This window comes from Eubacterium sp. BL-380-WT-2B (assembly GCF_009696115.1).
Lineage (GTDB): Bacteria > Bacillota > Clostridia > Eubacteriales > Eubacteriaceae > Eubacterium > Eubacterium callanderi.
Genome location: NZ_VUMP01000002.1, coordinates 519,045 through 627,600 on the forward strand (window position 1 = coordinate 519,045; position 108,556 = coordinate 627,600).

Sequence of the window (108,556 nt, forward strand, 5' to 3'; positions counted from 1 at the left end):
GAGCTTTTCACTCAGGTAGGCGCGCGGATTGTTGGCGTTGGCTGAGATCAGGAGGTTATAATTTTCCTTTTCTCTGTTAATCGTCATGCGGATTTCATCGTTTTCGGGCTGGTATATTTTGCGGATACGGCCACCCATGATGGTCGCCTGTAATTCTTTTATTAAATGTTTGGTAGTAATGCCGTCAAATGCCATTGGTTCAATTCCCTTCATCTATTTTAAAGATTTTTATTTCTTTATTTAATCTTTTCAAATAATTCTAGCATTTCCTGTTGTTTTTTGGAAGTTTTTTGGATATGATAGAAGGTAAATAATTCAAAATGGAAAGATAGGCTTAAGAATGAATTTTACAAAAATGCAGGGTGCCGGAAATGACTTTATCGTCATTGACAATATGGATCAGTCCATCGAGCTGCCGGCGCCGTTAATAGAGGCAATGTGCAGGCCGCATTTTGGCATCGGCGCAGACGGTTTGATTCTGGTCGAGCCTTCGGAGTCCTGTGATGTGCGAATGAATTATTACAACCAGGACGGTTCCATTGCTGAAATGTGCGGCAACGGCGTCCGCTGTCTTGCCAAATATGCAGCCGATGCTGGTATTGTGGACGCGTCAAAACCCTTTGAGGTTGAGACCAGAGCCGGTAAAATCGGCGTCCAGGTTTTAGAATCCTACCGGGGGGTATCAACCATCAGAGTAAGCATGGGCAGTGTCAGTTTTCAGACACAGGACATTCCGGTCATTTCGGATAAAACGACGCTCCTCGGTGAAAAGATCACTTACAAAGATCGGGAGCTTACCTATGGCTGCGCGTCTATGGGCAATCCGCATATGGCTGTTTTAGTCGAAAATGTGGACAGCTTCCCCATAGAGGAGGTTGGCCCTTATTTTGAAAAGCACCCTATGTTCCCAAATAAATGTAATATCAGCTTTGCGGAGGTCATCAGCCATGACAGTATTGCCATGGATACATGGGAACGCGGTGTCGGCCGTACGCTGGCTTGTGGTACTGGTACCTGTGCGACGGTTGCGGTGCTGCACCGCATGGGCTTGGTTGGCAATAAGGTCCACGCCTGTTTATCCGGCGGAGATCTGGTGATTGAGCTCGACGGGAGCGCTGTCTTTATGACAGGACCGGCAAAGGTTGTTTTTAGGGGGACCTATGAAATGCAGGTTCCAAATGAAGAAGAAGCGTTATTTGCAGCTTTAAGAGGATTGTAAGCCTGAAAAGAACGGAGGCAACAAAAATGAAAAGTATGACAGGTTTTGGCCGTAAGGATTACAGAGATGAAGCACTGGAGATATCAATTGAAATAAAAACGATTAATCATCGTTTCAGAGATTTTTTTCTGAAGCTGCCGCGGTCATTGAATCCCATTGAGGAAAATATCCGCAAGGCCATCAGTGAAAAAATCGCCCGTGGACGCATTGAGATTTTTATCAAATATAACGAGCTGGACGCTCAGAATAAACGGATTGTGTTTAACCGTGATCTTGCTAAGGCATACATCCATGTTCTGAATGAAATTAAAACCCTGGACTCCATGATTGATGATGATCTGAGCCCGGGACTGATTGCCAAATTTCCAGATGTTGTAAGTCTTGAGGATGAAAGCGTGGATTATGACGAGGTCTGGTGTAAAATGGCCCCGGTGCTGGAGGAAGCCCTGGAACAGGTGGACACCAGCCGAAGCCGTGAGGGAGAAGCCCTCAAAAGGGATGTTGCGGCCCGCTGCGCTGTTATTGAAGAGGCTGTTTCAGCCATAGAGGCTAAAAGTCCTGAAATGCTGAAAAAATATCAGGAAGAGCTCCGCACAAAAGTGGAAGCCTACACAGATTCTATGGAAGTGGATGAAAAGCGTGTTTTAACCGAGGTGGCCATTATGGCGGACAAGCTGGACATCAGCGAGGAGCTGACACGGCTTAAAAGCCATACCGGCCGTTTAAAAGAGATTCTGGGAGAAGAGGATGAACCGGTTGGCCGTAAGCTGGATTTTCTGGTACAGGAATTAAACCGTGAGATCAATACCATCGGTTCAAAGTCCAACGACATCGGCATTGCCAATCTTGTAGTAGATGTCAAAAGTGAAATTGAAAAAATCCGCGAACAGATACAGAATATCGAATGATATAAAAAAACGTCAGCAATTGGAGGAGTTTAAGCAAATATGAGTAGTGAAGAAAAATTTTTTGAACGGGAAAAAGGGATTCTGATTGTCATCTCAGGGCCTTCCTGTGCCGGTAAGGGCACAGTGTGCAGAATTGTGCGTGAAAACCGCCCGGAGATACGGCTTTCCATTTCTGAAACCACCCGTTCACCAAGAAATTATGAAGTGCCGGGGAAGGATTACTTCTTTGTCACCAAAGAAGAGTTCAAACAGCGTATTGAGCAGGGAAAGTACCTGGAATACGCAACGGTTTATGATAATTATTATGGAACTCCAAAGGATTATGTTGAAAATCTGCTCGAAGAAGGGTATGATGTTATACTGGAAATTGATATTCAGGGTGCCGCAAAGGTTCGTGAGAACTACAAGGAAGGTATTTATATTTTTATAGCGCCCCCGTCTATGAAGGAGCTGCGCAGAAGAATTGAGATGCGTGGTACAGAAAGTGCAGAGCAGATGGAAATGCGTCTGAGCTGTGCTTATGATGAGATGACAAATGCGGATGATTACAGCTATATTGTCATTAATCAGGATAAAAATGTGGCGGCACACCAGGTCGAATCCATTATCATTGCTGAAAAATGCAGAACCGAACGTTTGAAAAACAAAGTAAATGATATTCTAGGGAGGTAGAAATGAAACCAAATATTACAGATAATTATACAAGTAAAGGGATGCGCTATCCAGCCATCAACGATTTAATTTCCAAGGCGAGCAATAAATATGAGCTGGTGCTGGCAACCGCTAAAAGAGCAAGAGAAATCATTGATGGTGACGAACCATTGGTGAAAATTACCATTGATAATCCGGTTTCCATTGCGACTGCGGAAATCGCGCAGGATCTTGTACGCCCCGTACAGCCTGCAGAAGCCTCAGAGGTTGACGATGTTTTTGAAGATGCTGTTTTCCCGGAAGATGAACTTTGTAGCGAAGCTGAAACAACCGCTGATATGGCTGAAGATTTATAGGAACAGTTGTGAAATTTGCTGAGATTTATTTAAATCAGACGAATAAGCGAATTGATCATCCTTACGATTATAAAATACCGGAAAGGTTTGAGCCGGTCGTTGTTCCCGGAGTGCGTGTCGGCGTAACCTTCGGGAACGGAAACCGTCAGCTTGAGGGCTTTGTGGTCCGTGTGAAAAAGGAAACCGCTTATCCGGATAAAATCAAAGAACTTGAAGCAGTTATTGATGAAAGCCCGATTTTAACAAAGGAACAGATCGCTTTATGTCTCTGGATGAAAAGCACCTACTGCTCTTTGTTTTATGAGGGCCTTTATCATTTTACAAGCCCTGTGAAGGTTGTCAGGCGGCTGGTGATCTCTGAGGAAAACCCCCATGAGAACCGGATCGCCTTTGAGCCCTACGAATCCACTGAAAAAGTCTATCGGCTTGAACAAAAAGAAAGGGTGAGCGGACCGGTACAGAAACAAATTCTCGAGCTGCTTGAGACAAGGGATTTCACCAGAAGAGAGATCTGTGAGCTGCTGGGAGATGTTGGCAGCAGCCTTCGCTCCCTTGAGAAGAAGGGACTGGTTTCTGCCTATGAACGGGATACAAGCTGTAAGGCGATAGGTGAAAAAGTAAGGCCAGAAGATATTGTGATCTCGGAGAGCGGCGATTTTTTATATCGCCAATTTTCAGAGAAACGACAAAAGGGAACTCCGTGCTTTATTTTTGAGGAAAATTTAGAAACCAGACTTATGCTCTACTGTAAGGCGGTGGAGGAGTGTCTGAGCAGGGGAAAGACAGCATTGATGCTGTTCCCGGAAATTGGGCTTTCCCTTGAGACGCGGACCTTGCTATACCGATATTTTGGAAACGCTGTGGCGGTTTGTCATGGAAAGCTCAGCCAAAAGGAGCGGTATCAGATTTTTAAACGGGTAAGCTGTGGCGAGATAAAGGTATTGGTAGGGTCGAGGGCGGCATTATTCATGCCCTTCAGAAAGCTTGGGCTCATCATTGTGGATGAAGAACGCGATCCATCCTATTATGCGTCTGCAATGCCCCGGTATAATACCATTACCATTGCTCAGAAATATGCGTCCCTCTGCGATGCGGATATGATCATCAGTGATGAGATTCCATCTGTCGCGGCGGTAAAAAAGACGGAAACCGGGGAATGGACAGGAATTTACAACGCGCCCTGTTTTGCAAGAAAGAAGCCTGTGCCGGCCATCGTGGATATGCAGAGTGAAATGAAGTCGGGGAATTTTGACTTTATGAGCTCCCGCCTCAAAGAGTGTCTTGAAAAAACACTGGCGGAAAAAAAGACAGCCATGCTGCTGATCAATAAACGCGGCTATGCCTCCTATGTCTTTTGCAGGAGCTGCGGTTATGTGGAAAAATGCCCTGCCTGCGGCGTCAGTCTGAAATACTATGCAGGAGGTGATGTTTTAAAATGTCATTACTGCGGGTATACTAAAAAAAGAAACACGATCTGTCCCGAATGCGGAGAGAAAAAAATCAAGGCGCTGGGGCTGGGGATTGACCAGGTCTATGAGCTGCTGAAAAAGCGCTACCCCGACAGTCGAATTTTAAAACTGGACGGTGAAACCATCACCTCCTATGAAGATTTTAAAAAAGTCAATCGAGAGCTCTCGGAGAAACACTGGGATATTATTTTGGGGACACGGATGCTGCTGAGAAATTTTGATTTTCAAAATATCGGGTTAGCTGCTGCGCTGCTCATTGATGGCGATTTAAACCATGGGGACTACAGCTCATCGGAGAACGCTTACCAGCTTTACAAGCGTTTTTTTAACCGTATGACGGAGGCTACACCCTGTCTGATTCAGACCTACGAACCAGATAACATCACAAATGCGGCGCTGACTTCAGAAAATCCGGCAGATTTTTACAGACAGGAATTTGAATATCGGCGTCTCATGGGCTATCCGCCGGAAAAGCATCTTGTATTGTTCAGTTTGTTTCATGCGAATGAAGCACAGGTGGCAAATGACAGCCGTGCGTTTTTCCATTCGTTAAAGAAAGTCTCCGGATCTGGAACATCTGTGGAAATTTTTGAGCCCTTTTTATCTGGCGTCATCCGTGGAAACGGACAGATTCGCTGGAAAATTTTGTTGAAAACAAAGGATTTGGATGCCTTTAAACATATTATTGAAGAAGTAACGGCGGCGGGGGAAATAGAGCGGTTGGCCTCAAAGGTGTCAATCGAAATTGATCCCCCTGCCACCTTGTAGAAAGGAGAATAGAATGGCCATAAGAAAAATGCGGGTAAACGACGATCCGATTCTCAGAAAAAAGACCCGCGAGATTACTGAAATAAATGATCGGATCATTGAACTGCAAAAAGATATGCTGGATACAATGTATGCTGAGGAAGGAGTCGGCCTGGCAGCGCCGCAGGTTGGGGTGCTGAAACAGCTGATCGTCATTGATATTGGTGAGGGTCCGGTGACCCTGATTAACCCGGAGATCACAAAGCAGGAAGGCTCAGTCGTTGAGGAAGAAGCCTGTTTGAGCTTTCCAGACCGCTCCGGTAAGGTGGAACGCCCAGAATTTGTCACGGTTGAATACACCGATTTAAACGGTGACCGCTATGAAATGGAATGCCAGGGGCTGATGGCCCGGGCGGTATGCCATGAGGTTGACCATCTGAACGGCATTGTGTTTTTGGACAGGGTAATTAAATGACAAAATTACGTATTGTATTGATGGGAACCACCGATTTTGCGGTTCCCGCCCTCAATAAGCTGGTGGAAGCCGGGCATGATGTGGCGGCTGTGGTCGCCCAGCCCGACCGACCAAACCAGCGGGGGAAAAAAATAAAATTTCTGCCTGTAAAGCAGCGTGCGCTGGAGCTGGGAATACCGGTTCTGCAGCCTGAGAGAATTAAGGTACCGGAAGTGGTTGAAGAGCTGCGTGCGCTGAAAGCAGACGTTTTTGTGGTAGCAGCCTATGGTCAGATTCTGTCTGAAGAGATTTTGTTCATGCCGCCTCTGGGTTCTGTGAATATTCACGGTTCATTGCTGCCCAAATACCGGGGCGCAGCTCCGGTGCACCATGCCATTATCGACGGAGAAACAGAGTCGGGCGTTACAATCATGAAAATGGATATTGGCATGGATACAGGAGATATGCTTTCAAAGGTGAGTGTGCCCATCGATGCGAAAACAACCGTAGGCTACCTTCATGATCTTTTGGCAGAAAAGGGAGCGGAGCTGCTGCTTGATACGCTGGAGTCCCTCAGCAATGGTTCAGCTATTCCTGAAAAGCAGGATGAAAATTTGGCAACTTACGCGGATAAGGTTGAAAAGACCACTGGAAAGCTTGACTGGAATCAAACAAGCTTTAAAATCTTACGGCGTATTAACGGAACGGATCCCTTCCCAGGTGCATATACTGAATTAAACGGTGAAAAGATAAAATGTTTTGCGCCGGAAAGCTTGGACTATTCTGGGGAAGAGCTTCCTGGAACTGTCCTGCAGGCAGATACAAAGCATGGCTTAGTAGTAAAAACCGGTGATGGCGCGCTGGCGGTTGGAGAAATCCAGATGCCGGGCAAGAAAAGAATGCTGTCAAAGGTTTATTTCAACGGAAACAGCATCGCCCTTGGCTCACGGTTTGAATAGATTAAGCTTGATTTTAGAGTGCTTTTGTATAATAGGTCACAAATAATTAAAAATGTGAGGAAAATAAAATGTTTTTAAGTTACTATAGCTCAATGCTGATATTGATACCAGGGCTTATATTAGCCGCCTATGCACAGTATCAGGTCAGCAGTGCCTATAAAACCTATAGCCGTGTGCGGACCAGAAACGGTCTGACCGGGGCTCAGGCAGCCCGAAAGCTGCTGGATATCAATGGATTAAGCAATATTGGCATCGAGAGCATTGGCGGGAACCTGACAGACCATTATGACCCCAGGCACAAGGTCATGCGCTTGTCTGGCGGCGTTGGCAGTCAGGACAGCATCGCGGCTGTCGGTGTCGCGGCACATGAAACCGGTCATGCCATTCAGGACAAAGAGGGCTACTTTCCTCTGCGTTTCCGCAATGCCATTGTACCAGTCTGCAATTTTGCCTCCAATGCTGCGTGGCCGCTGTTTTTCATTGGCCTGATCTTTGGCAGAGGCGGCACCGGGTTTGGCGTAACGTTAATGAACATCGGGATTATTTTATTCTGTGTTTCCCTGGTGTTCTATATTATCACACTGCCGGTGGAATTTAATGCGAGCCGACGGGCTGTGGCGGCTCTGGAAGAGTACCAGCTCATTGCTCCGGGTGAAGAACAGGGGGTTAAGAAGGTGCTTCGGGCAGCTGCGTTAACCTATGTTGCCAGTACGCTTATGGCATTTTTAAACCTGCTGCGTCTGCTAGCGCTTCGGAACAGGAACTAGCCGCTTATGAAAATTCGTGAACAAGCCGTAAAAACGCTTCTCAGAGTCGGCAGGGAAGGCGCTTATTCCAATTTGGAAACTAAAAAAGTGCTTGGAGAAAATCATTACAAAGAAGAGGACCGTGGACTTTATCTCAATATTGTCTACGGGACTCTCCAAAATAAACTGTATCTGGATTACCTTTTAAAAAAGCATATTTCAAAAGATCTGAATAAGCTTGACCCCGAGGTGTTGGAAATACTCAGGATTGCGGTTTATCAGATTTATTTTTTGGACAAAATCCCATCCTATGCAGCGGTGAATGAATCGGTTGAGATCACCGGAAGGATCAAGCCAAAGGCCAGAGGTTTTGTCAACGGAGTGCTCAGAAACATACTCCGAAGTAAGGAGACGGATGAGGCTTTTGATTTTTTTTCCTTCAGCAATGAGAAAGAAGCGCTATCCGTTCGATACTCTATACCGGTCTGGATCATCCATAAATATTATGAAACCTTTGGCGCTGAAAAGGCAGAGAAAATCATTCCTCTTCTTAATGAAAAGCCTCCCTTTACTATAAGAGCAAATACCCTTAAGGTCGACAGAAACACTTTGGAAGAAAAACTTTCGGATAAGGGGATTTATTGTGAAAAAGGAGCACTGGACTGTGATGCACTCCATTTAAGCCACCTGGGGGGCTTTGAAAATCAGGTGCAGTGTGACCCGCTGTTCACAGCTGGTTGTTTTATGATTCAGGATCAGGGGGCAATGAAAGCCGCCCGGCTTCTAGGGCCAGAAAAGACGGACCGCGTGCTGGATATGTGTGCTGCGCCGGGTGGAAAAACGACCCATTTAAGCCAGATAATGGAAAACGAAGGCACGATTATTGCCCGAGATATTTTTGACAGCCGGCTTAAGCTCATTGAGGAGACAGCCGCGCGCCTTGGCATCTGTAATATTGAAACGGAGAAAACAGACGGCTGTATTTTCAGGCCGGAGGATCGTGAAGCCTTTGACAGGATACTGCTGGATGCGCCGTGCTCAGGCCTTGGCATCATCCGCAGAAAGCCTGAGATACGCTACACCATCACAAAGAAAGCCCGAAAGGAGCTGGTCCGGATTCAGAGGCAGCTTCTGGATCATGCGGTTCAATACCTGAAGCCAGGCGGTACCCTGGTCTATTGTACCTGCACGGTCAACAGCGACGAAAATGAAAGGCAGATTGAGCGGGTGCAGAAAGACTATCCCTTTATGCGCATAGAAGCCGTCTCTGAAGGGGAAAACAGCATTCATACAAGCCCCCTTGATGATGGCTGCGACTGCTTTTTTATGGCAAAATTGAAAAAAGATTGTTAACTTTGTTAGAATTTATGTTATAATAATTAAAAGTGTATTGACTCAATGAGGATCCGGCTTTATGCCGGATTTTTAATTGGATAGAAAGGTAATCCATTTTCTGATGGAAAATATATTTGGAAAAACATTAACTGAGTGTAGAATGCTGATGGAAGAGGCCGGAGAGCCATCCTTCAGGGGAAAACAGCTTTATCAATGGCTGTATGAAAAGAAAGCGGCGCAACTTGACGATTGCACGAATCTTTCGAAAAACCTTCGTGAAAAACTGAAAAGCCACTACAATATCGAACATGGAAGCATTGAAAAAACACAGGAAGACCCAGAGGATGGGACAAGAAAATACCTGATCCGTCTGCCGGATGGCAACAGTATTGAAACCGTACTGATGTCCTACCATCATGGCTATTCTCTGTGTGTTTCCAGCCAGGTGGGCTGCAGGATGGGCTGTGCGTTCTGCGCATCTACAAAAGGTGGGAAAATCCGAGACCTTGAAGCAGGCGAGATTCTGGATCAGATTTATCTGGTAGAGCAGGAAGCAGGAATCCGGATTTCCAATGTCGTGATTATGGGGATCGGTGAACCGCTGGACAATTACGATAATATACTGAAATTTTTAAATATTGCAAACGAGGGCTGGGGAATCGGACAGCGCAAAATCACCCTGTCTACCTGCGGCCTTGTTCCACAAATTGAAGCGTTGGCAGAACTGGACCTTCAGATTAACCTCGCCATTTCACTGCATTCCCCCTTTCAGGAGCGCCGGGAAACATTGATGCCAGTGGCAAAAAAATATCGGATTGAAGAACTTCTTAAGGTTTGTAACAATTATTTTACAAAAACAAAGAGAAGAATCACTTTTGAATATGCATTGATCGATGGATTTAATGATCGCCCCGAAGATGTAGCTGAGCTTGCTGAAATACTGGGGAAAATGCCTTGTCATATCAACTTAATTGGCCTGAATCCGGTTACGGAAAGTGCGTACAAGGGAAGCCGAAATGTAAATTTTTTTAGCAATGAGTTGAAAAAGCGCGGTATTACTTGTACAATTAGAAGGAAAATAGGCGATAATATCGACGCGGCCTGTGGACAGCTGCGCCAGAAAGCAGACGGAATGAAGAGGTGATGAGATGAAGTGCGCGTATTCTTCAAACATAGGTGCCAAGCGGAAAGTGAATCAGGACGCCTGCCTGGCAGCTACCATTGAAAACAGTGGAAGAAAATACTATGTCTTCGCAGTAGCCGATGGTTTAGGCGGTCACCGTTCCGGTGAAATTGCCAGTCAGATGGCTGTTGATTATATAAAAGAAAAGCTGTCAGATGTCGAAAACTATTTTGACTATGACGAGATGTACCATTTTGTCAATGCAATCAATCATGAGATTATTGATGTAAGCCGCAATTGTGAAGAGTGTCTTGGTATGGCGACCACTCTCACCATGTGCATACTTGACGGCAGCCGTTTAGGCGTTATTCATGTAGGCGACAGCAGGGCTTACCGCATTAACAAAGATGGAATGGAGCAGTTAACAAAGGACCACTCATTGGTTCAAGTGCTGGTGGATGAGGGGAAAATCACTTCGGTGGAAGCTAGTGTCCATCCTCAGAAAAACGTCATTACTCGAGCTCTCGGGACAGACGATATTGTTCAGCCGGATCTGTATGATTACCAGGTAACCTCGGAGGATGTCATTTTGATTTGCTCCGACGGTCTTTACAATATGGTTGATGAAGGGGCTATTCGGGAAATTGTATTAACGCATTCTCTGGAAGACGCGACCAAGGAATTGATTAACTTAGCAAACCACAACGGTGGCAATGATAACATTACCGTTGTACTGTTTAACCCAAAGGAAGAGGTAACTGCCAATGATTAGTAAGGTCTTGAACAATCGCTACGAGATAATTGAATTGATCGGGCGCGGAGGCATGGCCTATGTTTACAAAGCAAAGGACCGTAAGCTTAACCGTTATGTAGCGGTTAAGGTTTTGCGTGAAGAGTACACAGAAAACGAACAATTCATTAAGAAATTTGACCGTGAGTCCCAGGCTGCTGCGGGACTTTCCCATCCGAATATCGTTTCAGTTTACGATGTGGGTGTGGAAGGGGATATTTATTATATCATTATGGAGTATGTGGATGGTATTACCCTGAAGCAATACTTGAATAAAAAAGGGCATCTGGATTACAAGGAAGCTACCCGTTTTATCATTGACGTGGCAGCCGCGCTTAAATGCGCCCATGAGCATAAGATTATCCACAGGGATATAAAACCTCACAATATTCTTTTAACCCGCGATTTGGTGCCAAAAGTTGCGGATTTTGGTATTGCGAGAGCTATTACCAGCTCTACGGTAACCATGACCAACCAGACCATGGGCTCTGTTCACTATATTTCACCTGAACAGGCGAGAGGCGGCTTTGTGGATGAGCGTTCCGACCTTTATTCCCTTGGCATCATGTATTATGAGCTGCTGACTGGACAGCTTCCTTTTGATGAGGAAAATACGGTTACCATTGCCATTAAGCATATCCAGGAGGATTTGGTGCCTCCAAAGGAAATTATGCCGGATATACCGGCCAGTGTTAATGATGTTGTGGTCAAGCTGACCCATAAAAAGCCTGAAGACCGTTACCAGAATATGGATGAACTGATCGATGATCTTGAAAAGGTCATGGTGGATGCCAATGCGGCAGTGGGCGATAATGGCTCTGTGGTCAGTGATGAAACACAGATTATCGGTGATGAAGGATTATTCAAAATTGAGCCTGTTACAGGACCGATCGAAAGCGGTTATCACGACGATGATGAGGAAGAAGGAGATGATCTGGCGCAGGCCCAGCGGAAGAAAAAGAAAAAAATCATTGCTTTTTCTATCGCAGGCGGTATCTTGGCCATTATTCTGATTGTTATTTTGATGAATACATTGACGGCAAAGGCGGTCATGGTTCCGAACATTAAAAATATGACCCAGGAACAGGCAACCCAGGAGCTGGAAAAGGCCGGATTAAAGCTGGAAGTTGAAAATCAGGTGTACAGCTCAGACGTAGAATCTGGCAAAATCGTTTCTCAAAATCCTGAAGAAGGAAGAGAAATGAAAAAAGGACAGACTGTCAAGGTAACCGTGAGCAAGGGAACTCAGAATGTCACAGTACCAAAGGTTATCGGGTTGAGTGAGGCAGAAGCGACTGCGGCCATCGATAAGCTGAAGCTGGTCAAAAATGTCAAACGTGAATACAACAGCGATGTTGCCACGGGCATTGTCTATTCGGTTGATCCTGGCGAAGGTGTCAGTGTTGCTGAGGGCACCAGCATTACCCTTTATGTCAGCAAGGGGCAGGATCTTGTAACCGTTCCTGGAATTGTGGGTTTGAGCGAATCGGCCGCAGAAGCGCAGATTGAAAGCAGTGGACTGAGTGTTGGCCGGGTAACGACCAGCGAAAGCGACACGGTGAGCGCCGGTCTTGTTATCAGCCAGTCTCCTACAGAGGGAACTCAAACTGAGCGGGGCACGTCAATCAATTTTGTAGTCAGCAGCGGTAAGCCGACGCCAAGCCCAACGCCGACACCGACGCCAACGCCAACACCGACGCCAACACCAACACCACCCACAAACGAATGAATAAAATTGGATTATGTATGAAACAAAATAGAATCTCAGGAAGAATTATAAAAGGAATCGGAGGGTTTTACTATGTAAGACCCGATGGTTCCACTTCTTTATTAGAATGTAAAGCCCGGGGTGTTTTCAGACATCAGAAAATCAAACCCATGGTCGGTGATTTTGTAGAGGTAGTCGAAAATGACAGCGATGAACTGGCAATTGATAAAATAAAACCAAGAAAAAACGAATTTGTGCGCCCGCCTGTTTCCAATGTAGACGTGGCGTTAATTGTGTTTGCCGGAGAAAACCCGAGCCCAAACCTGTTGCTTTTGGATAAGCTTTTGATTGCATCGGAAATGAAAGTGGTTGAGCCTGTCATCTGTATTACAAAAACAGACCTCGTGGAAGCAGATGAACTGCAGAGGATTATGGATATTTACGCTAAAACACCCTATAAATGCTTTGCTTTTGATCAGACGGACAACATTGCCCTGCAGAAAATTGAAAGCGAAATAGCGGGAAAAACAGCCTTTCTCGCAGGCCCCTCAGGGGTAGGCAAGTCCACACTGGCCAACAGGCTGTGTGAGGCGGGTGCCATGGAAACCGGGGAGCTCAGCCAGAAGCTTAACCGTGGCAAGCACACCACACGTCATGTTGAACTGCTGGATTTAAAGGTTGGCGGGTATCTGCTGGATACCCCAGGCTTTTCATCCCTTAAGCTCGACAGCGAAATTGAGAAGGAAGACCTTCGATTTTATTTCCCGGAATTTGAGGAAGGCTCCTGCCGATTCGCGAGCTGCCTGCATCAGAGTGAGCCTGGTTGTGTAGTGAAGCAACAGCTTGAAAAGGGTGAAATCAGCCAGGTGCGCTATGAGCATTACAGCTATCTTTTGGATGAAATAAAAAATAAGCGAAGTGACTATTAGAATGAAAGCAGTCGTCTTTACAAATGGACAATACGAAAATCTAACTTTTTATAAAAATTATCTGGAGGACCAGGAGGCTTTTCAGGTGATCTGTGCTGATGGCGGTGCAAATGCCGCCCATGCTCTGGGCGTAACGCCGCAGCTGTTAGTTGGAGATATGGATTCGATCCATGCAGAGTTGCTTGCGGATTATTCAGAAGGAGGTGTGACCATTGACCATCATTCGACTCATAAGGACGAAACGGATACCGAGCTGGCCATCGAGTATTGCATAAAGAATGGCTTTGATGAGGTGGTCATCTTCGGCGCCCTGGGAAGCCGATTTGACCACAGCTTCGGGAACCTTTATTTGCTTAATCGCCTTCTAAAAAAAGGGGTTCGGGGCGAGATTGTCAATGAAAATAATCGGGTTTTTCTGGTAAAGGACCGGGCTGTTCTGGATGTGCCAGTGGGAACCACTGTTTCGATTTTGGCATTTACTGATCAGGCCAGCGGAATTAATATTGAAGGGTTTGAATATCCGGTGAAAAACGGTGTGATGGCGCATTTTTTTCCGGGGTACGGCATCAGTAACGTAACGGTAGAGAAGTGCCCTGAAATATCGGTTGAGCAGGGGATTTTGATGGTTGACATTGTAAATGAGTAAAATAAAAACGTGCAAGTATTATACCTGCACGTTTTTATAAGTTGAAGCGAGAACTATGCTCTTTCAACTTTACCGGAACGTAAGCATCTGGTGCAAACATTAACTCTTTGTGGAGTACCATCAAGTACAATTTTAACTTTTTGTAAATTAGGTTTCCATACTCTTTTATTATGTTTATTAGAGTGAGTGACATTGTTGCCAGACACAACGCTTTTTTTACATACAAAACATTCTTTAGCCATTTGTCCAACCTCCCTTGCGCTATTCTTCTACTAAAACAGAGGTTATTATATCACAAAATTTAAAAATAATGCAATAAGAATTTTGACTTTCTTGAAATATTTATGTAAAATAGATATGATATAGTTGAGTAAAGAAGATAAAGGAGTATTTACCAATGAAAATAAAAAACGAATTAGGATATATTGATATCTCGCGTAAAGCGATTGCGGATATTGCCGGAAACGCTGCTATGGGATGCTACGGCTTAGTCGGTATGGCACATCAGCGCGGTAAGGACGGTCTGATTGAAATAATGTCCGGAGAGCAGGCCAGCAAAGGCGTCGGCGTCAAAATCGACGACGATGGAAAACTGATTATCGATCTGTACGTGATCGTAGAGCAGGCTATAAAGATTTCCGTTGTTGCTGAAAATATTATTTCAGCCGTAAAATATAGCGTTGAAAAACAAACTTCACTGAAGGTAAAACGCATCAGTGTTAATGTCGTAAGCGTAAGAGTGTAGGTGGAGGAAGGAATGAAGACCCAAATTATTGATGGAAATTTACTAAAAAAAATGTTCGAGTATGGTGCAAAAAATCTCGAAATTTATAAAAAAACAGTGGATGAGCTTAATGTGTTTCCGGTACCGGATGGTGATACGGGAACCAACATGTCTTTAACTTTCTCACATTCGGTAAGTGAGCTGGAAAAAATGACGGGCGTCAGCCTTTACAGTGTGGCAAAAACCGCCTCCAGCGGCGCTTTGATCGGTGCGCGCGGGAACTCTGGCGTTATCCTTTCCCAGCTTCTCCGCGGCTTGGCCGAAGGCTGTAAGGACAAGGAAGAATTGGATATTAAGGGTCTCGGGCTGGCGATTCGCGCCGCCGCAGATGCTGCGTACAAAGCAGTTATGAAGCCTACCGAGGGTACAATTTTGACAGTTGCACGTGAAATGGCTGAATTTGCCATGGATAATTATGACCGTTATGACAATCTTGACGATTATCTTGAAAACATCATTTCCTACGGCAAAAAATCACTGGCAAAGACACCGGAATTGTTACCAGTGCTAAAAGAAGCCGGTGTGGTAGATGCCGGCGGACAGGGCTTGATTTTTATTATGGAGGGTGCCTATAAGGGAATGACCAATCAGGAGCTGAGTCAGGAGGTAAACCTGAATATCAGCGACCGCGAGCGCTTTGTGGACGATTCAAACATGCAGCCCGAGGATATTACCTTTGGCTACTGTACAGAATTTATCGTCAAGGACGCTGCCAAGGCGGATGATAATGAGCTGCGTGAATACCTGAATACGATTGGGGACTGTGTGCTTGTTATCAAAGATGACGACATCATTAAGGTGCATGTGCATACGGACCACCCCGGCAAGGCTTTTGAAAAGGGGCTGACCTATGGCGCTTTGATCCGCATGAAGGTTGACAATATGCGTGAAATGCTGGGCGCACCTGAGGAGGAAGCTGAGGACAATGAACCGCCTAAGCCCTATGGCTTTGTGGCTGTATCTCCGGGGGCAGGTCTTACCAATTTATTTAAGGATCTTGGGATTACCCGAGTGATCTCCGGCGGACAGACCATGAATCCAAGCACCCAAGATTTTCTGGATGAAATTGAAAAGACCAATGCGGAAGAAATTTTCCTTTTCCCGAATAACAGTAATATTATCATGGCCGCCAATCAGGCACAGGCCATTTCAGAAAAGCATGTGCATGTTATTCCAACCAAGACAATTCCGCAGTGCGTCACAGCGATGCTGACCTTCCAGCCCGAGGTTGACTGGGAAGAAAATGAAAAGAACATGCTGGAAGTCATTCCAACTGTTAAAACGGGAGAGATTACCTTTGCAGTTCGTGACACCAAAATCAATGGCCTGAAGATTGCTAAAAATGATATTATTGGTATCTTTGGCGGCGAAATCGTTGTGAAGGGTGATGATGTAGCCGAGGTGACCAAGGAGCTTCTGGACAAAATGGTCGACGAGGACAGCGAGCTGGTTTCTGTTTACTACGGTTCGGATGTTGCAGAGGACGATGCGGAAGCACTTGTTGAAAATCTGGAAGAAAAATTTGAGGACTGCGATGTTGAAATCAACGAAGGCGGACAGCCATTGTATTATTACATTGTGTCTGTAGAATAAATCAGAGGGGATAAAATGAAATTGTCGGATTCAATTAGAAACATATCGGGTATCGGTCCCAAAAGAGCCGAGGCTTTTGGAGAACACGGTATTACAACAATTGAAGAGCTGCTTGATTTTTATCCCCGAAAATATCTTAATCGAAAAATAATGGGATCGCTTCAAGCAGAAACGGAGGAGGCTGTAACCGTAAAGGCCGTTGCAGCAAAAAGAGGAGCACTGCGGCGTATCCGCAGAAATATGTCTCTTTTTGTGCTGCCGGTTGTGGAAACACTTGAAAATGGTGAATCGGTAAAGGGTGAGATCGTTTGGTTTAACCAGCCTTATCTCAGGGATGTTTTTTCCGAAAATGAAACCTATTATTTTTTCGGGAGGGTTGTCATAAAGAATAATCGGCGTCAAATGTATAATCCCCAGTTTGCTCACGAGAGCAAGCTAGAGGATTTCTTTATTCTTACCCCTGTTTACCCCAAGATTGAGGGGGTTCCGGGGGAATCGCTAAAAAAATACATGGCCGCTGTTTTCAGGCAGCACCTGCTCATAAGGGATGATTTGCCAGCATGCTACCGGGAAAGGTATCACCTGCTGCCAAAGGAGGCAGCCCTTGAAAAAATACATTTTCCGGATACGCCCCAGGATGTAGTTGAGGGAAAAGGGCGGATAAAATTCGAGGAAGCGTTGAAGATTAATATCGGTATTATGAACAGCCGGGCTTTAAACGGTGTGTCAAAGATCAGTCTCGACAATTTTGAGGCACTCAGGCGTTTCACAAAAGGCCTGCCCTTTGAACTGACAGCCAGCCAGCTAAGTGTGCTTGATGACATCGCAGGCGATATGAAAAAGGGAATCGTTATGAACCGTCTGGTTCAGGGGGATGTGGGCTCCGGTAAGACGATTATCGCGGTTGCGTGCGCTTATCTCATGGCGCTCAATGGTTACCAGACCGCTTATATGGCGCCGACAGAAATATTGGCTGGCCAGCACGTCGCAAATTTTAGGCAGTATCTTGAACCTTATGGCATATGTGTTGAACTGCTGACAGGCTCACAGAAAACCAAAGAGCGAAACGCGGTGACGAAGACCATTGCCAGCGGCGAGGCGCAGGTGATCATCGGGACACATGCGCTTATACAGGACAGCGTGGACTATTATAATCTGGGCCTGGTGATCACCGATGAGCAGCACCGCTTTGGGGTTAAGCAGCGCGGAAAGCTCGGTTTGAAGGGAGAAATGCCCCACACACTGGTTATGAGCGCTACCCCAATTCCCAGAACGCTGGCTTTGATCCTTTATGGAGATTTGGATGTTTCCTATATTGACGAGTTGCCAAAAGGACGGAAAAAAATCAAGACTTACTTTTACAATGAGAAATCGTATCCGAAAATTTTGAGTTTTATGGCGAACGAAATGGACAAGGGACGGCAGGCTTTTGTTATCTGTCCGTTTATTGAAGAGTCAGAGGAAATGAGCGAGGTTAAAGATATTCAAAGCGTATTTGCGGAGGTAAAGCAGTTTTACGGAAGCCGATACCGCATTGCCTGCCTTTACAGCCGGATGTCTGGTGAAGACAAAAAGCAGATTATTGATGCTTTTAACCGCTGTGAGATTGATCTGCTGGTAGCGACCAGTATTATTGAAGTTGGGATTGATGTACCCAATGTTTCAGTGATTACGATTCTCAGTGCAGACCGTTTTGGCCTGTCTCAGCTTCATCAGCTTCGGGGGCGTGTGGGACGCGGTATGCATCAGTCCTATTGCTTTTTAGTTTCTAATTCCAGAAATGACCAGACCATTGAACGTATGCGCGTGATCGTCAACAATCACAGCGGTAAAAAAATTGCTGATGAAGATTACCGCCTGCGCGGGCCAGGTGATTATTTTGGGATGAAGCAGCACGGGTTTCCTGAGTTCAAAGCCTTGAACCCCTACGAGGATTTTGATCTCATTAGCGAAACAAAAAAGGTGGCGAAGGAGATCTATCATTCAGGCGATAAAGAAACAATGGCCTATCGGGCTCGGATTATTGAAACATTCTACAAAAATTTATCGGAAATTTCTATGAATTAGAGGGAGAATGAAATGCGTGTAATAGCAGGAGAAAAAAGAGGAACAAAGCTTGTATCCATCGATGGCGACTTTATAAGACCGACAACAGATAAGGTTAAAGGGGCTGTCTTTAACAGTGTTCAGGTCGAGTTGAGGGAAGCCCAGGTTTTTGTTGATCTTTTTGGCGGGAGCGGCGCTATGGGGATAGAAGCTCTCAGTCGTGGGATTCCGCAGGCCTATTTTTTTGATATTTCCAGAAACAGCATCGGTATTATTAAGAAAAATTTAAAATTGACTGGTTTCGAAAGCAAAGCAATTGTAAAAAATTGTTCAGCAGAAGAAGGAATTGGTTTTTTATGCAAAAATTCAGTAAAATGTGATATGATATACATGGATCCACCGTATAAGGATGGGATTAGTATGATTTCGATCGTGGAAAAAATCTGTGAGAAAAAAATCTTGAATTCTGATGGAATTATAATGATGGAACACGAAAAATCTGTTATAATGCCAATAACGATTAAATCATTTGCAAAATATAAAGAAAAAAAGTATGGAACGACATTAGTCAGTTTTTATAGTTGGGAGAATTTTGATCAATGAGAAGTGCTGTGTATCCCGGAAGCTTTGACCCGGTTACCTTTGGTCATTTGGACATTATAGAAAGAGCCTCAAAGCATTTTGACAGGGTCATTGTGTGCGTGATGGTAAATTATAAAAAGAATTACCTGTTTTCCAGTGAAGAAAGGTGCGCGATGATCCGAGAGAGTGTAGCGCATTTGGAAAATGTAGAGGTTGATGTCTCGTCCTCGCTGCTGGTGGATTATGCAAAATTAAAAGGAGCCCAGGTGATCCTGAAAGGACTCCGGACAGTACAGGACTTTGAATTTGAACTGCAGATGGCTCTGACAAATAAAAAACTGGACAATGATGTTGAAACTTTTTTTATGGTGACAAACAATCAGTATTCCTATTTAAGCTCAAGCGTTGTGCGGGAGCTTATGGAATTCGATGGGGATGTGTCAGATTTCATACCTCCACATGTTGAAAAAGCGATACGGATAAAATATGGGAAGGATGCTAGAGAATGAAGGTTTTAGAACTGCTAACTGAATTGGAAGAACTTGTGGAAAAGGGAAATACCTTGCCATTTTCGTCAAAGGCTTTGGTCAGTCCTGAAGAAATAATGGAAATTATCGATGAAATACGGGAAGAGCTGCCGGCAGAGCTGGTACAAGCCCGGGAAATAGTAGAGCAAAAGAAAAAAATAATGGTTGAAGCAGAAGGAGATGCAGAGCGGATCAAGAATGAAGCCGAGAAAAAGCTGAAGGAAATGATCGATACCAATGAAATCACCAGAACTGCGACTGCTCAGGCGGAAACGATCATTAAAAATGCCCAGGCAAGCGCTAAGGAGCTGCGCATAGGGACACAGCATTATTCGGATAAAATACTCTATAATCTCCAGGTACAGCTAAAAGAACTGAACGATAAAATCGAAGCGAACCGGAAAGAAATTAAAGAAATTAAGTAATGGCTGAATAGGACTTTTTAAGTCCTATTTTTTGCAATAAGATAAATTTGTATACAAAATTTTAAAAAGGAATAAGTGGAAAAGTAAAGTGATTGAAATAGGAAAAATGCAGCATCTGACAATTGACCGTCAGACATCAGTAGGTTTATATTTAACAGCCGGCGATAGTGAAGATAAAAAAAAGGACAGTGTGTTGCTGCCACAGAAAGAAGTCCCCAAAAACTGTAAGGTTGGCGATGAAGTTGAGGTGTTTGTTTACCGGGATTCCCAGGACCGGCTCATTGCGACGACAAGAAAGCCCAAGATTATGCTGGGCGAGTTTGCGCCCTTAAGGGTAGTAGACATTACTAAGGTCGGCGCCTTTTTGGACTGGGGTCTGGAGAAAGACCTCTTGCTGCCCTACCATGAGCAGATTACAAAGGTACAGAAGGGACGCGAGTACCTTGTGAATCTTTACATTGATAAGAGCAACCGTCTCTGTGCCACCATGAAGGTTTATCCACTGCTTAAATCCCAATCACCCTATAAGGACGGCGACTGGGTCGAGGGTTACATATATCAGATTAATCCAGAGCTCGGGGGATTTGTCGCCGTAGATAACGCTTATCACGGTATGATTCTGAAAAAGGAAATGACAACTGATTTTCACTGTGGCGATAAGATTAAAGCCAGGGTCACGGAGATTCGTAAGGATGGCAAGCTGGTTTTAAGCCCTAATAAAAAAGCTTATAAAGAAATACCAAAGGACGCGCTTTTAATTCTGGATAAGCTGAAGAAAAACGGTGGAATGCTGCCATATAATGATAAAACCAACCCTTCAATCATCAGTAAGGAGTTTAAAATGAGCAAGAGCTCCTTTAAACGCGCGTTGGGCAAGCTGATGAAGGAAAAGAAAATAAAACAAACAGCCAATGGCATCGAGCTGATTGGTAAATAAAGAGGTAAAAAATGTCTCAGGTAGCTTTAATTCAATGCGATTCCTATGACGCGGAAATGGTCTACAAAGCTTTAAAGCAGGGGGTGACAGCGCTTGGAGGAATCGAGCGTTTTTTCTGCCCGACGGAAAAAATTTTGTTGAAGCCTAATCTGCTTCGCGGGAAGAAAAAGGAAAGCGCTGTAACGACACATCCGGCAGTGTTTGAAGCGATGGTTCGTATTTTAAAAGAAGCGGCGTGTAAGAATCTGTGCTATGGGGATTCCCCGGGGATCGGAAACCCTGAAAAGGTCGCAGAGGAAGCGGGAATCAAGGAAGTGGCTGACCGACATGGTATCTCACTGTTGGAGTTCTCAAAGGGAAAAACGGTTGCCTATCCTGAAGGGGTGACAACTAAAAAATTTGAATTGGCTGAGGGTGTTTTGGAAAGCGATGCCATTATCAGCATCTGTAAGATGAAAACCCACGGGCTCACGCGGATCACCGGGGCGGTGAAAAACCAGCTGGGCTGTGTTTATGGATTTAATAAGGGAGCGTGCCACGCGCGCTACCCAGACAGTCTGCAATTTGGAAAAATGCTGGTCGATCTGAACCTGTGCATAAGACCACGTCTTTTTGTCATGGATGGGATCATCGCGATGGAGGGGAACGGTCCGGCGTCAGGCACACCTGTCGCCATGAACCTGCTCCTGATCTCAGATGATCCTGTCGCGCTGGACGCCACCTTTGCCCGTCTGGTGGATCTGGAGCCGTCTTATGTGCCAACCATTGCGTCTGGTGAAGAAATGGGACTTGGCACTGGTGATGCTAATAAAATTGAGATCCTTGGCGAAAAGCTGGAGGATCACGTCAACCGCAACTTTAATGTTGAACGGATTCCGGTTCGGTCCGAGGTAAACAGTACTATTGGCCAGTTGTCTAAAATCAGAGGACTGATTACCAGAAAGCCCGTTATCATTGAAGAGCGCTGTGTGCGCTGCGGCATCTGCGTAGCCTCCTGTCCTCTGGAAGATAAAGCGTTGACCTGGAAAGAGACACGCAATGGCCGTGTACCGCATTACAATTACCATAAATGTATTCGATGCTACTGTTGCCAGGAAATGTGTCCTAAAAAGGCCATTACAGTTAAAACACCGCTTTTAGGCAAATTACTGATATATCGTTAAATTTTTATCTTTTAAAATAGTCTTGACAGTTTATTTTAAAAATAATATCATAGACTGAATTACTAAATTATACTAAAGTAAAGGGAGTGATTCCACTGTTAGCAGCAAAATTGATTTTAAAGTGTTTGGAGAAAGAGAATGTGGAGGTCGTCTTCGGTTATCCGGGCGGTGCGCTGCTGCCCTTGTATGAAGCGTTTCGTGAATCCCCCATCCAGCATGTGCTGGTCCGGAATGAACAGGCTGGACCGCATTACGCCAGCGGTTATTCAAGAGAGTCTGGCAAGGTAGGCGTCTGCCTGGCAACTTCTGGCCCGGGAGCAACCAATATGGTCACTGGAATCGCTACCGCTTATTTGGATTCTATTCCACTTGTCGCCATTACAGGACAGGTTAACAGAGATCTCATTGGAACGGATGCTTTTCAGGAAGCGGATATTACTGGTGCCACCGAGCCATTTACCAAGCATTCTTATCTTGTTCAAGATGCGGCAGATATTCCGCGGATTATAAGAGAAGCATTTCACATTGCTTCCACAGGCCGCCCGGGTCCTGTTTTGATCGACATTCCAAGAGATGTGCAGAATACAAATCTTAAAAGTGTCAAATACTGTGAGAAGGTAGAGATACGGGGCTACAAGCCAACCTACGAGGGACATACAGGTCAGATACGGAGAGCGATCAGAAAGATGAAAGCTGCCAAGCGTCCGATTATTTATGCCGGCGGCGGAGTGGTTTTAAGCTATGCCGAAAAAGAACTTCTTACATTTTCAGAACAAAATGGTATCCCAGTTATCACGACACTGATGGGGGTTGGATGTTTTCCGGAAGACAATCCGCTGTACTGCGGTATTGCCGGCAGCCATGGCTTCGAGTATTCGAATAAAATTTTAGAGGCAGCGGATCTTTGCATCTGTGTAGGCGCCCGGATGTCTGACAGAGGAACCAACAACCTGATGGATATGATCAATGATATGGAACTCATCCATATTGACATTGACCCTGCAGAAATTGGGAAAAATATTGACGATACCAATGTGCCCATCGTAGGCGATGCACGCACGGTTTTACTTGACCTGATCCAGAAGGATTTAAAAAAGGATACAAGAGACTGGCTGAAAACCATTGAGATCATCAAGGAAAACCACCCTCTTCTGTACGACACACATCTGGATTTAGGACTGGTGAATCCCAAGATTTTGTTTGAGAAGTTAGGGGAGATCGCTTCGGATAACGCAACTGTCGTTGCGGATGTCGGGTTGAATCAGATTTGGTCTGCGCTGTATTTTAAGGTTTGTAAAGATCGGCATTACTTTACTTCAGGCGGCTTGGGAACGATGGGCTATAGTATCCCGGCAGCCGGTGGCGTTGCTTTTGCGACACGGGAAAATACGAAGCAGATTTTCGCGATTTGCGGCGACGGTAGCTTCCAGATGTCCATGGGCGAGCTGGGGGTTATTGCAGAGCACAACCTGAATATCAACATTATTATGATCAACAATCATAAGCTTGGAATGGTCCGTCAGCTTCAGCATGATATTTATGGCAAGAACCATTACAGCGGCACAGACATTAATTTCAGCATTGATTTTATGAAGCTGGCTGAGGCATATGGCATTAAAGGGTATCAGGCGAGCACAAATGCAGAAGCCGAAGCGGCCCTGAACGATGCCATCGCTCATAACGGGCCGACTCTGATTGAATGTCAGGTTCATGAAGACTTTATAAAAATTTAGGAGAGAAGCCATGGAAAACTATTGTTTATCCCTCTTGGTTGAAAATAACTTTGGGGTTTTGAGCCGTATTGCAGGGCTTTTTGCAAGGCGCGGCTATAATATTGACAGCTTGACTGTCGGCACAACAGAGGATGCCAAAGTCTCACGTATCACGATTACAGTTACAGGTGATGAACATATCCTCGCCCAAATAAAAAAACAGCTGAATAAGCTTATCGATGTCATCAAGGTCATTGAGCTAAAGCCTGAGGATTCCATTCGCAGGGAGCTCGTGTTTATTAAAGTCAAAGCCAATGATGAAACCCGCTCCAACATTGTAGAAATCTCCAACTTATTCAGAGCCAATGTTGTAGATGTGGCGCGCGAAAGCCTGGTGTTGGAGATTACCGGTACCCGGGATAAGGTCGACGCATTTTTTAATATGATTGAGCCATATGGAATTTTGGAATTTGTGCGCTCTGGAGATACTGGCCTTCAGAGAGGGCATCGGATGATTTAGGTGCTGCGGGGAATGAATTCAAAAAATAGAGGAGCATGCTTCATTTTACTGGCCGTCACGCTAATGAGCACAGGCGGCCTTTTGATTAAAAGCATTGAAGCGAGTGCGATCAGCATTGCTTTTGCGAGAAGTTTAATTGCAGGCTGCGTTTTTCTACCGTTTATAAAATGGAAAAAAATTAAGTTCAGCAAAAATTATATCGGGCTTATTATTTCTTATACTTATTTAACCATCAGTTTTGTCATTGCCACTAAGCTGACAACTGCCGCCAACGCGATTATACTGCAGTGCACGGCCCCCTTGTGGCTCTATATGGCTTATCTTATCGGAGGTAAAAAAAAGCTGGTTGCACGGGAGTTTATTCCAAGGGTTACGATCTTGGCTGGAATTATCATTATTTTTTGTGACCCGCTGAACGCCTCTGGGAATGTGGCCGCTATTGCCGGAAATCTTTTAGCTTTATCGGCAGGTATTGCCTATGCACTTGAACAGTATTTTATGGAGAAAAAGTATCCGATGGATGACATCACTATTATCGGATTTATCAATTTTATCATGGCTGGGGTAATGCTTTTGTTTATGCACAGCCAGATAGCTTTTTCGGGCATCCCCGCGGTAAACTGGCTGTACCTTATATTGCTCGGTGTATTCCAAATTGGTATCTCTTACCTGTTTTTCCTAAAAGGGGTCCGTCTGGTATCGGCTTTTGAAGCGTCGATTCTCTCGTTACTGGAGCCAATACTTAACCCTGTTTTTGTTTTTTTCTTTGTGGGAGAGGTTCCGAGTTTTTATACAATGTGCGGGTTTGCAGCTATTTTATGTGGGATTATACTGACGCTTATTCCAAATAAAAAAGCAGCTTCGGCAACACAGCTGGGAGAAAACATTGAGATGAAAAGTGAAAGAAAAAATTATTAGAATAAAGGTGAAAAAATTCGCAAGAAAAGCTTGCAAATTTTAAAAATAGTAGTATAATAAAAACAATAAGGATTTATATTATAGAATAAGAAAATATTACTGCAAAACGTTCCCGTTTTAGTCTTAAAACGGGAAAATTTCTTTTGAAAAATTGGATACATTGTGCAAGTGGAAGAAAATGAGGAATCCTGTTAAATCAGGAAGAAGAAAGTAAGGAGTAATTATGAATCACGAACACCATCATGATCATCACTGTGGCTGCGGCTGTCAGGATGAACCCAAATTTCCAGAATTAGATGCAGTTCTGGACACATACGCCGATGTAGCAGGAAGCCTGATTACCATCCTGCAGAAGGCTCAGGAAACCTACGGCTATCTGTCTCCGGATTTAATGTTGTATATTTCTCGTGAAACAGATATTCCCGTAGCGAAAATATACGGTGTCGCAACTTTTTATGCCCAATTCCGTATGAATCCTGTCGGTAAACATTTGATCATGCTCTGCCAGGGAACAGCATGCCATGTTAATGGGTCTTCGATGATTGAGGAAGCTGTTGTAGAGCATCTTGGTATCAAGGAGGGGGAAACCACTGAGGATGGCCTTTTCACTTTAGAGAATGTCGCATGCCTGGGCTGCTGCTCTTTATCGCCGGTTATGATGATCGACGGAGAAACCTACGGGCAGCTCACAAAGGATAAGGTGGTTAACATTTTAACAGAACTGAAGGAACAGGAGGCGTAGGCGATGGAAAAATATAAAATAATCATTGGACAGGGAAGCTGTGGTATCGCTGCTGGCGCCGCAAAGGTAGAAGAATCTTTTAAAGACCAGATTACCGCAAAGAATCTGAGCATCGATCTTGAAAAAACCGGCTGTATTGGTACCTGTTATCTGGAACCCATTGTGGATGTGGTTGATCCTTCCGGCAATAAGATTACCTATGTTAATGTAGATACCTCTGATGTCGAACGTATTGTAGATGAACATATCCTTGGGCAGAAAAATATTACAGATCTGGAAATGGCCGCGCAGGACAAGGAAATGATCGCTAAACAAAAGCGCGTGGTGCTCCAGAATTGTGGTATTATCGATCCAGAACGCATTGAGGATTATCTGGCCGTAGACGGTTATAAAGCCGCTGAAAAAGCGATTAAGGAAATGTCCCCGGAGGACATAATCAACACCGTTAAGGTAGCTGGTCTGGCTGGCCGAGGCGGAGCAGGTTTCCCTACATGGTTTAAATGGAACGAAGCTCATAAGGCAAAAGGGGATGTTAAGTATTTAGTCTGTAACGCCGATGAAGGGGATCCTGGCGCTTTCATGGACAGGTCTGTCCTCGAAAGTGATCCCCACGCCCTCATTGAAGGCATGATCATTGCCGCTAAGGCCATAGGCGCCGCACAGGGTGTTGTCTATGTCCGTGCTGAGTATCCACTGGCCATCAAGCGTCTTGAAAATGCCATCGGACAGGCTCGGGAAAAAGGGTATTTGGGCGAAAATATTTTTGGTTCAGCCTTCAGCTTTGATCTGAGAATCAAAGCAGGTGCCGGTGCTTTTGTCTGCGGTGAAGAAACTGCCTTAATCGCATCACTTGAAGGCGAGCGCGGAATGCCCCGTCTCAAGCCGCCGTTTCCGGCACAGAAGGGCTACTGGGCAAAACCAACCAATATTAATAATGTTGAAACCTATGCGAACGTGCCATGGATATTCAGAAATTCAGGGGAGACCTATGGACAGCTCGGAAATGAAAATTCCAAGGGCACCAAAGTGTTTGCATTAACCGGTAAAATCAAAAAAGGTGGTCTGGTTGAAATTCCAATGGGACTAACCCTCCGCGATGTCATTTATGATATTGGCGGCGGTATCAAAAACGACAAGGCCTTCAAGGCTGTTCAGATGGGTGGGCCATCTGGTGGATGTGTTCCGGCTGAGCTGGTGGACACGGTTATCGACTACCCTTCCATTACCAAAACCGGTGCGATCATGGGCTCCGGCGGGATGGTTGTTATGGATGAAACTACATGTATGGTTGATATGGCTCGGTTTTTCCTGGATTTTACCCGGAAAGAATCCTGCGGTAAATGCAACTACTGCCGTATTGGGACCATGCGTATGCTGGAAATTCTGACACGCATCACAGAAGGCGAAGGACGTGACGGTGACATCGAGCTTCTCGAAGAGCTCTGTCTCAAGGTTAAAGAGGGCTCTATGTGCGGACTTGGTCAGACCGCACCGAATCCAGTTCTTACCACATTGCGTTATTTCAGAAATGAGTATGAAGATCATATTTACAAACATAAATGTACAGCTCACAGCTGTAAGGCCCTGATTACCTACAGCATTGATGAAGAAAAATGCGTTGGCTGTACCCGTTGCGCTAAAAACTGCCCTGTTGAGGCTATATCGGGCGCACCTAAGAAAGTTCATGTTATCGATCAGGAAAAATGTATCAAGTGCGGCAAATGTGCCAGCGTTTGTAAGTTCGATGCGGTAACCGTGGATTAGGAGGAGTGAGGGACATGAAGAAATTAAGAATTAATATTAATGGAAAAGAAGTAACGGGTTTTGCAGAACAGACCATTTTAGACGTTGCCCGTGAAAATGGCATTGACATCCCGACTCTTTGCTATGACGAACGCACCGAGGTTTATGGCTCCTGTGGACTCTGCATGGTAGAGGTTGAGGGCAATCCAAAGCTATTGAAGGCCTGCGCAACGCCCATCGCGGAGGGTATGGTCATCACAACCAATTCCGACAGAGTACTGGAATCCAGAAAAACAAATCTGGAACTCCTGTTATCCAAGCATATCGGCGATTGTGTGGCACCCTGCCAGCTGGAATGTCCGGGACAGACAGACTGCCAGGGTTACGTTGGGCTTATCGCCAATGGGGAATATGAGGAAGCTATCAAGCTGATCAAGGATCGCCTTCCTTTACCGGCATCCATCGGACGCGTCTGTCCGCATCCCTGCGAAAAGGCCTGCCGCCGGGGTTTAGTAGACGAGCCTGTTTCTATTTTATGGCTCAAGCGCTTTGCGGCGGATCTGGATATCGACAAGGGAATGTTTATGCCTGAAATCGCGCCAGATACCCACAAAAGTATTGGCGTTATCGGTGGCGGCCCTGGCGGCCTGACCGCAGCTTACTTTCTGAGAAAAGCAGGTCATGCGGTCACCATTTATGAAGCCATGCCCAAAGCCGGTGGAATGCTGCGCTATGGGATTCCTGAATACCGCCTGCCTAAAACAGTTCTGGATGAGGAAATCAAGCTGATTGAGGATATGGGCGTCATCATTAAGACAGGGGTGCGTATCGGCGCAGATATGCCCTTTGAGAGCCTGAGAAAACAGCATGACGCCATGTATGTTGCTATTGGCGCCTGGACCAGCAGCGGGCTGCGCTGTGAAGGCGTTGACGCTGATGGTGTCATTGGTGGGATTGAACTGCTCAGACAGATTGTCAATAATGAACCGGCAAACCTGGGTGACAAAGTCGCCATTGTTGGCGGTGGGAATACTGCTATGGATGCCTGCAGAAGCGCAGTGCGCTTAGGTGCAAAGGAAGTTTACAATGTGTATCGCCGTACGGTAGCGGAAATGCCTGCTGAACAGGAAGAGATCGAGGAAGCGCAGGAAGAGGGCGTTATCTTTAAAAACCTGTGCAATCCGATTGAAATTATCAAAGATAAAGATGGTCATGTCAAGCAGATGCTGCTTCAGAAAATGGAGCTGGGTGAACCGGATGCCAGCGGCCGCCGCCGTCCTGTTCCAATTGAAGGTGAAACTGAACTTATTGATGTGGATACTGTTATTCTGGCCATTGGCCAGGGGATTGACCCGGAAGGTATGGACGGAATTGAACTGACGAAGTTTAATACAGTTGTCGTAGATGAAGAAACCTTTACAACGAACCTTGAAGGTGTCTTTGCAGGTGGTGACTGTGCAAATGACGGAGCTTCTATTGCGATCCGTGCCATTGGAGAAGCTAAAAAGGCGGTCGGTTTTATTAACCAATATCTGCAGGGACGTGAAATCCATTATCGCAAACCTTATTATGTCACCAGAGATGATATCGACGCAGATTATCTGGAAGGCAAAAAGAAATATAAACGGCCTCCGATGGCGCATCTGTCACCAGAGGAACGTAAGAATACCTTTGAAGAAATCGTTAAGGGTTATACGCCTGAGGAGGCCAGAGAAGAAGCGTCACGCTGTCTGGAATGCGGCTGTCACGATTACTTTGAATGTAAGCTGGTGGATTATGCCAATCAGTATGATGTGGCTCCAGAACGCTTTAGCGGTGAAAATGAAGAGCTGATTTTTGAAGACGACCACCCGTTTATTGTACGTAACCCCAATAAGTGTATTCTCTGTGGGCGCTGTGTACGCGCCTGTGATGAGGTAGTTGGTGTGACAGCTCTTGGCCTGATGAATCGTGGTTTTGATACTGTCGTAGTACCGGCCCTTGGCGGAAAACTGGCTGATTCCGGCTGTATTTCCTGTGGGACCTGTATCTCTGTATGTCCTACCGGAGCACTGGGAGAGCGGGCGAGAGGCTTCAAAAACGTACCGACCGATACGAAAAAGACACTGACAACCTGTGGATACTGCGGCGCCGGCTGCCAGATGGTAGTTGAAACCATGGGCAACACCATCGTGAAAGCAGTGCCAACAAATATTAGCGCTGCGCATAATGAAGGCGTGATGTGTGGACGCGGACGTTTTGGAACGAACCAGGTTCAGCTGGGTGGCCGCCTGACCAAACCGTTAATCCGAAATGCGAAGGGACAGCTGGAGGAAACAGACTGGTATGACGCTTTTGTCGCGATTGCCAAAAAAGCACAGACCATTTCTGCAAGAAATGGAGCGGAAGCTTTAAAAGTTGCTGTTTCACCCAAATATACTACTGAAGAGATTGCCATGGTTAAAAAGCTGGCAGACAGTTTGAGAGCAGAAACCTTCTCCTTCAGCAACACTGTCCACGGCGAAGATGCCGTGCTGCCATGCAGCGGTGAAGTCCACAGTATGGATGAAGTCCTTTCAGCAGACGCTATACTGGTGCTGGGATGTCTGCGTATAAACAATCCTGTACTGCGCTATAAGCTCAGCCAGGCATCTAAACGCGGTGCTTCAATCTTCTTCATCAATGCTGTTGAAGATGGGATGAACCGCATTGGGGATGAATTCACCACCGAATGTGACGACCTGGATTTCCTGGGTGAAATTACAAAATATGTTCTTGAGAATCGTAAAGCAGTGGACATACCTGATGGTTTAGAAGCCTTAAGGGATTCTCTGGCATCGCTCGAGATCAGCGAAGAATCTGAAATGATCGGGAATGCACTGGTGAACGCAAAACACCCGATGGTGGTTCTTGGCGGCAAATATATCACGGAAGAAGCTTCTGCTCTGGCAGCAGATATTGCGGTTCTCTTAGGAAAGAGTGATGGACCGAGACGCGGCGTTTTCAGAGTTGAACAGAAAAATAACAGCAAAGCACTTGGCCTGCTGGGCGTTACTCAGACACCTGAAGTACTGGACAATGCAAAGGGGATTATGATTTTTGGCGAAGACCCCAACGCAGATTTATCCGGCTATGATTTCATCATGGTTCAAGATACACATCTGACTTTGGCTGCCCAGAAGGCAGACATTGTTCTTCCGGCACTGGCGTTCCCAGAAGTTGCAGGAACCTTTATCAATACCGAAGGCAAAATGCAGCGTGTCACACCAGTTGTCCCCCGCGCACTGCCCTATACCAACATTGGTATGGTGGTGGAAATTGGAAAAATTCTGGGTGAAGAGCTTGGTTCTACCTGTACTGGTCTGATTCGCAGAGAACTGCAGACAGCGATACCTGAGCTGTTAGATGTTGAGATTGGTGGCCAGATACGAGGCGGCAGATGTGAAGGCTCAGCCCGTCTGGTACCGATGAAAAGGGACGGTTTCCTATTTGAGGAAATACCATATACGGACTTCCTGATGAATGAAATCACTGGTGAAATTAAAAAGGTAACACGCAAATAAAAAAGAAGGGCTTCCTGTTTCAGGAAGCTCTTCGTATTTTTTGAGGCCGTTTCTGGGCTCTGCGTCTGTGTTTTGGGTCAAGATCCTTTGCAAAGATCAGGCGAAGTGCCATAAGGATCATTATCAGCGTTAAAGGAGCATACAAAAGCTTTTCAATGGGATTGTCAGACATGAAGTTGCCGATGATATTCAGCAGATAATAGAGGCTCATAATCCAGAGAATGCTGTCCGCACTTTTTCGTAAGCCTTTCATAGGAAGATAGTTTAGCTTGAGCAATATGCCAAAGATAAACATCAGAATGAAAAAAATGGCAATCCATTCAGAAATTACGACTGACGCCTTATCAGTGATGGTGGTGTCCCAGATAATGTCGGGTGATACCACTCCAAATAATACCAGAATGTGAATGATCAGTAAAACCAAAAGGGCAATCAGCAAAACATTTCCAATTCCCCGCGAGTTAATCTTAAGTTTCATCAGATACCCCTTTATTATTTGAGAATTTGTGGTTACTCTCTAGTTTAATATAAATAGAGACGAAAAGCAAAAGCTTTTTGAATTTGTGAAAAAGTCTTTTACTTGATATTATTCCCAATAGAAGATATAATACGCTAAGGAAAGTGAGGAATTAATGAAAAAGAAAAAATATCTGGCATTTTTTTTAGTTGCAGTATCACTTATGCTTCTCTTTACGGCTTGCAACAAGGGAAAATATGGCGAGGATACGAAGACGAAATCTGAAGAAATCACCCGTTCGTTGGTGCAGGTCCTGGCTGAAGGAGATTATGCAAAAGCGGCTGACGATTTCCCATATACCACCAGAGCGAAAGAAGAAATGGATGCCCAGAACCTCAAAATACTCTGGGAGGGACTGTCTGAAGGAAAAGGCGAGTTCAGAGAAATAGCTGGCCTTGAGGACGATAGCTGGGATAAGGAGCTGAAGATTACAGTGGTGTGTTCCTTTGAAAAAGGAACAGCAGAGCTTGTGGTAGCGTTTGATCGGACGGTAAAGATAAAATCAATTTATACTGGTTAAGAGTGAAAAAAACGGATATATTGGTTCGAGATATGATTAATTTCCAAACGCAGGGGTATACCTCTTACTAAGATATTCGATGATTTATGAACCGTTAAGGAGAACGATGATGAGAAAAAATGAAGATAACAAAAATATTGCTGTTATTTATTGGAGCAATAGTGAAAATACAGAGATCATGGCCGAAAAAATTTCCAATGGGATCGATGAGACTGGACAGAAAGCAGATCTTTATAATGTAAGCCAGTTTCCGATTGAGCGGATTGAGGATTATGATAAAGTCGCCCTTGGATGCCCTTCCATGGATGGAGAAGCTCTTGAAAAGAATACCTTTGAACCTTTTTTTGAGGAAATTGAGTCCAAGCTCAAGGGAAAAAAGGTAGCTCTTTTTGGCTCCTATGGATGGGGCAACGGTGAATGGATGCGCGACTGGGAAGACCGGATCGGGCATACCGGAGCACGTCTGTTTGATGAAGGGCTGATGATCAAGGAATTCCCGGATGATGCCGGCCGTCATGCCTGTGTTGAGTTTGGAAAGGCCTTTGCAAGCTTTTAATAAAAAAAAGACAGGAAAATCATTTCCTGTCTTTTTTTATTTCCGTTTCCTGAGCCGGATGGCACTGGCTGGAATGAGAACATCCGCTACAGCCGCAACCACAACCTGTTTGGCCGTTTCGAGCTTTTTTTACCTGGTTATAGATAATCAGCACCATTGGAATAAAAACAATGGCGGCAATAATAAAGGTTGCCAAATTCATATTGTCACTTCCTTATCAATTGGATTCGCAAAAGTAAGCTTAGTTTAACTTATAATTATAGTTTAAACGCTCTAACATATTTTGTCAAGGGGCAAAAAGGAATTTAAGCTAAGGTTGATTTTGACAAGCTGGGAACAGTAAGCTATAATAAACGCAGACTCAACGAATTATTTGCGGATGTCTGGAACTAAAGAGGATATTATGGATAAACTTGAGTCTTCAGGAAATCTGGTGAAGTGGCTGTCGGTAACAAATCGTTTTACAGGAATGGCTCTGGATAAGGAATCGTCTGAGAGAATCCTCAACTTAGGCCAGCATTTTTTGTGATAAAAATCTGCGGGGAGCCTGGAATCACTCAGGATATGCTGCAGTCTTTGATTTATATTACCAGAGGTATCGCTCAGCGGGCAAAAAAAGATTTGTAACCAAGGAGACAAACAGCTGAGAAAAACGAACCATCTGTCTGTATCCCACAGATAAGGCAAAGGCCTGTTATCAGAAAATAAAAACAATACAAAAAACTGATTGAAGATTTTGACAGAAAACTTTACAGATGAAGAGAGTGCGCTTTTATGTACACTGGTGGAGTGAACTGCCAAAAATGCTCTGAATTTTTTTAACGATGAGCAAGCATAGACGAGAGGTAATAGAATGGAAGAAATAAAACGCATTACAATCTATCTTGGACTGGAAGAGTACCCTCTGGAGTTCATCACACTGGCACCCATGTCGCCAGATGAAGCAGATCTTATCACGGAAATGGGCGAAGGCTTTTTTAAAGACATCAACCCTGAAATAATGGATGAATATGTGATGGAGGACAAGCTGAACCGCTTTTATGACGAGGTACGGCTGAGGACAGAGGTAGAGCTCTTCTGCCCTTTGTTTGAGAAAGAGACCATTGCAAATATCGAGCGATTGATCGAGACATATGAGGATTAAAAAAAGACGGACACGTCCGTCTTTTTTTATTGTAGATCACTGTAAAACTGATAGTTGCCTTTTCCGGAATGTTTGGTTCGGTAAAGGGCTTCATCAGCGTGTTGCATAACTTCTGTGTAGGAAGTGCCGTCACTGGGATACCAGGCGATGCCAATGCTTAGTGAAATGGGGATATTAGGACCGGCAGCAGTAATGTTGCAGAGCATTTCAGCCTTTTGTCTTACAATATCTGCACTCGGCAGGTCTTTGATCCAGACAACAAATTCATCGCCGCCAAAGCGGGCGATAATGTCTGTTTCCCGGAAGCAGTGAAGAAGTATCTGGGCCACAGAAAAAAGAACGTCGTCGCCGGTCTGATGCCCGTAAGTGTCATTGATGTGCTTAAAATCATCAATGTCAAGGAAAAAACAGGCATGACGCTGCTTTTGCCCCTCTTTTTTCAAATGGCGTTCAATGATGGTATGTGCAATGTCTTTATTGTAAAGACGTGTGAGTGGATCGCGCTGGTTGGCTTCCATCTGTTTTCCGAAGCGTTTGATAATGGCGATGACGATGGCCAGGATAACGCCGTAAAGCAGAATGTTGAAAATCATCAGAACAAAAGCTCCGGCGTTGATGGCGGTAGTCTGCTTGTCAATGGTCTCAGCCATCACCAGTGAGATCATGGTCCAGTCGTTAATGCCGACGGGCTCAAAATAGACGTAGCGCTCATTATTATTGCGAAAATAGGTGAACAGGCCGGATTCTTCGTTTTTTACACGGGATTTGAAGCTTTCGAGAGTATTTTCTCCTCTGAATTCCATCTGTTGTTCAAGAGCTTCGTAAAACGTATCGAAAGCCTCCATACCGACATAGCTCGAGACCATTTTTCCGTTTTTCTGCATGATCATAGTTGCGCCAGCGCCCTTGAACTGTGAACTGCTAAGCAGGTCGGTGAAGGACTGGACATCGTATTGGGCACAGGCAGCGCCAGTGATGACACCGTTACGCTCAATGGGAATGGCGAGGACAATGATATCCCGCCCTGTATTGGCGTCAGTGATAACATTTGAGACTACGCGTTCGCCTTTAATGGCACGCTGAAAATAATCCTGGCCCGATACATTTTGTTTCGAGCCGCTGCCGGTATAAATGAAGCCGTCAAGGCCGGCAACTCCGATTTGAGAATAAGTGTTTCCCAGATTTTTCTGCTGGAGAAGTTCAAATATTTCATGGTCATTAATGCCGGTGTTGACGCTACAGAAAATAGCAATGGTGTCAAGCTCACTGAAGTAGTTGTCGATCAGGCTGTTGGTCAGTATGATGCTCTGGTCAGTGGATTTTTTCATGTCAGCTTTTGATTTTTCTGCCAGGATATTTCGAGTATTGTTTTGATACAGAACAAAGCTGACAACAGACAATAAAACGAGTACAACCACAATGGCAATCAATATTATATTGGAAGACGTCCTTTTCCTAAGCATAATCCAATCCCCCTCATCCCTTAACCACAAAGGCTACCAGCAAAAATTGAAATGGTAAACAATGGCTTACCATCTGGTCATACCGTTCTTTTAGTGTTATTATTAGGTATTATAAGATAAAAAATGCAAAAAAGAAATACTGAATTGAAAGGTTTGCTAAAAATGGTTAAATTAATTTCGGCAGATATGGACGGTACGCTTTTAGACAGTAATAAAGAGCTTTCACCAGAGCTTTTCCCATTGATTGAGTCGCTCGCAGAACAGGGTGTCCGCTTCGCAGCAGCCAGCGGCAGACAATATTATAATCTGGAACATATTTTTGAGCCGGTAAAGGATAAGATGATTTTCATCGCTGAAAATGGTTCGGTGGTTTTTGAGAATGATGTGAACAGCTTTGCCAATGTGATTGACAGGGAGACTGTTCAAGAAATTGTAAAAGAGATCCGAAAGATAACCGGAGCCAGCCCTGTCATCTGTGGACTGAAGGGAGCTTACGCTGAAAGCGATGAGCCGGAGCTTTTGGAAAACATTAAGATGTATTACCGCCGATATGAGATAATGGACGATATTCTGGCAGCTGAAGATGATATCTGTAAAATTGCCGTCTACGACTATGTGAATGCTGAAATAAACAGCCATGTTCCGCTTTTGGAGGCCTTTGGAGAACAGATGGAGATCGCTGTTTCGGGTGAACATTGGGTGGATCTTTCAAACCCGGGCTGTAACAAAGGAACAGCCATCAGCAAAATTCAGGAAAAATACGGGATCAGTTATGAGGAGACCATGCTTTTTGGTGATTACCTTAATGATTATGAGATGATGAAAACCGGAAAATACAGCTATGCTATGGAAAATTCTCATCCACAGCTTAAGGAAATCTGCAATTATACGGCAAAATCCAATGATGAAAACGGTGTGGTGGAAGCAATAAGGGCATATTTCAAGTAAAGACAGCCTGTGGCAGACGTTTTGAAAAAAGACGTACTGCCCTTTTTTATTGCAGTAAACAGGAGAAATTGGAAGAAAAATAATATAAAATGATTGCTTAAAAAGGAATAAAGACGTATAATAATGCATAAGGAAAACTAAATAAACAAATGCGGCATCCGGAAAGTGTTGGGAGCACTGTCCGGCTTGCGCAGGGTGACACTACCACCATACACAACGTCCCGTGGGGGCCGTACCGCATACTGATTATTATAGGCTATTTTTCTTCCAAAAACAAGAGAAGACCTATATTTTTTGGTAGGCTTATTTGTGTAAGCATTTTTTCGCTTTAATGACTTTTAGCTGTGTATGGGTGTCGTGTCCCTGCACGGCTTTTTTTATGATGTTTCCTGTGTTTTGGCCACCTGGTCAGCTATTGGCTCGGCCAGGTGGTATTTTTAGAAAGACTCTTCAGAGCGGAGAGCAGGTAAGGGGGTGGACAGTATGCGTCAGAGTATATTAATAGTTGATGATATGGAACAAAACCGGAAGATTTTGGGGATGATGTTTCAGGACACCTTCGAGATTTTAGAGGCTGAAAACGGATATGAGGCCATGTGCTGTATACGTGAAAACCAGGATATGCTGGCGGCGGTGCTGTTGGATGTGGTGATGCCAGTGATGGACGGCTTGGAGGTTCTTGAGCATATGCAGGATGAGGCGCTGACAGAAGCACTGCCCGTGGTGCTAATCGCTGCAGAGGAGCCTGGAATAGCAGCGCGCAGGGGCTATGCGCTTGGTGCATTGGATATTTTGACAAGGCCCTTTGATCCTGTTGTGATAAAGAGACGAGTAGAGAATATTATTGAGCTGGGAATCCATAAAAGGGAATTTAAAAAGCTGAAAAATGAGGCAGAGAATGACGCTCTGACGGGAATCTTTAACCGAAAGGCCATGGAAGACAGGATCGGAGGGATATTGAACAATCCCGAGACCCAGTGCGGGGCCCTGTGCTTCATCGACGTTGATAACTTTAAGACCATCAATGACAGCTTCGGACATCTGTACGGCGATGAAGTGCTGAAGCAGATGGCTGAAAATTTAAAAAGCTGCGCCCTGCCCGGGGATGCGGTAGGACGGATCGGCGGGGATGAGTTTATGATTTTTTTTCGAAATTATTCTTCCGTGGAGCGGCTGAAACAAAAAATTGCTGGTATTTGTGAGAACTTCAGGCGCTATACAGCCGAGGGACAAATCACTGGAAGTATTGGTGTGGCGCGGTATCCAGAGGATGGGAACTGCTATGGTATTCTTTTCTGTAAAGCAGACCAGGCTCTTTACCACCTGAAACGTTCAGGAAAGGATGGGTACCAGTTTTATGATGAAAGCTGTACCAGCCTGCCTTTCCAATCTGTACTGACTCAGGTTGAAGGCGAAACGAAATAAAAGAAACGAATGAAGCACAAAGCGGCACAGGATACGCTGCTTTGTGCTTTTTGGGTGGAGACAAAAAAATTTTTGAATTAATGGTATTTCGACCATGAGAGAATGGCTATTTTGTTTTAGATTTGTTATAATTGGTGGTATCTGTAAAATAATAATGAGCAAGAGGGATTTTTGATTGTCGTTAGGCAGCAAAGATGCACCTTATAGATTCAAGGAGGAAACATGTTAGATATTAAATTACTGCGCACCAATCCAGAGCTTGTGAAGGAAAACATCCGTAAAAAGTTCCAGGATGAAAAGCTGGTTCTGGTTGATGAAGTTGTCGAAATGGACAGAAAGTATCGTGACTCCAAAACCGAGGGAGATACTCTCAGAGCACAGCGTAACACCATCAGCAAGCAAATCGGCGGCTTTATGTCCAAGGGGCAGAAGGATGAAGCTGAAAAGGCAAAGGCACAGGTTGTGGAAATTAACAAGCAGCTGGAAGAGTTAGAAGCTCTGGAGGCAAAGCTTGAAGGAGATATTCGTGAAAGAATGCTGGTAATCCCAAACATCATTGATCCCTCTGTTCCCATCGGACGTGACGACAGTGAAAATGTTGAGGTTGAACGCTTTGGCGAACCCGTGGTACCGGAATATGAGGTTCCCTACCACATTGATATTATGGAAAAATTCAATGGTGTGGATCTTGACAGTGCCCGTAAGACCAGTGGTAATGGCTTTTATTATCTGAGTGGCGACATCGCGAGACTGCACTCAGGTATCTTGTCCTATGCCCGTGACTTTATGATTGACCGGGGCTTTACCTACTACATTCCGCCGTTTATGATCCGCAGCGATGTGGTCACTGGTGTTATGAGCTTCTCTGAAATGGAAAACATGATGTATAAAATCGAGGGCGAGGATCTCTACCTGATCGGTACCAGCGAGCACTCCATGATCGGTAAATTCATTGGCACCATTTTAGACGAAAACCAGCTGCCACAGACCCTTACAAGCTACTCACCATGTTTCAGAAAAGAAGTAGGCTCACATGGGATTGAGGAACGCGGTGTTTACCGTATCCATCAGTTTGAAAAACAGGAAATGGTCGTGGTGTGCGAGCCGGAAGACAGCATGATGTGGTTTGAGAGACTGTATACCAACACGGTTGATTTCTTCCGTTCACTGGATATTCCTGTGCGCACACTGGAATGCTGCTCAGGAGATCTGGCAGACCTGAAAGTCAAGAGTATTGATGTTGAGGCGTGGTCACCGCGTCAGCAGAAATATTTTGAAGTGGGCAGCTGCTCCAATCTGGGCGACGCGCAGGCACGGCGTCTGGGCATCCGCGTCCGCAGCAAGGAAAAAGGAAAATACTTTGCCCATACGCTGAACAATACTGTGGTTGCGCCTCCGCGTATGCTCATCGCCTTCCTTGAAAATAATATTAACGAGGACGGTACCATTAATATTCCAGAACCGCTGCGTATGTACATGGGCGGCAAGGAAAAAATTCAATAGAATCAGAGGGGAGGTGTATTGGAAAATACATCTCCTTTTATGATTTTTTTACGGGAAGATTGGGTAGATACAATGGTATCAATCTACGAAAGAGGAACCTGAAATGAAGCTAGCAAAAGAATACCAGGGGCACTATATGGATGTAATCTACAGTGATGAACGGATACAGGGCATTATCAACGAGACAGGCGAGGTGGTGGACGGCCTGACGGTTGGCGAGGTCATTGAAAAGTTTAAAAGCCAGGTGAAAGCCAAAGAACAGAGCTTTGCAGAATTTTAACGAAATTTTTAGACTGTTTGGCTTGAATCTTAACGCAGAGGTGGTGTAGAATGAGCTTGTTTCCAAGAACATCGCCTCTTTTTTAGTGAACAAGAGCGCTTAGCATTTTCCCCAAAAGAACATCCCGGCTGCACCCCGGGATGTTTTTTACATAAAAAAAGTCCGGCGGCGCCGGACTCGGTCAATTATTCAGAAATGGCTGAGGCTGTCTCTTCAACAGCTTCTTCTGCCTTATCTCTCAGGCTTTCGCCATCAGATGCTTTTTCAGCACTTTTGTTTTTCAAAAGACTAAAGATTAAAACAGCTGCGCCAATGGCGGCAGCTGCGCGTAATAAACGTGCCATGGGTGATTCCTCCTTTATTTATGCTGTGTTCAGCTTTCTTTTCTTCCCAAACCAAGAATAAGGGATACGATGACAACGAGGATGATTGCTCCAATGATGGACGGAAAAACCGCCATACCAGCAATCTGCGGTCCCCAGTTACCTAAAAGTAATTCACCGAGATATGAGCCGATGATCCCGGCAACGATGTTGCCGACCCAGCCGGCCGGTAGTCTTCTGCTTGTTATAGCTCCGGCAATGGCACCGATGATGCCGCCGATAATTAAAACCCAAATCAGGTGGAACATAATTGTCACTCCTTTATAGTAATTTTATACATATATATACCTCTGCGCAGAATTTCTAAACATTTTATCGTTTTTTTATTTAAGCGTTAAAAAGGAACAGGAAAAATTTAAAATCTGCTTGCAATAATGTATTTTCGTGTTAAAATAGTATGTAACTAATTTGCAGACGATAGTCTTTGTATTGAGGACAATTCAAATTGACAAACTTAGGAGAAAATATGAATACTTTTATGAATAGCCTGGCCAGTACGGCCTGGACCATTGTTCCGATCATCTTAATTTTGTTTTTGATGGCCGGAATTATGTTTGTTTTTTACTTTAAAGCAAAAATGGAAGAAATGATGGCCTATGTGAAGAGCATCGCCATCTCGTTAGAAAAACTGTCTAACCGGCAAAATGATAACCAATATTTAAAATAAACAGAAAAAGAGCGTATGTGGAGGAGAAAGAATGAATTTTGAACACGTAAAAAGAGAAGACCCGGAGATCTATGAGTTTATGGAAAAGGAGCTCAAAAGGCAGCAAAGCCATATCGAGCTCATCGCTTCCGAAAACTTTGTTTCAGAGGCTGTGATGGAGGCCATGGGCAGTCATCTGACCAATAAATATGCCGAGGGCGTACCAGGAGCCCGTTATTATGGCGGGTGTGCATTTGTGGATGAGATAGAACGGATCGCGAGAGAACGCGCCAAAGCACTGTTTGGCGCTGACCACGCCAATGTCCAGCCCCATTCCGGGGCACAGGCCAATACAGCAGTGTACTTTGCCGTGCTAGAACCCGGAGATCTGGTACTGGGGATGCGTTTGGACCAGGGGGGACATCTGACCCACGGCAGCAAGGTAAACCTTTCAGGAAAATACTTTAATTTTATATCTTATGGCGTCAGCCCGGACTCTGAGACCATTGACTATGAAGAATTGGAACGGCTGATCGTCCAAAAGAAGCCGAAACTGGTGGTTGTAGGGGCCAGCTCTTATCCGAGAGCCATTGATTTTGAACGGATCTCAGAGGTCTGCAAGGCCAACGATGCGCTGATGATGGTCGATATGGCCCATATTGCGGGCCTGGTGGCAGCGGGACTGCACCAGAACCCGGTACCCTATGCGGATTTTGTCACCACCACGACCCATAAAACCTTGCGTGGTCCAAGGGGCGGCCTTATTCTGTGTAAGGAGGAATTTGCGGAAAAAATCGACAAAGCTGTGTTCCCGGGGATTCAAGGGGGGCCGCTGATGCATATTATTGCCGGAAAGGCAGTGGCTTTTAAGGAAGCTGCCAGTCCGGAGTTCACAGAATATCAGAAGCAGATCATCAAGAATGCCAAGGCACTGTGCAACGCGCTTACCGATAAGGGCTTCCGCATTGTGTCCGGCGGGACAGATAACCACCTCATGCTGGTGGACGTCAGCGCTGTTGGCCTGACTGGTAAAGAGGCTGATGATATCCTGGGCAGTGTTAATATTACCGCCAATAAAAACGCCATCCCCTATGATAAGCAGAAGCCGACTGTGACAAGCGGTGTGCGTGTGGGGACACCGGCTGTCACTACCCGCGGTATGAATGAAGAAGATATGTCGGTTATCGCAGACGCCTTTGAGGCAGCACTGATCAAAAAAGACCTGGAGCTGGCAAAAGAAAAGGTGGCCTACCTGACCAAGAAATATCCTTTATACGAATAAAAGAGAATTTATGAAGATGCTGTCCATCAGCATCTTTTTTTGTTATAATGGTCTGAGTATGACTAAGGAGTGATTCCCGGGATGAAGGAAATAATACAGAAGATCGATGAGGTCTATAAACGTTACGATTATGTTGAGAACAAGGGCGAGATGCTGCTCTTTCTCATTAAAATATTGATGCTGAAATTTTTAGTGGATAATGGCCGCGTCGTTTTAGACAGGAAAAATGCCCAGAAACTGAGGATGGACTTTACCGTTGGCGGCATCCTGCGGGTATGGAGCCGCGGCGTCTCAAACGCCCATCACTGGACTGATGAGGGAAAACTGACCCTGAGCGGGCTGATCTGGGAGGATGTGAAGCGTTTTATCGAGGATACGGACAGCTTTGAAAATAAAAATGCCAGCGTCATCGGAGAGCTGTATGAGGAGTGTCTGCACCGCAGCCATAAAAAGAGCCAGGGAATTTTTTACACACCAGATGTTCTGGCAGAGTATATGGTTTCATTGTGTGTGAGCGTTGTGAGAAAAGAAAAAATTCTGGACCCGGCCTGTGGCAGCGGGTCGCTGCTCAGCGCAGCCTATGACTATATCCTGAAGAACACTAAGGATTTGGAAAAGGAGACTGTACACAAGCGGCTGCTCCAGAAATCATTGTGCGGTGTGGATAAAGATCCTTTGGCAGTGCTGGTGACCCGGATCACGCTGGCTTTAAAAGGGGAAAAATATTGCTATCCGGCCGGTATCATGGTAGGTGACTGCTTGGATAAGGCATCGGCAGATTTTAAAGACAGCGCCTTTGATGTGGTGATCGGCAACCCGCCATATGTTGGGCATAAGGAAATCGACTCGGAATATATGAAACACCTGAAGGCCTTTTACAGCGATGTTTATCAAAACAAAGGGGATTTGTCCTATTGCTTTTTTGAACGTGGATATGAACTTCTGAAGGACAAAGGAAGGCTTTTATTCCTGACCTCCCGGTATTTTATGGAAGCCTACAACGCGCAGGCCCTTCGGAAGTTTATCCGTGAGCATTTTACCATTAAACGTCTCATTGATTTTAATGGCCTGCGTGTTATAGGCGGCATCGGCATTGACCCGGCGTTGAGCCTTTTGGTAAAGGGCAGGGCGCCCACGCGGCATGCGGCGCGGGTTTCCCGGTTCTTTGTCCAGAAAGGTAAGCTGCGGGAAACGCCGGTTTATATCGAGGATTTGGAGAGCAGCCAGCCGAAGCTTCACGAAGACTTTGAGACGAGCCAGAGCCAGATGGATGATGGACTGTGGCGGCTGTATGGTCCCAGGACAAAAACGGTCGTGGAAAAAATTGAGAACCGCGCCCCCTTTACCCTGGAGAATCTGGTGGACAGCTTTCAGGGGATCATCACAGGCAATGACAAAGCTTTTATCTTTGACGATGATGAGCTGGCTGCGTATAACTTTAACCCGCGGTTTCTGCATCCATGGATAAAAAACCGGAATGTACACGCCTTTGAGATTACACCGCCGGTCAAACAGATTTTGTATACCAATGAGATTGAGGCCATTGAGAAACACCCCTATGAGGAAGTTTACCTGAAGCAATTCAGGGGAAAGCTGACCAGCCGGCGGGAGTGTAAAAACGGGCGCCTGCCCTGGTACGCCATCCAATGGGGCAGAAATCCTGAGTGCTTTATGAAAAAAAAGATCATCTTCCCATATAAGGCAAAGGACAACCGTTTTGCTATTGACGAGAATCGCTATTTCTTCAGTGCGGACATTTATGGTCTCACACTGAAGAACCGGCTGTACAGTCAGGTTAATGAGGAGTTTTTAGTGCTGCTGCTAAACAGCCGCCTTTACAACTTTTATTTTAAGTCCTTTGCTAAAAAGCTTGGCGTTGATTTATATGAGTATTATCCCAATACTGTGCTAAAGTTGAAAATTCCCGACGTGAGCATGGAAATTTCGGACAAATTTAAGGGTTTTTATGATAAAATTATAAACTTGACTGAGACTACCCAGAAAAAAGATCGGGAGGCCTTACTTTTGGAGGTTGACCGCTGGCTTTATGGGTATTTTGACATAAATGAAGAAGAAATCAACTGGATAGAAAAACAGTAAAAACGAATGATAGAAACGGGGTGAGGCAACGTGCAGGCATCTTTTTTTGACATGAACTATGAAAACCAGATCGAGGACAACGCACCGCTGTCGGTGAGGATGCGCCCGACCACGCTGGATGAGTTTGTCGGACAGACCCATATTATCGGAAAAGGCAAGCTGCTTTACCGCCTTATTGAGGCGGACAAGCTTTCGTCGGTGGTTTTTTACGGTCCTCCGGGAACCGGCAAGACCACATTGGCTAAGATTATAGCTCACCGGACACAGGCTGCTTTTTACGAGCTGAACGCTGTAACCTCCGGTAAAAAAGAAATTACAGAAATTTTAGACAAGGCGAAGGATAATTTGGGTATCTATAACCGTAAGTCGATTCTTTTTATCGACGAAATCCACCGCTTTAACAAGGCGCAGCAGGATGCACTGCTGCCGAGCGTGGAAGGCGGACTGGTGGTACTGATCGGCGCGACAACAGAGAACCCTTATTTTGAAATCAATTCCCCGCTTTTGTCACGATCGACAATCTTTGAATTCAAGACTCTGACAGACGATGAGATCAAGGGACTACTGAGACGGGCCGTTACCGACAAGAAAAAGGGCTACGGCAGCATGAAGGTCAAGGTGGACGAAGAAGCCCTGGATCACCTGACAGCCGTTTCTAACGGTGACGTGCGGCGCGCGCTCAACGCGCTGGAGCTTGGGATACTGACCAAGGAGAAGGACGATCAGGGCTATATCCATATCGACCTTGAAACAGCACAGGAGTGTATCCAGAAAAAGGCTGTACAGTATGATAAAAAGGGTGACAATCACTATGACACCATCTCGGCTTTTATCAAAAGCATCCGGGGCTCAGACCCTGACGCGGCCCTTTACTGGCTGGCCAAGATGCTGGAAGCCGGAGAAGACCCTAAATTTATTGCAAGACGGATTGTGATTTCCGCATCTGAGGACATTGGAAACGCAGAGCCCATGGCGCTGGTGGTGGCCACAGCTGCTGCCCGGGCCGTCGAGATGATCGGGCTGCCTGAGGCGCGCATCAACCTGGCCCAGGCGGTAACCTTTCTGGCCTCTGCCCCAAAGAGCAACGCCTCTTACGCAGGTCTGGACGCTGCTTCCTCCGCTGTGAGGTATCAGTCCAATTCCGAAGTGCCGGGACATTTGAGAGATTCTCATTACCCAGGCAGCGAAAAGCTGGGCAGAGGGCTGAACTACGTTTATCCCCACAGTCATCCGTGCAACTACTACCCCCAACAGTATCTGCCGGACGATCTGGCCGGAACACGGTTTTATGAGCCGACAGAGAACGGCTATGAGCAAAAGATCAAAGATCGGCTGGAGCATCTGAAAAACTGGGAAGTAAAGACAAAATAAAAATGGTATAGATAAAAATACGCGATGAACCGCATCAAAATACAAAATAAGGAGAAACAGATTGAAAGTACACGACAACCTACATGGATTCACCCTTTTGAGGGAGGAAAATATTGAAGAAGTAAACGGCATTGCCCGGGTTTTTGAGCATGATAAAACCGGGGCCCGCCTCATCTATATATCCAACGATGACGATAACAAGGTGTTCCACATTGGGTTCAGAACACCCTCGGACAACAGTACCGGTGTGGCCCACATTATGGAGCACTCCGTTTTATGCGGCTCCAGAAAATACCCGGTCAAGGAGCCTTTTGTAGAACTGGCCAAGGGTTCCATGAACACTTTTTTAAACGCCATGACCTATCCGGACAAGACAGTCTATCCCATTGCCAGTACCAACGACAAGGATTTTATGAATTTGATGGACGTCTATCTGGACGCGGTGTTCTATCCAGACATTTACAATACGCCGCACATCTTTCATCAGGAGGGGTGGCACTACCATCTTGAAAACAAGGAGGATCCCATTACCTATAACGGCGTGGTCTACAATGAGATGAAAGGCGTTTACTCAAGCCCTGAGGAAGTGCTACAGCGTAAAATCTTCCAGACCCTTTATCCAGATTCAATTTATGGCGAGGAATCCGGCGGCTACCCGGAAAACATTCCGGACCTTACCTTTGAGGATTTTGCCGCGTTCCATAAAAAACTGTACCATCCGTCCAATTCTTATATTTACCTTTACGGTGACGGCGATATGGACGCTCATTTAAAATATCTGGACGAGGCCTATCTGAGCCAGTTTGACCGTGCAGATATTGACAGTGAGATTCCGACACAGGTACCCTTTGAGGAGATGGCTGTCGCCTCAGACAGCTACCCGATTCCGTCGGATGAGGATCAGAAAAACAAGGACTATCTTTCTCTGAGCTATGTGCTGGAAAACGAGCCGACCTTTGAGGATATATTGGCCTTTGACGTGCTGGGCCACATCCTGCTTGGTGCAAACTCTGCGCCGCTCAAAAAGGCTCTGTTAGACCTTAACATTTGTAAAGAGGTGGATTACGCTTATTCCAGCTCCATGAAGCAGCCTTATTTCTCCATTGTGCTCAAGCATACGGATGAAAAATATAAAGAGCTGTTTATCGAGACAGTGGAAAAGACTCTGGAAGATCTGGTGAAAAACGGTCTTGATAAGCGCAGCGTGGAAGCTGGTATCAACATCAACGAATTTATGCTTATTGAGGGTGAATATGGCTCCTACCCCAAGGGATTGATGTACGGACTGGAAATGTTTGATACCTGGCTTTATGGCGGCGACCCGCTGTCACATCTGAAGTATCGCGACGCGATTTCTAAGCTCCGTATGAGCAGTGAAAACCGGGGCTTTGAGGCTTTGATCGCGCGTTACCTGCTGGGCAACCCGCACCAGGCATTTGTGAGCATTCACCCGGACAGCAGCCTGGCTGAAAAAAAAGAAAAGGCCCTCAGCGATAAGCTGGAAGCCTATAAGAGATCCCTGTCACCAGAAGAACTGGATGACCTGGTGGCGGATACACAGGCGCTTTTAGAACGACAGAACACCGAGGACAGCCCTGAAGCTCTCGAGAGCATTCCGAAGCTGAGTCTTGACGAAATCAATAAAAAAGCCCGCAAAGTCGTTCTTTATGAAGAAGAATTTAAGGGACATAAGTTGCTATATCATCCGGGGTATACCGGAGGTATCGCTTATGTCAAGTTCTACTTTGACACGCACACCGTCCCCCAGGAGGATCTGAAATATTTGTCTCTGGTCAATAAAATCATCGGCCGGGTCAGCACTGAGGATTATGACTATGAACGGCTGAACCAGGAAATTGAGATCAGCACTGGCGGCATCTCCTCCAGTGTTGAAACTTATGATAATATCAAGGAGAGCGGATGCTACGAGAGCAAATTTGCCATCAAGGGCAAAGCGGTAGGTGCCAACGTCAAGCGTCTGCTGGAGCTCATCGAATCCACGATTTTACGGAGCCGCTTTGACGAGCGCCACCTGATCGAGGACATTGTGAGTGAAATCCGTATGAACAAGGAAAACCAGTTCCTGATGGGTGGACACACAGTGAGTGTCCAGCGTCTCCAGTCCTATTATTCCCAGTCTGCCAGAATGTTTGAAGAGCTTGGCGGTGTTGAGTTTTACCAGTTCTTGGCAGATATCGACGATCACTTTGACGAACGATGGGAAGATCTTTCCGATAAACTGAAGGAAGTTGCGAATACGATCTTTAATAAAAAAGGCCTGATCATCAGCATCACTGGTGACAAGGAGCTGAAGGAGCCAGTACTTGAAGCAGTGGGCAGATTTTTAGAAAACCTGCCGGACCGTGATCTGGAAACCTATGGCTACCATTTTGACCTGGCGGTCAAGGATGAGGGCTTTATGACAGCCGCCAAGATTCAGTATGTTTCCAAAGGCTTTAATATCCGAGAGCTTGGTTACAGCTACAATGGCAGTATGCTGGTGCTTAAATCCATCCTAGCTATGGATTACCTCTGGAACCGCATCCGTGTCCAGGGTGGGGCTTACGGCGCGCATTTCGGCATCAATCGAGCCGGAGAGCTTTATTTTGCCTCTTTCCGTGATCCTAACCTGTCCAAAACACTGGATGCCTATAACGAGGCCTTTGAGTACGTCGAAAATCTGGAGGTCTCCAGGCGGGAAATGGAAAAATATATTATCGGGACCATCAGCAGTAAGGATGTGCCTTTATCGACAGCCCTGAAAGCAGACGCGGCAGATACTATGTATTTTAACAAGACCACCCAGGAGGATCTTCAGAAGGAACGAGATGAAATCCTTGGGACGACGAATGAAAGCCTGCGCAGCACCGCAGCCATGATTCGTGAGGCCATGGACAAAAATGTGCTCTGTGTCATCGGGAGCGAGGAAGCAGTGCGCGCAGCTGAGGAAGAGTTTAAAGAAATAAAATATATTAAATAGTGTGGCGGGGATCAATGAAGAGGAAAATTATTTCAGTTTTAGGGGCTTTGCTGTTGGTATTTGGGGGCTTTGGCAGCAGTGCGTGGGCGGCGATGCCTTCCTTTGGCCCCGACGAGGGAGTTGTTGTCTTTGAGGTGAACAGCGGCGATGTTCTGGTGGAGCAAAACGCAGACGAACGCTACTATCCGGCCAGCACGACAAAGCTTATGACCGCTTTAACAGCTCTAGACTATGTGGGCTCAAGCCTGAATGATAAGGTAACCGTGGGCGATGAGGTCAAGCTCATCGGCTACGAGAGCAGCGTGGCCCATCTGGAGGTTGGAGAAATTTACACCTGGGAACAGCTGCTGTACGCACTGCTGCTGCCGTCGGGCAACGACGCAGCCAACGTGATCGCAGCCAACATCGGGCGTAAGATCAGTGGAAATGAAAAGATGGACTATAATCAGGCCATGTCGGTTTTTGTGGATCAAATGAATGCCAAGGCACAGCAGATGGGCCTTAAGAATACACATTTTAAAAATGCCCACGGCCTCCATGACCCCGACCATTACACCACACCGGCGGATATGGCGGTGATCGGGAAGACAGCCTTCACCAATGAGACCATCTCAAAAGTAGAGGGCACCAAGGTTTATGAAATGACTACCAACCGCGGCGAACCACAGAAATGGAAAAATACCGATATGCTTCTCTACAAGGATGCCGCCGACTACGGTGGAACCATTGAGGAGGGAAGAACCGATAATCCTTACTATAACGCTAAGGCAAAGGGCGGTAAAACTGGCAACACCGATGAAGCTGGCCGCTGCTTTGTCTATAACGCCGAGGATGGCGACGCAAAGATTGTCGGAGTGATTATGAAGGGCGACGAAAAGGGCATTTTTGCCGAGGCCAGCAATACTATCAACGCTGCCTTTGACGATAACCGTCTGTTGGACTGGACTGATGATTCTGGACATTATAAGGATTTTACGGTAATTAATGCCCATTACAAGGACGGCAAAAATCTGTCGGTCAAGACAAAGGAAGCCTACAGCTCCATGATTCCAAAGGGACAGGAAGATAAATATACTGCCAAGGTCTCCTGGGACACCAGCCTTCTGGCGGATACCGATAAGGGGCTGAAGGTAGTGGGTGACATTGAGCCCGACGTCCAGGTCGGGACACTGACCATCTACGAGGGAACCGATTCGGTAAAATCGACACCGCTGTACGCCCAGAACCAGATTCGTCCCAGAAATTTCTGGGATTATCTGAGAATTGCAGCCTTTATCGGCATTCCGCTGTTGGTGATCCTGTTTGTCTTTTTCCGCTTTTATGTTTACCGCAAACGGAAAATTATGCGGGCAAAACAGGCTCGGGCCCGAAGAATGGCGAAACGGAAGCTCTATGAATCTCAGAGCTATACCGGATCAGGGATACCTTCGCGTAAAACCACCGCGGGTGAGCCCCCGCGCAAGCCCCAGCAGAAACGCCCTTCTGGCAGCGCGCCAAGGAGAAAGTCCTCTGGCTCAGCTTCGCCGGGAAGACCTGTGGAGCGGAACGCCACCGCACGGCCGGTACAAAAGAAAAAACGCCCAACCTCTGGGCAGTCGGGCAGCCGCCCGCAGCAAGGCCCGCGAACAGGCGCAAAAAAGCGATAAAAACTGAATAAATACACACAAAGCCCCGGACAAGCGCTGTCCGGGGCTTTGTGTGTGCGAAAGATTTGTGATTTATGGATTCTGTTTATGATTACCTGTTTTGTTTTGCGGTTAAAAAGGTTATAATAGACCAATGGTTCATACGATAAAATAAAGGAGGAAGGAATAATGTACAAAATACCTGAGCTGCTGGCGCCAGCCGGCACCTTGGAGAGCATTCGCGCGGCCATAAACGGCGGGGCAGATGCGGTCTATTTTGGGGGCAAGGCTTTTAATGCCAGACGCAATGCGGGCAATATGGACGAAACGGAAATGACAGAAGCTGTAGCGCTGTGCAGGCAGTATGGCGTGAAGGTCTATGTGACGCTGAACATTCTCATCAAGGATGAAGAGTTTGAGGATATAGTACATTATCTGAACTTTCTGGCAGGCCTGGGTATTGATGGCCTTATTGTTCAGGATCCGGGGCTGATCTTTCTGCTGCAAAAATATTTTCCTGATTTCAGGCTTCAAACCAGTACACAGGGATCTGTGTACGGCCTTGAGGGCACCCTGTTTTTTGAAAAGCTGGGCTTTATGCGGGTAGTGCTTCCAAGGGAAATGCCCATTTCGGAAGCAGCCATGATCGCCGAGCAAACCCGGGTAGAGGTCAAACTTTTCTGTCACGGCGCTCTCTGCTATGCCTATTCAGGCCAGTGCCTGATGAGTAGCACGATTGGCGGCAGAAGTGGCAACCGGGGGCTTTGTGCCCAGCCCTGCCGTAAAAAATATCAGCTGAGAGATGCGGATAACCGTCTGATTAAGGAAGGCTATCTGCTCAGTATGAAGGACTTGAACACTAAAGACAGGCTTAATGAAGTGGCACAGGCAGGCATTGACTCGCTGAAGATTGAGGGGCGGATGAAAAGTCCAGAGTATGTGTACGCTGTGACCCGGGCCTACCGTGAAGCTCTGAACGCTGTGGACGAAAAAGGAAAGGCACCGTCCATCACGGAAAAAGAGCTGGCCCAGGTGTTCAACCGTTCTTTTACAGAGGGTCGCCTTTTTAGTGATCCGCAGGTTATTGGCGATGTGGTGGGGCGCAACCGGGGGATTTTGGCAGGCCATGTCATTGGCTGTGAGGGTGGCAGGCTTTTGATCGAGGCTCTGCCGGACACAGCCTTTTCGGTGGGCGACGGTCTGTCTTTTGGGGAGGACTCTGAGAAGGGAATGCGGATCGACGCGCTTTTCGATTTAAAAGGACACCCGTTATCCTCAGAAAAACCGGGTATAAAGATTAAGGTGCCAAGCAGGTTTGAGGTGCCTGCCGGCACACCAGTCTACCGTAACCACGACGCCCGACTGACCAGAAGGCTGAAACGTGAGAGCCGGGCGGCGAAGCATGTCCGGCAGCAGACTGTGCGCTTCAGACTGAGACTGGCTCTTGGTAAACAGACAGAGGTTACTGCGGAGGCGGGAGGACAAGTGGTGACCAGAATCTCAAACATCATGCCTACAGCAGCCCAGAAGCTGCCGCTGACTTGTGAGATGCTGTCCAGACAGTTTGAACGGCTGGGAGGTACGGGTTACCAGTTTGATGGTCTGGACGCAGACATCGAGCCGGGAATCTTCCTGACAAAGGGCGAGCTGAATGCGCTGCGCCGGGAGATCGTGGATGCTCTGGACGCTGAACAGAAAGAAGAAAAGGCTGCGCCGGTGGTCTTTTCACTCAGCCGTGAGATCCCAGTCAGGCAGGCGGTGAAAAAACCCCTCCTGTCGTTGGAACCAGCTGACAGGGCAGCGTTTGAGGCGCTCTGCGGTCTGGTTGTGGATGAGCTGGTGCTTCCGGTACAGGATCTCAGCAGGCCACAGGACTGTGAGGCACCCATTGCCCACGCCCACGTATGCGGTAAGCGTGTGCTGCTGGCCTTTCCGAGGATTATGGACACTGTAGCGTCCGCGCGGCTAAAGGCTCGTCTCGAAGACTTCTGCGGACTGGATCATGATGGCGTCCTTTTAAAAAATTATGAGGTGCTGAGCCTGTTTCAGGACAGGCCGGTTTACAGAGAAGCCGACCAGCCTTTTAATCTGCTTAACGTTCTGGCAATGAAGCAGCTAAAGGAATGGCAGGCGGACGGCGGTGTGCTGTCGCCGGAACTGAGTGCCACGGAGGTGGCTGCCCTGGCAAAGCGCTCAGCCATCAGCTGTGTGCTGCCCGTGTATGGCCGGCAGGAGATCATGGTGAGCGCCAACTGTGTGTACAACTGTGCGGACAAGCAATGTAGAGGCTGCCAGAGATACCGTGGCTGGGCAGCCCTGACTGACGAGCGGGGTGCCTCCTTCCCGCTGTACAAGGATGTTGATAATATCATTCATATTTACAACGGCGATATCCTTCTCTTAAAAGAGGAGCTGAAGCGTCAGAAGCATATTGATAAATGGCGGATATATGCCACAGACGAAGGGACAGAGGAGCTGGAGACTGTGGTAGGCTACTACCGGGATGCGCTCGACAAGGGTGTTTTCGGCTCTATGCCCGGCCGTGCCGGAGTCCGCTATACAAAAGGAAATTTCAAACGAGGAGTTGAATAGCAATCAAATGGACAAAAGAAGTCTGAAGGTACTGGAGTACCCTAAAATATTGGAAATACTCAAGGGACACTGTGTCAGCGAGGGAGCAAAAGAGCGGGCATCCTCCCTGGTTCCCTACGAGACTGTCTACGAGGTAGAAAGAGCACTTGGTGTCACCAGTGAAGCGCTTAATATGATGCTGCGCAACGGGCGTCCGCCGCTTTCCGAAATCAAAAATACCAGCGACTATGTACACCGGGCATCCATCGGAGCCATGCTCTCCATGAAGGAGCTGCTGGCCGTTGCGTCTTTGCTGCGCATTGTCAAGGACATGGAAAATTATTATTACAATGATACTCAGTTTGAAACCCTGGACCAGCTGAAAAATTTGTTTACCCTGCTGGCCCCCTGTGAGGAGCTGGAAAAGGAGATCAGCCATAAAATTCTATCCGAGGGCGAGATGGCAGACAACGCGTCACGAGAGCTTTCACGCATCCGGCGCGAGATCAACTTTAAAAACACACGCATTTCCGACAAACTGAACGGCATTATTTCTGCGTCGCAGAATGAAAAATATCTGCAGGAACGCATCATTACCATCCGCAACAACCGGTATGTGGTGCCCGTCAAGCAGGAGTACCGAGGCCAGATTCCCGGCATTGTGCTGGACCGGTCGGCCAGCGGCGCCACCCTTTACATTGAGCCACTGGCTGTGGTCGAGCTCAACAACGACCTTAAGGTGCTGGCTGCTGAAGAGGAAAAGGAAATCATCCGCATCCTCAAGGATCTGTCCGAAAAGGTCGCGAACTACAAAGAGGAGGTCATTGAGGACTATAACCTGTTGGTTGAACTGGACTTTCAGTTTGCGAAGGGCAAATATGGCCTGGCTGTCGGCGGTGTGCTTACCCATGTGAGTGAGGAGGGCAAAATCCATTTTATTAAAGGACGCCATCCCCTCATTGACCCTAAGGTGGTGGTGGCTTCGGATATTTACATGGACGAGGACATCAACACCATGATCATCACCGGACCTAATACGGGTGGTAAAACCGTTACTTTGAAAACCATCGGTCTACTGAACCTCATGGTGCAGTCCGGGCTGTTTGTCCCGGTCAGGGAGGGCAGTGCTACCCGTGTGTATAAGAATATCTACGCCGACATCGGGGACGAACAGAGCATTGAGCAGAGTCTCAGCACCTTCTCCTCCCACATGACGAACATTGTGGACATTATGAAGAATGCAGATGCCGACGCTCTGGTGCTCTTTGATGAGCTGGGTGCAGGCACCGACCCCACTGAGGGAGCGGCGCTGGCAATCTCCATTTTGAATACTCTGCACGAGCGGGGTGTGACCAGTGTGTCCACTACACATTACAGTGAACTTAAGGAATACGCTCTGGTCACACGAGGTGTTGTCAACGCGTCGGTCGAGTTTGATGTGGCTACATTGCGTCCAACCTTTAAGCTGCTCATCGGTGTGCCTGGAAAATCCAATGCCTTCGAGATTGCGAGGCGGCTGGGCCTGAGTGAGGATATCATTGAAGCTTCCAAAAAGCTCATTGAAAATGAAGCCATCCGCTTTGAGGAGACCCTGATTAAAATCGAGGAAAAGCGCAAAAAGACCGAGGCCGAGCACGAGGAGATCCTGCGCCTGAGACGCCAGATCGAGAATATGAAGGCTGAAATGGCAGATGAACGGGAAAAGGCCAGGGCTGAAAGTGCCGAGATGATCGAGCGCGCCCAGGAAGAGGCCAGCGCCATTGTGCGGGACACCCGTCAAGAGACAGAAGAAATCTATAAGGAGATCCGATATATTCAGGAAACCACTGCCAAGAGCGTCAAGGATAATAAAAAGCTGGAGGCCCTGAGAAGAAAGATCAAAGATCAGGAAAAAAATATCTTTGATATGTATAAAATCGCCCGGCCCGATGAGGACGAGGAGCTGGGTATCGACGATATTAAAATGGGCATGAAGGTGCATGTTAAGAGCCTCCACAAGGAGGGTGAGGTGGTTAAGATTATGCCAAAGGACAGCAGCGTCATGGTCCAGACTGACAATATGAAGCTGAAAGTAGGGCTGGCAGATCTGAGCAAATCTAAGGCTATTGCCAAGCCAAAGGAAAAGAAGTTCAGCTATAAAAGCGCAGACCGCCACACCATGAACACTAAGCTTGACCTTCGGGGTAAAAACGGGGAGGAATCCCTGTATCTGGTAGACAAGATGATCAGTGATGCGGTGGTTTCAGGAACTCATCAGCTCATGATTGTCCACGGCAAGGGCACTGGCAAACTACGCCAGATCATACACGCCTACCTCAAGGATAACAGCCTGATTAAAGATTTCCGGCTTGGAGCGCAAAATGAGGGCGGTTCTGGCGTTACGGTTGTGGAGCTGTAGTTCGTAGGATGTATTTTTTTAAATACATCAATATTTCGAATGCTTTATGACTGAAAACATGTTAGAATAAAAAACGATGACTATGGAATGAAGTCTGTTTTTTCGGAAAAAGCCTTTATCTTTATAAAGAAAAGTTAACAATGGTTGACAAATTTCAGGAGATTCAGTATAATTAAATCATCAATTATTATCTAGGAGTGGTTCTAAAGATGAATGCAGATTTACAGAAATACAGAGAACGGATTAAGAGTGTGGGTTTGAAAGCAACACCACAGAGAATAAGCGTATTAAAAGTTCTTTCAGAAACGGATGAACATCCCAGCGCTGAGATGCTCATGGATAAACTGAAAAATGAAGGTAGCATCATGTCTGTTGGAACCATCTATAACATTCTTGAAACGTTCGAGGAAAAAGGATTGATCTTGAAGCTGCACGATCATAACGAAGTTATGCGTTTTGATGCGCGCACGGGTTTTCACGTTCACATCTTTAACAAGAAGACCAATCAGATTGAAGATTATTTCGACAATGACCTGGAAGTGCTTCTGAAGGACTACCTGAAGGATAAGCTTCCCAAGGACGTTACACTTGATCATTTGGATATTGCTTTGTATTCACAGTCTGCCTAAGGCAGATACTGTAAAGCCGCCGCGGCAATGCGGCGGTTTTTTATTGGTTTTCTTTATGTTATAATAATAGTGGTATCATTATTTGGCAATTAATAAAGGAGTGAAATTTTGCTAGAGGAAATATTGAGTCTATATACAGAACGCGGGACCTTTTTCCTGCAGCTGACCCTTCAGCACCTGCGTATTTCGGGCACAGCGATTGCCATCGCAGCAGTGATCGGTCTGGTGCTCGGGGTGGTTGTGAGTGAGCATCCCAAGGCGTCGCCTGTGGTTCTGGGCACCACTAACGTGATCTACACCATCCCTTCCATTGCACTTCTGGGTTTTTTGATTCCCTTTACCGGCATTGGAAACACCACGGCCATTATCGCCCTGACCGTGTACGCCCTGCTGCCCATGGTGCGCAATACCGTGACTGGTATCACCGGTATCAGCCCGGCAGTGATCGAGGCGGCCCGGGGCATGGGCAGCACGGATTTTCAGATTCTTTATAAAATCAAGCTGCCCCTGGCCCTGCCAGTCATACTGACCGGGTTCAGGAACATGGTGGTTATGACCATCGCCCTGACCGGCATCGCTTCCTTCATTGGCGCCGGAGGGCTGGGAGTTGCTATTTACCGGGGAATTACCACTAGCAACATGGCCATGACCGTGGCTGGAAGTATTCTTATCGCGCTTTTGGCCCTGATCTTAGATTTTGGGATTGGGCTGATTGTTAAAATAATCAATAGAAAAAGGAGACTGATTGCATGAAAAAGAAAACAAAAATGATCGGAGCTCTGGCCCTGGCGCTGATGCTCGGCGTGGCCATGATCACCGGATGCAGCGCAGGCGGGCAAAAGAAAAGCGGCACGATTAAGATCGCCACCAAACCCATGACCGAGCAGTTGATCCTGGGAGAGATGCTGTCTATCCTGATTCAGGAAAATACCGATCTGAATGTGGAGATCACCAAGGGGGTAGGTGGCGGTACCAGCAATATCCACCCTGCGCTTATCAAGGGAGATTTTGATTTATATCCTGAGTACACCGGCACAGCCTGGAACAACATCCTGAAAAAAACCGAGTACCCAGATGACGAGACTTTGTGGAACACTCTGACCGATGAGTACGATACGCAGTTCGGTCTAAAATGGGTGGGAATGTACGGATTTAACAATACCTATACCTTGGCGCTGCGCAAGGAGATCGCAGATAAATACAATATCAAAACCTTCTCAGACTTGGCGAAATATACCCCTGAGATCACCTTTGGCGCTAACCCGGACTTTTATGAACGTGAGGATGGTTATCAGGCACTTTGCGATGCCTATGGCTTCAGCTTCAAGGATCATATGGACATGGACATCGGCCTCAAATACAACGCCCTGAACTCCGGTGAGGTAGACGTTATCAACGCCTATACCACCGATGGACAGCTGTCTGTCGCGGACGCGGTCTCTCTGACCGATGACAAGGGCTTTTTTAAAAATTACTATTGCGGTACCGTTGTTCGTGAGGATACGCTGGAAAACTATCCAGAGCTGGAGGGAGTGCTTAAGAAAATGGATGGTAGCATCACCAATGAAGAAATGGCAAAAATGAACTATGATCTGGAAGTCAACAACAGGGATGAGCACGATGTCGCTATGGAATTCCTTAAGAGTAAGGGCCTGATCAATGAGTGAGTCCATTATCCGGTTTGTGGACGTCACCAAGGCATATGATGACGAAGCCATTCTGGAGCGGTTCAGTCTGGATATCGGCAGAGGAGAGTTTTTGACCATTATCGGCAGCTCCGGCTGTGGTAAGACCACCCTGCTCAAGATGATCAACGGGCTGCTGATTCCTGACAAAGGTACAGTCTTTGTGCAGGGACGGGACATCTCAAAAACCGATCTTATAGCCCTGCGCCGGAATATTGGCTATGCTATTCAAGGAGTAGGACTGTTTCCGCACATGACGGTGAGGAAAAACATTGCCTATGTTCCCAGCCTTTTAAACAAGCAGAACAGGCAGAAAACGGAGGCGGCTGTGTCGCGCCTGGTGAAAATTGTGGGGCTTGATGAAAGCTTGCTGGAGCGTTACCCCAGCGAGCTGTCCGGTGGACAGCAACAGCGGGTTGGTATTGCCCGGTCACTGGCCGCGGCGCCGGATATCCTGCTCATGGACGAGCCCTTCGGGGCGGTCGATGAGATTACTAGGCGGATGCTTCAGGATGAAATCATGCGAATCCACCGTGAGCTGGGCGTGACGATCGTGTTCATTACCCACGATATTCGGGAGGCGTTAAAGCTGGGCAGCCGCGTGGCTGTCATAGACCATGGCGGCCTGGTACAGATTGACACGCCTGAGAACATTCGCAAACATCCGGCTACCGACTTTGTAAAAGAACTGGTGAGTGACCATTAAGCTGTGCTTTTCTTTTTTGATATTTTAGTGTATCATTAGGGTAATAATCTTATATCAACCATTTGGAGGAAATTATGAGTGAAAAAAATCCTGTAGTCGGCATTGAACTGGCAAACGGAAAGACCATTAAGGTAGAGCTGTATCCGGATATTGCGCCGATCAGCGTCGAAAACTTTTTAAATTTGGTAAAGGACGGCTTTTATGACGGCCTGATTTTCCACCGTGTGATCCCTGGCTTTATGATTCAGGGTGGCTGCCCAAGCGGCACTGGCACCGGCGGCCCGGGACACACCATCAAGGGTGAGTTCGCAGCCAACGGCGTCGAGAATAACCTGAAGCACAAAAGAGGCGTGCTGTCCATGGCACGCTCAGCGAGTCCAGATTCTGCCGGCTCTCAGTTCTTTATCATGGTCGAGGACGCACCGCATCTCGACGGCCAGTACGCAGCCTTTGGGGCTGTGACAGAAGGCATGGAAGCAGCCGACGAAATCGTCAATGCTGACCGTGACTATATGGATAAACCTTATGAAGACCAGGTAATGAAACGGGTTTATGTAATCGAAGAGTAAACACCGTGTTCAAATAAACGAAAAGGAAGTGATCTTATGACCAAGTACTGCCCAAATTGTTATGTCGGTATTGACCCGGAGGATAAGGTATGTTCCAATTGCGGAGCAGAGCTGAAACCGGACGAAACAAAAATGGCTGAATCCTTCCCGGCAGAAGACCCGGGTGATGCGGCAGACGTATTTGCTGCTAAAATTGAGAACACCAGCTGCGATACGACGGAGGATGAAAATCCAGCCAAAAGCGGTGAGGCAGAAGACCCTGGCGATGCAGCTGATGTGGTAGTTGCATCCATGATTGACGATAACAGCTGCGGTGAGGACGCTGAACCTGAAACAGCTGAGCTGACACCGGCAGCATCAGAGTATAAAAACGCTTTTGAAAATGAGCCGGAGCGGCCAGAGCTTTTGCAGCCTGCATCGGCCGGCCCGGTACCGAAAATAATGGGTCTTGGCGAGTGGCTGCTTACCTTGTTTCTCGTCTGTATTCCAATTGTCAACCTTATTATGCTGATTTATTGGAGCGCAGCCAACGACATCGACCCAAATAAAAAGAATTACGCGAGGGCACAGCTAATCATTATGGCCATTGGCGTGGTCATTTCCTTTATGTTTTTTGGCTCCATTGTCGCCATGATTCTGGCCTTTGGAAATTATTATTACTATTATTAAAAATAAAGCCCCGCTTTCTTTGTGAGAGCGGGGCTTTTGAAGAGGTGAGAGGGTTATGTTCATTATTTTATGTGAAGACAATGCTGAGGACAGAGAGAACGCAGCCCGATTGATTGAAGAGGTTGCGAATGGAATTTTTCCTGATCACTGCTTTCAGGTGTTTGAGGACGCAGAAAGCTGTCTGAAGGCCATCAGAAAACAGCCGCCCGACATTGCGTTTATTGATATATTTTTAAAAGAAAAAAACGGAATCGAGCTGGCAGAGGCTGTCCGAAAGCTTAATCCAGAGGTAGCGATTATTTTTCTGACCATGTCGAATGAGTTTGCTTCAGAATCCTATCGCGTCAGAGCTGTGGATTACATTCTTAAGCCTGCGGAACAGAAGCTGGTTGTTGAGGCGCTTCGGCAGTGCATAAGACAACAGGACATGGTGACAGCGCTCACGATCCGGCAGCGCCAGGAGACTCTTCGGATTGACCAGCAAAAAATTGAAAAATTGGAATCCCAGGGTAATTATCTTCTGATTTATATGGACAGTGGTGAGGTCATCAGAACACGCTGTCAGCTCAAAAAAATCCAGGAGCAGCTGAGTGCAGAAATGCTTATGCTCAGGCGGGGCGTAGTGGTTAATATGGATGCGATCCAGACAATTAAAAACGGAACCTGCAGAATGAAATCCGGCGAAGAAATCATGCTCAGCCGTCAGCACGCTAAGGAAATCCGCGGAAAATATTACGATTACCAGTATCATCAGGTGCAGAAGGGCCCTCTATGAATGTTTTTCTCAATGCCAATATGTTCGCGCGCTATCTGCTGGGCTTCTGGTTTCAGGTGGTACCCGTTGCTTTTATCTGCCTGCTGCCTTTTGACAGGGAAGACTACCGCCTGCCCCCAAAAAGACTGGTATCACTGGGGATTGCCAGCATGGCGCTTCTTTCACTCGCAGAGACTGCGATGCTGGTCAGGAATGAGACCCTGTTTACAGGAGATAATGCCATTACGACAGCGGATAATCTGGTCCGTTTTGTAACCATGCTCGTCTGTCTGGCGCTCTATTTTTACTGTGTGCGGAGCACAGCGATGAAAAAAATCCTGGTCTACGCCATGGGTTTTACCTACGCAGCTTTTACAACAGCCCTGGGTACGCTGTACAGTAATGTAAACCCCTGGCAGGTCGAGGAAGCCGGTGTGCTGTTGCAGGATGGATCACTGTATTTTTATATGGCGCTTGATGTTCTGTTAGTGCCGGTGGCAGCGGTGTTTATGCGCAGGCAGGTACGGCCTGCCCTCAAAAATATGGAGCCTGCGATCACGCGTAAAATCGGCTCAGGGATCATCCTGCTCATGCTGATCTACGGCGTCAGTTTTGCGACAGTTACAGGCGCCAGAACCTTTTATACCCCGCCGATGCTCATTGTCTTTTTCAGCCTGACACTCTGCGTGTTTTTTTCCTTTACCCTTTTCTTTTCCATTGTGCGCCAGAGCGCTCAGACCATGAAGGCAGAGGAAGAAGCCCAGCGACTGGTCCAGCAGGTCGAAATCGACGCCCTCAGCTACCGTAAGATGATGAGCAGCATTGAACAGGCCCGGGCTGCCCAGCATGATGTACGCCATCATATGCGGCAGATTGGCAGTATGCTGAAAAAAGGCGACCGCGAAGGCGCAGAGGCCTACACCCAAACCTATATGGAACGCATGGATGTTCAGTCGCAGGTTACGGTATGCCAGAATTATCTGATCAATAATATTGTGCTCTACTACCTGGATTTATGCCAGAAGGATGGCATTGAGCTAAGACACCGTATTGTGCTTCCAGAGCTTCCGGGGATCAGCCCAGTGGATTTGACCGTTCTCTTTTCAAATATTTTAGAAAACGCCCTGAACGCCTGCAGGCAGGTAACAGAGGGAATAACCTTTATTGACCTTCGCGCCGAATGTATTGGCGCTTCCCTCGTGATTGTCATGGAAAACAGCCAGAAGCCCAAAGTGTCAGCTTCAGAACACGGCAGCGGAGTGGGGATGAAAAGTGTGGCCGCCATTGTCCAGGCCCACGACGGCCAGGTGAACGCTGGCCCAGAAGGCAACTTTTATGTAACAAAGATCAGTTTGTGTTTAGAATAGCCCTTTAAAGTGTGACGAACTGCGTGTAAACGTGATGAGTTGCACTTTTTTTAGTGGATAATCGTGATATAATAATAACAACGTTTACGATGGATATTATGAAACATAACAGAGAATAAGGAGGAGATCGACAATATGTATGAAAAAAGAATAGATCGGCTGTTTTCTCGTCCGGCTTTTATGAAAGAGGTCCGGAAGGCAGAGACGAACCAGCGTTTTATCATTGAAATCGCATCATTCATTGTGTTTTTTCTGGTTTATTTCAAGCTGACAAAAATGGGCGGCGCTTATATTAAAACGCTGGACTCCTCGGCGTGGCCTGTGGGAAGCCCTGAAGCAATCATAAATTTTTTGAATATCATCGGCATCGTCGGCGCCATTGCCTGCTGCTGGTTTATCGAAAAGCGGCGTCCCCGCGGGCTGGGCTATGTAAAAGCCGGCCTGGGCAGTGAATATCTGGTGGGAATAGCCGCTGGCTTTATCGGCTTTGTGGCCTGCGTGGGCTTTGGGATGCTGGCTGGCGTGGTCAAAATTAACGGCCTGATGCCCGACATCGCGTGGGGCAGTATTCTGTTCCTCTTTGTCAGCTACATGGTGCAGGGGATGACCGAGGAAGTCATCACCAGAGGCTATTTGATGGTGACCTTGTCCCAAAAGCTGCCTCTCTGGGCCAGCGCAGTCATCAGTGCTGCGTTTTTTTCTCTGGCCCATATCAAAGCAACGGGGCTTAACTTTCTGCCTCTGTTCAATATTTTCATCGTCGGCGTCTTTTTGGCGTTGGTTATTCTGAGGCGGGGCAGCATTTGGATGGCAGCAGGCTTTCACACAGCCTGGAACTTTACCCAGGGAAACCTGTTCGGCTTTTCAGTGAGTGGTCACGAAAAGAGCGCTGCCATCCTCTCCGCCCAGATCGCAGAGGGAAACCCCATACTGACCGGCGGCAGCTTTGGACTGGAGGCCAGTATTTTTACAACGCTTACTACAATTGTCTTGATCACGATTGTGTTTTTGGTAAAACCCATTGACCGGAGCGCACAGGCTTAGCTTTCAGGCCGAAAGGCTGGAATAAAAATAAAGAGAGGTAATTATATGAAAAAGAAACGGATTTTTGCAGTATTCATTTCCCTGATGCTGTGCCTGGCCACAGCATCGCCTGCTTTTGCGCAGACCATCACCGTTGATGAAGGGAAAGACGGCGTGTACAGCGGCGATATTCTGATGACACAGAATACGCGGTATGATTTTGACCCGCTTAAATATTTTGATCCAGATCATCTGGAAGATCTGGATATGGATAAGGATTTTTATGAAAGCTGGGAGGTGACAGGAATCCCGGGAGCGACAGGAAATGACGGCCAGGTGATTCCGGCAAATACGGTGGAAACAGCCGCTGAGGAAATAACACAGGCAAAAGCCCTCGTAGAAAACAGTGAGGATACCGCTCAGGCATCGCTGGAAGCGCAGGCCCAGGCAGCAACAGTGCCCTATAAAGTGGGCGATACCAGAACATTTACATCAAGCACCCATGTGACTGGTGCTCCTTTTGAAGCAAAGTGTATCGCCGTCGGAGACCACACAACCTTCTGGCTGGACACAGAGAATAAAGGTGGCTTCGCGACCGAGGACACTATCCTCGGCCTGAAGGATAAAATTGATACAGAGATTTATCAACACCTCACCACTTCTTTTGGAAATTCTGACAGTATTGACGTCGATGGTGACGGCAAGGTGGCATTTGTTTTTTATCCCATGCCCAACCCACATTTAGGTGGGCATTTTACGTCAGACGATCTGCTATCTAATAAAATGGATATGCTCAACATTAACAGCGCCGCAACAATGGATGGCGAAACCTATGGAGAAAGCCTGGGAATGGGAATTTCCACCCATGAGTGGCAGCATTTGATCAATTACGCGCAAACCGGCGGCGGCGAGTTGCTCACACCGCCGGACGAGTCCTATACGTACAGTGAAACCTGGCTGAATGAAACCTTTGCCCAGAACGCCGTAGCTGTCTGCGGCGTGAGCGGTGATGTACCAAATGTACAGCTGACGGCCTACAATACCTATGTCGATGCCTATAACACTACCGTTCCCATGGTTTTCTCAGGCCTGTATGTGCCTCAGGGAAGGGTGGATACAGCCGGTACAGGCGCTTATATAAACTGGTACCTTTTCGGGCGTTATCTGGCCAGCCAGACCGAAGGCTTGGAAGGCGGCGGTGATGAAATATATAAAACCATACTAAATACCAACCGCGAGACCAGAAAAAGCCCTGTAAGCGATGAACAGATTAGTCTTGGAACCTGCGATAAAGAAGCAGTGACAGACGCGTTGACCAAAATGGGCTATATGGGCGAGGGCACACAGGTCAAGGACTTTGACGCACTTATCCGAAACTATACTTTAGCTAATTTCTTCCAACAGAAAGACGGCATTTACAGCTTTGGCGACAATCTGGGGAACTTTTCCCTTTCTCAGGCAGCCAGACCAACCATCACCAGTGCGGTAGACGCACCACAGAAGCTGATCGGCGCAGGCACAGCCACCTTCACCAAAATCGAAAACGGCAGTATCACCGTCGATAAGGCGGCAGCGGGCGAACATATCCGCCACCTCGGCATTACCATCAACTACGACGGCGTGACCGCTGAGGGCTACAGCCCGGTTGATGGCGCCATGACTGTGGATAAGGGTACCCCGGTAACTCTGAGCACAACAGATACCGGCGTCACCCTGCGCTACACCACAGACGGCACCGCCCCCACCGCTGAAACCGGCATGGTCTACGAAGAACCCATCACTGTGGATCAGGACATGACCATCAAGGCCATCACAGCCGATGCGTACGGTACCTCCGACGTGGCAGCCTTTAGCTATAAGGTGAAAACCGAAGCGCCGGCCGGCACCGGAGAAGGCACTATCACCGACAAAAACGCCGAGGGCGCAAACCCCACCGGCTCAGGAAAAAATGTGGGCACTGGCATTACGGGTACACAGGCACAAACCCTTCTGGCAGCCGCGGCGCTCCTGCTTCTGGCCACAGGCGGATGTATTTTAATCAGAAAGAGAGTTAAAAAATGACCTACAATTATTTCTATGAGACAACGGGTATGGTCGGGCTGCTTTTAGCCCTGGCCTGGTATGTATTCATCCTGGTAGCAGGCTGGAAGCTGTTTGAAAAAGCAGGCGAGCCTGGCTGGAAATCACTGATTCCAATTTACGGCAGCTATATCCTGTATAAGATCAGCTGGAAAACCAGCATGTTCTGGGTTTATCTGGCCTGCGTTGTGGTGGGCGGCTTTATGGGGGCTTCCGAAAACGGCGCGCTGGTCTCTATCAGCAGTCTGCTCTCTTTAGCATCCTTTGTCCTGATGATCATCCAGACCCATAAGCTGTCAAAGGCCTTTGGGCACGGAGCAGGCTACACCATCGGCCTGCTTTTGCTGAGACCTGTTTTCATATTGATCCTTGGCTTTGGAAGCGCAGAGTACAAGGGCAATCCAGACCAGAACTGAAAAGAAGAAAATGCAGAAAAAAACAAGCAGACAACCCAGGCGTTTTAAAAAAGTCCTGCTCACAACCTTAGTCACACTGCCGCTCTTAATGGGCAGTGTGGCCGCAGAAGGGCCTCTGACGGATCAATCGGCCATTGGCGGCTACAGCAGCGATACCGCCGATGCAGGCTACAGCAACTATCCCGCAGGCGAGAACCGGATCGCGCCGAGAAGTGGGCTTCTGGAAAAACTGGATCTTCGGGCTGCCGACCTGGATGGGGATGGGGTTACAGACTCATCTTATGTTACCAGTACAAAGCAGCAATCCCCATGGGGAACCTGCTGGGCCTTCGGAGCCCTGTCGGCAGTTGAGTCGAATTATATCAAAACTACGGGCAGCGCCGCCGAAAACGTTGATTTTTCGGAGCGGTACCACGCCTGGTTTGGTTATACGCCAGACCACGGAGAAGGGATCGAATCGGTTAAAAATGCTGATAAGCGTCTCGATTACGGTGGAAACCGCAATATCAGCGCAACCGTACTTTCAAGCTGGTCCGGGCCTGCAGAGGAAAGCGCAGCGCCCTATGAGGCAAATGACGGGAACACCAAATCGCAAGACGCGGACTGGAGCCTGCCGGACAGCCTTATCAGAGATTCGGAAGCCATGTCCGACGCGCGGGTGCAGAACATTGATTTCCTGCCTAGCACCGCCACTTTTACAGATCAGCAAAGCCATGCAGGCTACGACTATTCTGATGCAGCTACCACAGCCATCAAGCAGTCAATCGTGGACAACGGCGTGGTAGAGGTTTCCTATTGTGCGGCTGTTTCAATGCCGGGAGGGGAGATAGATTACAGATACATCAATATGGAAACCAAGGCCCACTATACCGATGAGTATACCACCCCCAACCATGCGGTCAGCATTGTGGGCTGGGATGACAACTATTCGGCTAAAAACTTCAAAGAAGGACATCAACCAACAGCTAACGGCGCGTGGATTGTCAAAAACAGCTGGGGAAGCTTTGAGGATAAATCAGACGAAGACTGGGAAATCCAAAAAGACCAATATCCAATGGATCGTCAGGGCTACTTCTATCTCTCCTACTACGACCAGTCTGTCTGCGATTTTACCTCCTATCAGGTCGATACAGATACAGACGGCCTGTTCGCCTACGACAACAACTACCAGTACGACTATCTGGGGCTAAAATCGCCGGACAGCCGTAAGCCGTCAGAAGCGGGATGCAGCGGCATGACCGCCAATGTGTTTACGGCTGCCTCGGACGAGCTGCTTCAGGCAGTCTCAGTGATGACCGCCGAGCCTGACTGCACAGCCGATATCCAGATCTATAAGGTGGCCGCAGGAACCACCGACCACACCTCGGGCGAGCTTGTGGCAGAACAGGAAAGCGTGAGTGTACCTTATGCGGGCTACCATACCATCGAACTAAAAGAGCCGGTTTCCTTAAAAGCGGGTGAAAGCTTTGCAGTGGTGGAAACCATCAAAAACAGCGACGGAAACGGCTACGCGCCCATCGAGCGTGGAAGCGGTGAAGTGGTGGATTTGGAGGATGATGAAGTCACTGAATCAACTGGAGAAACCACCGTCCGTTACATTGCAGATGTCGCCGAGGGCCAGAGCTTTCTGCATAAAGAAGGCGCCTGGGTCGACCTGGCTAAGGATGGAACCGACGGTGTGGATAAAGAGGGCCATGCCCTGCAGACCGGCAACGTCATGATCAAGGCCTTCACCACCAATCTGGACAGCTGTACACTGGCAGGCCTGTCCATTGAGGCACTGAACGCCGAAGGACAGAGCCTTGGCAGCCAGCAGGTTACCGAATTTTCAAAAATAATGCTGCCAGAGGGCACAGAGACAATTCGCCTGATGCCCACATTAGAGGGAGAAGGAACCCTGATGATCACCGCTGCTGGCCAGACCGTGAGCGCAGAAGCGCCGATATCAAAGGATCAGTTTTTACAGGAGGGCCTCATTTTTACCACCCAGGCCACCGGGCCCAGAGGAAATAATAGCGAGGTTAACACCTATCGTCTGAGTTTTGAGATCAAAACAGCGCAGAGTACCGGTGAAGAACCCGGCACGGGCACAAACAGCGCAGAGGAAGAAAAAAATAATGCCGCCGATAAAAACGCCGCCACTGGAATCCAGGAAAACAGAACAGCTGCGGTTCTGAGTACAGCCGCGTTAGTGTTACTGCTGGCAGCAGGCCTGGGAGTCGTTTACCGGAGACGCAGAAACAATCCGTAAAAAGACATCCATCCAGTCAGAGCCATAAAATAAAAAAGGTATCCGCAAAGCAGCTTAAGTGCTTTGGGATACCTTTTTTTACGGCGCGTCCTCAACAGGCACCACCACATTTTCATTGGCAGAATCCTTTAAATAGCTTTCAAAGGGAGCGCTGGTATCAATTGTAATGCCAGTTTTACCACCGGTCTGCCCGGCGATAGTATCGCTGATCTTCATAAGGTCATCCGAGGGCGTGTAATCTGAATCATTGCCATATAAAATCTTGTGCAGCACAATGGCGTTATCGGCCAGCGTGTCGGGGACAAGGTACCAGACGCCGTCGATCATATCACCATAGGAGTAATCATCAAGGGGGACTCTGTAGCCATCAAAGGTCTTATTATCCAGGGACATAAAAGTCTTGGCGTAGCCTGTCATATCCTTAAGCGGCAAAGAGGTCTGCACATAGGGATAAACCCTGCCGAGGAGATTGAGATCTGTAAAAATATCGCTGTTAAAAAGCTTTTGAGCAATCTGCTCAAAGACCTCCCGCTGGCGTTTAGTACGCATATAGTCATTGTCACTGTAGCGCTCGCGGCAGAAGGACAGCGCCTGGATTCCGGTAACAGTCTGGACACCCGTCTGTGTAAGGAACGGGTCGGATTTTCCGACCTTGTCGTTGTCATCCATGATGTACTGGTTTGTCCAATGGAGCACAGATTCATTGGGAATATTGATCTCAACCCCGCCCAGGGCATCGACCACATCCACCAGGCATTTAAAGTCAATGGAGACATAGTCCGAAATATTTAAGTCCAGGTTTTCATTCAAGGTTTGGACAGCGAGCTCAGGGCCGCCGTAATCGTAAGCGGCATTGACCTTTTCATAGCTTACGTTGTTTTCCCTGGTCTCGGGAATTTTGACCATAAGGTCCCGCATAAGGGAGGTGACCTTGACATTGCCGGTTTTGTAATTGACTGTGACCAGCATGATGGTGTCGGAGCGGTCACCTTCAACATCATTGCGGCCATCGAGACCGAAAACAGCAATATTGGAAACATCCTTGTCCAGCTTTTGGTTAATATGGAGCTGGCTTGAATCCAGCCGGTCGCCGGAGATCCCCTGTAAAATGCTGAAGCAGTAAACCGCACCGCTTGCAATCAAAATCACCAGACAAACTAAAACGACACTGAGCACCTTTTTCCTTAATTGCATACCAGTACCTCCTTTGTACCTGCTTGTATTGACTGCGCGCAAGTCCAAACACCGATGTATTAGGATTTGTTAAGTATAGCACACTTTTGATACAAAATAGATACATTTTAGGTGCATTTAAGAAAGAATACAGAATGAAAAGATGCACTGGCGTCATGCTTCTATTCCACACTCTTAAGCGAATCAATCATATCAATGTGATCCAGAGTCTTATTGGTCATAAGGTTGACGATCAGTGCAAAGCTGAAGGAGATCAGCGCCGTGATGGCGTAGCTGACAGGCTCCACATAGACGGCAAAGTGAACCGATGGCATATTGAGCACATAGGTCAGGCTGCCGCCAAGGGCGCGCCCGACCGGCAGACCCAGCAGAATACCGATAAGGGTGAGAATAAGTGTTTCCTTATTCACATAGAGGTGAACCTCCTTGTCATAGAAGCCAAGAACCTTCATGGAGGCCAGCTCCCGTGTCCGCTCCGATATATTGGTAGAGGACAGGGAAAACAGCACGATGAAGGCCAGACCCGCCGCCATGGCTGTAATCAGGTAAACGACGGAGTTCACCAGGGAAAAGGCTGAGGAAAAGCTTTCCTTAAGCTCGGCAGTGCTGGTGACAGACAGCATTTTATCCTGACGTCCCAGGGCATCGGCATAGGCCTTATGATCGGTGCAGGCGGATGAAAGATGGGCGAGGGCGGCGTTAGGCTCGTAGGCGCCAAACATCGCATCATAAACGTTCTGGCGCATATAAACCGCGTTGCCAAGGTAGTTGCGCACGATCCCCGAGACGGTTGATTCCTGTTGAACCAGCTGGTCATCCTGGATAAAGACCGCATCCCCAGTGCCAAGGTCCAGCATACGGGAGGCGTTTTCCGTGATCAGCACACCATTGTCCGGCAGAGAAGCCGGGAAGCCATCCGTGTTTTCAAGATGAATATAGCCTTCGAGGGAATGCCCCTCAGGCACCACAATGAGCTGTACCTTTTCCTCTTTGCCCTCGGCAGTTTTTTTGAGCTTGACATTGCTAGTCAGCACGTTTATATAATCCGCAATGTTATCATCCCCAGACAGGCGCTCCATGACCTCGGTATTGTCATCCGCAGAGGTGACAGCCATGAGGTCATACTGGTAGATATGCTCATACTGCTTGGGCATAAGGTCGTTGACCGAGTTTTTAATGGCAAAGCCGCAGAGCACCAGGGCAGTGCAGCCCATGATGCCCGCCACGGTCATAAACAGTCTCTTTTTGTAGCGGAACAGGTTTCGCATGGTCACCTTGTTTAAAAAAGAGAGACGGTTCCAGAGCGCCGGAATACGTTCCAGCAGAACCCGTGAGCCGCTGCGCGGGGCCTTAGGGCACATGAGCACATCAGGCATATGAATGAGCTCGGTACGGCAGGCGATGGCCGCCGCGCCCGAAATACTGACGGTGAACAGCAGTACACCACCCAGGCCATAGAGCAGGTTAAACCGGAACAGGTATTCCGGCAGCATATAAAGGATCTGGAAGATGGTAAATACAAATTTGGGCAGCAGGATAAAGCCGCAGATGTCGCCCAGAATACCGCCGGCAAGACAGGCCGCCAAGGCGTAAAGCAGGTACTTGCTGTAAATGGCGGCATCCCGGTAGCCTAATGCCTTGTAGGTACCGATGAGCCCACGTTCCTCCTCAACCATGCGGGTGATGGTGGTCAGGCTGATGAGCACCGCCACCACCAGAAAGACAATGGGGAAGGCAGTCCCGACCGCCTCGATAGAGCCTGCGTCGCTCTCAATACTGGCGTAGCCGCCCAGAGCACTGCGGTCCTGAACGTACCATTTGGCAGTGTCGATGTCGGCCAGCTCGGCCCGGGCGTCTGCCAGCTTTTGCTCGGCCTTTGCTCTGGCCTCCTCGTATTCCAGGCGCTTTTTATTAAGCTCCGCCTGACCTTCATCCAGCTCAGCTTCTCCGTCCACCAGCTCCTGACGGCCGTTTTCGAGGGTTTGACGTCCTTCAGCCAGCTGTCTCCGGGCGTTGTCCTTCTGGGAGGAGATCTCAGCCGCGCCAACGTCCAGCTGGTTTTGTCCGCTCAGCAGCTGGGTGCGGCCCTCAGCCAGCTGAGCCCGGGCAACTGCGAGACGCGCGGCGTTCGCCTCCAATGTCTCGGCTGTGGCCTTAAACTGGGCGTCGGCCTCGGTCTGTTGCTGTTCCAGCGTCGCACGGTTTTCATCCAGGGTTTTACGGCCCTCAGTCAGCTGGCGTAGACCATTGGCCAGCTGAGGAATGACCTCTGGCATAGTCTGAAGCTGAGCCTTTTGGGCCTGAAGCGCTGCCAGCCGGGCAGCAGTATCCGGATCGGCCGGGTCCAGAGCGGCAATCTGCGCGTCGATGGCCTGAACAGCGCCGTTCAGCACCGGCATAAAGGCAGCCATAAAGGCGGACTGAGCTTCTGTTTCCGCTTCCGGGGGCGCTGCGAGCCAGGCCTCCCAGAGATCATTGGGCCATGCTGGACCAAACGGACCAGACAGGGCTTCCTCCTGGGCGTTTAAATCGGCCTGGGCGTTCTCCAGATTTGCCTGCTCCTCATCGAGCAGGGCACGAGCCCTTTGCAGTTGGGCATTCACTTCAGCCTGTTTTTGGGCCAGAAGCTCACGTCCCTGGCTCAGCTGTGTCTCACCCTCATCCAGCAAAGCGCTGGAATCCTCAAGTCTGGAGGCATTGGCGATGAGCGCAGCGTAGCCGTCGTTTATCTGCTGCCGGGCTGCCTCAAACTGGGCATTTGCTGTCTGCTCCTGGCCGGCCAGCTCCCGTGCTCCGTTTTCCAGTTCCCGAAAACCCTCTGTAAGCTTCTGCCGCTCATCGGCCAGCTCCTGCTCGGCGTTAGCGAACTCGGCGTCTGCCTCCGCAAACTGCGCGTTCATTTTTTGCTCAGCATCGGCGATTTTGTCGGCCGCCTCACCAGTAACGGACTGGGTGCGCGCCTGCTCACGGTCAGTTTTGATCTTAGCCTCAATGGCCTGAATAACCTGCTGCACGCTGTCCTTGTAAGCGTCGGAGTAACAGATTAAGTCGCGGCTGTCCGCGAGCGTCAGATAAACAGCGGTAAAGACATCGCTGCTAACAGCCCCGGGGGTCACAAAAAAGGTGAAATCGGTGGTGGAGGCAGAACGGAAGGCAGAGGCTCCCTCATTGTTGCTGACATCCATGGGGTCTAGGACCACACCGGTAATCTTATAGGTGGTATTCGCAAAGGTGGACGTTTCGGTCTTGTCCTCAAAGTCTGCGGCCCATTCGTCGCTATTCCCGGAACTGTCCTCTTGTTCAGCTGTTTTCAAATCCTCCTCGATGGTAAGAGAGTCGCCGAGGGATTTGCCGGTGTCCTTCATGTATTTCTGCGTCACGGCGATCTCATCCGCCTTTTGCGGAAGAGCGCCCTCCAGCAGGTAAGGCGCGTTCAGTCCCTTGGCGCTCAGCACCTTGACCTCAGCGTTCTGACGCTTATCCTCTACCTGGGTGTAGACGGTCTCACTGTAGGCTCCCTCGGCCGTTTCAACTCCGTCCAGCTGCGAGAGCGCTGTCACGTCCTCATCTGTAAGGCCCAGGGTGGACATGACTGAGATGTCATAGAGCTTCTGGGTATCAAAAAAATGGTCGGCCGAATAGCGCAGGTCATCACAGGCGGCTTTAAGGCCTGTGAGCATGGTGACGCCAAGGGCTGTGATCAGGAGGATGGAAAAAAAGCGTTTGCGGCTTTTCTGGATGGTCCGCCAGATATCTTTAAGGAATGCGTTTTTCATGGTTGTCTGCCTCCGGTATGTACAACACGATGTTTAGTGCTTTACCTTTATTATAGAGCTTAAACCAGGCGGCATCAATAAACAAAACAAGGGGAAATGTTGAACACAACATGCTGTTGTGCTATGATACCAAAAAGGAGGCGATCCCATGAGAAAACAACCCGAAGTTACTGAACAGACCAAAGCAAACCTCAGAACAGCGTTCTGGAGCCTTTATAAAGAAAAGGCCATTGAAAAGATAACCATCAAGGAGATAACCGATGCCGCGGGATATAACAGAGGCACGTTTTACCTTTACTATAAGGATGTATACGACCTTTTTAACAAGATCGAGGAGGAGTTGCTGGAGGAAATACGCATTCTCATCCATGATAATTTACCCCAGAAGGAGGGCTTGGATTTTGCAGGACATATGGGGTTGATTGTCAAGCTATCCCAGCAGTATTCGGCCTATATGTCGGTGCTGCTCAGCGACCACGGTGACCCCACCTTCGTCACACGGCTCAAGGAGCTTATCTGGCCTTTGCTTAACCGCTATGTTCTTGATACCAGCGCCCTTACCACCCAGGAGCAGTCCCTTCTGTCGGAGTTTTACCTCTCCGGACTTCTGGCAGCCATAACCCGCTGGCTTGAGGCTCCAGGTGATATGACCATCGACCAGTTTATCAGATTTGTGATGAGACAGGTGTTTTCCGGAGTGGTAATGGTGTAAAATAGTTGTAACCCATTGTGCTTTTTGAAGGAGGCATAAAAATAAGACAGATTGGCATAAAATAATTGCGTCGCCCTATGAAGTGCTTTAGATAAATAAAGATTTCTAATGAAGAGGGGATGCAATTAAAATTTATAAGATAAAAAGTAAATTATATTTGACTTTTTGTCGGATGAGGTTTAGAATAAGGGTGTAAAGGATGGTGACATAATGGGGAAGAACTTAAGGATCAAAGCCGCCAGAGCCGCCCTCGATATGACCCAGAAGGACCTGGCCGAGGCGGTTGGCGTTACCCGGCAGACCATGAACGCCATTGAGAAGGGGGACTATAACCCCACCATCAAGCTGTGCGTTGCGATCTGCAGGGTACTTGGGAAAACATTGGACGAGCTTTTCTGGGAAGAAGCCTGAACCATGGAGGAAGTGTAATGAAAAAGCAAGTGACTTACCGTGAAGGTGAATATGACGAGCGACAGGAAATGCTGCTGGGAAAGGTTTATAAACATTCTTTCGCAATAGCCTTATTATGTATTTATCTCGATGCGGCCATTGTGAATCAAAATTTTGTCTTTGAAAGCCGGCAACTGGAAAATGGAATGGTCATGATTTTGCCCGTGACTTGGTTCGTCGTTGAGCTGCTAGCCAGAAACCTCTTTTCGAGAAGTGGAAAGGTACCACTCTGGACAATTATTGCATTTGGATTAATGTTTATTGTTCAGCTTCCCTTTTTTCTGGGGAACACAAAACCAATTTTTTCAGAAAATAACAGCTGCCTGACAACAAAAGGCGAGCACTGTGTGATTTTACTCTGTATTTTGGTCATGACCGCGGCTTTGATCATTCGTAAGCTTATAAACTGGAGAATTCGGGTTGTAGAAGAGAAAGAAGAACTTTAACGACAGGAGGATTATAAAATGTTTAATTTGTGTAAGGAATACGACGAGCGGCAGCAGATTATCCGGGGAAACATCTGCAAGCATATTATGGTGATTATGGGGATCTGTGTGTTAATCAATGGCATCATTGAGGACGCGGGCTTTGTCTGGCCGGACAAATTCATCGCTGGTATTATTCTGATCATGGTGCCCATCACCATCGGTACGGTTGAAATGAACATCCGGGGCGTCTATCTGAGTAAGGACCGCCAGGTTTTCTTTGTGGTCGTCTTTGGGCTGGTGGCTCTCGCCAATGTGGTTCTTCTCATCAGCCACAACGAGCCCCTTTTTACCGCAGGCGCCATTACCGATTACGGCGAGCACGCGGTTCTGGCGGCCTGTTTTCTGACGATTTTTATCTCTGCCATCATCCGTCTGATCTACGATAAGCGCATGGAAAGGGTTGAGGAATAAAAACAGACCCCACAAAAGAGGCACTCAAGCAGAGCAGCCGCCATACAGGGCGGAAAAGGCAGGTGTATTATTTTAGCGATACGCCTGCCTTTTTTATAGGGTTCCATTTCCATCGCCAGACGGCAAAGTTTGCATGAGGGCAAAGAAATGCTCAGGCTCCCCGGTACGAAAGTACTCATACCAGGCTTCCAGCGTGTTTGACTGAAAAACGCCTAAATGCTCAATGATTTGTTTTGCCCACAGCAGAGCGCCGGTAGAGCCGGCAGTAATAAGATTGCCCTCCGATACAGAGGGTTTGTCGATGTAATAGCTTTGCCCCTTATAGCCGGGAGAGACCATTTCAAGAAACCCCGGCCCATTGCTGGTATGCGGGCGCTTATCCAACAAGCCAAAGCGGGCAAGGGCAGCGGTAGCCCCACAGATTGCGCACACCATAGCGCCTGAAGCGAGAAATTCGTTTGCTTTTTCGATGACAGCCTCATGCCTTGGGTCGTTCCAGGTGTCTGCGCCCGGCAACAGCAGCAGGCTTGTTTCTCCCACCACAATGTCCTCGATTAAGCAGTCGGGCAGAATGGTGAGCCCGCCCATTGTATGGATTGGCGCTTTAGAATCGCTTACTGTTTTGAGCGATATAGGCTGCGCGTCCTTTTTAAAAAAACGGCCAGAAGTCAGCTCCGAAGTAACATGCCCTAATTCCCAGTCCGCCAAAGTATCAAGAACATAAACATAAATTGTAAACATAAATTTCCTCCAATTTCATTGTCTTATTGATTTGTCTGCTTTTTTATTGTACCATGTCATTGTTGACAACAGTGTGGCAACAATCAAATTGAAAGGCGGCAGCTCGATGAAAATAGACAGACTTGTCAGCATTATGATGATACTCCTTGATAAAAAGCGTATCGGCGCCCAGGCGTTGGCGAATATGTTTGAGGTTTCCCCCCGCACCATTTACCGTGACATCGACGCGATCAACATGGCGGGGATTCCTGTTCGTTCGACCCCGGGAGCGGGTGGCGGCTTTGAAATCATGCCGGCATACAAGATTGATAAAAAGGTTTTTTCGGCGCACGACCTTTCAGCCCTCCTGATGGGGCTTTCCAGTCTTTCGGGCATGGTACGGGGGGATGAGCTGGTACACGCGCTTGCCAAGGTCAGGAGTTTTATCCCTGCCGACCGCGCAAAGGACATTGAATTAAAAGCAAATCAAATAAATATCGATTTGAGTCAGTGGATGGGAAACAGAAACATACAGCCATACCTGGAAATTATCAAAACCGCGATGCATGAAAGCAGGCTGCTGACCTTTGGATATATAGCCCATCACGGAAACAAAACCACACGAACCGTCGAGCCGTACCAGCTTGTCTTAAAAGGCAGCCATTGGTATTTACAAGGGTATTGCCACAAAAGAGAGGCTTACCGCTTATTCAGGCTATCCCGTATGTCAAACCTGAAAATGCAGGAGGAAACCTTCACACCGCGGGATTATCAAAAACCACCGCTGGATTTTGATAATATTCTGACGAATCTGCAGACAAAAATCAAAATCCGTATTCATAAATCTGTGATGGACAGGGTACTTGATTTTTGCGCCTATGAGGACTTTTTACCAGACGGTGACGCGCACTATATTGTCAGCTTCCCTTTCATAGAGAACGAGTACCACTACGGTATTCTGCTTAGCTTTGGGGATAAATGCGAGTGCTTAGAGCCGCTGCATGTCCGAGCGGAAATGAAGCGCAGAATACAGAAGATAGCGATGATATATGAAGGCTAGCAGGCTGTCGCGCGTGACAAGTCAAACAAATATGTAAAACAAAAAAACAGCGCAGCCAAAGCTGCGCCGTTTCCCGAAATTAATTCCCATACTGTTTTATAAATGCCGCCCTGAGGCCATGTTTTTTATTCGCTTTCCCCGTCCGCAGTGGGTGAGGGGAGAATGGAATTGATGGCGTCTTTGATGAAGTTGGAGCCGCCGCCGGCGTCAGAGCCACTGTCTGTGCCACTTCCCGGAGCTGTCGTGGTGGTGCTGTCCGAGCCCGTGCTGGGGGGTGCGGACGGCGTGGCAGACGGGCTGGGGCTGCTGTTTTTCTGATTGTTGATGAGCCTTGTAATCTGGGACTGGCCGTTTTGTATCCAGCTGTTAATGGTCTCCTGGTTGATCCCTGTGTTTATGCCAAAAAGCCCGAGCCAGATCAGCAGTGTGTAGAGCACGGCGATCAGGGTTAAAAGGATTCTTGGAATCAGACCGAACTTTTTATAGCAGTACATTAGAAAAATGCCGAGCGGGGGTATAAGCACCAGCATGAGCAGGATGAACCAGGTGCGGGCGTAAAAGGGATCGCCGGAACGTCTGCCGCCGGGAATACGAAGCCCGCGCCCGCCGGTACGGCCCTTCTTACCGCGCCTGCCCTTATTGCCCCGGCTGCCGGAGCCCTCGTCTTCCGCCAGGTCTGTATCTTCGTCCGCATAGCGGCTGCCCCCTGCGTGGCTGTCACGTCCGCCGGAACGGCCTTCGCCGCGGCCGCCGTCCTGCATGACCCGGGCCACCGAGGATTTGAACTGGTCGATCAGCTCCTTGTCGGAGGCGTCAATTTCCAGGCGTACCCGCCCGTCGTTCTGTATCAGAAAATTAATATCGAGATAACCGTTCTCGCCGATATCGGCGGCAAGGCGGTCAAAATGTTCATCCACCTCCACGCGCTCAAAGCCCGCGTTCCAGAGTGCCTCCTCAGAAGCGTCAATCCAGTCGTCCAGACTGCCTCTGGCAGATAAATTTTCACGCATTTATTTTCACCTCTGATTTTATTGAATATTTCACAGTGCTTTTTATTATACAATGGAAAACTTAAATAATCGGGGATAAAACCAGCTTTTGTTTAAAAAGGAGACTGATCCGAAGAGCATAAAAAAGATGGCGCGCCGTTTTGGCACGCCACCTCAAAGCCGTTTCAATCCTCCAGATCAAAGGCCTCTTTTGTGGCCGCGACCGCCTTCTCGGTATCCTCGATCTTGATGATACAGGAGATACGAATTTCGGAGGTGGTGATCATTAAAATCTGGACGTCGTTGTCAGCCAGCACCTGGAAGAATTTGGCGGCGACCCCGGACTGGGTGCGCATGCCAATGCCAGAGACGGACAGGCGTGTAATATCCTTATTGATGGTGATTTTAATTTCAGGGTATTCTTCGCCAAGGGCGTTTACGATGTCCTTGACCTTCTCCAGGTCGCGCTCGAGGACAATAAAGGAAACGTCAAAGGCGTTTTTGACCGGAGCGGTCTGGGTGATGATGTCGACATTGACGTCAGCGTCTGATAGCTCGCTGAGGCAGCGGGTCAGGATAATGGAATTGACCGGCACTTTCTTCAGCGAGATCATGAGGTTTTTGTGGTCAACGGTCAGGCCGTCAACACTGTGGCTCTCCATATAGGTGGTCGTCATAAGGGCCTCCTACAGGTCGAACGCGTCGGCGGTGGCCATGACAGCCGTATCCCGAAGCTCGGATGGAATCACGCAGGAAATGCGGATTTCAGAGGTTGTGATCATGAGCATGGGGATATTGTTGTCGGCCAAAAGCTGGAAGAATTTGGCCGCAACGCCGGACTGGCTGCGCATGCCGATGCCCACAACAGAAAGCTTGGAGATTTCCTTGTTGATGTCCATTTCCACCTGAGGGTATTTTTCCATGAAATCATACAGGATCTTCCGCAGCTCGGACAGATCCTCGATGGGGGCGGAAAAGGAAATGTTGATCGCGCCGTAGACTGGAGCGGTCTGGCTGATCATGTCGATGTTAATGCTTTTTTTAGCCAGGTCTGAGAAGAACTGGGCTGTAATGTTCATATCAAAGGGAACGTTCTTGAGAGACACCATCAGCTCGTCGTTGTCGATGGCGAGGCCGGTAATGGCCTGCTGTTCCATAGGACTCATGTTGCTGTCACCTTCCTTAATGAGAGTACCGGGCACGTCGTGAATACTGGATGCCACATAGATTTCCGCGTTGTACTTGCTGCCTAGCTCGATGGCGCGGGCGTGCATGACGCCGGCGCCCAGGCTGGCCATTTCCAGCATTTCGTCAAAGCTTACCGTGTCCAGCTTTTTAGCCGGCGGGTACAGCCGCGGGTCCACACCGTAGATACCGTCCACATCGGTGTAGATTTCGCAGGGGCATTCTAACACACAGGACAGGGCAACCGCGCTGGTGTCAGAGCCGCCCCGGCCCAGGGTGGTGATATCGTCATTTTCATTAACCCCCTGGAAGCCTGCGATAATAACGATTTTGCCGTCGTTCAGGGCATCCTCGATTTTCCGGGTTTCAATATCCATGATCCGGGATTTCCCGTGGTGGCCCATGGTGTGGACGCCCACCTGTGGGCCGGTAAAGGAGATCGCGTCGTAGCCCATGGCGTTGAGGGCCATGGACAGCATGGAGATAGAGACCTGTTCGCCGGTCGCTAACAGCATATCCAGCTCGCGTCTCGGCGGCGCGTCGCTGATGGAGTAAGCCATTTTGACGAGCTCGTCGGTGCTTTTGCCCATGGCAGAAACTACCACGACCATCTGATTGCCATCTTCTCTTTTCTTAATAATACGTCTTGCGACATTTTTAATACGGTCGATGGTGCCCATGGAGGTACCGCCGTATTTTTGGACAATGATACTCATCGGAAACTTAACCTCTCAAATCGTCGAGTAATTCGGTTTTATCCTCGGTTTTTTCGTCCTTGTCTTTAACGACTTTGGCAGGGGAGCCTGCGACCACAACGCCGGCAGGAACTTCCTCCGTCACCACTGAACCAGCGGCAACCACAGCGCCCTTACCGATTTTGACGCCCTCAAGGATAACGGCGTTGGCCCCGATCAGGACTTCGTCCTCAATGATGACCGGCTGTTTTGATGGTGGCTCAAGCACGCCGGCGACCACAGCGCCCGCGCCGATATGGCAGTTCTTGCCGATGGTAGCACGCGCACCCAGCACAGCGTTCATATCGATCATGGTGCCCTCGCCCACAACCGCGCCGATATTGATCACGGCGCCCATCATGACCACAGCGTTTTTGTGGATGTGCGCACCCTCGCGGATAAAGGAGCCAGGCTCGATGCGGGCGTCCACCTCGGTTAAGTTAAGCAGCGGAATGGCCGAGTTGCGGCGGTCACATTCGATGCGGACAGAGGAGATGGAGCCTGTCTTGGCGTCCAGAAGGGCGCTGATCTCACCGGCCTCACCGATGATGATGCAGGCAGAGGGATCGCCGTAATATTCGTAGCCGGCCAAGTCGCTCGGTCTCAGGTAGCCGCGGACATAGGCCTTTACTGGCGTGGATTTCTCGACGGCCTTAATATATTTTGCGATCTGGTAGGGGTCGTTTAAATCAAATTGTTTTTTCAGTTCTTCGTTTGTCATGTTAAATCCTTTCGTGTGGTTTAATTGTCAATCAGCATTTCCATATTGTAGAGGCCGGGGGCCTGGTCTACAAGGTATTTGGCCGCGGTCACTGCGCCGCTTGCAAAGACTTTTTTGGAGAGGGCAGTGTGGCGGATTTCGATCAGTTCATCGTTGCCGGCGAATAACACCGTGTGCTCGCCGGGAATGGTGCCGCCGCGGACGGCGTGGATACCCAGTTCCTGGGGTTTCCGCTTACAGTCTCTGCCGTGTCGGCCAAAGGTATAGTCCTTTTTATTTTCAAGGCCGTCGTTTACCGCGTCGGCCAGGAGCAGCGCAGTGCCGCTGGGGGCGTCCGCCTTTTTGTTGTGGTGCTTTTCGATAATCTCAATGTCAAAGCCGTCCTCCAGAGCGCCGGCCATATCCCGCAGGGCTTTTGCCAGAAGGTTGATGCCCAGGCTCATGTTGGCTGTTCTGAAAACCGGAAATTCCTTTGAGCCGGCTTCAATATCGGCCAGGTTCGCTTCGGAGAGGCCGGTGGTGGCGATGACGATGGGGGTTTTGGTGTCTCTGGCATAGCCAAAGATGCTGTCAAAGGCCTTGTAATGGGAAAAGTCAATGATGACATCCGCCTTTTCCGCACACTGGCTTAAATCGGAATAGACAGGGAAGGGGGTGTCCTGATCGGTGTTGATGTCAAAGCCTGCCACGATCTGACAGTCCGGATCTTCACCGATAACGGTCTGGAGCATATGCCCCATGGCGCCACCGACGCCGGATAAGAGTATATTTAGCATAGGGGAGTACCTCTTTTATTAAATTTTATGAACCGCTTTATTAAAGCAGTCCGTATTTCTTCAGGGCTTCAACCAGGCGCGCCTCGTTGGCTTCTTCCATTTCGACCAGGGGCAGGCGCATTTCGCCGGTATCGGTGCCCAGCAGCCGCATGGCGGTTTTAACCGGAATCGGGTTGGTTTCATAGAACATGGCCAGGTTGATCAGGTTGGTGTCAAACTGCATTTTCCGCGCCTTGTCCACATCACCGTCCATAAAGGTGGCTACCAGGTCGTGCATATCCTTTGGAATGATGTTGGCAGAAACGGAGATAATGCCTTTGCCGCCCACAGAAAGGATGGGCAGGGTCTGGTCGTCGTTGCCGCTGTAAACATCCAGCTTGTCGCCGCAGGTGCGGGCAATTTCTGTGATCTGGCTGATGTCGCCGCTGGCTTCCTTGACTGCCTGGACATTGGGGATCTCGGCCAGCTTCTGCATGGTGGACACACTGATGTTGGCCCCGGTGCGGCTGGGCACATTGTAGACAATGATCGGCACCTTGATGGCGTCGGCAATGGCCTTAATGTGCACGTAAATCCCCTTCTGGGTGGATTTGTTGTAGTAGGGGTTAATGACTAAAACCGCGTCCGCGCCCTGCTCCTCAGCGTATTTTGAGAGCATGATGGAGTAGGCGGTATCGTTACTGCCGGTACCGGCAATGTAGGGAACGCGGCCGGCAATATGTTCGCCGGCAACCCGCAGCAGATCAAGATGCTCCTGATCGGTGAGGGTTGAGGTCTCGCCGGTGGTTCCGGCCACCAGAATGGCGTCGGTGCCATTTTCGATGTGCCAGTCAATGAGCTCTCTGAACCGGTCAAAATCAATCTTGTTGTCCCTGAATGGTGTGACCAGAGCCACACAGCTTCCTGTAAAAATAGTGGACATAATAGTTCCTCCTCAGTATTTTATCCGGCGCGGGGCCGGAAAGTGTTAAATTAAGCCTTCTTCGATTAAGGCGAAAGCGATCTGTACCGCGTTGGCAGCTGCGCCCTTGCGGATGTTGTCGGCAACACACCAGAAGTTGATGCCGTTGTCGATGCTGAAATCACGGCGGATACGGCCGATATAGACGTCATTGGTGCCTTCGGCTTCACGGGCCAGCGGGTAAACATTGTTGGCAGGGTCATCTCTCAGGACACAGCCTGGTGCGTCCTTGAAAAGGGCCTTGACATCCTCGATTTCAAAAGGCTTTTTGGTTTCAACGTTAATGCTCTCGGAATGGCCATAGTAAACCGGAACACGCACTGTGGTAGCGGTCACCCGGATATTGTCGTCATGCATGATCTTGTGGGTTTCGTTGACCATTTTCATTTCTTCCTTGGTATAGCCGTTGTCCAGAAAATCGTCGATATGAGGCAGACAGTTGTAGGCAATGGGGTGTGGGTAGAACTGGTTTTCGGCGCCCTTTACGCCTTCCTCCAGATCCTTGTAGCCCTTGACGCCAGAGCCGGAAACCGCCTGATAGGTAGAGTAGACGATGCGGTCGATCCCATATTTGTCGTAGATGGGCTTTAAGGCAACCATGGCCTGGATGGTGGAACAGTTTGGGTTGGCGATGATGTTTTTGTGTCTTTTTAAGTCCTCTGGATTGACCTCCGGCACAACCAATGGCACTTCCGGGTCCATGCGCCAGGCAGAGCTATTGTCAATGACAATAACGCCTCTCTTGGCAGCGGCAGGGGCAAAGCGTTCGCTGGTGCTGCCGCCGGCAGAGAACAGGGCAATATCAATGTCCTTGTCAAAGGCCTCGTCGCAGAGCTCCTCAACCACGTATTCTTTATCGCCGAATTTGACGGTTTTACCCTTGGAGCGGGCAGAAGCCATAGGATATAAATTATTCACTGGAAATTTCATTTCTTCCAGTACCTGAAGCATTTTTTGACCGACCATGCCAGTGGCGCCGACCACAGCAACGTTGTATGATTTCATCGAGAAATCCTCCTTTGATTAAATATAATAAAAAAAGCCAGTAAAGATACCAGCTATAAAATTGCAAAAAGTTACAGATTCCGGAAAGCACAAAAGCCCTGAGGGCCAGAGTCCGGAAGGACTAAAATGTATCGAGTTTGCAGTTTTGACAGCACTCCATCTTTCGATGACAGTATTATTGTTCTTCACAATAACCCCAGGAAGCCGGCTGACAGTACCGGGCCCTTCGGCGTTTTTCCCTTTGGCCGCCATTCCTCTTACCCTGTCGTAATCCTGGCAGTTACTCTTTAAAAACGCGCCTCTATCTTTACTTATTAGTTTGTAATCCCTATTGTACCAGATGTATACAGGAAAAGAAACAGAAAAATTCAAAATAATGTAAAATTTGCAGACATTATTTTCATAAAAAAAGCTTGACAGATTCTTAACAGTGCCGTATGATAGTGGTAGTTAAATAATTTGTACCGATGGTGTGTTACTGGTTATGCAGGCATTAACTGTCAAAGAGCTGTTTGTTACAGTTTTTTGAGAGTTAATGCCTTTTTTGTTGCCCGAAATGAGACCAGCTTATAAAATTGGGTATATAACCTGAGAAGCTTGTTATCGTTTTATTCGATAGCATTAGGTCTCTATTTCCAACATGTACAAATCATAACACCATTACAAAATGAGGAGGAAACAAATGAAAGACAAGATTTTTGGTGTTCTGCAGCGCGTAGGCCGCGCCTTCATGCTGCCAATTGCCCTTCTTCCCGTAGCTGGTCTGCTGCTGGGGATCGGGGGCTCCTTTACAAATGAAGTGATGCTGGAGTCCTACGGGCTCACCAGTGTCATGGGCGAGGGAACCGTTGCCTATACCATTTTAACGGTCATGAGTGAGGCGGGGAATGTTATTTTTGCCAACCTGCCCATTATTTTTGCCATCGGCGTGGCCATTGGCATGGCGAAGAAGGAAAAGGCTGTTGCCGCGCTGGCAGGGGTTATCGGCTTCTTCATCATGCACACAGTTATCAGCACTCTGATCGGCCTGACCGGCACCTACTCGCCGGAAACCCTGGCAGCCGCCAACGAAACCGCCAGGGCAGCCGCCTTAGCCGCGAACCAGCCCTTTACGGAAATTGTGGCCAGCCGCCTGCTGCCGTCTGGCTCCATCTCGAGTACCGTCGGGATCGAATCCCTGCAGATGGGGGTATTCGGTGGGATCATTGTTGGGCTCGGCGCAGCAGCCTTAACCAACAAATTCTATAACATCAAGCTGCCGTCTGTGATCTCCTTCTTCGGCGGTACCCGTTTTGTCCCCATCATCACCGCGCTGGTTTACCTGGTAGTGGGCGTTTTAATGTTCTTTGTATGGCCCTATATCCAGATCGGCATCAACGCCATCGGCAATGCGGTCATCAATTCCGGCTACATCGGCACCTTTATCTACGGCTTTATCGAGCGTGCCCTCATTCCCTTTGGCCTGCACCATGTGTTTTATATCCCGTTCTGGCAGACCAGCGTCGGCGGCGTGATGAACGTGGACGGACAGATGATCGAAGGGGCCCAGAATATTTTCTTCGCCCAGCTGGCCAGCGGCAACGTGACCCAGTTCAGCGTAGAGGCCACACGCTTTATGTCCGGTAAATTCCCATTCATGATCTTTGGGCTTCCGGGCGCAGCTCTGGCCATGTACCAGTGCGCCAAGCCAGAAAAACGCAAGCTCGTCGGCGGCCTGCTGTTGTCCGCAGCCCTGACCGCTGTCCTGACAGGGATTACCGAGCCCATCGAGTTCACCTTCCTGTTCGTGGCACCGTTCTTATACATTATTCACTGTGTGCTCTGTGGGCTCTCCTATATGCTCATGCACATTTTAAACGTTGGGGTTGGGATGACCTTCTCCGGCGGTCTCATTGATATGTTCCTGTTTGGTATTCTCCAGGGCAATGACAAGACCCACTGGGTCAATATTGTGCTGGTGGGCGTGGCTTACTTCTTTATTTACTGGATCCTGTTCAGAACCCTGATTAAGAAGTTTAACCTGAAAACACCAGGCCGTGAGGATGACGATGAAGAAACCAAACTCTACACCCAGGCCGACGTCGACGCCAGAAAGAACAGCGGCGCAGAAGGCAGTCCAGCCGCAGGCGTCAGCGATCCTGTTTCAGCTATGATCACTGTGGGCCTCGGCGGTAAGGCGAATATCGAGGATCTGGATAACTGCATCACCCGCCTGCGCACAACCGTCAAGGATTCATCTCTTGTTAAGGAAGACCTTTTAAAACAGAGCGGCGCAGCCGGCGTGGTCATCAAGGGACAGGGCGTTCAGGTTATTTACGGACCGACCGTACCGAATATCAAGTCAAACCTTGAAGAATTCCTGGAAACGCCTGAAGCGGATAACCTGTCGCTGGATATGGCCGAAGCCGAAGCGCCAAAGGCCGGAGAAACGCCAGAAGCCGCTGAAAGGAATGGCACTGTCGAATTTTTCTCAAGCCCCATCGACGGCCGCGTTGCCAGTATCGAGGAAACCCCGGACGACGCCTTCAGCCAGAAAATGCTGGGCGATGGCATTGTGGTATTCCCGACCGGCTCCGAGGTACACGCGCCCTGTGATGGCTCCATTGAGGTGCTTTTCCCCACAGGCCACGCCATTGGGATGAAATCCGGAGACGGCACAGAGCTGCTCATCCATGTGGGCATTGACACCGTTAATCTCGACGGTAAGGGCTTTACCCCGTACGTTGAGCAGGGCGATATGGTCAAGCGCGGCGATCTGCTCCTGACCATCGACCTGCCTTTTATTGAGGCTAACGCCCCGTCCGCGGCTGTGCCCATGATCTTTACCGGCCTGCCGGCGGGCAAGGATATGAAGATTCTGGCAAAAGGCGACGCGACCACTGATATGGATGTTGTCGAAATTGACGGATAAGTGTATAATAAGATAGAAAGCTAAAACAAGACCATCAGCGAACGACAAAAGGAAGGCTCTTTATAATAGGAAAGGCCTTCCTTTTTACAGCTCTGAGAGAAGATACAGAAGGGGGGATACAGCGAGTGTACTGTGTCAAAAAAGTTTTAAATAACAACGCGGTTCTGGCCGTTGACCTCAGACGCAAGGAGGAGGTCATCTTTCTGGGGAAGGGCGTGGGCTTTAACAAAAAAGTCAACCAGCCCTTTGAGGACCCGAAAAGCGTTAAAAAATACCATTTGCAAAAAGAAACCAGCAAAGGCCCTTCAGACAAGCTTATCAGCGCGGTCGATCCAGTTTATCTGGAGATCGCCAATGATATTATCCGTCTGTCCGAGGAAAAATTCAAAGCTGTGGATACCAATATTCTGCTGCCGCTGGCTGACCATATCGCCTTTTCCATTGTCCGTATGAACAGTCGGATGGATCTGTCCAACCCTTTTTCGGAGGATATCCGCTTGCTTTTTGAGGAAGAGTATGCCATAGCCGAAAAGGGTCGGGAGATCATCCGCGAGCGTACCGGTTACAGCATTCCCGACGACGAGGTCAGCTACATTACCCTGTATATTCACTCGGCTCTCAGCGACACTCAGGTTTCCCAGTCACTCAAAATTCCAGTAATCATCCGAGAGAGCATTGAACGGATCGAGAAAGAATGTGGCGTCAGGATCGATATGGGCTCCTTTGCCTACAACCGGCTTTTATATCATATTAAGTGTATGATGGCCCGGGTGCACAATAACGAGAAGCTCAACAGCGATATGATCGAGTTTACAAAGGAAAAATGCGCCTACGCCTTTGAGGTGGCCGGAGAAATCTGTGAAAAGTTATCCCGCGAGCTGGGCGAGCCGTTTACCGAAAAAGAGGTCAGCTACCTGGCCCTGCACATCGAGCGTATCCGAAGCGCTTAACCATAAGAGATGACATGCCGTTTTGACACGTCATCTTTTTTAATGGCCGCGGTGGCTGCGCGCGCTTGTGTTATCCCGGCCTTTAATATATAATTATGCTTAATCTTTAAAAAAGGAGTGATTTCATGGCAGTTGACTTTTATCAAAAGCTTCCTGAAGCTATCAAAGCCTATGAGCCGGAAGCCGTCAGTCTCCGGCGGGCTTTACATAAAATTCCGGAAACGGGCTTTAATGAGCGTGAAACCCAAGCGTTTATTATGGATTACCTTGAAAAGCTGGGCTATACCCCTGAGAAGGTCTGCGATACCGGCGTTGTCCTGTTTATCCCAAGCCTGAACGGGCTGGATGAGACCATCGCCATCCGCACCGACATGGACGGCCTGGGCGTAGTGGAAGAAACCGGGGTGGATTTTGCCTCCGAGCATGAGGGGATGATGCACGCCTGCGGCCACGACGGCCATATGAGCATGGTGCTCCTGGTCGCCAGATATTTGAAGGAGCACCCGGAAGCCCGAGTGCGCAACACGCTGCTGGTGTTCCAGCCCGCCGAGGAGGGACCAGGCGGAGCCGGCCCCATTGTCGAGAGCGGCGTGCTTGAAAAATACAAAGCCAAAGCGATTTTTGGCTACCACCTGTTCCCCTTTGTAGAGGAAGGGCTCATCAGCACCACCCCAGGGCCGATGATGGCAATGACCTCGGAATTTTATATCGATATTCTGGGGAAAAGCGGCCACGCGGCCGACCCGGACCAGGGGATCGATGCCATTGTAGCCACTGCCGATTACATTTCCGGCCTTCAGAAAATCGTGAGCCGGACAGTGAGCCCAAACGACAGCGCCCTGCTGTCCATCGGCACCATAAACGGTGGTACACGGATGAATATTATCGCCGATAAAGTCATCCTTTCCGGTACAGTGCGCTCATTCTCGGAGGATGTCCAGAAGGCCATGAAACAGCGCATGGTGGATATGGCCAGAGGCATTGAGCAGATGTACCATTGCAGGATTGAAATCAGATTTGTCGATATGTACCCTCCAGTGATCAACAGTGAGGTCCTGTTCGACCAGATCTGGCCCCTGTGCGGTGAGGCAGATGAAAAGAAGCTATTTAAAAAGGTGATGCTGGCTGAGGATTTCGCCATGTACCGGAAAGCCATTCCCGGTGTTTTTATGGGCCTTGGCTCCGGCAGCGAGGAGAAGGGCTATACCCAGAACCTCCACACCCACGGCTTTAATTTTGACGAAAAGGTTCTTCTGAGAGGACTTCAGGTTTATATGAATATTCTTACCAAAGCGGGAGAATACACCCTTTAAAGAGAGAGTGAGGAGAAAACAGAATGTATGAGGAATTTGCACAGGTCTATGATGACCTGATGCGCGAAATTGACTATAAGCAGTGGGGGGATTACGTGTTCCGCCTTCTGCTCAATGCGAAAAATGAAGTGAAAAGCGTGCTGGAATTTGGCTGCGGCACCGGTAATATTACCAGCGAGCTGGCCCAAAAAGGCTATGCGGTAACCGCTGTGGATTTGTCCGAGGAAATGCTGACTGTCGCGGATGAAAAAATCGCCGAACAGAACCTGGGAGATGTCCGGTTCTTTATGGGAGATATGAGCAATTTTCAGATCGGCGAAGAATTTGACGCGGTGGTTTCCTGCTGCGACAGCGTCAACTACCTGCCCGACAAGGCGGCGGTTCAGAACTTCATTTATTGCAGCCAGGATGCCCTTAAAAGCGGCGGACTACTCCTTTTTGACATCAACACCCCAGTTAAGTTTAAAGAGGTTATAAAGGACAATACCTATGTCTATGACCTGGACAATGTCTACTGCGTGTGGGAAAATTCGCCGGACTTTGAAGCCGGGCGTATGGACTACGATCTCTCCTTTTTCATAAAAGAGGAGGACGGCCGCTACTCCCGTTACGATGAAAGCCAGAGTCAGTATATTTATACGGTAGAGGAAATTTACCACATGCTCAAGAACGCAGGCTTTATGAATATTAAAATCTACGCTTTTGGCACATTCCTGCAGGGAAGCAACGAATGCGACCGCGTTCAGTTTGTGGCAGAAAAAAAATAATTTTAATTTTTTTAAAATTTGTGTGAAAAAAGTGTTGACAAAGAGTGCGTGCTGCCGTATAATAATGCACGTACTCAAGTTGATGGTCGCTTAGCTCAGCTGGGAGAGCACCTGCCTTACAAGCAGGGGGTCATAGGTTCGAGCCCTATAGCGACCACCATTTTTTATGTACTGCGGCCTGGTAGTTCAGTTGGTTAGAATGCCAGCCTGTCACGCTGGAGGTCGAGAGTTCGAGTCTCTTCCAGGTCGCCATTTTTATTGTACATAAACGTAAAAGTATTTATTTTTTTCTAAAAAAGTACTTGACAACATTAACTTGAGACAGTATAATTAGTACTCGTCACTGCAAGTTTATGCAAGCCCAGATAGCTCAGTCGGTAGAGCAGAGGACTGAAAATCCTCGTGTCGGTGGTTCGATTCCGCCTCTGGGCACCACTTTGATCACTAAGTGGCCAGACAGTGTTAATAGATTAATAAGCGGAAGTGGCTCAGTGGTAGAGCATCGCCTTGCCAAGGCGAGGGTCGCGAGTTCAAATCTCGTCTTCCGCTCCATTTTTAAGGTGCTATAGCCAAGCGGTAAGGCAAAGGTCTGCAACACCTCTATCCCCAGTTCGATTCTGGGTAGCACCTCCAATATTAAATTTTAGTCGCTGATTCAGCGGCTTTTTTTATTTAAAAAAGAGCCTCGCAGGCTCTTGGTAAATTACTTGGTTTTTGACAGAATACCGATGGTGGATCTTCTGGGCAGAACAAAGGCCGCGTCCTCCATTGAAACCCCGATTTCGGCAGGATAACAGCCAAATAGGTTAAAAAGTTTAACCTGTTCGTCTTTTGGCCATGCTTCACCCATGCCGGGAACATAGTCGTAAATATCAGGCCAGCCGACGGAGCTGCTTACCTTCTCCGATACAAAGGTCTTTCCGGTGCCCACCAGGAGGTTCATGATGCCATCAATTATAAAAAGATCCATCTGATCCGTTAAGGAAGCAGCATAAGCGTCAATTTCAGTGCCGCAGGTCGCAATGTACGCGTAAAGAGCATCGCCCTCATCCAGATTTGTCATAAGCTTTGGGCTGGTAAAGGACGCGCCGTTGATCACAATCTGCGTTTCCGTTTTTTTATCGACAGAGCCGGGAATGACCAGCGCCTTTGGCACTGCGGCAGCATTGGTCTGATCCAGCAGGAGCTGCGCCTGATTTAAAAGCCGTTTACGATTCCGAAGCTTCAAAGCGTCGTTTAAAGTCTCCATGGTTATTTCGAAGGGAATCGGGTTAAAGATTTGCCCATTCATAAAAAATCACTTCCTTGTTAAAGTCTTAATGGCATTATAGCACACCTTTACATTAATATATCCTAAAAGAAAATAATGAAACATCGGTTTTACTTATGCCCGTCCATAAATTTTTTTGAAATATTATTGACATTTTCAAGGTAAAAGAGTAATATTATATGCAGTTGCTCATGTGTGACGTATTTCAGTGATATAAGTATAAGACAAAATAGTAATCTTAAGCGGAAGTGGCTCAGTGGTAGAGCACTGGCTTCCCAAGCCGGGGACCGCGGGTTCGAATCCCGTCTTCCGCTCCATTATAGTAAAGTAAGCGCCTGTAATCAAGTAACTAAGCGGATTACAGGCGCTTTTTATGTCTAAAGCAAAGACGTTTTGCCCCCTTTTTTGCCCCTTATAGCTTTTTTTATTTTTTTATGAGTGAGTGTATATTCATTTTTTATTCATTCGCCTTTTGAGCCTTTTCGTCTAAAATTTGGACATATTTAGACTGCTCTTCCAGTGAAACATGTGTGTATATGTTGGCTGTTGTGGCGATATCACTGTGGCCCAGTAAGGACTGAACCATTTTGATATCTTTCGTTTTTTCATAGAGCCGTGTGGCGTAGGTATCTCGGAAATCGTGGAGGTTGAGTGATTCTAGTCCAATTTCTTTAGCGAAATCTATGAGAGCGCGGCCAACTGTTGTAGCAGCCATGTAATTACCAAAATCATTAGGGAAAACTAAGTTAAGATTTTTGTACTTATTGGAGAGTAAAAGACGTCTTTTGTTTTGCTCGACCTTATGCTGTTTTAACTTTTCGACAAGAAAACGAGGGATCGGTACCTGCCGGATGCTGTTTTCTGTCTTTGGGGGACCGATAGGCTGGTCTTTATTCCGCTGGTCATAAGTTTTGTTTACGTCGATGATTCCTTTTTCCAGATCGATGTCATCCCATGTTAATGCCATAATTTCACCGCGGCGAAGTCCGGAGTTTAGATCTGTCAAAATAAATACTTCCCATTTTGTTCCGGCGCAGGCCTTAATAAGCGCGTTTTCCATGTCGAGCGAGAGAGCTTGGCTGGCACGGCGGCTTTTTTCCTGTTTCTTTTTCGCTTCCGGAAGCACGATTGAACGCGAGAAGTCTGTTAGAATTTTTCCTTGTGTAAAAGCATAGCGAATGCACGGGTTAATGACGACGCTGAGCGTTTTGAGTGTAGGCTTACTGATGCCATCAGATACCAGTTTGCTGTAGTGCTCTTGAATATCCAAAGCAGTTAAGTCTTTAAGTTGAATATTGGCAACAGGATAGGGAAGGACATACCTTTCAAAAAGCCCCTTATACTTTGTCTTGGTTGCCTGTTTTTTATTGTTTAAATGGACATCATCAAGCCATTTTTTCATATAGTCACCGAAGTATGCCTTTTCAGATGTGACGCCACGATCCAGTTCATTTTTAAAACGGCGAATTTTGTCTTCGAGTTCTGTAACAGTCCGGCCGTAGAGATCGCGTGGCGTCCTTAGATTTTTATGCCGAAGCCGGTAAAAATAATATGTGGTGCCGTTTTTAATCTTTTTTCGATATTTCGTACGCGGCATACTGTACCTCCTTAATTTTGGGCATAAAAATGCCCGGTATATTGGAAAATACCGGGATAATGTGATACAATACTAGTGTCTAGTTAGTAGATGTACCGGCCTATCCCGGGAATCTATGTCATCGCCTCTTACCTGGCAGGGTAGGGGGCGTTATTTTATTGGTGTTAATTTAAAGATATAAAGCAGTCTTGCAATTTAATATACTGTCCGTCTTCAAGGGTCACATAGGTGTCACCTTCAATCATTCCGTTATTAATGATTTCGCTTCCAGAGCCAATAGGGGCCGCGTTGACTTCATAATAACCAGATGTAAGACCTTTTAGAAGTTTTACTTTATATTCACCTGCTGGCAAGTCCTTTCCAACTTTGTATGTGCCCATCAAGGCTAAACCACCATTAAAGTCCACAAGGCTTTTAACCCCGCTTTCTTCGTAGGCCGAACAACCTTGAAGGGTTAAGTATTCACCATCTTTTACAGAAACGTAGCAAAACAGATCAAAATTATCATTATCTATAATTGAATTCCCAGAACTATCTGAGGAAATTTCGACATACGCGCCGCTCTTTCCGCTTGGATTTAATACATATTCTCCAGCAGGCATGTCAACGCCTATTTTGTACATACCTGGCTTATACTCTTTTCCTGTAAATGTAGCCGAAGTATTTGCTGTATTTGACTGACTCGTTCCTTCTGATGAATTTGTTGGCGATGGAGATTGTACTTCCTCAGGGAGATCGCGTTTTAGTATTATTGACGAATTATCAGTATACATAAACTCAATAGTGTTATTATCAATAACAGAGTATCTATATGTTAAATTTTCTTTTTCGCCATCTTTTGCGTATTTTCGGTTTACATAGATTGTATTTCCGTTGAGTGTAAAGTCACCTTCAATTTCAAGCGGTTCTGAACCGTCTGTTGAAATCATTTTTCCATAATAATACCCACTTGAACTAAATGACATTTCAAGAGATTGGATGCCTTGAGATTCAGAAGAAGGATCATCGCTAGTCCAACTCCCCACAAGATCAATAGTTTTGCTTCCACAACCTGATAAAACGAACAGGACAAAAGCTACCAATAAAGCCAAATAAAACCTCTTTTTCATTTTAACTTCTCCTTAAAATAGTAATATAAACATTATACACCAACCGGAAAATATTGAAAACGGTTTTTTTATTTAAGCAGTGCAAAAATATATCATATTTACCCATTGCTTTTTGAAAACTTATGTTCTATAATTTAATCAATAAAACAAACGTACGTTTTCCTGCTGGAGGGATACTTTATGAATTACAAAGAACTTATTATTGAATTACTTAAGCCAGTAAAAAACACTAGGATTTTAAAGTTAATTTATGAATTTGCGAAAGGAATTACTGGCATGTAGGACTAGTAGGAAATACCTATTAGTCTTTTTTTATTAAGCTCTCCGCAAACTTTTCGAGAACAACCCACTCATCTTCATCCAGGGCAGCTAAAGAGGAAATTAACCGAATTTTAAAGGATTCGTCTTCGTCCCTTAAAACTCCTCCAATAAAACTAGCTATTTCTTCATGTCTGGTCCTATCTAAAAACATATCACCTTTTCCGGTGCGAAGCCAATTTTCATCAACATTAAATTCTCTACATATAGAAAAGATAACCGCATCAGAAGGATTTCTTAACCCTAGTTCATAATTACCAATTGTATTTCCCTTAACTCCAACTCTAGCCCCAAAGTCTGCCTGGTTTAATCCAAGGCGTTTTCTGAGTTCTTTAATTCTTTTTTCCATATGAAGCTCCTTTCTATGCGCCTATTATATTACATGGATCCCACATAGTCAAGAAAAAGTTTAAAAACATTCTTGACAATCCCACGATGTCAAGGTATAATTACCACATAGAGTGATTGTGGCACCACGAAGGAGGTGATTAAATTGAATATCAACGAACAGAAAGCGGCAAGTAAAATTTGCGAGATCATTCCAGTTCTAGATAATAAAGAACACGAAATGCTCTTATCCTACGCCGCTGGTATGATCGCACAGAAGAAGCTGGAAGAGAAGAAAGCGGTTGGTGAGCGGAACGGTGTATCGAGTGATAAAAATACCGCATGAGAGCGGACCAAGAGAGGAGGCAACACATTGAAAAAACGAATTGTAATAGCTGTAAACGTGGAAGAAGATTCGATTATTTCGAGATTGGAAAAGTTAGGGAATGATGCCGATAAACTTGCTAGAGAAGCAAGAAGATTGATGTTTGAACTCGAATCGGATAAAGAAAATGCGTCGGATTGCTCCGACACATTATGATTACTTCAAAAATTCGAGGATCGCTTTTTTAAAATCATCTAGCACATAACAAGTCTGTCTTGCTAATTGATTGATGTCGTCCGCAGTAACAGGTTCCGAACTACCCTCTGGATACTGCAATTTAATTTCATCTACAAAAGTATCAATAGACTTGTTTAATTTGCTCTCAAGAGAACTTATATTCATAAAGCAAGCTCCTTTCTTAATATTTCAGCACGCCAATACTGATAGAGAAAGTATAACAGATTTAATAGAAAGAAAAAAGCACTGCCTAGTGACCACTAATAAAAAGGAGAGATAGGATGATTTCAAGGATTGTTGGGTTTTGCATATTAGTACTCGTTCTAGGGTTTATATTCGCGTTTACAGTATTTGCATCTGGCATAAAAACCGCCCTGATAGTTTGGGGAGTTGCGTTATTTTTGACGGCGCTTATAGCTGTAGGTGCATACCTTTTATTTGGCTGAATTTAAAGTTAGTAGGTAAGAGAGAAGGTGAGAATAATGAACATTCAAGAGGCAACGAAAGCGTCAATCGAAACAGGAAAACTAATGGTTCGAAAAGACGACCCATTTAACAGAAAAGGAATATCTGAGATTAGAATCAACCCAACAGATGGGCCGGATTGCTGTGTTATACATGTTGTAAAAAACGGAAAAGAGGTCAGACGGCAGAGATGTTGGAATCCTCAAGCAGCGGACCTCGTTTCAGAGGAGTGGATATTAGTTGATTAAGTTTTGATGTTAGGAGTTAATAAATGATTGCATTAATAATATCTATGGTATCGCTTGCGTTTTCAATTTTCGTTTTGCTTATTACATCGGGTCGTCGTTGATTTGAATATTGATTTGTCTAAAAATACCAGTAACACACCCAGCCAGCAGTATTAACGGGGCCGCATTTTATAGCGTTTGTGAAGTGTAAATTCGCTAAAATAACCTCCTTTTAAGCATATATAAATAACTCGTACGGTTTCAAACAGACAAAAAATACTAGATTCGCGTAAAGCATATTTTTACTACTTGCGGCCTCGTTAATCGTGCTGGTTGGGGGAAAGGAAAAATAAAAAAATGATTGAAGAAAATAAACCTTTAGAAGAAAAAAATGAACCTTTGATGTTAAGCATCGATCAAACAGCTGAAATACTTGGTATAAGCACAAGTTTAATGTACCAACTATCTAGAACGGATGGATTTCCGGTAACCAAAATTGGCCGACGGAGTTTAATTAGTAAAAAAGCACTTGAAGAATGGATTGATAAAAAATCTGGAACTGTTGTGCTTTAGGAGGAAGAGCAATGAACCTAAGTATCGCCGGCCTCCCCTTCGTCCTCCTCGGCATTGCTGTCTACGGCGGCATCTGCCTGGCAGTCCGGAAGGGGTGGCTATGGAAGGATTGATGTTAGAGATTCTGATCTCGTTATGCCAGACAGGCGCCCATATTTATGGAATGGCATTAGCCACCATCGGTGTTTATACCCTTGCGTTTATCGCTCTTCTGGCATGGATGATCAAAGAATTTGGACAATAAAAAGGCCCCACAAGAACAGAGAGGAGTGATATGTGTGGGGCTAAGAGAAACTAATATGTAAAGTATAGCACGGAGAGGAGTAAAAGTCAATGAGCCGAGAAACACTGAAAAAAGCCCGCAAGGATGCGGGCATGACGCAACAAAAGATGGCGGATAAGTTGGACTTGAATCTGAGACACTATCAAAAAATAGAATATGGAGAAATTACTGGTTCTTTCGAGATTTGGGACGCCTTGGAGGACATTCTAGGGATACATCAACGGAAACTCCGAGAGATTTCAGATAGTCATCCCGTCCCAATAGAAAATCTGTAGGTACATCAAGAAAATCTGCAACTTCGGATAGTCCCATAAAGTCGGGTTCAACTTCTCCGCTTTCGTATTTTTGATAATGCCTGAGAGAAACGCCCATTGCATCAGCAGTTTTCTGCTGCGTGATACCTCTGAACATGCGAGTGGCTCGCAGTCTATCGTTAAACATAAAAAACCTCCTAAAAAATTCTTGACTTACGTCCAATTATGGCGTAATATAAAGAAAGAGTATACGCCAATTATTGGCGTAATATATCAGGAGGAACTCATGAAAATCGAAATTACCGGAAGCCGTTGCATCAACTGCAATAAATACACCCAGTATTACACCCACACATGGAACGGGGGATTTGACCCAATTGACTGCGGATTCTGCGGAATGCGCCAGTGTACGACGAGGCCGGGGAACCGATGTAAGCATTATCGGGAAGCGGCGAACGTGAGTGTGTATTACCCAATAGAGAAAAATTTAGAAGGAGAACAAAATGAAAGCATTAAGAATTTTTGAGAATGAAACGTTTGGAAAGGTTCGAACCGCTGTTATTGACAACGAACCTTGGTTTGTAGGAAAGGATGTTGCAGAAGCGTTAGGCTATGCAGATACCTCGGATGCGATGAAAAGACACGTTGACAATGAGGATAAGCTGACCCGGCGTTTCACCGACTCAGGTCAAAGTCGCGCAATGTACATTATTAACGAGTCTGGTCTATATAGCCTGGTCTTATCGAGCAAGCTCCCGTCCGCAAAACAATTTAAGCGCTGGGTAACTTCCGAAATCTTGCCCACCCTTCGCAGAACCGGCACCTACTCTACAAAAGAAACACAGCAAGCGGACGAGGTCAAAATCCTCAATGCGAAGTCCCGGGCGATGAACGCGGAAGCCCGATTAAAAACCGCCGATTGTAAGCGTGCCGAGCTGCTCTACAAGCTCTCTCAGGTAGACACCTTATCCAAGACTTATACACCAGTTTTGGTCGCCAAAGCCGCCGATATTGTCAATGGTGGGGAGTTAATCCCGCTCCCAAAGGTGACCCAAAAAACGTACACAGCCACCGAGGTCGCTGAAGTCTTTGGTGTGAGCGCCAACAAGATCGGCCGCATTGCCACAAAGCACCATCTGAAAACCGAGAAATACGGTGAGTGGTACAGAGATGTGGCCAGGGGCAGCAAGAAGGAAGTGGACACATTTAAATACTATGATTGTGCGATTTCGGTGTTTAAGAGGATCTTAGAACAGGAAACAAAGGAAGCGCAGGCATAACAATGATTCCATACAGCGGGCTTCCACCATAAAGAAGCTGTGCGACGCCATATAACCCCTTTAAGTCAAAAGCCTGATCCGCGGGCTCAAAACGCGGAAATAAAAAAAACTAAATCGGTTTGTAAAGCTATTTATTAACAGTCCCGGGGAGCGTCGGGTAATCCGCTCACTCCAATTTAGGTCGTAAAAAAAATGAGTAATGATTTTGTCATTGCCTACGGGCAATCCCGGCGCGGCAGCGGGTGGTCTGCCTGAATTGCTTTAATGGATTTTGAAAACCGGCAACGCGGCGGGGAAAATACCGCGGGTTAAATAAGGAGAGAAATTATGATGTGGATTTTATTAATTTTTGGTGCGCTGTTACTTATTGCCGCGTTCGTTTTTAAATATATGCAAGAAGACAAGATTTTTTATATGGCAGCAGAAAAGAAGGAAGCGGCTAGAAAGAGAGTCGGAAAGACCGTAATGGCGCTTGTTTTGGCAGGTGTGATATGCCTGGTTTCTTCGCAAATGGTTGTTGTGATTAAGACAGGCTACACAGGTGTTCGAACAACTTTCGGACAGATTAGCGATCAGCCTGTACAGAACGGTTTTAGCATTAAAATCCCATTTGTTCAGCAAATCGAGACCGTGAACAACAAGCTTCAAGACAAGACGATCGAAGATCAGGTTTGGGGAGAGACCGCAAATCGTACCGCCATTTGGTACAAAAACATTGTGGTTTCTTACCAGATTGAGCCAGAAAAGTCCGCATGGATTTTTGCGAATGTAGCGGATTATAAAGAATCTTTAATCAGCAACGCATTGGTTTCATCGGCCATCAAAAGCGCCTCAGCGACGCTGCAGGACGCGGAAGCAACCAATCGTGGCATGATTGAGCCTGCGGTCTGTAAAGCCCTTCAAGACTCCGTTAACGGCAAATATGGAGAAGGGGTTTTACACATCAATAAGGTAACCATTAACGAAGCCGATTTTGAGGAAAGTTATAAAACGGCCATCGCAGATAAACAGAAAGCGCAACTGGCTTATGAACAGCAAGAAATAGAAAACAAGAAAAACATCGAAAAGGCCAATGCGGAAGCTGAAGCCAATCGAAAATTACAGGAATCCATTAGTCCAGAGGTCTTACAGAAACAGTTCCTTGATAAATGGAATGGCGAAATGCCAAAGGTAATGGATGGCAATACAATGTTGGACATTTCTAGTTTTGTAGGAAATTAATAAGAAAAGCCGGGTGACGCCCACACGTCATCCCAGCCAATATCAAAACTAACTAATAAAAGTATATACCCTTTGGAGGAAAAATGCAAATGTATTTTCCGTATGAGAAGCAATGCACCCAGTGCGGCCTGATTTATGAGTCGCATTGGCCGATTTTAGACGAGCCGTTTGTGTGCCCGCACTGTGTCCGGGAATCATGGAAACAGCGCAAAGAGGCGCTGGTGAAGCGGCGGAAAGGAAGGGAATAATGAGAATGTTTGAAAGTGTATCGCCCTTAAAAGCTTTAGAAATGGTAAAGGCGCATGTGGTGGCCTCAAATGACCAGATTGAAGCGCAAGCTGAGTCACTTCGATTGTTGATCTGGAGAAATGCAGAATTGGAGATTGAAAACAGAATGTTCCAAGACCGCAACGATGAACTCCGGGCTGAACTGGAGGCGCTAAAAAATGATCGAGCATCCTGATATTACTAGAGCGCTCCGAACCGGTTACCCCGATGTGGACATCGAATATCCGCCGCATTGCCCAGCCTGCGGCTGCGAGTGCGATTATTTTTACCGGGACTGTTCTGGAGCGGTTTTCGGCTGTGAAAACTGCGTGGAGCGGGTGGATGCGGAGGAAGACGATGAAACGTAACGTAAAAGTGCTTGAGGCGGCTAAACGCCTTGAGGCCTATAAAATCAAGATGCTAAAAGGCAACCCGCACCTGTCGGCAGATATTGAGACTGTGCTTCGGTATGTACGGGAGACGATGGAGGTGAGTCATCGTGGACGATCGATTTAAGAACGGGGTGTCCTATTATACGATTGGCCGAGCGGTCATTAACATTCCGTTTCCGGAAGACTGCGTCCGATGCCAGTATTGCCCTTATCTAAAATATGAGGACTATGCCAAACGGCACAGCTGCCGGATCACACAGGAGTGGCTGCTGTACCCGTTTCACGGTGTCGGGGAGAGTTGCCCGATTGAAATTATCGAGGAGGAGGACTAAAAATGGATGATAAGATTCATATTCCGGCCCGCAAAAAGGCGCCGATAGTTAAAGAAGAGCGGTGCGTTATCCGACTTTCGGCGGAAGCCTACAACGCACTGGTGGATATTTATAATGAAAGCACGCTGTCCATGAAGGACATCGCCAGCTTGATCATCACGCAGTCTGTTGATCGAGTTGTGTTTGATAAGGAGGAATAGAGATGTCAAGAATGATTTTAATCATGGGGGAAAGCGGTTCCGGGAAAACCACGTCCATGCGCAACCTGAACCCCAAAACCACCTTTTACATTGACTGCGACAAAAAAGGTCTGTCCTGGAAGGGCTGGCGGAAGCAGTACAACAAGGAAAATGGCAACTACTGGGCCTCCAGCAATGCGGACGCCATCACGCAGACGTTAGTCAAGATCAGCGCAGAAAAGCCCCAGATTAAAACCATTGTCATCGATACCCTTAACTGGGTGATGATTGATGATGAGTTTAAACGCATGAAAGAAAAAGGCTATGACAAATGGCAGGATTTAGCCTTTTCGGTAAAAGAGATGGTCGCCATGGGGCAGCAGCTCCGGGAGGACCTGACCGTGATCTTTACCGCGCACACGCAAACTGAGCGGGATGACAGCGGCTTTGCTTTTACCCGGATGAAAACCAGCGGGAAAAAGCTGGATAAAATCAGCATTGAGTCCATGTTTACGACCGTATTACTGGCAAAATGTGTGGACGGGAAATATCTGTTTGAAACCCAGTCCAACAGCAGTACGGCCAAGAGCCCCATGGGCGCTTTTGAGGAAAAAGAAATTGAGAATGATATTACAAAAGTCATCAAAGCATTGGAGGAATTTTAAGAATGAAAAACATTGATTGGAATAACGTGAAAGAAGCCGAGGAATTTGAGCGCCTGCCAGCTGGCGGGTATATCTGTGTGATCACAGGGGTGGAAGACTTCCCGGATAAGGAATATTTAAAAGTTGAGTTCGATATTCTCGAAGGAGAACATCAATCTTATTTTACCCGTCTGGCCGCTTCCTTAAACTTTTGGGCAGGAAATTTTATTCGCTCCTATAAACCTAAAGCACAGCCATTTTTCAAAGGATTCTTAACCGCTGTCAAAGAAAGTAATCCCGGTTTTGTTTTTAATAACGATGAAAACAATCTGTTATCAAAAACCGTCGGACTGACCATCGGCGACGAGGAATATACTGGACAAGATGGGAAAACCAAAAAGCGCTATTATGTCGAAGCGACCCGTTCCGTGGACGCCATTCGAAAAGGCGAATTTAAGATCCCGGAGTTCAAACCCCTTAAAGACCCCGGGAATCCATTGGCAGGATTCAACCCGCTCCCAGATGACGAACTCCCCTTTTAAGCGCTGAGGTGAAACATGCTGACCATCATTGAAGACACAAGACAGCAAAAGGGAAAGTACAAAGAAGCACATCAACATTTCAAGGATCGCGGGGTGAACATCCTGCGATCCAAGCTTCCCATTGGGGATTACGCTTTGTTAACCGATCTATCGCGGGTAATTGATACCAAGAAAGGTTTCGAGGAATGCGTTGGAAACTTCGCTTCAAAGGACCATGACCGTGTAAAAAAAGAAATTGCCAAGGCAAAAGAAAATGACATCGAGCTTATTTTTTTAGTCATCGACAAAAAAGCAAAATGCCTGGAGGACGCAAAAGACTGGCATAACGTTCATGGAAAGGTAAAAGGCGAAACCCTGTATAAAATCCTGAATTCCGTTCAGATCCGCCACGGCGTCCGCTTTGAGTTCTGCACGCCGGAGCAGTCCGGCCCTAAAATTTTAGAGCTGCTGGGCGTGCAGCCATGACCACCAAGGAAAAGGCCGATCTCATCAAGGCCACTCTGACCATGCGGGAGATCCTCGGGATGTACGGTTTAGGTAGCAATGCCCGACACCACCGCATCCCGTGTCCCATTCATGACGGAAAAGACCGGAATTTTAGCTTTACGGACTTTGGGTTCAGGTGCTTTGTCTGCGGTGCGGAGGGCGGTCTGGTGCATTTTGTGGAGCTGTACCGGGGCCTGTCCTTTGAGGTGGCACTGGAGGAGATCAACGGGCATTTCCGTCTCTGGGATGATTCCTTAGAATTGGAAACCGTTGAATCCGATACAAAGCACCACAAAAAGGACAGCGCTTTCCGGAGCCGCCGGGCCATCGCAAAGCTCCGGCATGAACGTCGGACCGCTGATCGGGAAAAGGGAAAAGCTGAAAAAATACGGATGACTTTATTGGAAGAACTCTGGCGTTTGGACGCCAACAAAATAAAATACGCCCCGAAATCAGAGGATGAACCTTTTCATCCGCTCTATGTCGAGGCGTGCCACAAATTAGAATACCAGCAATACCTGGTAGAAAGTATCGTGTAAAGGGCGGTGAAGCCGTGCAAATCGAAAAATTAACCAAGGAAACCATTCTGGAAGACACCACTTTTGAGGAGATTATTGACGAAAAAGACGAGATTTACCGCCAGCGCCTCATTAATGACCTGACGGACCGGGCTGCAGAGCTCGGCGTGAAAACAAAGTTCACCAGCTTGCTCAAAGCCTACCAGAAAGAAGAAAAGAAAATGCTCCAGGAACAGAAAAAACAGCTCCAGGAGCAGAACCGGGCCCGAATGCTCCAGAACCTGGACCGGCGGACCGAGTTCGGGAGTGAGTGTTATCCGGACCTGCGCTGCGGAAACTGGTTCGCTGATGAAACCGGTATCCGGACCTTTGGCATGTTCGGGGAGGTGCAGGCTTGCTACCATCCCATTTTACCAGTCGAGCGGTTTACCAACCTGGAGACTGGGGATGAAAAGATCAAGCTTGCCTTCAAAAAAGGGGAGCGCTGGAAAGAGATCATCTGCGATAAGGACTTGATTGCCTCCAGCGCCAAGATTATTTCGCTTGCCAATGCCGGGGTGGCTGTGACCAGCGAAAACGCCAAGTACCTTGTTCGCTATCTGGCTGACGTGGAGAACTTTAATATGGACCTCCTGCCCGAGTGGGTGTCTACCTCCAAGCTGGGGTGGCATGGAGAGAACGCCATCAAGGAGTTTGTTCCCTACTACAGCAACATTGTCTTTGACGGTGATGTGCGTTTTCGCAATGTATACGGTGATATAAGGCAGTGCGGCAATGAAAAGAAATGGGATGCGTTTGTTAAAAAAGTCCGCGCAGAGGGGCGGATTGAGCCGAGAATTATGATGGCGGCCAGCTTTGCCAGCGTGATTATCAAGATGTGCAATGCCCTGCCATTTTTCGTGCATCTTCACGGGCAGTCCGAGGGTGGGAAAACCCTCTGCCTGATGCTGGCCGCCTCAATCTGGGGCAACCCGTCCATGGAGAGTGCCTTTACCGGCGATTTCCTGTCCACCCAGACGGCCATTGAAGTGCGGGCCGATATGCTCAATCATCTGCCTTACATCATGGACGATACGGCCCAGGTTATGGAGAAGTATAAGGGTGATTTCTCAACATTAATCTACACCATGTGCTCGGGAAATGGCAAGGACCGATCCAACCGGAGCCTGGGCCTGAACCGGAACTACAACTGGCACTGCGCCTTTCTGACCACTGGGGAGCTGCCCATCACTAAAGAATACTCTCAGGCCGGCGCCGCCAACCGCGTCATCGAAGTCGAAGCCGGCTACAGTAAAATCTTTGAGAACGGCATCGAGGTGGCACGGACGCTCAATGAAAACTTTGGCTTCGCGGGCAAAAAGTTCATTGAAATCCTGCAGAACATCGGCGCCGAGGAGGTATGCCGTATTCAGCGGGAGCTTTTGGCTGAGATTGAAAAAAGCGGAAAAATGCAGAAACAAAGCATCTCCCTGTCCCTGATTCTAACCGCTGACCGGATCGCTACAGATTGCCTGTTTGAGGATGGGGTTTATCTGTCCATTGAGGAAACGGCTGCTATGCTGAAGTCTGAGAAGGAGATTTCGGAGAATGAGCGGTGCTATGAGTTTATCATGGGAGAAGTCGTGCGGAATCACCATCGGTTCATGAAACGGGAAAATGAAGATTTTATACAGGAATGCTGGGGGATTAAAGAGGGCGGATACATCTATATTATTAAAAATGTTTTTGACCAGATGTGCCGGGACTGCAATTATAATAGCACTGCTTTTTTGAAATGGGCGGACATCAGAGGGCTGCTCATCACGGATAAAGGCCGGAAAACAAAGCGAAAGCGCTTTAATGATAATAATGCCAACTGTGTCTGTATTCTTGAAAAACAGGATGAAAGCCAGGTGCAGGAAGGCTTTGAGGGCTTTTATGAGATTGAAGAGGAATAAAAAGAGTGTTCACAGTTCACAGTGTTCACGTAGCAAAGAAGGTTTATATAAAAGAAAAAATTTAAACGCACATTTTGTGAATTCTGAAGCGTATACGCGTAGGAGCAAAAAAACGTGTGAACATTGTGAACATGTGAACAAAGTACTTAGAACCCTTATAAAGACGAAGTTTCTTCTGTTCACAGTAATAAAAAATTAAGTGAACAAGAGTGAACATTGCTAAAAATTATATTTTGAAGGGAGGATACATGTTTGACCTAAAACAATGGGCCGCTGCCAACAAAGTCTCCAACAGCCAGCTCTGTCGAATGTCTGGCATCTCTGAAAGCACCATTGCCAGCGTGATGCGTGGGTGCAGCTGTACGGAGCGGACGTTAAAAAGGATCTGCCGGGGGATCGGGCGGGCGTATGATCCGGCGGAGTGGAGAAATCCGATCAAAGCGTCGTTGAAGCCTGTTCCGGTTGTGGAGTATGATCGGGTTAGGAATTACCGAGATCGGCGCTCCATGGATGAATTGAAGCGAAATCTGGCCGTTGGCGAAATGGTTCGGGTGGCCTTTGACGGAAAGAATAAAATCCGGTGGGAATCTGGAGAGATTATTAGGATTTACGGCACACACGTCGGTGTGGATGTGCGGCTGCGGACGATTCGGGGGAATGAATTGATCCTGCGCAAGAGTTATATGATTGACGATGTGGTGAAGTGGAAGGGGAGCCATGCGAAAGATTGAGTTAATGCACCACCTGTTTGGCATTAAAACAGGGTTTTGCAAGGATTGTGAGCATTTCTATCGCAAGCAATACAGCGGCACCTATCGGAAATGTGAGGTGTACGGTGACTCCAACGGCGAAGGGACAGACTGGAAAGCGACCTATGTGGCCTGCGGATTGTACCCCGATGGGCCTTATAACGGCAGAAAAGTTGTCGAACTGGCTAAGCGTGGAAAAACAAAGGAATTAGAAAGCCCTCTGGAGGGGCAGATCAAAATGGAGGTAAAAAATGAATAATACAGTAAAAATAGAACTTTTTAACGATAATTTTCAGAACTATAAGCGGTATGGTATTCCAAAAGCACAATTAGTAATTGCCGATATTCCATATAATATTGGAACTAATTTTTACGGTTCTAACCCCATGTGGTACGTTGGGGGCGATAATAAAAACGGAGAAAGCAAAAAAGCTGGAAAAGCCGCCTTTAACAGTGATTTTAATTTTAACATTGCGGAATACTTCCATTTTTGCAACAAGCTGCTAAAGAAAGAACCAGATAAAAGCAACGGTCGAGGTAAATCCTCCGATGCACCATGTATGATTGTGTTTTGCTCTTTTGAACAGATTGAGACGGTAAAACGATATGCCGAAAAGCACGGGTTTAAACATAACATCCCGCTTGTTTTCTGCAAAAACTACTCACCTCAAGTTTTAAAAGCAAATATGCGGGTATGCGGCGCCACTGAGTATGCATTGCTGCTCTATCGGGAAAAACTACCAAAGTTTCGAAACAACGGAAAAATGGTATTTAACTGGTTTGAGTGGAAACGTGATAATAAAAAAGAATATCCTAAAATACACCCGGCACAAAAGCCAGTAAATGTCTTAAAACAATTAATACAAATTTTTACAGATCCAGGAGATGTGGTCATTGATCCATGTGCCGGCAGCGGAAGTACATTGCGAGCATGTATGGAACTTAATCGGAATTCTTATGGTTTTGAAATATGCAAAGACTTTTATAAAAGGGCGAAAGAAGAAATGCTTTCGGTTCAAGATGATGGGCAGATCAAAATGGAGGTTTAAAAATGGGACGAAATTATATGCCAGAAGTGGCAAAGATGCTGGGATTGGAAATTGGAGAAGAGTTTGATGTTTTGGATGAAGATGGAGAAATTAGGGATTGCGGCCCCTATAAATTTACAAATGAAACAATAGTTAACCGTCTCGGACACGAAGCAAGCGGTTGGTTGTTGTTCTGTTTATTGGCGGGTAAATACACCCTCCAAAAACGGCCGTGGAGGCCAAAGGATGGGGAGAGTTATTACTATATTCGTTCAACCGATGGTTTCATAAGTCGGTCAACATTCTGCAGCGTTAATGCAGATGATCTTGCTATGTTAAGTGTTGGCAATTGTTTTCCAACGATGGAAGATATGTTGGCAGCAAAGCCCGAGATGTTAGAGAAATTCGAGGAAATTAAGAAGGGGGTGCGGGAGTGATGGATGTCATTAAGTATTTCAACACTAAAAAGAGGATGTGTGAATTTCATAAAGGAACATGTCATTTGTGCCCCATGGGTAAGGATAACACCAAAACGCATCTATTGTGCTTTGAGTTGCAACAAGAGAAGCCAGAAATAGCCGATGCCATTGTCGAGCAGTGGGCAAAAGAGCACCCGGTAAAGACGTACAAGAGCGTGTTTTTAGAAATGTTTCCAAACGTAAAAACGACCAAAGAAGGGCATCCCGATTTTTGCCTTAAGCGCCTTCTTGGAGTAAAAGGAGAATATGATATTTGTAGCTGTGATATTACTTGCGGAGACTGCTGGAACCGAGGGGTAGAAGAATGACCAAGCTAAAGAGATGTCCCTTCTGCGGGGGCGAAGCAAAAACAGAGCAATGCGAAGATATAACATATAATGCAAAAGGAAAAGCAAGGATATATCCTTATACTGCTGTTTATTGTGTAGATTGTGGTGCAAAAATCGAAGAACAAGACGAGGAAGAGTTGGTAGACATGTGGAACACCCGCACGCCGGAGATTGTGCGGTGCGGGGAGTGTGTTTACTGGGAGCCAGAAAATTGCAGAAATCCCAATATTCTTATGCGCGACCAGCAAATGACCTATGATGATTTTTGCAGTTGGGGAGAACGGAGGGAAGAAAAATGAAGATGCTATACAGAAATGAGGATGGAAAGCTTTGTCTTGATTATCTTAGATTTATGCCATTCATTGATGGGATGTTTGATCAATGTAAAAATTTGCATGAATTAAAATGGCTTGAAGAAGAGATCATAGAAATTGTAGTGGGGCTAAGAGAAAATTTCGAGGAAAGGTTGGAGGTCGAAAATGAGTAACGAAGAATTTAGCACATACAAATATGGATTCTTTCTAATCGCGTCCGTTGAGTGGGATAGGATAATGGAGGAACTTGATGGCGGTGAGGATATTACAAAAGGGAGTTATGCGGAGTATCTCGAATTTGAATACGAATATTCCCATAACGAGATAGACGAAGAACAGGAAAAATTAATTCGTGCTTTGAATGACTACTTTGAGTTTAAAAAGCTGCCATATCATGCGGAAATTTGGATAGATGAGGTTAGGATTAAGGAGGTTGAAAAATGGAAAAAGAGCTGATTAATAAATTAGATGATATGGTATCTGTATGTGATAGTCGCAGAACATGTCGTGCATTAAATAATGAATGCCCCTATTATAACGATTGTATTGTTTTGGAACACCGCTTCGAATGTAAAATAACAGACTTGTGTAGTATTGTGAATTATGTAAAGGAGAAAGAAAATGCCAGTACAAATTGATATGGAAATGCCGGAAAGCTGTGAAGTATGTGATTGTCTATACAAACATCGAGATATGGATACCGGATTTTGCCCACTTATTGACCATTTTGCTAACTTCGATGGTATGCGGGATGGAGATTGTCCGCTGATGGAGGTTAAAGAATGAACCGATTAACCGAAAAAGAACAAGATTATTATCGACTTAAAGATTATCAAGATCCATGTCGAGCGATTGACAAGCTTGGGAAATATGAAGACATTGGCTTTTCGCCAGAAGAACTACAGGAGAAGGTTGATAGGCAGAAATGGCACGTTGTGGCTGAGGGGGATTTGCCGGAAGAAAAAGGGTTTTACCAATGTACGGTTTTGGACAATCAGAAAAACGAGGTGTTTATCGCTGATGTTTATAATGAGACCACTGGATTTTTCTCTAACAACGAGCTCTATGAAGTCACTGCCTGGCGGGAGCTGCCGGAGCCGTGGGAAGGAGCGGTGAAGTGAATCGCTGCGAAGATTGCATTCTCTACCAGTTCTGTACCTACGATCGAACGGGAATCTGTGAGGCGGAGAATTTTAAAGATGTTATTCCGGACAAGTGCAGGTTCTGTGAAAAGCGGTGGGAGTGCCCGGTGGAGAAGGGTGGGGAGTGCGTAAGAGAGGGGAGCGAAAGTATTGCCAAACGTTCGACCATTAAACCAGAATAAATATCAAATCAGCAAGTACCGCTTTTTAGAGATTTATAACTTTTGCCTCCAATACAATGAATGGAAGGATGAATTGAAATATAACACGCATACCGTTGGTGCGCAGGAGATTACGGGGATGCCCTTTGGTACTGAAAAATCGGACAGTACCGCTCATTTGGCGATGAAAAGAGCTGAGCTTGAAAGAAAGTGCCAGTTGATTGAACAAACAGCAATTGAAGCCGATTCTGAGATTTATCCGTATATTTTAAAGGCGGTTACGAATGAGCATGTCAGTTATCACTATTTAAAAACAGTTATGGATATTCCATGTGGAAAGAAGATGTATTATGACAGAAGAAGAAAGTTCTACTATTTGATGTCAAATAAAAAGTTTTAAAGAGGGGTACTCGCAGGACAGTTTTATATGTTATTATGATAGTATGTAAAAATGTAATTAAGAGGCCATGGCAGGAGCTGTGGTCTTTTTTCGTACGTAAAAAAGAGAGGTGAGGTGGTTGCCGGACACAAGAGATTTAGCTTATCAGGATTATCTCGATGGCATGAAATACAAAGATATCGCGAAAAAATATGGTGTCAGCCTGTCCGCTGTAAAGTCCTGGGCAGCACGATACTGGAAAAAAGAAAGTTGCAACCCTGCAACCAAAAAAGTTGCAACCAAAAGGAAAGACCAGAAGATTACCACTGAAGAAGTTGATCAGGTCATGGGCAATAATGGTCTCACCGATAAACAGCGCCTGTTTTGCTTGTGTTATATTCGGTGCTTCAACGCAACGAAAGCAGCCATAAAAGCCGGGTATAGCACAGAAACAGCCTATTCCATCGGTTTTGAAAACCTGAAAAAACCTGAAATTAAGGCAGAAATAGAACGTCTCAAGCAAAACCGCCTGAATCGAGAGCTGTTATCTGAGGACGATCTGTTTCAAAAGTATATGGATATTGCCTTTTCCGATATGACGGATTATGCGAGCTTTGGACCCGGCGGCGTTGTTTTAAAAGATTCCGGACAGGTAGACGGCACACTGATCACCGAGGTCAAAGAAGGAAAATCCGGCGTGTCTGTGAAGCTGGCAGACCGGATGCAGGCACTCAAGTGGCTGACAGACCGGTACACAAGTTTTAATCCCGAGCAACAGGCCCGGATCGACAAATATAAAGCCGAGACCGCCAAGGTAGAAGCCGAAAACAAAGAACGCGCCGGCGGCGAGCAGCCTGGAGACGATGGTTTCCTGGAAGCTTTGAACGGCAGCGCGGTGGAGGACTGGGCCGATGAAGATTAAAAAAGCAGCCTTC

General features: G+C 47.1%; 121 protein-coding genes, 6 tRNA genes and 1 riboswitch (1 of these 128 running past the window's edge). Of the genes, 104 read left to right on the forward strand and 23 right to left on the reverse strand.

Annotation, left to right across the window (positions count from 1 at the left end):
- On the reverse strand, positions 1 to 195 hold the 5' end (the start) of the coding sequence (locus tag FYJ53_RS05370) for an NFACT family protein (RefSeq protein WP_195840239.1). Its footprint begins 1,617 nt before the window's first position; only the first 195 of its 1,812 coding nucleotides appear in the window; the start codon lies at positions 193 to 195; its stop codon lies off the left edge, out of view.
- A gap of 145 nt (positions 196 to 340) precedes the next feature.
- Here FYJ53_RS05370 and dapF point away from each other — a divergent pair, with 145 nt between their 5' ends.
- From dapF to FYJ53_RS05440, 14 genes are all read left to right on the forward strand, one after another.
- The gene (gene dapF / locus FYJ53_RS05375; RefSeq protein ID WP_013381606.1) at positions 341 to 1,219 is read left to right on the forward strand and encodes a diaminopimelate epimerase; all 879 of its coding nucleotides are present in this window, start codon (positions 341 to 343) and stop codon (positions 1,217 to 1,219) included.
- Between the two features lie 26 nt (positions 1,220 to 1,245).
- Positions 1,246 to 2,127: a YicC/YloC family endoribonuclease gene (locus FYJ53_RS05380; RefSeq protein WP_013381605.1), complete on the forward strand. Its 882-nt coding sequence runs from the start codon at positions 1,246 to 1,248 to the stop codon at positions 2,125 to 2,127.
- A gap of 39 nt (positions 2,128 to 2,166) precedes the next feature.
- On the forward strand, positions 2,167 to 2,799 hold the full coding sequence (gene gmk, locus FYJ53_RS05385; RefSeq protein ID WP_154557083.1) for a guanylate kinase: 633 nt from the start codon (positions 2,167 to 2,169) through the stop codon (positions 2,797 to 2,799).
- Between the two features lie 2 nt (positions 2,800 to 2,801).
- Complete coding sequence (gene rpoZ / locus FYJ53_RS05390) at positions 2,802 to 3,134, forward strand: DNA-directed RNA polymerase subunit omega (RefSeq protein ID WP_013381603.1); 333 nt, start codon at positions 2,802 to 2,804, stop codon at positions 3,132 to 3,134.
- 8 nt (positions 3,135 to 3,142) lie between these two features.
- Positions 3,143 to 5,371, forward strand: a complete 2,229-nt coding sequence (priA, locus tag FYJ53_RS21405) for a primosomal protein N' (RefSeq protein ID WP_154557084.1) — start codon at positions 3,143 to 3,145, stop codon at positions 5,369 to 5,371.
- Positions 5,372 to 5,384: 13 nt separating this feature from the next.
- Complete coding sequence (gene def / locus FYJ53_RS05400) at positions 5,385 to 5,825, forward strand: peptide deformylase (RefSeq protein WP_013381601.1); 441 nt, start codon at positions 5,385 to 5,387, stop codon at positions 5,823 to 5,825.
- Positions 5,822 to 6,763, forward strand: a complete 942-nt coding sequence (gene fmt / locus FYJ53_RS05405) for a methionyl-tRNA formyltransferase (protein WP_154557085.1) — start codon at positions 5,822 to 5,824, stop codon at positions 6,761 to 6,763. The genes def and fmt overlap by 4 nt, the downstream gene beginning before the upstream one ends.
- Before the next feature lie 68 nt (positions 6,764 to 6,831).
- On the forward strand, positions 6,832 to 7,530 hold the full coding sequence (locus tag FYJ53_RS05410) for a zinc metallopeptidase (RefSeq protein WP_154557086.1): 699 nt from the start codon (positions 6,832 to 6,834) through the stop codon (positions 7,528 to 7,530).
- 6 nt (positions 7,531 to 7,536) lie between these two features.
- On the forward strand, positions 7,537 to 8,862 hold the full coding sequence (gene rsmB, locus FYJ53_RS05415; protein WP_154557087.1) for a 16S rRNA (cytosine(967)-C(5))-methyltransferase RsmB: 1,326 nt from the start codon (positions 7,537 to 7,539) through the stop codon (positions 8,860 to 8,862).
- A gap of 103 nt (positions 8,863 to 8,965) precedes the next feature.
- Entirely contained in the window at positions 8,966 to 9,988 is a 1,023-nt protein-coding gene (gene rlmN, locus FYJ53_RS05420; protein ID WP_013381597.1) for a 23S rRNA (adenine(2503)-C(2))-methyltransferase RlmN, read from the forward strand.
- Between the two features lie 4 nt (positions 9,989 to 9,992).
- A complete protein-coding gene (locus tag FYJ53_RS05425; RefSeq protein ID WP_013381596.1) occupies positions 9,993 to 10,739 on the forward strand; it encodes a Stp1/IreP family PP2C-type Ser/Thr phosphatase in 747 nt (248 codons plus the stop codon).
- A complete protein-coding gene (gene pknB, locus FYJ53_RS05430; protein ID WP_013381595.1) occupies positions 10,732 to 12,486 on the forward strand; it encodes a Stk1 family PASTA domain-containing Ser/Thr kinase in 1,755 nt (584 codons plus the stop codon). Before FYJ53_RS05425 ends, pknB begins: the two co-directional genes overlap by 8 nt.
- Before the next feature lie 17 nt (positions 12,487 to 12,503).
- Positions 12,504 to 13,394, forward strand: a complete 891-nt coding sequence (gene rsgA / locus FYJ53_RS05435) for a ribosome small subunit-dependent GTPase A (protein WP_243143942.1) — start codon at positions 12,504 to 12,506, stop codon at positions 13,392 to 13,394.
- A 1-nt stretch (position 13,395) separates the two neighbouring features.
- A complete protein-coding gene (locus tag FYJ53_RS05440; protein ID WP_154557089.1) occupies positions 13,396 to 14,040 on the forward strand; it encodes a thiamine diphosphokinase in 645 nt (214 codons plus the stop codon).
- Positions 14,041 to 14,093: 53 nt separating this feature from the next.
- On the opposite strand, the gene rpmB is transcribed toward FYJ53_RS05440, so the two are convergent.
- On the reverse strand, positions 14,094 to 14,282 hold the full coding sequence (rpmB, locus tag FYJ53_RS05445) for a 50S ribosomal protein L28 (RefSeq protein ID WP_073382339.1): 189 nt from the start codon (positions 14,280 to 14,282) through the stop codon (positions 14,094 to 14,096).
- 155 nt (positions 14,283 to 14,437) lie between these two features.
- Here rpmB and FYJ53_RS05450 point away from each other — a divergent pair, with 155 nt between their 5' ends.
- The 14 genes from FYJ53_RS05450 to FYJ53_RS05515 all read left to right on the forward strand — a co-directional run bounded on the left by FYJ53_RS05450 (position 14,438) and on the right by FYJ53_RS05515 (position 31,274).
- The gene (locus FYJ53_RS05450) at positions 14,438 to 14,785 is read left to right on the forward strand and encodes an Asp23/Gls24 family envelope stress response protein (RefSeq protein ID WP_013381591.1); all 348 of its coding nucleotides are present in this window, start codon (positions 14,438 to 14,440) and stop codon (positions 14,783 to 14,785) included.
- Positions 14,786 to 14,797: 12 nt separating this feature from the next.
- Complete coding sequence (locus FYJ53_RS05455; protein ID WP_154557090.1) at positions 14,798 to 16,417, forward strand: DAK2 domain-containing protein; 1,620 nt, start codon at positions 14,798 to 14,800, stop codon at positions 16,415 to 16,417.
- Positions 16,418 to 16,432: 15 nt separating this feature from the next.
- The gene (recG, locus tag FYJ53_RS05460) at positions 16,433 to 18,484 is read left to right on the forward strand and encodes an ATP-dependent DNA helicase RecG (RefSeq protein ID WP_154557091.1); all 2,052 of its coding nucleotides are present in this window, start codon (positions 16,433 to 16,435) and stop codon (positions 18,482 to 18,484) included.
- A gap of 12 nt (positions 18,485 to 18,496) precedes the next feature.
- Positions 18,497 to 19,066, forward strand: a complete 570-nt coding sequence (gene rsmD, locus FYJ53_RS05465; protein WP_090414647.1) for a 16S rRNA (guanine(966)-N(2))-methyltransferase RsmD — start codon at positions 18,497 to 18,499, stop codon at positions 19,064 to 19,066.
- Complete coding sequence (coaD, locus tag FYJ53_RS05470) at positions 19,063 to 19,554, forward strand: pantetheine-phosphate adenylyltransferase (protein WP_013381587.1); 492 nt, start codon at positions 19,063 to 19,065, stop codon at positions 19,552 to 19,554. The genes rsmD and coaD overlap by 4 nt, the downstream gene beginning before the upstream one ends.
- On the forward strand, positions 19,551 to 19,997 hold the full coding sequence (locus FYJ53_RS05475; RefSeq protein WP_013381586.1) for a hypothetical protein: 447 nt from the start codon (positions 19,551 to 19,553) through the stop codon (positions 19,995 to 19,997). The genes coaD and FYJ53_RS05475 overlap by 4 nt, the downstream gene beginning before the upstream one ends.
- 88 nt (positions 19,998 to 20,085) lie before the next feature.
- Positions 20,086 to 20,934, forward strand: a complete 849-nt coding sequence (locus FYJ53_RS05480) for a S1 RNA-binding domain-containing protein (protein ID WP_013381585.1) — start codon at positions 20,086 to 20,088, stop codon at positions 20,932 to 20,934.
- 11 nt (positions 20,935 to 20,945) lie between these two features.
- Positions 20,946 to 22,097 (forward strand): DUF362 domain-containing protein, encoded by a 1,152-nt coding sequence (locus FYJ53_RS05485; RefSeq protein ID WP_013381584.1) that lies wholly within the window; start codon positions 20,946 to 20,948, stop codon positions 22,095 to 22,097.
- A gap of 95 nt (positions 22,098 to 22,192) precedes the next feature.
- Positions 22,193 to 23,830 carry a biosynthetic-type acetolactate synthase large subunit gene (ilvB, locus tag FYJ53_RS05490; RefSeq protein WP_154557164.1) on the forward strand — a complete coding sequence of 546 codons (1,638 nt, stop codon included), beginning with the start codon at positions 22,193 to 22,195 and terminating at the stop codon, positions 23,828 to 23,830.
- A gap of 10 nt (positions 23,831 to 23,840) precedes the next feature.
- The gene (gene ilvN / locus FYJ53_RS05495) at positions 23,841 to 24,329 is read left to right on the forward strand and encodes an acetolactate synthase small subunit (RefSeq protein WP_013381582.1); all 489 of its coding nucleotides are present in this window, start codon (positions 23,841 to 23,843) and stop codon (positions 24,327 to 24,329) included.
- A gap of 12 nt (positions 24,330 to 24,341) precedes the next feature.
- The gene (locus FYJ53_RS05500) at positions 24,342 to 25,247 is read left to right on the forward strand and encodes a DMT family transporter (protein ID WP_154557092.1); all 906 of its coding nucleotides are present in this window, start codon (positions 24,342 to 24,344) and stop codon (positions 25,245 to 25,247) included.
- A gap of 223 nt (positions 25,248 to 25,470) precedes the next feature.
- On the forward strand, positions 25,471 to 25,989 hold the full coding sequence (gene nuoE / locus FYJ53_RS05505) for an NADH-quinone oxidoreductase subunit NuoE (protein WP_154557093.1): 519 nt from the start codon (positions 25,471 to 25,473) through the stop codon (positions 25,987 to 25,989).
- Positions 25,990 to 25,992: 3 nt separating this feature from the next.
- Complete coding sequence (locus tag FYJ53_RS05510) at positions 25,993 to 27,753, forward strand: NADH-quinone oxidoreductase subunit NuoF (protein ID WP_154557094.1); 1,761 nt, start codon at positions 25,993 to 25,995, stop codon at positions 27,751 to 27,753.
- A gap of 14 nt (positions 27,754 to 27,767) precedes the next feature.
- Positions 27,768 to 31,274, forward strand: a complete 3,507-nt coding sequence (locus FYJ53_RS05515) for an FAD-dependent oxidoreductase (protein WP_154557095.1) — start codon at positions 27,768 to 27,770, stop codon at positions 31,272 to 31,274.
- Positions 31,275 to 31,293: 19 nt separating this feature from the next.
- Here the strand turns inward: FYJ53_RS05515 and FYJ53_RS05520 are convergent, their stop codons facing one another.
- The gene (locus FYJ53_RS05520) at positions 31,294 to 31,752 is read right to left on the reverse strand and encodes a hypothetical protein (protein WP_090414654.1); all 459 of its coding nucleotides are present in this window, start codon (positions 31,750 to 31,752) and stop codon (positions 31,294 to 31,296) included.
- Between the two features lie 154 nt (positions 31,753 to 31,906).
- On the opposite strand from FYJ53_RS05520, the gene FYJ53_RS05525 reads away from it, so the two are divergent.
- Together FYJ53_RS05525 and FYJ53_RS05530 are read left to right on the forward strand one after the other, a co-directional pair.
- Positions 31,907 to 32,311 (forward strand): DUF3887 domain-containing protein, encoded by a 405-nt coding sequence (locus tag FYJ53_RS05525; RefSeq protein ID WP_013381576.1) that lies wholly within the window; start codon positions 31,907 to 31,909, stop codon positions 32,309 to 32,311.
- Between the two features lie 109 nt (positions 32,312 to 32,420).
- A complete protein-coding gene (locus FYJ53_RS05530; RefSeq protein ID WP_013381575.1) occupies positions 32,421 to 32,867 on the forward strand; it encodes a flavodoxin in 447 nt (148 codons plus the stop codon).
- Between the two features lie 19 nt (positions 32,868 to 32,886).
- Here the strand turns inward: FYJ53_RS05530 and FYJ53_RS05535 are convergent, their stop codons facing one another.
- Entirely contained in the window at positions 32,887 to 33,069 is a 183-nt protein-coding gene (locus tag FYJ53_RS05535; protein ID WP_013381574.1) for a FeoB-associated Cys-rich membrane protein, read from the reverse strand.
- A 201-nt stretch (positions 33,070 to 33,270) separates the two neighbouring features.
- Between FYJ53_RS05535 and FYJ53_RS21620 the strand changes: the two genes are divergently transcribed.
- The gene (locus FYJ53_RS21620) at positions 33,271 to 33,396 is read left to right on the forward strand and encodes a hypothetical protein (RefSeq protein ID WP_013381573.1); all 126 of its coding nucleotides are present in this window, start codon (positions 33,271 to 33,273) and stop codon (positions 33,394 to 33,396) included.
- A gap of 324 nt (positions 33,397 to 33,720) precedes the next feature.
- On the forward strand, positions 33,721 to 34,011 hold the full coding sequence (locus tag FYJ53_RS05540) for a hypothetical protein (RefSeq protein ID WP_013381572.1): 291 nt from the start codon (positions 33,721 to 33,723) through the stop codon (positions 34,009 to 34,011).
- A gap of 26 nt (positions 34,012 to 34,037) precedes the next feature.
- On the opposite strand, the gene FYJ53_RS05545 is transcribed toward FYJ53_RS05540, so the two are convergent.
- Positions 34,038 to 35,474, reverse strand: coding sequence for a sensor domain-containing diguanylate cyclase (locus FYJ53_RS05545; RefSeq protein ID WP_154557096.1), 1,437 nt, complete (start codon positions 35,472 to 35,474; stop codon positions 34,038 to 34,040).
- 162 nt (positions 35,475 to 35,636) lie between these two features.
- On the opposite strand from FYJ53_RS05545, the gene FYJ53_RS05550 reads away from it, so the two are divergent.
- The 4 genes from FYJ53_RS05550 to FYJ53_RS21105 all read left to right on the forward strand — a co-directional run bounded on the left by FYJ53_RS05550 (position 35,637) and on the right by FYJ53_RS21105 (position 39,630).
- Complete coding sequence (locus FYJ53_RS05550; protein ID WP_041690359.1) at positions 35,637 to 36,422, forward strand: HAD family hydrolase; 786 nt, start codon at positions 35,637 to 35,639, stop codon at positions 36,420 to 36,422.
- Positions 36,423 to 36,905: 483 nt separating this feature from the next.
- Positions 36,906 to 37,847, forward strand: a complete 942-nt coding sequence (locus tag FYJ53_RS05555; protein WP_154557097.1) for a diguanylate cyclase domain-containing protein — start codon at positions 36,906 to 36,908, stop codon at positions 37,845 to 37,847.
- Positions 37,848 to 38,069: 222 nt separating this feature from the next.
- A complete protein-coding gene (gene serS, locus FYJ53_RS05560) occupies positions 38,070 to 39,350 on the forward strand; it encodes a serine--tRNA ligase (RefSeq protein ID WP_154557098.1) in 1,281 nt (426 codons plus the stop codon).
- A gap of 103 nt (positions 39,351 to 39,453) precedes the next feature.
- The gene (locus FYJ53_RS21105) at positions 39,454 to 39,630 is read left to right on the forward strand and encodes a hypothetical protein (protein WP_167617851.1); all 177 of its coding nucleotides are present in this window, start codon (positions 39,454 to 39,456) and stop codon (positions 39,628 to 39,630) included.
- A 185-nt stretch (positions 39,631 to 39,815) separates the two neighbouring features.
- Here FYJ53_RS21105 and FYJ53_RS05565 read toward each other — a convergent pair whose 3' ends face one another.
- Positions 39,816 to 39,974 carry a hypothetical protein gene (locus tag FYJ53_RS05565; protein WP_154557099.1) on the reverse strand — a complete coding sequence of 53 codons (159 nt, stop codon included), beginning with the start codon at positions 39,972 to 39,974 and terminating at the stop codon, positions 39,816 to 39,818.
- 29 nt (positions 39,975 to 40,003) lie between these two features.
- Positions 40,004 to 40,261, reverse strand: a complete 258-nt coding sequence (locus FYJ53_RS05570) for a GlsB/YeaQ/YmgE family stress response membrane protein (protein WP_013381565.1) — start codon at positions 40,259 to 40,261, stop codon at positions 40,004 to 40,006.
- Positions 40,262 to 40,479: 218 nt separating this feature from the next.
- On the opposite strand from FYJ53_RS05570, the gene FYJ53_RS05575 reads away from it, so the two are divergent.
- The 20 genes from FYJ53_RS05575 to FYJ53_RS05670 all read left to right on the forward strand — a co-directional run bounded on the left by FYJ53_RS05575 (position 40,480) and on the right by FYJ53_RS05670 (position 67,134).
- Complete coding sequence (locus FYJ53_RS05575) at positions 40,480 to 40,680, forward strand: hypothetical protein (RefSeq protein ID WP_038352611.1); 201 nt, start codon at positions 40,480 to 40,482, stop codon at positions 40,678 to 40,680.
- A gap of 31 nt (positions 40,681 to 40,711) precedes the next feature.
- Positions 40,712 to 41,941, forward strand: coding sequence for a serine hydroxymethyltransferase (glyA, locus tag FYJ53_RS05580; protein ID WP_154557100.1), 1,230 nt, complete (start codon positions 40,712 to 40,714; stop codon positions 41,939 to 41,941).
- A gap of 81 nt (positions 41,942 to 42,022) precedes the next feature.
- Entirely contained in the window at positions 42,023 to 44,041 is a 2,019-nt protein-coding gene (locus FYJ53_RS05585; protein WP_154557101.1) for an Eco57I restriction-modification methylase domain-containing protein, read from the forward strand.
- Between the two features lie 30 nt (positions 44,042 to 44,071).
- Complete coding sequence (locus FYJ53_RS05590; RefSeq protein WP_371720443.1) at positions 44,072 to 45,412, forward strand: replication-associated recombination protein A; 1,341 nt, start codon at positions 44,072 to 44,074, stop codon at positions 45,410 to 45,412.
- A gap of 61 nt (positions 45,413 to 45,473) precedes the next feature.
- A complete protein-coding gene (locus tag FYJ53_RS05595) occupies positions 45,474 to 48,392 on the forward strand; it encodes an insulinase family protein (protein ID WP_154557102.1) in 2,919 nt (972 codons plus the stop codon).
- A gap of 14 nt (positions 48,393 to 48,406) precedes the next feature.
- Positions 48,407 to 50,038 carry a D-alanyl-D-alanine carboxypeptidase family protein gene (locus tag FYJ53_RS05600; RefSeq protein ID WP_154557103.1) on the forward strand — a complete coding sequence of 544 codons (1,632 nt, stop codon included), beginning with the start codon at positions 48,407 to 48,409 and terminating at the stop codon, positions 50,036 to 50,038.
- Between the two features lie 168 nt (positions 50,039 to 50,206).
- Positions 50,207 to 52,609 (forward strand): U32 family peptidase, encoded by a 2,403-nt coding sequence (locus FYJ53_RS05605; protein ID WP_154557104.1) that lies wholly within the window; start codon positions 50,207 to 50,209, stop codon positions 52,607 to 52,609.
- Between the two features lie 7 nt (positions 52,610 to 52,616).
- Positions 52,617 to 54,986, forward strand: coding sequence for an endonuclease MutS2 (locus tag FYJ53_RS05610; protein WP_154557105.1), 2,370 nt, complete (start codon positions 52,617 to 52,619; stop codon positions 54,984 to 54,986).
- Between the two features lie 209 nt (positions 54,987 to 55,195).
- On the forward strand, positions 55,196 to 55,615 hold the full coding sequence (locus tag FYJ53_RS05615; RefSeq protein ID WP_013381556.1) for a Fur family transcriptional regulator: 420 nt from the start codon (positions 55,196 to 55,198) through the stop codon (positions 55,613 to 55,615).
- Between the two features lie 123 nt (positions 55,616 to 55,738).
- Positions 55,739 to 56,368: an ABC transporter permease gene (locus FYJ53_RS05620; protein ID WP_317416941.1), complete on the forward strand. Its 630-nt coding sequence runs from the start codon at positions 55,739 to 55,741 to the stop codon at positions 56,366 to 56,368.
- Positions 56,365 to 57,282 (forward strand): glycine betaine ABC transporter substrate-binding protein, encoded by a 918-nt coding sequence (locus tag FYJ53_RS05625; protein ID WP_154557106.1) that lies wholly within the window; start codon positions 56,365 to 56,367, stop codon positions 57,280 to 57,282. The genes FYJ53_RS05620 and FYJ53_RS05625 overlap by 4 nt, the downstream gene beginning before the upstream one ends.
- The gene (locus FYJ53_RS05630) at positions 57,275 to 58,006 is read left to right on the forward strand and encodes an ABC transporter ATP-binding protein (protein WP_154557107.1); all 732 of its coding nucleotides are present in this window, start codon (positions 57,275 to 57,277) and stop codon (positions 58,004 to 58,006) included. Before FYJ53_RS05625 ends, FYJ53_RS05630 begins: the two co-directional genes overlap by 8 nt.
- Positions 58,007 to 58,080: 74 nt before the next feature.
- Entirely contained in the window at positions 58,081 to 58,575 is a 495-nt protein-coding gene (locus FYJ53_RS05635; protein ID WP_013381554.1) for a peptidylprolyl isomerase, read from the forward strand.
- A gap of 36 nt (positions 58,576 to 58,611) precedes the next feature.
- Positions 58,612 to 59,244 (forward strand): zinc ribbon domain-containing protein, encoded by a 633-nt coding sequence (locus tag FYJ53_RS05640; protein ID WP_154557108.1) that lies wholly within the window; start codon positions 58,612 to 58,614, stop codon positions 59,242 to 59,244.
- A gap of 55 nt (positions 59,245 to 59,299) precedes the next feature.
- Positions 59,300 to 60,019, forward strand: coding sequence for a LytTR family DNA-binding domain-containing protein (locus FYJ53_RS05645; protein WP_154557109.1), 720 nt, complete (start codon positions 59,300 to 59,302; stop codon positions 60,017 to 60,019).
- A complete protein-coding gene (locus FYJ53_RS05650; protein ID WP_154557110.1) occupies positions 60,016 to 61,365 on the forward strand; it encodes a GHKL domain-containing protein in 1,350 nt (449 codons plus the stop codon). The genes FYJ53_RS05645 and FYJ53_RS05650 overlap by 4 nt, the downstream gene beginning before the upstream one ends.
- A 135-nt stretch (positions 61,366 to 61,500) precedes the next feature.
- The gene (locus FYJ53_RS05655; protein WP_154557111.1) at positions 61,501 to 62,409 is read left to right on the forward strand and encodes a CPBP family intramembrane glutamic endopeptidase; all 909 of its coding nucleotides are present in this window, start codon (positions 61,501 to 61,503) and stop codon (positions 62,407 to 62,409) included.
- A gap of 45 nt (positions 62,410 to 62,454) precedes the next feature.
- Complete coding sequence (locus FYJ53_RS05660; RefSeq protein ID WP_154557112.1) at positions 62,455 to 64,449, forward strand: chitobiase/beta-hexosaminidase C-terminal domain-containing protein; 1,995 nt, start codon at positions 62,455 to 62,457, stop codon at positions 64,447 to 64,449.
- The gene (locus FYJ53_RS05665; RefSeq protein WP_154557113.1) at positions 64,446 to 64,883 is read left to right on the forward strand and encodes a DUF5684 domain-containing protein; all 438 of its coding nucleotides are present in this window, start codon (positions 64,446 to 64,448) and stop codon (positions 64,881 to 64,883) included. Before FYJ53_RS05660 ends, FYJ53_RS05665 begins: the two co-directional genes overlap by 4 nt.
- A gap of 10 nt (positions 64,884 to 64,893) precedes the next feature.
- Positions 64,894 to 67,134 carry a lectin like domain-containing protein gene (locus tag FYJ53_RS05670; protein ID WP_154557114.1) on the forward strand — a complete coding sequence of 747 codons (2,241 nt, stop codon included), beginning with the start codon at positions 64,894 to 64,896 and terminating at the stop codon, positions 67,132 to 67,134.
- Between the two features lie 78 nt (positions 67,135 to 67,212).
- Here the strand turns inward: FYJ53_RS05670 and FYJ53_RS05675 are convergent, their stop codons facing one another.
- Both FYJ53_RS05675 and FYJ53_RS05680 read right to left on the reverse strand, forming a co-directional pair.
- On the reverse strand, positions 67,213 to 68,328 hold the full coding sequence (locus tag FYJ53_RS05675; RefSeq protein WP_073382330.1) for an LCP family protein: 1,116 nt from the start codon (positions 68,326 to 68,328) through the stop codon (positions 67,213 to 67,215).
- A gap of 161 nt (positions 68,329 to 68,489) precedes the next feature.
- A complete protein-coding gene (locus tag FYJ53_RS05680; RefSeq protein WP_154557115.1) occupies positions 68,490 to 72,104 on the reverse strand; it encodes an ABC transporter permease in 3,615 nt (1,204 codons plus the stop codon).
- 148 nt (positions 72,105 to 72,252) lie between these two features.
- Between FYJ53_RS05680 and FYJ53_RS05685 the strand changes: the two genes are divergently transcribed.
- The 4 genes from FYJ53_RS05685 (at position 72,253) to FYJ53_RS05700 (ending at position 74,165) form a co-directional block, all read left to right on the forward strand.
- A complete protein-coding gene (locus FYJ53_RS05685) occupies positions 72,253 to 72,816 on the forward strand; it encodes a TetR/AcrR family transcriptional regulator (RefSeq protein ID WP_013381541.1) in 564 nt (187 codons plus the stop codon).
- Positions 72,817 to 73,026: 210 nt separating this feature from the next.
- A complete protein-coding gene (locus FYJ53_RS05690) occupies positions 73,027 to 73,227 on the forward strand; it encodes a helix-turn-helix transcriptional regulator (protein ID WP_013381540.1) in 201 nt (66 codons plus the stop codon).
- A gap of 17 nt (positions 73,228 to 73,244) precedes the next feature.
- Positions 73,245 to 73,712: a hypothetical protein gene (locus FYJ53_RS05695; RefSeq protein ID WP_013381539.1), complete on the forward strand. Its 468-nt coding sequence runs from the start codon at positions 73,245 to 73,247 to the stop codon at positions 73,710 to 73,712.
- Between the two features lie 18 nt (positions 73,713 to 73,730).
- Complete coding sequence (locus tag FYJ53_RS05700) at positions 73,731 to 74,165, forward strand: hypothetical protein (protein ID WP_013381538.1); 435 nt, start codon at positions 73,731 to 73,733, stop codon at positions 74,163 to 74,165.
- 93 nt (positions 74,166 to 74,258) lie between these two features.
- On the opposite strand, the gene FYJ53_RS05705 is transcribed toward FYJ53_RS05700, so the two are convergent.
- On the reverse strand, positions 74,259 to 74,906 hold the full coding sequence (locus tag FYJ53_RS05705; RefSeq protein ID WP_090414669.1) for a type 1 glutamine amidotransferase family protein: 648 nt from the start codon (positions 74,904 to 74,906) through the stop codon (positions 74,259 to 74,261).
- Between the two features lie 106 nt (positions 74,907 to 75,012).
- Here FYJ53_RS05705 and FYJ53_RS05710 point away from each other — a divergent pair, with 106 nt between their 5' ends.
- On the forward strand, positions 75,013 to 75,945 hold the full coding sequence (locus FYJ53_RS05710) for a YafY family protein (protein ID WP_154557116.1): 933 nt from the start codon (positions 75,013 to 75,015) through the stop codon (positions 75,943 to 75,945).
- A 125-nt stretch (positions 75,946 to 76,070) separates the two neighbouring features.
- On the opposite strand, the gene FYJ53_RS05715 is transcribed toward FYJ53_RS05710, so the two are convergent.
- The 7 genes from FYJ53_RS05715 to FYJ53_RS05745 all read right to left on the reverse strand — a co-directional run bounded on the left by FYJ53_RS05715 (position 76,071) and on the right by FYJ53_RS05745 (position 82,316).
- Positions 76,071 to 76,955: a hypothetical protein gene (locus tag FYJ53_RS05715; RefSeq protein ID WP_154557117.1), complete on the reverse strand. Its 885-nt coding sequence runs from the start codon at positions 76,953 to 76,955 to the stop codon at positions 76,071 to 76,073.
- Between the two features lie 164 nt (positions 76,956 to 77,119).
- Positions 77,120 to 77,611 (reverse strand): ACT domain-containing protein, encoded by a 492-nt coding sequence (locus FYJ53_RS05720; protein ID WP_013381533.1) that lies wholly within the window; start codon positions 77,609 to 77,611, stop codon positions 77,120 to 77,122.
- 9 nt (positions 77,612 to 77,620) lie between these two features.
- On the reverse strand, positions 77,621 to 78,835 hold the full coding sequence (locus FYJ53_RS05725) for an aspartate kinase (RefSeq protein WP_013381532.1): 1,215 nt from the start codon (positions 78,833 to 78,835) through the stop codon (positions 77,621 to 77,623).
- A 7-nt stretch (positions 78,836 to 78,842) separates the two neighbouring features.
- Entirely contained in the window at positions 78,843 to 79,574 is a 732-nt protein-coding gene (gene dapD / locus FYJ53_RS05730; RefSeq protein ID WP_013381531.1) for a 2,3,4,5-tetrahydropyridine-2,6-dicarboxylate N-acetyltransferase, read from the reverse strand.
- A gap of 20 nt (positions 79,575 to 79,594) precedes the next feature.
- The gene (gene dapB, locus FYJ53_RS05735) at positions 79,595 to 80,350 is read right to left on the reverse strand and encodes a 4-hydroxy-tetrahydrodipicolinate reductase (RefSeq protein ID WP_154557118.1); all 756 of its coding nucleotides are present in this window, start codon (positions 80,348 to 80,350) and stop codon (positions 79,595 to 79,597) included.
- A gap of 40 nt (positions 80,351 to 80,390) precedes the next feature.
- Complete coding sequence (dapA, locus tag FYJ53_RS05740; RefSeq protein ID WP_154557119.1) at positions 80,391 to 81,272, reverse strand: 4-hydroxy-tetrahydrodipicolinate synthase; 882 nt, start codon at positions 81,270 to 81,272, stop codon at positions 80,391 to 80,393.
- A 45-nt stretch (positions 81,273 to 81,317) separates the two neighbouring features.
- On the reverse strand, positions 81,318 to 82,316 hold the full coding sequence (locus FYJ53_RS05745) for an aspartate-semialdehyde dehydrogenase (protein WP_013381528.1): 999 nt from the start codon (positions 82,314 to 82,316) through the stop codon (positions 81,318 to 81,320).
- Positions 82,317 to 82,457: 141 nt separating this feature from the next.
- Positions 82,458 to 82,628, reverse strand: a riboswitch (Lysine riboswitch).
- A 370-nt stretch (positions 82,629 to 82,998) separates the two neighbouring features.
- On the opposite strand from FYJ53_RS05745, the gene FYJ53_RS05750 reads away from it, so the two are divergent.
- The 9 genes from FYJ53_RS05750 (at position 82,999) to FYJ53_RS05790 (ending at position 88,890) form a co-directional block, all read left to right on the forward strand.
- Complete coding sequence (locus FYJ53_RS05750; RefSeq protein ID WP_154557120.1) at positions 82,999 to 85,227, forward strand: PTS transporter subunit IIABC; 2,229 nt, start codon at positions 82,999 to 83,001, stop codon at positions 85,225 to 85,227.
- 125 nt (positions 85,228 to 85,352) lie between these two features.
- Positions 85,353 to 86,177: a PRD domain-containing protein gene (locus tag FYJ53_RS05755; RefSeq protein ID WP_013381525.1), complete on the forward strand. Its 825-nt coding sequence runs from the start codon at positions 85,353 to 85,355 to the stop codon at positions 86,175 to 86,177.
- Between the two features lie 125 nt (positions 86,178 to 86,302).
- Positions 86,303 to 87,490, forward strand: coding sequence for a M20 family metallopeptidase (locus FYJ53_RS05760; protein WP_013381523.1), 1,188 nt, complete (start codon positions 86,303 to 86,305; stop codon positions 87,488 to 87,490).
- 23 nt (positions 87,491 to 87,513) lie between these two features.
- Positions 87,514 to 88,257, forward strand: coding sequence for a class I SAM-dependent methyltransferase (locus FYJ53_RS05765; RefSeq protein ID WP_013381522.1), 744 nt, complete (start codon positions 87,514 to 87,516; stop codon positions 88,255 to 88,257).
- A gap of 84 nt (positions 88,258 to 88,341) precedes the next feature.
- Positions 88,342 to 88,417 (forward strand) — tRNA-Val (locus tag FYJ53_RS05770).
- A gap of 15 nt (positions 88,418 to 88,432) precedes the next feature.
- Positions 88,433 to 88,509, forward strand: a tRNA-Asp gene (locus FYJ53_RS05775).
- Positions 88,510 to 88,616: 107 nt separating this feature from the next.
- Positions 88,617 to 88,692 (forward strand) — tRNA-Phe (locus FYJ53_RS05780).
- Between the two features lie 42 nt (positions 88,693 to 88,734).
- Positions 88,735 to 88,809, forward strand: a tRNA-Gly gene (locus FYJ53_RS05785).
- Positions 88,810 to 88,816: 7 nt separating this feature from the next.
- Positions 88,817 to 88,890: transfer RNA gene (locus FYJ53_RS05790), tRNA-Cys, on the forward strand.
- 70 nt (positions 88,891 to 88,960) lie between these two features.
- Here the strand turns inward: FYJ53_RS05790 and FYJ53_RS05795 are convergent.
- Positions 88,961 to 89,548: a hypothetical protein gene (locus tag FYJ53_RS05795; protein ID WP_013381521.1), complete on the reverse strand. Its 588-nt coding sequence runs from the start codon at positions 89,546 to 89,548 to the stop codon at positions 88,961 to 88,963.
- A 221-nt stretch (positions 89,549 to 89,769) separates the two neighbouring features.
- Here FYJ53_RS05795 and FYJ53_RS05800 point away from each other — a divergent pair.
- Positions 89,770 to 89,844, forward strand: a tRNA-Gly gene (locus FYJ53_RS05800).
- Positions 89,845 to 89,984: 140 nt separating this feature from the next.
- Here FYJ53_RS05800 and FYJ53_RS05805 read toward each other — a convergent pair.
- From FYJ53_RS05805 to FYJ53_RS05815, 3 genes are all read right to left on the reverse strand, one after another.
- Positions 89,985 to 91,124 carry a site-specific integrase gene (locus FYJ53_RS05805; RefSeq protein WP_154557122.1) on the reverse strand — a complete coding sequence of 380 codons (1,140 nt, stop codon included), beginning with the start codon at positions 91,122 to 91,124 and terminating at the stop codon, positions 89,985 to 89,987.
- A 164-nt stretch (positions 91,125 to 91,288) separates the two neighbouring features.
- Positions 91,289 to 92,233 carry a hypothetical protein gene (locus tag FYJ53_RS05810; protein ID WP_154557123.1) on the reverse strand — a complete coding sequence of 315 codons (945 nt, stop codon included), beginning with the start codon at positions 92,231 to 92,233 and terminating at the stop codon, positions 91,289 to 91,291.
- A gap of 301 nt (positions 92,234 to 92,534) precedes the next feature.
- Positions 92,535 to 92,900, reverse strand: coding sequence for a helix-turn-helix transcriptional regulator (locus tag FYJ53_RS05815; protein ID WP_154557124.1), 366 nt, complete (start codon positions 92,898 to 92,900; stop codon positions 92,535 to 92,537).
- 144 nt (positions 92,901 to 93,044) lie between these two features.
- Between FYJ53_RS05815 and FYJ53_RS05820 the strand changes: the two genes are divergently transcribed.
- On the forward strand, positions 93,045 to 93,224 hold the full coding sequence (locus FYJ53_RS05820; RefSeq protein ID WP_154557125.1) for a hypothetical protein: 180 nt from the start codon (positions 93,045 to 93,047) through the stop codon (positions 93,222 to 93,224).
- A 27-nt stretch (positions 93,225 to 93,251) separates the two neighbouring features.
- The gene (locus FYJ53_RS05825) at positions 93,252 to 93,419 is read left to right on the forward strand and encodes a hypothetical protein (protein ID WP_154557126.1); all 168 of its coding nucleotides are present in this window, start codon (positions 93,252 to 93,254) and stop codon (positions 93,417 to 93,419) included.
- On the opposite strand, the gene FYJ53_RS05830 is transcribed toward FYJ53_RS05825, so the two are convergent.
- The gene (locus FYJ53_RS05830) at positions 93,420 to 93,605 is read right to left on the reverse strand and encodes a hypothetical protein (protein WP_154557127.1); all 186 of its coding nucleotides are present in this window, start codon (positions 93,603 to 93,605) and stop codon (positions 93,420 to 93,422) included.
- A gap of 317 nt (positions 93,606 to 93,922) precedes the next feature.
- Here FYJ53_RS05830 and FYJ53_RS05835 point away from each other — a divergent pair, with 317 nt between their 5' ends.
- The 4 genes from FYJ53_RS05835 to FYJ53_RS05845 all read left to right on the forward strand — a co-directional run bounded on the left by FYJ53_RS05835 (position 93,923) and on the right by FYJ53_RS05845 (position 95,263).
- Positions 93,923 to 94,153, forward strand: coding sequence for a hypothetical protein (locus FYJ53_RS05835; protein WP_154557128.1), 231 nt, complete (start codon positions 93,923 to 93,925; stop codon positions 94,151 to 94,153).
- Positions 94,154 to 94,489: 336 nt separating this feature from the next.
- Entirely contained in the window at positions 94,490 to 94,705 is a 216-nt protein-coding gene (locus tag FYJ53_RS05840) for a helix-turn-helix domain-containing protein (protein ID WP_154557129.1), read from the forward strand.
- 100 nt (positions 94,706 to 94,805) lie between these two features.
- Complete coding sequence (locus tag FYJ53_RS21110) at positions 94,806 to 94,949, forward strand: hypothetical protein (RefSeq protein ID WP_187367892.1); 144 nt, start codon at positions 94,806 to 94,808, stop codon at positions 94,947 to 94,949.
- 89 nt (positions 94,950 to 95,038) lie between these two features.
- The gene (locus FYJ53_RS05845) at positions 95,039 to 95,263 is read left to right on the forward strand and encodes a helix-turn-helix transcriptional regulator (RefSeq protein ID WP_073382702.1); all 225 of its coding nucleotides are present in this window, start codon (positions 95,039 to 95,041) and stop codon (positions 95,261 to 95,263) included.
- Here the strand turns inward: FYJ53_RS05845 and FYJ53_RS21770 are convergent.
- A complete protein-coding gene (locus FYJ53_RS21770) occupies positions 95,154 to 95,429 on the reverse strand; it encodes a helix-turn-helix domain-containing protein (protein WP_073382704.1) in 276 nt (91 codons plus the stop codon). The genes FYJ53_RS05845 and FYJ53_RS21770 overlap by 110 nt on opposite strands.
- Before the next feature lie 99 nt (positions 95,430 to 95,528).
- On the opposite strand from FYJ53_RS21770, the gene FYJ53_RS05855 reads away from it, so the two are divergent.
- From FYJ53_RS05855 to FYJ53_RS05985, 27 genes are all read left to right on the forward strand, one after another.
- Positions 95,529 to 95,768 carry a hypothetical protein gene (locus tag FYJ53_RS05855; protein WP_154557130.1) on the forward strand — a complete coding sequence of 80 codons (240 nt, stop codon included), beginning with the start codon at positions 95,529 to 95,531 and terminating at the stop codon, positions 95,766 to 95,768.
- The gene (locus tag FYJ53_RS05860; protein ID WP_154557131.1) at positions 95,746 to 96,522 is read left to right on the forward strand and encodes a BRO family protein; all 777 of its coding nucleotides are present in this window, start codon (positions 95,746 to 95,748) and stop codon (positions 96,520 to 96,522) included. The genes FYJ53_RS05855 and FYJ53_RS05860 overlap by 23 nt, the downstream gene beginning before the upstream one ends.
- A gap of 327 nt (positions 96,523 to 96,849) precedes the next feature.
- On the forward strand, positions 96,850 to 97,743 hold the full coding sequence (locus FYJ53_RS05865; protein WP_038350804.1) for an SPFH domain-containing protein: 894 nt from the start codon (positions 96,850 to 96,852) through the stop codon (positions 97,741 to 97,743).
- Between the two features lie 247 nt (positions 97,744 to 97,990).
- A complete protein-coding gene (locus tag FYJ53_RS05870) occupies positions 97,991 to 98,206 on the forward strand; it encodes a hypothetical protein (protein ID WP_154557132.1) in 216 nt (71 codons plus the stop codon).
- Positions 98,190 to 98,378, forward strand: a complete 189-nt coding sequence (locus FYJ53_RS05875) for a hypothetical protein (RefSeq protein ID WP_154557133.1) — start codon at positions 98,190 to 98,192, stop codon at positions 98,376 to 98,378. The genes FYJ53_RS05870 and FYJ53_RS05875 overlap by 17 nt, the downstream gene beginning before the upstream one ends.
- Positions 98,368 to 98,526 (forward strand): hypothetical protein, encoded by a 159-nt coding sequence (locus FYJ53_RS05880; protein ID WP_154557134.1) that lies wholly within the window; start codon positions 98,368 to 98,370, stop codon positions 98,524 to 98,526. The genes FYJ53_RS05875 and FYJ53_RS05880 overlap by 11 nt, the downstream gene beginning before the upstream one ends.
- Entirely contained in the window at positions 98,510 to 98,734 is a 225-nt protein-coding gene (locus tag FYJ53_RS05885; RefSeq protein ID WP_038350801.1) for a hypothetical protein, read from the forward strand. The genes FYJ53_RS05880 and FYJ53_RS05885 overlap by 17 nt, the downstream gene beginning before the upstream one ends.
- A gap of 2 nt (positions 98,735 to 98,736) precedes the next feature.
- Entirely contained in the window at positions 98,737 to 98,934 is a 198-nt protein-coding gene (locus FYJ53_RS05890) for a hypothetical protein (RefSeq protein WP_038350800.1), read from the forward strand.
- A gap of 2 nt (positions 98,935 to 98,936) precedes the next feature.
- Positions 98,937 to 99,578 carry an ATP-binding protein gene (locus tag FYJ53_RS05895; protein WP_154557135.1) on the forward strand — a complete coding sequence of 214 codons (642 nt, stop codon included), beginning with the start codon at positions 98,937 to 98,939 and terminating at the stop codon, positions 99,576 to 99,578.
- A 2-nt stretch (positions 99,579 to 99,580) separates the two neighbouring features.
- Entirely contained in the window at positions 99,581 to 100,099 is a 519-nt protein-coding gene (locus FYJ53_RS05900) for a hypothetical protein (RefSeq protein WP_154557136.1), read from the forward strand.
- Positions 100,100 to 100,114: 15 nt separating this feature from the next.
- Entirely contained in the window at positions 100,115 to 100,564 is a 450-nt protein-coding gene (locus tag FYJ53_RS05905) for an ERCC4 domain-containing protein (RefSeq protein WP_154557137.1), read from the forward strand.
- On the forward strand, positions 100,561 to 101,124 hold the full coding sequence (locus tag FYJ53_RS05910) for a CHC2 zinc finger domain-containing protein (protein WP_154557138.1): 564 nt from the start codon (positions 100,561 to 100,563) through the stop codon (positions 101,122 to 101,124). The genes FYJ53_RS05905 and FYJ53_RS05910 overlap by 4 nt, the downstream gene beginning before the upstream one ends.
- A gap of 14 nt (positions 101,125 to 101,138) precedes the next feature.
- Positions 101,139 to 103,040, forward strand: a complete 1,902-nt coding sequence (locus tag FYJ53_RS05915) for a DUF927 domain-containing protein (protein ID WP_371720460.1) — start codon at positions 101,139 to 101,141, stop codon at positions 103,038 to 103,040.
- A gap of 248 nt (positions 103,041 to 103,288) precedes the next feature.
- Entirely contained in the window at positions 103,289 to 103,771 is a 483-nt protein-coding gene (locus tag FYJ53_RS05920) for a helix-turn-helix transcriptional regulator (protein ID WP_154557139.1), read from the forward strand.
- The gene (locus FYJ53_RS05925; RefSeq protein WP_154557140.1) at positions 103,758 to 104,048 is read left to right on the forward strand and encodes a hypothetical protein; all 291 of its coding nucleotides are present in this window, start codon (positions 103,758 to 103,760) and stop codon (positions 104,046 to 104,048) included. Before FYJ53_RS05920 ends, FYJ53_RS05925 begins: the two co-directional genes overlap by 14 nt.
- Positions 104,041 to 104,838, forward strand: coding sequence for a site-specific DNA-methyltransferase (locus FYJ53_RS05930; protein ID WP_154557141.1), 798 nt, complete (start codon positions 104,041 to 104,043; stop codon positions 104,836 to 104,838). Before FYJ53_RS05925 ends, FYJ53_RS05930 begins: the two co-directional genes overlap by 8 nt.
- A 2-nt stretch (positions 104,839 to 104,840) precedes the next feature.
- Positions 104,841 to 105,254, forward strand: a complete 414-nt coding sequence (locus FYJ53_RS05935; protein ID WP_154557142.1) for a hypothetical protein — start codon at positions 104,841 to 104,843, stop codon at positions 105,252 to 105,254.
- Entirely contained in the window at positions 105,251 to 105,604 is a 354-nt protein-coding gene (locus FYJ53_RS05940; RefSeq protein ID WP_154557143.1) for a hypothetical protein, read from the forward strand. The genes FYJ53_RS05935 and FYJ53_RS05940 overlap by 4 nt, the downstream gene beginning before the upstream one ends.
- Positions 105,601 to 105,924, forward strand: a complete 324-nt coding sequence (locus FYJ53_RS05945) for a Lar family restriction alleviation protein (protein WP_038354100.1) — start codon at positions 105,601 to 105,603, stop codon at positions 105,922 to 105,924. Before FYJ53_RS05940 ends, FYJ53_RS05945 begins: the two co-directional genes overlap by 4 nt.
- Entirely contained in the window at positions 105,921 to 106,112 is a 192-nt protein-coding gene (locus FYJ53_RS05950) for a hypothetical protein (protein ID WP_154557144.1), read from the forward strand. The genes FYJ53_RS05945 and FYJ53_RS05950 overlap by 4 nt, the downstream gene beginning before the upstream one ends.
- Positions 106,105 to 106,395, forward strand: a complete 291-nt coding sequence (locus FYJ53_RS05955) for a hypothetical protein (protein ID WP_154557145.1) — start codon at positions 106,105 to 106,107, stop codon at positions 106,393 to 106,395. Before FYJ53_RS05950 ends, FYJ53_RS05955 begins: the two co-directional genes overlap by 8 nt.
- A complete protein-coding gene (locus FYJ53_RS05960) occupies positions 106,380 to 106,577 on the forward strand; it encodes a hypothetical protein (protein ID WP_154557146.1) in 198 nt (65 codons plus the stop codon). The genes FYJ53_RS05955 and FYJ53_RS05960 overlap by 16 nt, the downstream gene beginning before the upstream one ends.
- The gene (locus FYJ53_RS05965; protein WP_154557147.1) at positions 106,561 to 106,725 is read left to right on the forward strand and encodes a hypothetical protein; all 165 of its coding nucleotides are present in this window, start codon (positions 106,561 to 106,563) and stop codon (positions 106,723 to 106,725) included. Before FYJ53_RS05960 ends, FYJ53_RS05965 begins: the two co-directional genes overlap by 17 nt.
- A complete protein-coding gene (locus tag FYJ53_RS05970) occupies positions 106,722 to 107,060 on the forward strand; it encodes a hypothetical protein (RefSeq protein ID WP_195840240.1) in 339 nt (112 codons plus the stop codon). Before FYJ53_RS05965 ends, FYJ53_RS05970 begins: the two co-directional genes overlap by 4 nt.
- Entirely contained in the window at positions 107,057 to 107,263 is a 207-nt protein-coding gene (locus FYJ53_RS05975; protein ID WP_243143943.1) for a hypothetical protein, read from the forward strand. Before FYJ53_RS05970 ends, FYJ53_RS05975 begins: the two co-directional genes overlap by 4 nt.
- Positions 107,232 to 107,642, forward strand: coding sequence for a hypothetical protein (locus FYJ53_RS05980; RefSeq protein WP_154557149.1), 411 nt, complete (start codon positions 107,232 to 107,234; stop codon positions 107,640 to 107,642). Before FYJ53_RS05975 ends, FYJ53_RS05980 begins: the two co-directional genes overlap by 32 nt.
- A 118-nt stretch (positions 107,643 to 107,760) precedes the next feature.
- On the forward strand, positions 107,761 to 108,543 hold the full coding sequence (locus tag FYJ53_RS05985; protein ID WP_243143944.1) for a terminase small subunit: 783 nt from the start codon (positions 107,761 to 107,763) through the stop codon (positions 108,541 to 108,543).
- Positions 108,544 to 108,556 lie beyond the last annotated feature (13 nt).

Bases quoted from the DNA above. Each gene is read 5' to 3' on its own strand.
- dapF (WP_013381606.1), top strand. From the start codon at position 341: ATGAATTTTACAAAAATGCAGGGTGCCGGAAATGACTTTATCGTCATT.
- FYJ53_RS05380 (WP_013381605.1), top strand. From the start codon at position 1,246: ATGAAAAGTATGACAGGTTTTGGCCGTAAGGATTACAGAGATGAAGCA.
- gmk (WP_154557083.1), top strand. From the start codon at position 2,167: ATGAGTAGTGAAGAAAAATTTTTTGAACGGGAAAAAGGGATTCTGATT.
- rpoZ (WP_013381603.1), top strand. From the start codon at position 2,802: ATGAAACCAAATATTACAGATAATTATACAAGTAAAGGGATGCGCTAT.
- def (WP_013381601.1), top strand. From the start codon at position 5,385: ATGGCCATAAGAAAAATGCGGGTAAACGACGATCCGATTCTCAGAAAA.
- fmt (WP_154557085.1), top strand. From the start codon at position 5,822: ATGACAAAATTACGTATTGTATTGATGGGAACCACCGATTTTGCGGTT.
- FYJ53_RS05410 (WP_154557086.1), top strand. From the start codon at position 6,832: ATGTTTTTAAGTTACTATAGCTCAATGCTGATATTGATACCAGGGCTT.
- rsmB (WP_154557087.1), top strand. From the start codon at position 7,537: ATGAAAATTCGTGAACAAGCCGTAAAAACGCTTCTCAGAGTCGGCAGG.
- rlmN (WP_013381597.1), top strand. From the start codon at position 8,966: ATGGAAAATATATTTGGAAAAACATTAACTGAGTGTAGAATGCTGATG.
- FYJ53_RS05425 (WP_013381596.1), top strand. From the start codon at position 9,993: ATGAAGTGCGCGTATTCTTCAAACATAGGTGCCAAGCGGAAAGTGAAT.
- pknB (WP_013381595.1), top strand. From the start codon at position 10,732: ATGATTAGTAAGGTCTTGAACAATCGCTACGAGATAATTGAATTGATC.
- rsgA (WP_243143942.1), top strand. From the start codon at position 12,504: ATGAAACAAAATAGAATCTCAGGAAGAATTATAAAAGGAATCGGAGGG.
- FYJ53_RS05440 (WP_154557089.1), top strand. From the start codon at position 13,396: ATGAAAGCAGTCGTCTTTACAAATGGACAATACGAAAATCTAACTTTT.
- rpmB (WP_073382339.1), bottom strand. From the start codon at position 14,282: ATGGCTAAAGAATGTTTTGTATGTAAAAAAAGCGTTGTGTCTGGCAAC.
- FYJ53_RS05450 (WP_013381591.1), top strand. From the start codon at position 14,438: ATGAAAATAAAAAACGAATTAGGATATATTGATATCTCGCGTAAAGCG.
- FYJ53_RS05455 (WP_154557090.1), top strand. From the start codon at position 14,798: ATGAAGACCCAAATTATTGATGGAAATTTACTAAAAAAAATGTTCGAG.
- recG (WP_154557091.1), top strand. From the start codon at position 16,433: ATGAAATTGTCGGATTCAATTAGAAACATATCGGGTATCGGTCCCAAA.
- rsmD (WP_090414647.1), top strand. From the start codon at position 18,497: ATGCGTGTAATAGCAGGAGAAAAAAGAGGAACAAAGCTTGTATCCATC.
- coaD (WP_013381587.1), top strand. From the start codon at position 19,063: ATGAGAAGTGCTGTGTATCCCGGAAGCTTTGACCCGGTTACCTTTGGT.
- FYJ53_RS05475 (WP_013381586.1), top strand. From the start codon at position 19,551: ATGAAGGTTTTAGAACTGCTAACTGAATTGGAAGAACTTGTGGAAAAG.
- FYJ53_RS05485 (WP_013381584.1), top strand. From the start codon at position 20,946: ATGTCTCAGGTAGCTTTAATTCAATGCGATTCCTATGACGCGGAAATG.
- ilvN (WP_013381582.1), top strand. From the start codon at position 23,841: ATGGAAAACTATTGTTTATCCCTCTTGGTTGAAAATAACTTTGGGGTT.
- FYJ53_RS05500 (WP_154557092.1), top strand. From the start codon at position 24,342: ATGAATTCAAAAAATAGAGGAGCATGCTTCATTTTACTGGCCGTCACG.
- nuoE (WP_154557093.1), top strand. From the start codon at position 25,471: ATGAATCACGAACACCATCATGATCATCACTGTGGCTGCGGCTGTCAG.
- FYJ53_RS05510 (WP_154557094.1), top strand. From the start codon at position 25,993: ATGGAAAAATATAAAATAATCATTGGACAGGGAAGCTGTGGTATCGCT.
- FYJ53_RS05515 (WP_154557095.1), top strand. From the start codon at position 27,768: ATGAAGAAATTAAGAATTAATATTAATGGAAAAGAAGTAACGGGTTTT.
- FYJ53_RS05520 (WP_090414654.1), bottom strand. From the start codon at position 31,752: ATGAAACTTAAGATTAACTCGCGGGGAATTGGAAATGTTTTGCTGATT.
- FYJ53_RS05525 (WP_013381576.1), top strand. From the start codon at position 31,907: ATGAAAAAGAAAAAATATCTGGCATTTTTTTTAGTTGCAGTATCACTT.
- FYJ53_RS05530 (WP_013381575.1), top strand. From the start codon at position 32,421: ATGAGAAAAAATGAAGATAACAAAAATATTGCTGTTATTTATTGGAGC.
- FYJ53_RS05535 (WP_013381574.1), bottom strand. From the start codon at position 33,069: ATGAATTTGGCAACCTTTATTATTGCCGCCATTGTTTTTATTCCAATG.
- FYJ53_RS21620 (WP_013381573.1), top strand. From the start codon at position 33,271: ATGGATAAACTTGAGTCTTCAGGAAATCTGGTGAAGTGGCTGTCGGTA.
- FYJ53_RS05540 (WP_013381572.1), top strand. From the start codon at position 33,721: ATGGAAGAAATAAAACGCATTACAATCTATCTTGGACTGGAAGAGTAC.
- FYJ53_RS05545 (WP_154557096.1), bottom strand. From the start codon at position 35,474: ATGCTTAGGAAAAGGACGTCTTCCAATATAATATTGATTGCCATTGTG.
- FYJ53_RS05550 (WP_041690359.1), top strand. From the start codon at position 35,637: ATGGTTAAATTAATTTCGGCAGATATGGACGGTACGCTTTTAGACAGT.
- FYJ53_RS05555 (WP_154557097.1), top strand. From the start codon at position 36,906: ATGCGTCAGAGTATATTAATAGTTGATGATATGGAACAAAACCGGAAG.
- serS (WP_154557098.1), top strand. From the start codon at position 38,070: ATGTTAGATATTAAATTACTGCGCACCAATCCAGAGCTTGTGAAGGAA.
- FYJ53_RS21105 (WP_167617851.1), top strand. From the start codon at position 39,454: ATGAAGCTAGCAAAAGAATACCAGGGGCACTATATGGATGTAATCTAC.
- FYJ53_RS05565 (WP_154557099.1), bottom strand. From the start codon at position 39,974: ATGGCACGTTTATTACGCGCAGCTGCCGCCATTGGCGCAGCTGTTTTA.
- FYJ53_RS05570 (WP_013381565.1), bottom strand. From the start codon at position 40,261: ATGTTCCACCTGATTTGGGTTTTAATTATCGGCGGCATCATCGGTGCC.
- FYJ53_RS05575 (WP_038352611.1), top strand. From the start codon at position 40,480: ATGAATACTTTTATGAATAGCCTGGCCAGTACGGCCTGGACCATTGTT.
- glyA (WP_154557100.1), top strand. From the start codon at position 40,712: ATGAATTTTGAACACGTAAAAAGAGAAGACCCGGAGATCTATGAGTTT.
- FYJ53_RS05585 (WP_154557101.1), top strand. From the start codon at position 42,023: ATGAAGGAAATAATACAGAAGATCGATGAGGTCTATAAACGTTACGAT.
- FYJ53_RS05600 (WP_154557103.1), top strand. From the start codon at position 48,407: ATGAAGAGGAAAATTATTTCAGTTTTAGGGGCTTTGCTGTTGGTATTT.
- FYJ53_RS05605 (WP_154557104.1), top strand. From the start codon at position 50,207: ATGTACAAAATACCTGAGCTGCTGGCGCCAGCCGGCACCTTGGAGAGC.
- FYJ53_RS05610 (WP_154557105.1), top strand. From the start codon at position 52,617: ATGGACAAAAGAAGTCTGAAGGTACTGGAGTACCCTAAAATATTGGAA.
- FYJ53_RS05615 (WP_013381556.1), top strand. From the start codon at position 55,196: ATGAATGCAGATTTACAGAAATACAGAGAACGGATTAAGAGTGTGGGT.
- FYJ53_RS05625 (WP_154557106.1), top strand. From the start codon at position 56,365: ATGAAAAAGAAAACAAAAATGATCGGAGCTCTGGCCCTGGCGCTGATG.
- FYJ53_RS05630 (WP_154557107.1), top strand. From the start codon at position 57,275: ATGAGTGAGTCCATTATCCGGTTTGTGGACGTCACCAAGGCATATGAT.
- FYJ53_RS05635 (WP_013381554.1), top strand. From the start codon at position 58,081: ATGAGTGAAAAAAATCCTGTAGTCGGCATTGAACTGGCAAACGGAAAG.
- FYJ53_RS05640 (WP_154557108.1), top strand. From the start codon at position 58,612: ATGACCAAGTACTGCCCAAATTGTTATGTCGGTATTGACCCGGAGGAT.
- FYJ53_RS05645 (WP_154557109.1), top strand. From the start codon at position 59,300: ATGTTCATTATTTTATGTGAAGACAATGCTGAGGACAGAGAGAACGCA.
- FYJ53_RS05650 (WP_154557110.1), top strand. From the start codon at position 60,016: ATGAATGTTTTTCTCAATGCCAATATGTTCGCGCGCTATCTGCTGGGC.
- FYJ53_RS05655 (WP_154557111.1), top strand. From the start codon at position 61,501: ATGTATGAAAAAAGAATAGATCGGCTGTTTTCTCGTCCGGCTTTTATG.
- FYJ53_RS05660 (WP_154557112.1), top strand. From the start codon at position 62,455: ATGAAAAAGAAACGGATTTTTGCAGTATTCATTTCCCTGATGCTGTGC.
- FYJ53_RS05665 (WP_154557113.1), top strand. From the start codon at position 64,446: ATGACCTACAATTATTTCTATGAGACAACGGGTATGGTCGGGCTGCTT.
- FYJ53_RS05670 (WP_154557114.1), top strand. From the start codon at position 64,894: ATGCAGAAAAAAACAAGCAGACAACCCAGGCGTTTTAAAAAAGTCCTG.
- FYJ53_RS05675 (WP_073382330.1), bottom strand. From the start codon at position 68,328: ATGCAATTAAGGAAAAAGGTGCTCAGTGTCGTTTTAGTTTGTCTGGTG.
- FYJ53_RS05680 (WP_154557115.1), bottom strand. From the start codon at position 72,104: ATGAAAAACGCATTCCTTAAAGATATCTGGCGGACCATCCAGAAAAGC.
- FYJ53_RS05685 (WP_013381541.1), top strand. From the start codon at position 72,253: ATGAGAAAACAACCCGAAGTTACTGAACAGACCAAAGCAAACCTCAGA.
- FYJ53_RS05690 (WP_013381540.1), top strand. From the start codon at position 73,027: ATGGGGAAGAACTTAAGGATCAAAGCCGCCAGAGCCGCCCTCGATATG.
- FYJ53_RS05695 (WP_013381539.1), top strand. From the start codon at position 73,245: ATGAAAAAGCAAGTGACTTACCGTGAAGGTGAATATGACGAGCGACAG.
- FYJ53_RS05700 (WP_013381538.1), top strand. From the start codon at position 73,731: ATGTTTAATTTGTGTAAGGAATACGACGAGCGGCAGCAGATTATCCGG.
- FYJ53_RS05705 (WP_090414669.1), bottom strand. From the start codon at position 74,906: ATGTTTACAATTTATGTTTATGTTCTTGATACTTTGGCGGACTGGGAA.
- FYJ53_RS05710 (WP_154557116.1), top strand. From the start codon at position 75,013: ATGAAAATAGACAGACTTGTCAGCATTATGATGATACTCCTTGATAAA.
- FYJ53_RS05715 (WP_154557117.1), bottom strand. From the start codon at position 76,955: ATGCGTGAAAATTTATCTGCCAGAGGCAGTCTGGACGACTGGATTGAC.
- FYJ53_RS05720 (WP_013381533.1), bottom strand. From the start codon at position 77,611: ATGACGACCACCTATATGGAGAGCCACAGTGTTGACGGCCTGACCGTT.
- FYJ53_RS05725 (WP_013381532.1), bottom strand. From the start codon at position 78,835: ATGAGTATCATTGTCCAAAAATACGGCGGTACCTCCATGGGCACCATC.
- dapD (WP_013381531.1), bottom strand. From the start codon at position 79,574: ATGACAAACGAAGAACTGAAAAAACAATTTGATTTAAACGACCCCTAC.
- dapB (WP_154557118.1), bottom strand. From the start codon at position 80,350: ATGCTAAATATACTCTTATCCGGCGTCGGTGGCGCCATGGGGCATATG.
- dapA (WP_154557119.1), bottom strand. From the start codon at position 81,272: ATGTCCACTATTTTTACAGGAAGCTGTGTGGCTCTGGTCACACCATTC.
- FYJ53_RS05745 (WP_013381528.1), bottom strand. From the start codon at position 82,316: ATGAAATCATACAACGTTGCTGTGGTCGGCGCCACTGGCATGGTCGGT.
- FYJ53_RS05750 (WP_154557120.1), top strand. From the start codon at position 82,999: ATGAAAGACAAGATTTTTGGTGTTCTGCAGCGCGTAGGCCGCGCCTTC.
- FYJ53_RS05760 (WP_013381523.1), top strand. From the start codon at position 86,303: ATGGCAGTTGACTTTTATCAAAAGCTTCCTGAAGCTATCAAAGCCTAT.
- FYJ53_RS05765 (WP_013381522.1), top strand. From the start codon at position 87,514: ATGTATGAGGAATTTGCACAGGTCTATGATGACCTGATGCGCGAAATT.
- FYJ53_RS05795 (WP_013381521.1), bottom strand. From the start codon at position 89,548: ATGAATGGGCAAATCTTTAACCCGATTCCCTTCGAAATAACCATGGAG.
- FYJ53_RS05805 (WP_154557122.1), bottom strand. From the start codon at position 91,124: ATGCCGCGTACGAAATATCGAAAAAAGATTAAAAACGGCACCACATAT.
- FYJ53_RS05810 (WP_154557123.1), bottom strand. From the start codon at position 92,233: ATGAAAAAGAGGTTTTATTTGGCTTTATTGGTAGCTTTTGTCCTGTTC.
- FYJ53_RS05815 (WP_154557124.1), bottom strand. From the start codon at position 92,900: ATGGAAAAAAGAATTAAAGAACTCAGAAAACGCCTTGGATTAAACCAG.
- FYJ53_RS05830 (WP_154557127.1), bottom strand. From the start codon at position 93,605: ATGAATATAAGTTCTCTTGAGAGCAAATTAAACAAGTCTATTGATACT.
- FYJ53_RS05835 (WP_154557128.1), top strand. From the start codon at position 93,923: ATGAACATTCAAGAGGCAACGAAAGCGTCAATCGAAACAGGAAAACTA.
- FYJ53_RS05840 (WP_154557129.1), top strand. From the start codon at position 94,490: ATGATTGAAGAAAATAAACCTTTAGAAGAAAAAAATGAACCTTTGATG.
- FYJ53_RS21110 (WP_187367892.1), top strand. From the start codon at position 94,806: ATGGAAGGATTGATGTTAGAGATTCTGATCTCGTTATGCCAGACAGGC.
- FYJ53_RS05845 (WP_073382702.1), top strand. From the start codon at position 95,039: ATGAGCCGAGAAACACTGAAAAAAGCCCGCAAGGATGCGGGCATGACG.
- FYJ53_RS21770 (WP_073382704.1), bottom strand. From the start codon at position 95,429: ATGTTTAACGATAGACTGCGAGCCACTCGCATGTTCAGAGGTATCACG.
- FYJ53_RS05855 (WP_154557130.1), top strand. From the start codon at position 95,529: ATGAAAATCGAAATTACCGGAAGCCGTTGCATCAACTGCAATAAATAC.
- FYJ53_RS05860 (WP_154557131.1), top strand. From the start codon at position 95,746: ATGAAAGCATTAAGAATTTTTGAGAATGAAACGTTTGGAAAGGTTCGA.
- FYJ53_RS05865 (WP_038350804.1), top strand. From the start codon at position 96,850: ATGATGTGGATTTTATTAATTTTTGGTGCGCTGTTACTTATTGCCGCG.
- FYJ53_RS05870 (WP_154557132.1), top strand. From the start codon at position 97,991: ATGAGAATGTTTGAAAGTGTATCGCCCTTAAAAGCTTTAGAAATGGTA.
- FYJ53_RS05875 (WP_154557133.1), top strand. From the start codon at position 98,190: ATGATCGAGCATCCTGATATTACTAGAGCGCTCCGAACCGGTTACCCC.
- FYJ53_RS05880 (WP_154557134.1), top strand. From the start codon at position 98,368: ATGAAACGTAACGTAAAAGTGCTTGAGGCGGCTAAACGCCTTGAGGCC.
- FYJ53_RS05890 (WP_038350800.1), top strand. From the start codon at position 98,737: ATGGATGATAAGATTCATATTCCGGCCCGCAAAAAGGCGCCGATAGTT.
- FYJ53_RS05895 (WP_154557135.1), top strand. From the start codon at position 98,937: ATGTCAAGAATGATTTTAATCATGGGGGAAAGCGGTTCCGGGAAAACC.
- FYJ53_RS05900 (WP_154557136.1), top strand. From the start codon at position 99,581: ATGAAAAACATTGATTGGAATAACGTGAAAGAAGCCGAGGAATTTGAG.
- FYJ53_RS05905 (WP_154557137.1), top strand. From the start codon at position 100,115: ATGCTGACCATCATTGAAGACACAAGACAGCAAAAGGGAAAGTACAAA.
- FYJ53_RS05910 (WP_154557138.1), top strand. From the start codon at position 100,561: ATGACCACCAAGGAAAAGGCCGATCTCATCAAGGCCACTCTGACCATG.
- FYJ53_RS05920 (WP_154557139.1), top strand. From the start codon at position 103,289: ATGTTTGACCTAAAACAATGGGCCGCTGCCAACAAAGTCTCCAACAGC.
- FYJ53_RS05925 (WP_154557140.1), top strand. From the start codon at position 103,758: ATGCGAAAGATTGAGTTAATGCACCACCTGTTTGGCATTAAAACAGGG.
- FYJ53_RS05930 (WP_154557141.1), top strand. From the start codon at position 104,041: ATGAATAATACAGTAAAAATAGAACTTTTTAACGATAATTTTCAGAAC.
- FYJ53_RS05935 (WP_154557142.1), top strand. From the start codon at position 104,841: ATGGGACGAAATTATATGCCAGAAGTGGCAAAGATGCTGGGATTGGAA.
- FYJ53_RS05945 (WP_038354100.1), top strand. From the start codon at position 105,601: ATGACCAAGCTAAAGAGATGTCCCTTCTGCGGGGGCGAAGCAAAAACA.
- FYJ53_RS05950 (WP_154557144.1), top strand. From the start codon at position 105,921: ATGAAGATGCTATACAGAAATGAGGATGGAAAGCTTTGTCTTGATTAT.
- FYJ53_RS05955 (WP_154557145.1), top strand. From the start codon at position 106,105: ATGAGTAACGAAGAATTTAGCACATACAAATATGGATTCTTTCTAATC.
- FYJ53_RS05960 (WP_154557146.1), top strand. From the start codon at position 106,380: ATGGAAAAAGAGCTGATTAATAAATTAGATGATATGGTATCTGTATGT.
- FYJ53_RS05965 (WP_154557147.1), top strand. From the start codon at position 106,561: ATGCCAGTACAAATTGATATGGAAATGCCGGAAAGCTGTGAAGTATGT.
- FYJ53_RS05970 (WP_195840240.1), top strand. From the start codon at position 106,722: ATGAACCGATTAACCGAAAAAGAACAAGATTATTATCGACTTAAAGAT.